The sequence below is a fragment of the Streptomyces altiplanensis genome, from assembly GCF_053591575.1.
This window is the reverse complement of the sequence record NZ_JBSFUB010000019.1, coordinates 1-93,665: the sequence shown is the minus strand read 5'-3', so window position 1 is coordinate 93,665 and position 93,665 is coordinate 1. Positions and strand designations below refer to the sequence as shown.

The following is a 93,665-nucleotide window of genomic DNA, read 5'->3' as shown; positions in this document are numbered from 1 at the left end:
GTTGATAGGCCAGATGTGGAAGCCCGGCAACGGGTGGAGCTGACTGGTACTAATAGGCCGAGGGCTTGTCCTCAGTTGCTCGCGTCCACTGTGTTTGTTCTGAAGTAACGAACCGTGCCCATGTCCGGTTGGTTCAACTTCACAGTGTTTCGGTGGTCATAGCGTTAGGGAAACGCCCGGTTACATTCCGAACCCGGAAGCTAAGCCTTTCAGCGCCGATGGTACTGCAGGGGGGACCCTGTGGGAGAGTAGGACACCGCCGAACAATTATTCAACGCTGGTCTCTGAACTTCGGTTCAGAGACCAGCGTTTTTTTATGCCTTGTTACTTGGCGTTCACGTTGTACGACGAGCATCCTCAGACATGGGGACGATCGGAATGCTGAAGTCCGCGGGTGTCGGTGCCGGCGACGAGGTCATCGTGTCGGCGTACGGGAACGTCGAGGTGACCGAGGCCGTGCTGGCTGTTGGTGCCCGGCCCGTGTTCGCTGACATCGACGAGGCGACGTACTGCCTGGATCCGGATGCTGCCGAGGCTGTCCTGACGTCGCGTACGGCCGCCCTTGTTGCCGTACCGCGTTTCGGATATCAGGCCGGCGTGCGGCCGTTGCAGGAGCTCGGGCGCCGGCGAGGACTTCTTGTGGTGGAGCACCGTGAGGAGGACGGCCGATCTGATCAGAGTGCGCTCGCTCAGCGACAGGTGCGGGCGGCCTATTTGGACCGGCGGCTCACCGGGGTGCAGACCCCGGGCGCGTGTGCGGGGCACACGTATCAGGAGTACGTCGTCCGGGTTCCCGGGAACGGGCGGCCCGACCGTGATGCCTTCGCCCGCGCTGTGCGGCGCAGGGGGGTGGAGTGCCGGGTGCCCGTGAAGACACCCGTGCACCGGTTGCATGCCTTCCGGCAGGAGGTCTGTCTGCCCGAGACCGAGCGTGCTGCCGACGAGACACTCGCGCTGCCCGTCGGCGGACCGCTGTCGCGCAGGGATCTTCAGCGCGTCGTTGCTGCCTGCAATGCGCTCGGCGGGCTTCTTCAACCGGCCTTCTAGGAACTTTGTTTGGGGTGGTAGGCGAAGAACTCCGCCATCAGGCCGGTCGCGTTGACGCAGTCTTCCGGCTCGGCCATGTCCGCCGCCCGGCCCGGAGGAGGGCGTGTTCAGAGCACCTTCGGATTCGGGTATGCTTTATCTCGTTGCCGCAGCGCAGCGCAGGCCCCAATAGCTCAGTCGGTAGAGCGTCTCCATGGTAAGGAGAAGGTCTACGGTTCGATTCCGTATTGGGGCTCAACACACGAAAGGCCCCCGCCGGTTGGCGGGGGCCTTTCGCGTACTCCCGTCCTTGCTACAGGGGGGTGTGCGGCATCGGGACGCGCATGGCGAGGATGGCCATGTCGTCGGAGGCCGGTTCCGCGGCGAAGCGCTCCACGGCGCGCAGGATGCGGGAGGCGACCGCGCCGGCCGTCAGGCCCGTGCAGGTGGCCAGGACGTCGGCGAGGCCGTCGTCGCCGAGCATGCGGGTGCCTTCGCGGCGCTCGGTGACGCCGTCGGTGACGCACAGGAGTACGTCGCCCGGGTCGAGGGTGACCATCTGCTCGTACAGCTCCAGGTCCTCCATGACGCCGAGGAGCGGCTGGGGCTCGGCGGCCGGTTCGACCGTGCCGTCCGGGCGCAGGCGCAGGGGGAGGGGATGGCCCGCGCAGACGACCTTGAGGATGGCGCTGCCGTCCTCCTGGGGCCACAGCTCGCCGTACAGGAGTGTCAGGAAGCGGCTGCGGGCACCCTCGTCGAGGATCGCCGCGTTGAGGCGTTCCAGGACGGCGGGGCCTCCGAAGCCCTCTCGGGCGAGGAGGCGCAGGGCGTGGCGGGCGAGGCCGGTGACGGCGGCGGCCTCGGGGCCGGTGCCGCAGACGTCGCCGATGGCGAAGCCGTACGCGCCGTCGCGGATCGGGAAGAGGTCGTAGAAGTCGCCGCCGACTTCGTTGCCCTCGCCCGCGGCGCGGTAGATGACCTCCACCTCGACGTTCGGGACGACCGGGAGCTCCGGGGGGAGCAGGCTGCGCTGGAGGGACTGGCTGATGGCCATGCGCTCGGAGTACAGCCGTGCGTTGTCGAGGGCGAGCGCGGCGCGGCGGGAGAGGTCCTCCGCGAGTTCGAGGATCTCCTGGCGGAAGTGGTCGTCGGTGGGCTTGCCGAGGGTCAGCATGCCGATGACGCGGTTGCGGGCCACCAGGGGGAGTACGACCGTCTCACCGCCGACCGCTGCCGCCGTGGCGAGTGTGGTGCCGATGCCCGAGCCCAGGTGCGGGGTGGAGCCGAGGCCGAGGCTGCGCATCGACGTACGGAGTGCCGCCTGGTGGGCGGCTTCGCCGGGGGCTGCCCAGATGCGGGCGCCGGGGGTCGGGACCGGTTCCGGAGGGGAGATCTTGGAGAGCAGGGCCTTGAGGCCGTCGATGCGCTCCTCGTCCTCGTGGAGTACGAACGAGAGGTACGGCTCCGAGGACTGGTCGGCGATGGTGTAGACGGCGCACCAGGTGGCGAGGGTGGGGACCGTCATCTGCGCCATCAGGGCGAGGGTCTGGTCGCGGTCGAGCGTACCGGCGAGGAGGTCGGAGGCCTCGACGAGGAAGGAGAGAGATCCCCGGCGGAGGCGTTCCAGCTCGCCGAGGCGGGCCGATTCGACGGCGAGCGCGATGCGGTCGGCGGCGAACTGGAGGCGCAGGGCGTCCTCGTTCGAGTAGCGGCCGGGAGCTTCGGCGGCGACGCCGAGTGAGCCGGTGAGGCGGCCTTCGACCTTGAGGGGGACGGTGACGACCGAGCGCATGCCGGTGTCGCTGAGGAGCGGGACGGCCCCCGGGACGGCCGTGAGGTCCTCGTGGACGGCGGGCATGCGGGCGGAGCCGTAGCGGCCGGTGCCGGCCTCCACGGGGACGCGGGCGAAGCGCTGGCGGGCGGAGGGCAGGCCGGTGGTGGCCCGTACCTCCAGCTCGGTCTCGTCGTCGGTGGCGAGGAGCAGGAAGGCGGAGTCGGCGTCCAGCATGTCCCGGGAGCGCTCGACGGTGCGCTGGAGGAGCCCGTCGAGGTCGTCGGGGGCGGGGGAGCCGATGAAGACCTCGAAGGGGTCCGCCGTGCGGCCTTCGGAGAGGGGCCCGCCGACGCTGTCGGAGGGGGTGCGCTGGGGGGACTGGATCACCGCGCGCTCGAAGTCGCGTACCAGGAGGCAGACGGTGGAGGGCTCGCCGGACGTGTCCCGTACGCGGAGGTGGGAGGCGTACACGGCGAGGGTGCGGCCGTCGGCGCAGCGGACGCCGTAGCTGCCTTCCCAGCGGGAGAGCTGGAGGGCGTCCGCGATGCCGGTGGCCATGCCGGGGCTGTGCGGCCAGGCGGCGAAGTCGGTGAGCTGCTTGCCGGTGACCTGGTCGGCGGCGTATCCGAAGAGCTCTTCGGCGTCTTCGTTCCAGGCGTTGATCGCGCCGGAGCGGTCGATCTGGACGACGGCTACGCGGATGCGGCCGTCGGCGACCGGGAGGAGCTCGACGGGGAGGACGGGGCCGGCGGAACGGATGCCCACCGGGCGCTGGGGGAGATCGAGCTGGAACCAGACGTGTTTGTGGGTGGGCGCGTACTCGACGCCCCAGCGGGCGGCGAGGGCGGCGCACAGCAGCAGGCCGCGGCCGCCTTCGCGGTCGGGGCTGCCGAAGGACTGGGCCGTGCCCTGGAGCGGGACCTCGCGCTCGGGGTAGCGGTCGCCGACTTCGACGCGGACGCCGTCGTCCGTACGCAGGCAGAGCACGTCGGCGGTGGTGCCGGCGTGCACCACCGCGTTCGTGACGAGCTCGCTGGTGAGGACGACGGCGTCGTCCACGATGTCGGCATAGCCCCAACCCTGGAGTGTGTCCCTGACAAAAGCGCGGGCGGTCGCGACGGACCGTCCCACGGGGTCGAAGCTGGCAGCCGCCCGCGCGGTGATCACAGAACTCCTCGTACGCGTATCGACGCCCGGCTCTGCCATGATCGGCCCGCCCCTCCGGTGCCCGGTGGTGGATCTCGCGTCACCGCCCCCGCCGGGCGGACCGGGGCGGCTGGTCAGCCGGAAACCAGGTTACTTACCTTCGCTGCCCGTGCGGATGCCGGTTACCAGTGTTTCCGCCCCGAGAGTGCGGGGAGGGGTGTGCGAAGCTGCCGAACTGTTATGGCCTGGTTCGGCCAGGGTGAAACACTGGGAGTGTTTCGGGCACAGCCCGGTGAGTACGGTCGACCCCTGCGGGAGGGACACGGTGGAGTCTGGCGCAGCCGCGCGGAGTACCAGCACGCGCGCAAAAGGCGGACGGTCCCGGAACAATGGGACAACCGAAGTGGATACGGCGGCCCTGAACAGGCTGCTGCAGGCCCTTGTGACGATGCGGGACGGCAATTTCCGTAAACGCCTGACGGTGTCGGGCGACGGGGTGATGGCCGAGATCGCCGCTGTCTTCAATGAGGTGGCCGACCGGAATCTGCATCTGACCGGTGAGATCGCCCGGGTGCGGCGCATGGTCGGACGTGAGGGAAAACTGGCCGAGAGGCTGGAGACGGGCGCCTGCGAGGGCTCCTGGGCGACCGCGATCGACGCGTCGAACGCCCTGGTGGACGATCTCGCGCGGCCTGTCTCCGAGGTCGGGCGGGTGCTGTCCGCGGTGGCGGACGGTGACCTCGATCAGCGGATGGAGCTGCGGACGCAGGGGGGCGACGGCGCGGAGGGTGCGGGGCATCCGCTGCGCGGTGAGTTCCTGAAGGTCGGACGTACGGTCAACAACCTGGTCGACCAGCTGTCGGCGTTCACGGACGAGGTGACGCGGGTCGCCCTCGAGGTGGGCACCGAGGGCAAGCTGGGCGGTCAGGCCCAGGTGCGCGGTATGTCCGGTTCGTGGAAGGACCTCACGGATTCGGTCAACACCATGGCGTACCGGCTCACGGCCCAGGTGCGTGACATTGCTCTCGTCACGACGGCGGTCGCCAAGGGTGATCTGTCACGCAAGGTGACCGTGCATGTGGCCGGCGAGATGCTTCAGCTGAAGAACACCGTCAACACGATGGTCGACCAGCTGTCGTCGTTCTCCTCCGAGGTGACCCGCGTCGCGCGTGAGGTGGGTACGGAGGGCGAGCTGGGCGGTCAGGCCCAGGTGCCCGGTGTCGCGGGCGTGTGGAAGGACCTGACGGACTCCGTCAACCTGATGGCGGGGAACCTGACCGCGCAGGTGCGGGGGATCGCCGAGGTGACCACGGCGGTCGCCAACGGTGATCTGTCGCGGAAGGTCACGGTGAGCGCGCGGGGCGAGGTCGCCCAGCTCGCCGAGACGATCAATCAGATGACCGAGACGCTGCGTACGTTCGCGGACGAGGTCACGCGGGTGGCGAGCGAGGTCGGCGGCGAGGGCCTGCTGGGCGGGCAGGCGCAGGTGCCGGGCGCCGCGGGCACGTGGAAGGACCTGACGGACTCCGTCAACACGGTCTTCCGGAATCTCACGACGCAGGTGCGGGACATCGCGCAGGTCACGACGGCGGTGGCCAACGGTGACATGACGCAGAAGGTCACGGTCGACGTCGCCGGCGAGATGCTGGAGCTGAAGAACACCGTCAACACCATGGTGGACCAGCTCCAGTCCTTCGGTTCCGAAGTGACGAGGGTGGCGCGTGAGGTCGGCGTCGAGGGGCTGCTGGGCGGTCAGGCGCAGGTGCCGGGCGCCGCGGGCACGTGGAAGGACCTGACGGACTCCGTCAACACGGCCTTCCGGAACCTGACCGGGCAGGTGCGCAACATCGCGCAGGTGACCACGGCGGTGGCCAACGGTGATCTGTCGCAGAAGGTCACGGTCGACGTGTCCGGCGAGATGCTGGAGCTGAAGAACACCGTCAACACGATGGTGGACCAGCTGTCCTCCTTCGCCGACCAGGTGACGCGGATGGCGCGTGACGTGGGTACGGAGGGCCGCCTCGGCGGCCAGGCGCGGGTGGACGGCGTCAGCGGTACGTGGAAGGAACTCACCGACTCCGTCAACTTCATGGCGGGCAATCTGACGTCGCAGGTACGGCAGATCGCCCAGGTGACGACCGCGGTGGCCCGCGGTGACCTGTCGCAGAAGATCGATGTGGACGCGCGCGGCGAGATCCTGGAGCTGAAGAACACCATCAACACGATGGTCGACCAGCTGTCGTCGTTCGCCGACCAGGTGACGCGGGTGGCCCGCGAGGTGGGTACGGACGGCCGGCTGGGCGGTCAGGCGCAGGTGCCGGGTGTCGCCGGCGTATGGCGCGACCTGACGGACTCCGTGAACGGCATGGCCGGGAACCTCACCGCCCAGGTCCGCAACATCGCGCAGGTCGCGACCGCGGTGGCCCGCGGCGACCTGTCGCAGAAGATCGACGTGGACGCGCGCGGCGAGATCCTGGAGCTGAAGAACACCCTCAACACGATGGTGGACCAGCTGTCGAACTTCGCCGAGCAGGTGACCCGGGTGGCCCGCGAGGTGGGCACCGAGGGCATCCTGGGCGGCCAGGCGGAGGTCCAGGGTGTCAGCGGTACGTGGAAGGACCTCACCCAGTCCGTCAACTTCATGGCGAACAACCTGACTTCACAGGTGCGCAACATCGCCGAGGTGACGACGGCGGTCGCCAAGGGCGACCTGTCGAAGAAGATCACCGTCGACGCCAAGGGCGAGATCCTGGAACTGGTGACGACCGTCAACACGATGGTCGACCAGTTGTCGTCGTTCGCCGACGAGGTGACGCGGGTCGCCCGTGAGGTGGGCACCGAGGGCATCCTCGGCGGCCAGGCCAGGGTGCGCGGGGTCACCGGCATCTGGAAGGACCTCAGCGACAACGTCAACCTGATGGCCAACAACCTGACTTCGCAGGTGCGGAACATCTCGCAGGTCTCGGCGGCGGTCGCCAACGGCGATCTGACGAAGAAGGTGACGGTCGAGGCGCGCGGCGAGGTCGCGCAGCTCGCCGACACCGTCAACACCATGGTGACGACGCTGTCGTCGTTCGCCGACGAGGTCACGCGCGTGGCCCGAGAGGTGGGCACGGAAGGGGAGCTGGGCGGCCAGGCGCGCGTTCCGGGCGTCTCCGGCACCTGGAAGGACCTCACCGAGTCCGTGAACTCGATGGCGTCGAACCTGACCGGGCAGGTCCGCCAGATCGCCATGGTCACCACCGCCATCGCCAAGGGCGACCTGACCAAGAAGATCGACATCGACGCGCGCGGCGAGATCCTGGAGCTCAAGACCACGATCAACACGATGGTCGACCAGCTGTCGTCGTTCGCCGACCAGGTGACGCGGGTGGCCCGCGAGGTGGGTACGGACGGCCAGCTGGGCGGCCAGGCGCGCGTACGCGACGTGGACGGCACCTGGCGCGACCTGACCGAGTCCGTGAACGAGATGGCGGGGAACCTGACCCGGCAGGTACGCGCCATCGCGGCGGTGGCCACCGCGGTGACCCGAGGTGACCTCAACCTCAAGATCGATGTCGATGCGCGCGGCGAGATCCAGGTCCTCCAGGACAACATCAACACGATGATCGCCAATCTGCGCGACACCACCCTCGCCAACAAGGAACAGGACTGGCTCAAGGGCAACCTGGCCCGCATCTCGGGTCTGATGCAGGGCCGCCGCGATCTCGACGACGTGGCCTCGCTGATCATGAGCGAGCTCACGCCGGTGGTCTCGGCGCAGCACGGCGCGTTCTTCCTGGCCCTGTCGACGCGCGGCACGGCCGAGGTGGGGGCGGACGAGGACAGCCCGTACGAGCTGCGCATGCGCGGCAGCTACGGCTACTCGGCGGGCTCCATGCCGACGTCCTTCAGGCCCGGTGAGACGCTCATCGGCACGGCGGCGGAGGAGAAGCGCACCATCCTGGTGGACAACGTGCCGCCGGGTTATCTCAAGATCTCTTCCGGTCTCGGCGAGGCGCCGCCCGCACATGTGATCGTGCTGCCGGTGCTCTTCGAGGGGAAGGTCCTCGGCGTGATCGAGCTGGCGTCCTTCCAGCCCTTCACCCAGATCCAGAAGGACTTCCTCAACCAGATCGCCGAGATGATCGCGACGAGCGTCAACACCATCAGCGTCAACACGAAGACCGAGGTGCTGCTGGAGCAGTCGCAGGAGCTGACCGAGCAACTGCGGGAGCGCTCGGCGGAGTTGGAGAACCGGCAGAAGGCCCTTCAGGAGTCCAACGCCGAACTGGAGGAGAAGGCCGAGCTGCTGGCCCGGCAGAACCGCGACATCGAGGTGAAGAACACCGAGATCGAAGAGGCCAGGCAGGTCCTGGAGGAGCGCGCCGAGCAGCTCGCGGTCTCGATGCGCTACAAGTCCGAGTTCCTGGCGAACATGTCGCACGAGCTGCGTACGCCGCTCAACTCCCTGCTCATCCTGGCGAAGCTGCTCGCGGACAACGCGGAGGGCAATCTCTCCCCGAAGCAGGTGGAGTTCGCCGAGACGATCCACGGCGCCGGCTCCGACCTGCTCCAGCTGATCAACGACATCCTCGACCTGTCGAAGGTCGAGGCGGGCAAGATGGACGTCAGCCCGACCCGGATCGCGCTGGTCCAGCTCGTCGACTACGTGGAGGCGACCTTCAGGCCGCTCACCGCGGAGAAGGGACTCGACTTCTCGGTACGGGTGTCCCCGGAGCTGCCCGCGACGCTGCACACGGATGAGCAGCGGCTGCTGCAGGTGCTGCGCAACCTCCTGTCCAACGCGGTGAAGTTCACCGACACGGGAGCCGTCGAGCTCGTCATCCGGCCGGCCAACGCCGACGTACCGGACGCCATCCGTGAGCAGTTGCTGGAGGCCGGCTCGCTGCGCGACGCGGACGCCGATCTCATCGCCTTCTCGGTCACCGACACCGGCATCGGGATCGCGGCCAGCAAGATGCGGGTGATCTTCGAGGCGTTCAAGCAGGCCGACGGGACCACCAGCAGGAAGTACGGAGGAACGGGTCTCGGCCTGTCCATCAGCCGGGAGATCGCCAGGCTGCTGGGCGGCGAGATCCACGCGGCGAGCGAGCCGGGCCGCGGCTCGACGTTCACGCTCTACCTGCCGCTGCACCCGAGCGAACTGCCGCCGCAGGGGTACCCGCAGTTCACGCCCGGCGGCATGGAGCCGCTGCGCGGTGGCGCCGCCGCGGTACCCGATGTCGAACTGCCGGCCGACACGGGTCCCGCCCGGCTGCCCTCCGACCCGCAGACCGGTCCCGCCGGGCTGTTCCGGCGCCGTCGCAAGGCGACGGGCGCCGCCGAGCAGCGGTCCGCGCTGCCGGGGCAGTCCGGCCAGCCCGCGGCCGTACCGCAGGCTCCGGCGGCCCCCCAGGAGCCGCGGCCCGAGAGCGGTCAGGAGGCGGCGGTGCCCGAGCCGCGTCGCGGCATCATGTTCGACAACGAGAAGGTGCTGATCGTCGACGACGACATCCGCAACGTCTTCGCGCTCACGAGCGTGCTGGAGCAGCACGGGCTCTCCGTGCTGTACGCGGAGAACGGCCGGGAGGGCATCGAAGTCATGGAGCAGCACGACGACGTGACGCTCGTGCTGATGGACATCATGATGCCGGAGATGGACGGCTACGCGACGACGACGGCGATCCGCAGGATGCCGCAGTTCGCCGGACTGCCGATCATCGCGCTGACGGCGAAGGCGATGAAGGGCGACCGGGAGAAGGCCATCGAGTCCGGCGCTTCCGACTATGTGACGAAGCCGGTCGATCCCGATCATCTGCTCTCGGTGATGGAGCAGTGGATGCGTGGGGAGTGATCGTAAGCTGTACGAAACCCGGTGGGTTGCTGACTGACTGTGGCCGAAGGCGTGTGAGCCGGCGGTATACGGGGAACCTTCTGGTCTCCCACCGCGTTTCTGCTACGTACACAGTGACATCGCGGTGACAGGGTGTGTCGACAGGTGGGGTGCGGCTACGATGACCGGCACAAGGACGGGCGACGCAAGAGAGTCGTCCCCTGGGGCGGCGCCCGGTGCACTGCCGGGGCGAGGAGGGCGGGCCATGGTGCAGAAGGCCAAGATCCTCCTGGTCGATGACCGGCCGGAGAATCTTTTGGCGCTGGAGGCCATCCTCTCTGCGCTGGATCAGACACTGGTACGGGCATCGTCAGGGGAGGAAGCGCTCAAAGCGCTGCTGACGGACGACTTCGCGGTCATTCTGCTGGACGTCCAGATGCCGGGCATGGATGGTTTCGAGACCGCCGCGCACATCAAGCGGCGAGAACGGACCCGGGACATCCCGATCATCTTTCTCACCGCCATCAACCACGGCCCGCACCACACCTTCCGGGGTTACGCGGCGGGCGCCGTGGACTACATCTCGAAGCCGTTCGACCCATGGGTGCTGCGCGCCAAGGTCTCGGTCTTCGTCGAGCTGTACATGAAGAACTGCCAACTGCGTGAGCAGGCCGCGCTGCTGCGCCTCCAGCTGGAGGGCGGCGGCCAGGCGGGCGGTGTGGGCGACACGAGGGAGCCTGCCGGCCTCCTCGCCGAACTCTCGGCACGCCTCGCGGCGGTCGAGGAGCAGGCCGAGGCGCTCTCCAAGCAGCTCGACGACGAGTCCGCGGACGCCGCGGCCGTCGCGACGGCGGCTCACCTGGAGCGCAAACTCACCGGCCTGCGCCGGGCGCTCGACGCGCTCGAACCGGGCACCAACGGCGCTGCGCCGCCCTTCCCTTCGCAGAACTGACCGGACACGGTGGAGCCGCATGAGGCGCCGTCAGTTTCCGGCCTTCCGCTCCACGACACGAACGGGTGAAGCGGTGGGCACACGTGTCCGTCGCGGCCCGCACCGGTAACCTCACCACCATGGCCTCACGTACGTCCGGCAAGGGTTCCCAGGGCACGGCGGGCACCGCGAAGCCGCGCGCCGGCCGTACCCCCGGCGTCGCGAAGAAAGCGGCGCCCGTCAAGAAGACCGCCGCGAAGAAGACCGCCGCGAAGAAGTCCCCACCCGTAAAAAAGGTGCCCGCGAAGAAGGTGCCCGCGAAGAGGGCGGCGGCCAGGCCCGCCCCCAAGGCGGCGCCGTCCCCCACCGCGGGCGTGTACCGGCTCGTCCGCGCCCTCTGGCTGGGGACGGCGCACGGTGTGGGCGCGATGTTCCGCGGAATAGGGCATGGTGCGAAGGGGCTCGACCCGGCGCACCGCAAGGACGGCGTGGCGCTGCTCCTGCTCGCACTCGCGCTGATCGTCGCCGCCGGCACCTGGGCACAGCTGCGCGGCCCGGTCGGCGACCTCGTCGAGATGCTGGTGACCGGCGCCTTCGGGCGGCTCGACCTGCTGGTGCCGATACTGCTGGGCACCGTCGCCGTACGGCTGATCCTGCATCCGGAGAAGCCCGAGGCCAACGGCCGGATCGTGATCGGGCTCTCCGCCCTCGTCATCGGTGTTCTCGGGCAGGTCCACATTGCCTGCGGATCGCCCGCACGCGACGACGGCATCGAGGCGCTGAGGGACGCCGGCGGTCTGATCGGCTGGGCCGCTTCCGCACCGCTGGTCTTCACCATGGGCAGCGTCCTCGCCGTACCTCTTCTGCTGCTGCTCACCGTCTTCGGGCTGCTGGTCGTCACCGCTACGCCGGTCAACGCCATCCCACAGCGGCTGCGACAGCTCGGCATCATGCTGGGGATCCTCCCGATGCCTCCGGAGGAGTTCGAGGACGACGAGCGGTACGAGGAGCAGTGGCGCCAGGCGCTCCCCGCCGGCGCGCGCCGTCCGGCCGCGCGCCGGGGTGAAGCGCCCGCGGTCTACGACGCGGACCTCGCCGAGGAGGAGGCACTCACGCGCCGCCGGCCCCGCAGGTCCTCTGCCACCCCCGCCGCGCAGTCCGCGTCCGCGCGTTCCATGGACGCCGTGGACGTGGCCGCGGCCGCCGCTGCCGCGCTGGACGGCGCCGTACTGAACGGACTGCCGCCCTCGGCCCTCGTGGCGGACCTGACGCAGGGTGTCTCCACCGAGCGTCCCGCCGCCGTTCCTTCCGCGCGCGCGAGCGCCGGGAGGGCGGAGCGCGCGACGGCTTCCGGGCCGGAGTCCGCGTCCGGTCCGGCGTCCGGTTCCGTGTCCGGGGGGAAGGTGGCGGATCTGACCAAGGCACCCCCCGCGGAGCCCCAGCCGCTGCCGCCCCGTGCCGAGCAGCTCCGGCTCGCCGGCGACATCACCTACTCCCTGCCCTCGCTGGACCTGCTGGAGCGCGGCGGCCCCGGCAAGACGCGCAGCGCCGCCAACGACGCCGTCGTCGCCTCACTGACGAACGTCTTCACGGAGTTCAAGGTCGACGCGGCCGTCACCGGCTTCACCCGGGGGCCGACGGTCACGCGGTACGAGGTGGAGCTGGGCCCGGCCGTGAAGGTCGAGCGGATCACGGCGCTCGCCAAGAACATCGCGTACGCAGTCGCCAGTCCGGACGTACGCATCATCAGCCCGATCCCCGGCAAGTCCGCCGTCGGCATCGAGATCCCGAACAGCGACCGCGAGATGGTCAAGCTGGGCGACGTGCTGCGGCTCGCGGACGCCGCCGAGGACGACCACCCGATGCTGGTCGCGCTCGGCAAGAACGTCGAGGGCGGCTACGAGATGGCCAACCTCGCGAAGATGCCGCACGTCCTGGTCGCGGGCGCCACCGGATCCGGAAAGTCGTCCTGCATCAACTGCCTGATCACCTCGATCATGGTGCGGGCGACCCCCGAGGACGTACGGATGGTGCTGGTCGACCCGAAGCGGGTCGAGCTCACGGCGTACGAGGGCATTCCGCACCTGATCACGCCGATCATCACCAACCCCAAGCGGGCCGCCGAGGCGCTCCAGTGGGTCGTACGGGAAATGGACCTGCGCTACGACGACCTGGCGGCGTACGGCTACCGGCACATCGACGACTTCAACCAGGCGGTGCGCAGCGGGAAGGCGAAGCCGCCGGAGGGCAGCGAGCGGGAGCTGTCGCCGTACCCGTACCTGCTCGTGATCGTCGACGAGCTCGCGGACCTGATGATGGTCGCGCCGCGTGACGTCGAGGACTCCATCGTCCGCATCACCCAGTTGGCCCGCGCCGCGGGTATCCATCTGGTACTCGCCACCCAGCGTCCTTCCGTGGACGTCGTCACCGGCCTGATCAAGGCGAACGTGCCTTCGCGGCTGGCCTTCGCGACGTCCTCGCTCGCGGACAGCCGGGTCATCCTCGACCAGCCGGGCGCCGAGAAGCTGATCGGCAAGGGCGACGGCCTCTTCCTGCCGATGGGTGCCAACAAACCGACCCGTATGCAGGGCGCTTTCGTGACGGAGGACGAGGTCGCGGCGATCGTCCAGCACTGCAAGGACCAGATGGCGCCGGTCTTCAGGGACGACGTCGTGGTCGGGACGGCGAAGAAGAAGGACATCGACGAGGACATCGGCGACGACCTGGACCTTCTGTGCCAGGCGGCCGAGCTGGTGGTGTCCACGCAGTTCGGCTCGACCTCGATGCTCCAGCGGAAGCTGCGTGTCGGTTTCGCGAAGGCGGGCAGGCTCATGGACCTGATGGAGTCCCGGAACATCGTCGGGCCGAGCGAAGGTTCCAAGGCGCGCGACGTACTGGTGAAACCGGATGAACTGGACGGGGTGCTCGCGGTGATCCGAGGGGACGCTCACCCGTAAGGGGGCGGTGGGCAACCGTTTCTGTTGTTCATACGTCCAGTTGATGGGAGGGAGAGACAAATGGTGTCACCATCGGGCTGTCAGGCGGTTCTGATGGCGTACAAAGTCCGCCCTCCCAGTTGCCCCAGGCTTTCGTACCCCCCCTAGACTGAACAGCCAGCAGGTGGCTCACGCTCGAAAGGCGCCCCCGTGTCCATCGGCAAATCTCCCGAAGACGACCGGCCTTCGATCGAAGACGACCGGCTCTTGATCGGACGCGCACTCCAGCAGGCCCGGGTGGCCGCGGGCCTGACGGTCGACGAGGTCAGTGGCTCGACCCGGGTGCGCGTCCCCATCGTGCACGCGATCGAGCAGGACGACTTCAGCCGCTGCGGCGGCGACGTGTACGCACGCGGACACATCCGTATGCTCGCTCGCGCCGTCGGTCTCGATCCTGACGCCCTGGTCGCGCAGTACGACGCCGCGCACGGCGGCCGTCCCGAGCCCACGCCCGCAGCACCGCTCTTCGAGGCGGAACGGATTCGTCCCGAGTCGCGCCGCCCCAACTGGACCGCGGCGATGGTCGCCGCCATCGTCGCCGTCGTCGGCTTCGTCGGTTTCACGCTCTTCAACGGCGCCGACGGCAGCGGAGGCTCGGTGGACGTCGCCGAAGGCTCCACGCCCGCCCCCGCGAAACCGGCCGGCAAGCCCACCCCGACCAAGCCCGCCGACCCCAAGCCCGACCCGTCGGACAGCGCCATCGCGGCGGTCCCGCCCGACCAGGTGACGGTCGCCCTCACCGCCAAGGAGGGCAAGAGCTGGATCTCGGCGAAGGACCACAACGGCAGGCTGCTCTTCGACGGTCTCCTGCTCCAGGGCGAGTCCAAGACCTTCACGGACAAGGAGAAGATCGACCTCGTGCTCGGTGACGCCGGGGCGATGCAGCTGTTCGTGAACGGCAAGGAGGTCGGGAACAAGTTCGAGGCGGGGCAGGTCCAGCGGCTGACGTACACGAGGGGCGACCCGGGGGTCGGCGTCGGCTGACCGGAGGCCGGGCAGGGGCAGGACGGCCGGGGCCGGGGCCCGGAATTCCGGGCCCCGGCCCCCGCGAACCCTCGGGGCGGGGGCGCGCGCCGGGACAAAGTAGTCTTGAGTCCATGCCCGAACGCCGCACCGTCGCCCTTGTCACTCTCGGCTGCGCCCGTAATGAGGTGGACTCGGAGGAGCTGGCAGGCCGCTTGGCAGCGGACGGCTGGCACCTCGTCGAGGACGCCTCGGACGCGGACGTCGCCGTCGTCAACACCTGTGGATTCGTCGAAGCCGCCAAGAAGGACTCCGTCGACGCCCTGCTGGAAGCCAACGATCTGAAGGACCACGGCAGGACCCAGGCCGTCGTCGCCGTGGGCTGCATGGCCGAGCGGTACGGCAAGGAGCTGGCGGAGGCACTGCCCGAGGCCGACGGCGTACTCGGGTTCGACGACTACGCCGACATCTCCGACCGCCTCCAGACCATCCTCAACGGTGGCATCCACGCCTCCCACACCCCGCGCGACCGGCGCAAGCTGCTGCCCATCAGCCCCGCCGAGCGCCAGGACGCCTCCGACGTGGCACTGCCCGGGCACGCGCAGGACACGCCGCCCGAGGACCTGCCCGACGGCCTCGCGCCGGCATCGGGGCCGCGTGCGCCGCTGCGGCAGCGTCTCGGGAAGAGCCCTGTCGCGTCCGTGAAGCTCGCGTCCGGGTGCGACCGCAGGTGTTCCTTCTGCGCCATTCCGTCGTTCCGCGGATCGTTCATTTCGCGCCGCCCCTCGGACGTACTGGGGGAGACGCGCTGGCTGGCCGAGCAGGGCGTCAAGGAGATCATGCTGGTCTCCGAGAACAACACGTCGTACGGCAAGGACCTCGGCGACATCCGGCTCCTGGAGACCCTGCTGCCGGAGCTGGCGGAGGTCGACGGCATCGAGCGGGTGCGGGTCAGCTACCTGCAGCCGGCGGAGATGCGGCCCGGCCTGATCGACGTACTGACCTCCACGCCGAAGATCGCGCCGTACTTCGACCTGTCCTTCCAGCACTCGGCGGCCGGTGTGCTGCGCTCGATGCGGCGCTTCGGTGACACCGACCGCTTCCTGGAGCTGCTGGAGACGATCCGCAACAAGGCGCCGCAGGCCGGTGTCCGGTCCAACTTCATCGTCGGGTTCCCCGGCGAGAGCGAGGCGGACCTCGGCGAGCTGGAGCGCTTCCTCACGGGTGCGCGACTGGACGCGATCGGCGTCTTCGGGTACTCCGACGAGGAGGGCACCGAGGCGGTCACGTACGAGAACAAGCTGGACGCCGACGTCATCGCCGAACGCCTCGAGCACATCTCGCGCCTCGCCGACGAGCTGACCGCCCAGCGGGCCGAGGAGCGGCTCGGCGAGACGGTCGAGGTGCTGGTCGAGTCGGTCGACGGCGAGGACGGCGCGGTGGGCCGGGCGGCACACCAGGCGCCCGAGACGGACGGCCAGGTGCTCTTCACGACGGGCCAGGGGCTCGCGGTCGGCCGTATGGTCATGGCGAAGGTGGTCGCCGCCGAAGGCGTGGACCTGGTGGCGGAACCCTACGACCTTCTGGGAGGCGACCCCCAGACCCCCGACGAGGAGGCAGGCAGATGACCGGAGTCCCGGCATCCGCCGCGGGCGGAACCGGCGCGAAGCCGGCGCCCGGCGGCAAGCTGGGCGCTGCGGCCGTCAACCAGGCCAGCCTGTGGAACATCGCCAATGTCCTGACCATGATGCGGCTGGTGCTCGTGCCCGGCTTCGTGATGCTGATGCTCCAGGACGGCGGGTACGACCCGGCCTGGCGCGCGTGGGCGTGGGCGGCCTTCGCCGTCGCGATGATCACCGACATCTTCGACGGGCATCTGGCCCGTACGTACAACCTGGTCACCGACTTCGGGAAGATCGCCGACCCGATCGCCGACAAGGCGATCATGGGCGCGGCGCTGATCTGCCTGTCGGCGCTCGGGGACCTGCCGTGGTGGGTGACGGGCGTCATTCTCTTCCGGGAGCTGGGCATCACGGTGCTGCGCTTCTGGGTGATCAGGCACGGGGTGATTCCGGCCAGCCGCGGCGGCAAGATGAAGACGCTCATGCAGGGTGTGGCGGTCGGGATGTACGTGCTGGCGCTGACCGGGCCGCTCGCGACGCTGCGGTTCTGGGTGATGGCGGCGGCGGTCGTGCTGACGGTGGTGACCGGACTCGACTATGTGCGTCAGGCCGTGGTGCTGCGGCGGGCCGGTATCGCGGCGGGGGTGTCCCGGTGACACGGGGCTGCTCTGCCGGGGGTGCGGCTGGTGGTGCGACGGGTACTGCTGCGGCTGGTGGAGTCAGTGGGGCCGGTGTGAGCGCGGTGAACACTGGGACCGTTGCGGCCGAGGTGCTGGAGATGCTGGCCGGGCGGGGCGAGACGCTCGCCGTCGCCGAATCGCTCACCGGCGGTCTGGTGGCGGCCGAACTGACGTCCGTACCCGGCGCTTCGCGGGTCTTCCGCGGGTCCGTCACGGCGTACTCCACGGAGCTGAAGCGGGACGTCCTCGGGGTCGACGCGGCTCTTCTGGAGCAGCGCGGGGCCGTGGATCCTGAGGTCGCGCGGCAGATGGCGGCCGGGGTGCGGCAGGTGCTCGGGGCCGGCTGGGGAATCGCGACCACGGGTGTCGCGGGGCCCGAGGCGCAGGACGGGAAGCCCGTCGGGACGGTTTTCGTGGCGGTCGCGGGGCCGGACGGCAGCGGGAAAGTCGCCCCGTTGAGGTTGAACGGGGACCGGGCGGTAATTCGTAGGGAGAGCGTACGGAGCGCGTTGACCATGCTCTCCGGCGAACTGAAGGAAAATGCGCGGGCACAGGATACGGAACAGAACGGGGGGAATTGATGTTTGCAGCCCTGAGTGAACACGACATCGCTCCCCGCACGGCCGCAGCGCAAGGCGGTACGGTGGGGCGTGAAGGATGCGGCTACGCGGTCCGAGGAGGGAGCCACCGATGATTCTGCTCCGTCGCCTGCTTGGTGACGTGCTGCGTCGGCAGCGCCAACGCCAGGGCCGTACTCTGCGCGAAGTCTCCTCGTCCGCCCGAGTCTCACTCGGCTATCTATCCGAGGTGGAGCGGGGGCAGAAGGAGGCTTCCTCCGAACTGCTCTCCGCTATCTGCGACGCGCTTGACGTACGGATGTCCGAGCTCATGCGCGAAGTGAGTGATGAGTTGTCGCTGGCCGAGCTGGCGGAGTCGGCTGCGAGCGAGCCGGTGCGTCCACCGGTACGCCCGATGCTCAATTCCGTTTCGGTGACGTCAGTGGCAGGTGTGCCACAGGAACGGGTGACGATCACGGCACCCGCGGAAGCGGTGGATGTGGTCGCCGCCTGATGGTGGTGTCTGGCTGCGCCGCCTGAGTGCGGCTGAGATGTGCGAACGAGCCCCGGGGGGTCCTCAAGGACCCCCCGGGGCTCTTTCCTGCCCTTGAGTGACCGTTTTGTTCCATATGTGCCATGGTGGTGAAGGCTGTGAAGGGTCGGTTCGTCGGTTCCTGAGGAGGAAACGGATGTCTGTCGTGAAGAGCACCCTGCCCGAGGCGGAGCTCAAGGTGGTGGGCGAGGCCCTGCAGGGCGCGCTCGTGGACCTGCTGGATCTCTCACTGGTGGCCAAGCAGGTCCACTGGAACGTGGTGGGGCCGCGATTCCGGTCCGTACATCTGCAGCTCGACGAGGTGGTCGACACGGCGCGGCTGCACTCCGACTCGGTCGCCGAGCGGGCCTCGGCGCTGGGCGTCAATCCGGACGGGCGGTCCGCGAGTGTGGCGCGGGCGACGGCGATCCCGGAGGTGCCGTCGGGGTGGATCAAGGATGTCGACGCCGTGCGGATCCTGGTGGACGCGCTCGGTGTCGTGGTGAGGCGCATGCGGGAGCGGATCGAGGCGACCGGCGAGCCGGATCCGGTGAGCCAGGACATCATCATCGGGCTGACCGCGGACCTGGAGAAGCATGCCTGGATGTTCCAGGCCGAGACTGCGTAGAGCGTGCGGGTGGTGCCTGGGGCGGGTGAGTGCGCCGGGGGTGCGCCGGGTGTGCTTCCGGTGCGCCCTCCCGCCGTGTGAGGGGACCCGTCTAGCGTCTGGCGCCTGACGCGTCGGTTGGAGGAGGCAGCCATGGCATGGCGCGGCTTCCGGGGACGCGGGGCTCTGCTTGTTCTTCCGCTGGTGTGCGCGTTCGGCGCGGTGTGGTGGTGGGCCGTACTGCGGCTCGTGCTGCTGCCGGAGCAGGCGGGGGTGGTCGAGGGCGTGGTGGCGGCGGGCGGCTGGGGGCTGAGCCTGCTGCCGGTCCATGTGGTGCCGGCGGCCGCGGCGGGTGGGGGTCCGGGGCGTCCGCGGGGGTACGGGCTTGTGCCGGGGCTGGGCAGGGTTGCCGGGGTATGGCCGCTCATGGTGGCCAGGGCGCTGCGACGCCGCCGCTCGGGCGGAGGACCTGGCCCGCCGCCCTGAGGCCGGAGGCATCCGGGGCAGGGTGGAGGACCGTGTGCGCGATCCGGATGCGTGGCTTCGTTCGGATGCGCGGATCCGAGTGCGGCGACGTGAGTGCGCCGTGTCGGTCAGGGGGCGCGTCGGTCAGAGGCCGGGCCGGCCGGGAGCCGGGCCGGACTGGCAGCGGGGACACCAGTAGGTGGGGCGGAGGCGAGTGCCGTCGCCCTGGTCGGCCTGGCGGACCGGGGTGCCGCAGCGCAGGCAGGGGCGGCCGGAGCGGCCGTACACGTAGAGGGGCGCGGTGAGGGCGGGCAGGGTGGTGCGGCGGCGTCCCGGGTTGTCCCGGTTGGCCTCCAGGACGCGCTGAGCGGCAGCGACCAGGCGTTCCGGGGCGGGGAGAGCGCCGATGGGCAGCCAGGGGGTCACGCTGGCGAGGAAGCACAGCTCCGACTTGTAGATGTTGCCGATGCCGGCGAGGTTGCGCTGGTCGAGAAGGGCTTCGCCGAGGGGGCGGGCGGGGTCCGTCAGGAGGCGGCGGAGCGCTTCGCCGGCGTCCCAGTCCGGGCCCAGGAGGTCGGGGCCGAGGTGACCGACGATGCCGGCTTCGTCGGGGGTCCGGATCAGTTCGAGCACCGGAAGGCGGTAGCCCACGGCGGTGTGCCCGGCGGTGGCGAGGATGGCGCGGATCTCGTGGGCGGGACCGCCGCGCCATCGTTCGCCGGGGGTGTAGATCTTCCAGGCGCCGTCCATCCGGAGGTGGGAGTGGAGGGTGAGCCCGCCTTCGACGCGGGTGAGGAGGTGCTTGCCGCGAGGGGTGACGTCCAGGACGGTGCGGCCGGTCAGATCGGCGGTGGCGAACCGGGGGACGCGGAGGTCGGCGCGGGTGAGGACGTGCCCGGCGAGGGCGGTGTGCAGGCGCTGGGCGGCCTGCCAGACGGAGTCTCCTTCGGGCATGGGTCCATGATGCGGGGTCGGGGGACGGCGGGGCAGCGGGGCGGCGGTGGGTGCGTCAGGGGCGGAGGCGGAGGCCCCTGGGGGTGGGGTGGAAGCCTGCTGCTTCGAGGATCCGGCCCAGGGGGGAGGTCAGGGCGGGGGCGCCGTTGGTGCGTTCCACCGTGACCGTGCCCAGGGCGCCCCGCCCGGCTGCCGTCGCCAGGGCTTCGGCCGCCGCAGTGAGGCGGGGGTCGGAGGCCGACGGGTCGTTCGGATCGGTGGGCCAGGCCAGCAGGGTCTTGCCGCCACGCTCCATGTAGAGGGTCAGCTCGCCGTCGACGAGGACGACCAGGGCCCCGGCTTTGCGACCGGGTTTGTGGCCCGCGTCGGACGGCGGTTCGGGCCAGGGCAGGGCCGCGCCGTACGCGTTGGCCGGGTCGGCGGCAGCCAGGACCACCGCCCGGTTCGGGGAGTCCGTGTCCGCGCGTTCGCGCGCGGTGGCCGCCGCGCGCAGCCGGTCGACCGCGCCGTCCATCGCGAACTGGGCGGCGCCGAGGCCCTCCACGACGTAACCGCGGCGTGCCTGGCCGCTGTCCTCGAACGCGGCCAGGACGCGGTACGTCGCGGAGAAGCCGCCCTCGACGCCCTCGGCGGCGACCGCGCCGCGCGTGACCACGCCGTGCCGGTCGAGCAGCGTACGGGCAAGCGCGTGGGCGCGGTGGGTCGGATCCGGCTCGTGGGCGGGGAGCAGGGACCAGCGGCCGGAGACCGTGGGCGGGCCGGTGCGGGAGGCGGGGCGGGCAACCGCGCCGAGAGTGCCGTAACGCCCGCGCGGGACCGTGCGTTTGGCGCGGTGGGCGGTGGAGCCCGCCGTACGACCCGAGCCGAGGAGGGCGCGCAGGGGGGCGAGTGTGTCGTTGGTGAGGCGGCCGGACCAGGCGAGGTCCCAGAGGGCGTCGGCCAGCTGGGGGTCGGTGCAGTCGGGATGGGTGGTGGCGCGGACCTGGTCGGCGATCTGGCGGAAGAACAGGCCGTACCCGCCGGAGAGGGCGGTGAGGACGGACTCGTGGAGCGCGGTGAGGTCGAGGGGGTGCGGCTGGGGGAGGAGCAGGGGGGCCGCGTCGGCGAGGTAGAGGGACACCCAGCCGTCCTTTCCGGGCAGGGCGCCCGATCCGGCCCACAGGACCTCGCCGGTGGTGGTGAGCTCGTCGAGCATGGCGGGCGAGTAGCCGGCCACCCGGGACGGCAGGACGAGCTTTTCGAGTGCGGAGGCGGGGACGGAGGCGCCCTGCAACTGCTCGACGGCGCGCACCAGTCCGTCGATGCCGCGCAGGCTGCTGCTGCCCAGGTGCTGCCACTGGGGGAGGAACGTGGCGAGCGCGGCGGGCGGAACCGGCTCCAGCTCGTGGCGCAGGGCGGCGAGGGACCGGCGCCTCAGGCGGCGCAGCACCGTCGCGTCGCACCACTCCTGGCCGATCCCGGCCGGGTGGAACTCTCCCTGTACGACCCGGCCGCCCGCGGCGAGGCGTTGCAGGGCCCCGTCCGTCACCGCCACGCCCAGTCCGAAGCGCGCGGCGGCCGTGGCTGAGGTGAAGGGACCGTGGGTGCGGGCGAAACGGGCCAGCAGATCTCCGAGCGGGTCCTTGACCGGCTCGGTGAACGCCTCCGGTACGCCGACGGGGAGCGCGGTGCCCAGCGCGTCGCGCAGCCGGCCCGCGTCTTCGACGGCCGCCCAGTGGTCCGCCCCCGCGATACGGACGCGGATGGCCCGGCGGGCGGCCGACAGGTCTTCGGCCCACTCCGGTTCGGCGCCGCGAGCCACCAGCTCCGAGTCGGTGAGCGGGCCCAGGACCCGCAGGGCGTCGGCGACGCCCTCGATGTCCTTGACACGGCGGTCTTCGGCGAGCCACTGGAGCTCCTGCTCCAGCTCGGTCAGGACGTCTGCGTCGAGGAGCTCGCGCAGCTCCGCCCGGCCGAGCAGCTCGGCCAGGAGCCGGGAGTCCAGGGAGAGCGCGGCGGCGCGCCGCTCGGCGAGGGGGGAGTCGCCCTCGTACAGGAACTGGGCGACGTAACCGAAGAGGAGGGAGCGGGCGAAGGGGGACGGCTCGGGGGTGGTGACTTCGACGAGCCGGACACGGCGGGATTCGATGTCGCCCATGAGCTCGGTGAGGCCGGGGACGTCGAAGACGTCCTGGAGGCACTCCCGCACGGCTTCCAGGACGATCGGGAAGGAGCCGAACTCCGAGGCGACCTGGAGCAGCTGGGAGGCGCGCTGGCGCTGCTGCCACAACGGTGTGCGCTTGCCGGGGCTGCGGCGCGGCAGCAGCAGGGCGCGGGCGGCGCACTCGCGGAAGCGGGCGGCGAAGAGCGCGGAGCCGCCGACCTGGTCGGTGACGACCTGGTTGACCTCGCCCTTGTCGAAGACGACGTCAGCGGCGCCCAGCGGGGCCTGGTCGCTGTCGAACGCCGTGCTCTGCCGGGACGGTTCGGCGTCGAGGAGGTCGAAGCCCATCAGGTCCGCGTCGGGCAGGCGCAGCACGATGCCGTCGTCGGCGTGCATGACCTGGGCGTCCATGCCGTACCGCTCGGTCAGGCGGGAGCCGAGCGCCAGGGCCCAGGGGGCGTGCACCTGGGCGCCGAAAGGGGAGTGGACGACGACGCGCCAGTCGCCCAGCTCGTCGCGGAACCGCTCCACGACGATGGTGCGGTCGTCCGGGACATGACCGGCGGCGCGGCGCTGCTCGTCGAGGTAGGACAGGACGTTGTCGGCGGCCCAGTCGTCGAGTCCGGCGGCGGTCAGGCGCAGCCGGGCTGCCTCGGGGGTGAGCGAGCCGACCTCACGGAGGAACGCGCCGAGCGCGCGGCCCAGTTCGAGGGGGCGGCCCAGCTGGTCGCCCTTCCAGAAGGGAAGCCGGCCCGGGACGCCGGGAGCCGGGGAGACCAGCACGCGGTCGCGCGTGATGTCCTCGATGCGCCACGAGGTGGTGCCGAGGGTGAAGACATCGCCCACCCGGGATTCGTAGACCATCTCCTCGTCGAGCTCGCCGACGCGGCCGCCGCCCCTCTTGGGGTCGGCTCCGGCCAGGAAGACGCCGAAGAGACCGCGGTCGGGGATGGTGCCGCCGGAGGTGACGGCGAGGCGCTGCGCGCCGGGGCGGCCCGTGACCGTACCGGCGATGCGGTCCCAGACGACGCGGGGGCGGAGTTCGGCGAAGGCGTCGGACGGGTAACGGCCCGCGAGCATGTCGAGGACCGCCGTGAAGGCGGACTCCGGGAGCGAGGCGAAAGGGGCCGCGCGGCGGACGACGGTGAGCAGGTCGTCGGCCTGCCAGGTGTCGAGGGAGACCATGGCGACGAGCTGCTGCGCCAGGACGTCGAGCGGGTTGGCGGGGACGCGCAGCGCCTCGATGGCACCGCTGCGCATGCGCTCGGTGACGACGGCCGACTGGACCAGGTCGCCCCGGTACTTCGGGAAGACGACGCCGGTGGAGACCGCGCCGACCTGGTGCCCCGCGCGGCCGACGCGCTGGAGGCCCGAGGCGACGGAAGGCGGTGACTCGACCTGGACGACGAGATCCACCGCGCCCATGTCGATGCCGAGCTCCAGGCTGGAGGTGGCGACGACCGCGGGCAGCCGGCCCGCCTTGAGGTCCTCCTCGACCTGGGCGCGCTGCTCCTTGGAGACGGAGCCGTGGTGGGCGCGGGCGAGCAGGGGCGGAGCGCCCCTGGCGGCGCCGGACTCGGCCATGAGCTCGGCGGGGGAGTGGTGCTCCGGCAGAGGTTCGCCGGTGGCCCGTTCGTACGCGATCTCGTTGAGCCGGTTGCACAGGCGCTCGGCGAGGCGGCGGGAGTTCACGAAGACGATCGTCGAGCGGTGGGCCTGGACGAGGTCGGCGATGCGCTCCTCCACGTGGGGCCAGATCGACGGCTTGTCGCCCGCGTCGTCCTCCTTGGCGGGGGCGCCGCCGAGCTCGCCCAGATCCTCCACGGGGACGACCACCGACAGGTCGAACTCCTTGCCCGAGGGCGGCTGCACGATCGCGGCCCGGCGCCGCGGGGAGAGGAAGCGGGCGACCTCGTCCACCGGCCGGACCGTCGCCGACAGGCCGATGCGACGGGCGGGCCGCGGCAGCAGTTCGTCCAGCCGCTCCAGGGACACGGCGAGATGTGCGCCGCGCTTGGTCCCCGCGACGGCGTGCACCTCGTCCAGGATCACCGTCTCGATACCGGTCAGGGCGTCGCGCGCGGCAGACGTGAGCATCAGGAACAGCGACTCGGGCGTGGTGATGAGGATGTCCGGCGGTTTGGTCGCCAGCGACCGCCGCTCGGCGGCGGGGGTGTCGCCGGAACGGATACCGACGCGCACGTCCGGCTCGGGCAGCCCGAGGCGTACGGACTCCTGCCGGATGCCGGTGAGCGGGCTGCGGAGGTTGCGTTCGACGTCGACCGCGAGGGCCTTGAGCGGCGATACGTACAGCACGCGGCAGCGCTGCCTGGGGTCCGCGGGCGGGGGCTCGGACGCCAGGCCGTCGAGAGCGGCGAGGAAGGCGGCCAGGGTTTTCCCGGAGCCGGTCGGGGCCACGACCAGGACGTCGGATCCCTCGGAGATGGCCTGCCAGGCGCCTTCCTGCGCCGCGGTGGGCGCGCTGAAGGCCCCGGCGAACCAACCGCGGGTCGCGGGGGAGAAGGAGTCGAGTGCAGTCCTGGCCATGCCCACCATCGTGCACCCGACCACTGACAACGGGTGTCCAGACCGTGGATGCGCAGGTCAACGGCGTGTGGGACGGGCGCAGAATGGCTTTATGGCGACGGAGGAGCGAAAGGTCCGTGAGGTCGAAGAGGAACAAGAGGCAAAGGGGGCCAGGGAGTCGGGGGAGACGGAGGAGACGGGGCAGACGCGGGAGACAGCCGCCGGGAAGGAGGAGTGGGCGCGGCACTGGCAGTACCCGGGAGTGCCCGGCCTCGACCTGCTGCGGGCCCGTTATGTGCGCCACTCCTTCTCGCGCCACAGCCATGAGGGATTCGTCCTCGGCGCGGTCTTCCGCGGGATCGAGGACGTGGTCATGCCGCAGGGCACGATCAAGGCCCGCCCCGGAACCGTCGTCATGATCAACCCCGAGGTGCCGCACTCCGCCCGCGCCGGTGTGCCCGAGGGCTGGTCGTACGCCACCTTGTACCCCTCGGCGCAGGTGGTCGCCGGCATCGCCGACGAGACGACGAGCCTGCGGGGAACGGCCGGTTTCGCGGAGACCATCGTCGAGGACGCCGACACCGCGCGGCTCATCCGCGCAGTCCACCGGGCGGCCGAGGAGGGCAACGCGCTCGCCGCCGACAGCGTGCTCCGTATCGCGGTGGCCAGGCTGCTGCGCCGGCACGGCCAGAGTCTTCCCGCACGCGCGCCGAGCGCGGCCGGCGCCCGCACGGCGGCCCTCGCGAAGAGCCTCCTGGAGGAGCGCATGGCCGAGCCGCCTTCCCTGGAACAGCTGGCGCACGAACTCGGGACCGGTCCGTTCGCGCTCCTGCGCGCGTTCAAGTCGGCGTACGGCATGCCGCCGCACACCTGGCTCACCAACGCGCGCGTGCGCACCGCCCGGCGGCTCCTGGAGGCCGGGACGGCGCCCGGGGAGGCCGCCGTCGCGGTCGGGTTCAGCGACCAGCCGCATCTGAACCGGCACTTCACCCGGATCGTCGGGGTGCCGCCCGGTGCCTACCAGCGGGAGCGCGCAAGAACGTACAAGACCGGTCGCGGCCACGCGTCGTAGTGTCCCGGGCGTGGCAGAACAGACAGGATCCCCAGCGATACGTACAGAACCACCCGCGGCCAAACCGGACAGCGCCGTTGTCCGTGACGCGCTCGGCGTGGGCGTCGCCGTCGGACTCTCCGGCTTCGCCTTCGGCGTGACCTCCGCGGGGGCGGGTCTCAGCCTCCTCCAGACGTGCGCGCTCAGCCTTCTCGTCTTCACCGGAGCCTCGCAGTTCGCGCTCGTCGGGGCGCTCGCGGTGGGCGGCAATCCGTTCACCGCCGCCGCGGGGGCCTTCTTCCTGGGCGTGCGCAATGCCTTCTACGGACTGCGGCTGTCCCAGCTGCTGGCGCTCCCGCGTTCCGTACGTCCCTTCGCCGCGCACTGGGTGATCGACGAGACGACGGCCGTGACGCTCGCCCAGCCCTCCCGCCGCAGTGCCCGGCTGGGCTTCACCGTCACAGGACTGACTCTGTACGTCCTGTGGAACCTCACCACCCTGATCGGCGCACTGGGCGCGGAGGCCATCGGCGACACCGACGCGTGGGGCCTGGACGCCGCCGGTCCCGCCGTCTTCCTCGCCCTGCTGGCGCCCATGCTCCGCAGCGCCACGGAGCGGGCCGTCGCGGGGCTCGCGGTGCTTCTGGCCCTCGGGTTCCTGCCGGTGCTGCCGGCGGGGGTGCCGGTGCTCGTGGCCGCGCTCGCCGCGCCCGCCGTGCTCTGCGTCCGGGGCCGCGGGGCACGCCGTACCGCGAAGGAGGAGGGACGATGAGCGTCTGGATCGCGATCGGCGCCACCGCTGTCGGCTGCTACCTCGTCAAACTGCTCGGCCTGCTGGTGCCGGCCGGCGCCCTGGAACGCCCGTTGGTGAAGCGTCTGGCCGCCCTCCTGCCGGTGGCCCTGCTCGCCGCGCTCACCGCCCAGCAGACCTTCGGCACCGGCCAGCAGCTGGTGCTGGACGCGAGGGGCGCCGGCCTCGCGGCGGCAGCGCTCGCGCTCGTCCTGCGCGCCCCCTTCCTCGTCGTGGTCGGGGCCGCGGTGGTCGTCACGGCGGGTGTGCGGGCGATCGCCGGCTGACACCCGCCGCTGCGGCACATCGCCGGGAGTGCGGACACGGGCCTGGGCAGTGCCCTGGAAGGCCCGTGTCCGTCACACCCGGGTGTCGTGGGCAGTGTGACGCGACACCGAACGGATTCTCCAAATTCCGTAGCGCCCGGGAGAGGTCGTGCCGCCACCGGGATCCCGCGCGCGTGCGGCCTGTGCCGCCCGGGCGGCGCAGGCCCGACGACGTACTGCCCGGATTCCATCTCCCACGCCCCGGCGGGAGCAGCCGCAAGAGCGCCGCACTGATCGACCGGCCGAAGATCGCCCGGTACTCCTCGACCCCCTCCGCACGTTCCTCGCGGCGGCAGGAGCGCCGTGCCACCGCGCCGTGCCCGGCCCGCACCCCGGCACCGTCGGCAGCCGACTCGCGAAGACCACCGCGCGGCCCGGCATCGGCCCGGCCCCCGCGCGGCGTCGCCCCGCCGCCCGCCGCTGCGGGACGCCGCCCGCGCCGAGGTCAGCCGACGGCGCGTCCGTACGCCCGTAGCGTCAGCAGCGCGTCGATCGTCACGATCGGACGCGACTCCAGCACGGCCCCCGGTGCCCATTCCCGCCGGCGGACCGGCCAGCCCCCGTCCTCCCGCTGCTCGGCCGCGAGGAAGTCCAGGGAGCGGTTCATCTCCTCGTCGGTGAACCAGTTCCGGGCGAGCGATCCCGGCGTACGGGCGTAGTCGTACGGGAAGTGGTGCTCGCCCGGGGCGTACCCCGCCGCGACCGGCTGCTCCCCGGCCCGCGCCGGATCCAGCACCACGAGCCGCTGATCGCGCACGAGACGGCCGAGCCGGTCCGCGGCGGCCCCGGCCCGCGTCCGGTCGGGCACGCCGTCCAGGAAGGCGACCGCGGCCTGGACCTCATGGGGGTGGGACTCCTCCAGCGCCTCGATCGCGGCCCAGCAGAAGTCGGTGGCCCTGAAGAGCCACGCATGCCACACCTCGTTGCGGTGCAGCAGCCCCACCACGGGACCCGTCGCGAGCAGATCGCCCGGAGGGTCGTCGACGACCGGGACGAACGGCGCGGCCGGACAGCCGCGCAGCGAAGGGTGCACGGCGGGCAGCGCCCCCTCCTTCGTCGACACACCGGACAGGTAGCGGCACAGCCGCTCCACCCGGGGGCCCTCGCACCGGCCGATGGAGTCCAGGACACGCAGCGCGTGAGCGGTGTGCGCCGGCTGGCTCACGGGACCGCGCAGACCGGGCTCCAGGGCATGGCCGTAACCGCCGTCCTCGCCCTGATAGGGGGCGAGCGCCGTTTCGACCGCATCGGCACCGTCGTCCAGGAAGTGGTGGGCGAACCGCCGTTGTTCGAGCACACGGGCCGTCAGCCAGACGAAGTGCTCGGCGCGCGCGAGGGGAGATGCTCCGGTTCCAGCCATGAAGACGACCGTAGGACGGAAAGCGCTGTCGGCAAGCTCTCCGGACAGGGCTGCACTCTCAGGGGCGCGATACTGGAGTCATGCGGTTGACGATTTTCTGGGAGCGGATGGCGGACCATTTCGGCGAGGCGTACGCCGATTCGTTCGCCCGCGACCATGTGATGGCCGAGCTCGGCGGCCGTACGGTGCACCAGGCGCTGGCGGCCGGATGGGACGCGAAGACCGTCTGGCGCGGTGTCTGCGCCGCGATGGACGTCCCCATGGACAAGCGCTGAGGGCAGGCGGAGCGACGGAGTGTCACAGACATGGGCCAGACTGGGCCCGTGGCACCCACTGACGAGCCCGCCGGGCACGAAGACCCGCCGACCGCACCACCGCCCGCACCACCGCCCGCGCCCGCACCCCCCGGAGCGGACAGCGGTCCGGTCCGCATGCCCCGGTGGCTGCCGCGCGCCATGGTGCTCGCGCTCGCCCTCTACGCCTGCTTCCGGCTCGGCGACTGGGCGTTCCACCAGCTCGTCGGGCTGCTGATCAACATCCTGATCGCCTTCTTCGTGGCGCTCGCGATCGAGCCCGCCGTCGGCCGGATGGCGGCCCACGGCATGCGCCGCGGCCTCGCCACCTTCCTGGTCTTCATGGCGGTGCTCGCCGTCGGCATCGGCTTCGTCGTGCTGCTCGGCTCGATGCTGGCCGGCCAGATCATCGAGATGGTCGAGGACTTCCCCAAGTACCTCGACCAGGTGATCAACTGGATCAACCAGACCTTCCACACGGAGCTCTCCCGCGTCGAGGTCCAGGACAGCCTTCTGAACTCCGACTGGCTGCGGAGGTACGTGCAGAACAGCGCCACCGGCGTCCTGGACGTGTCGGCGACCGTGCTCGGCGGACTGTTCCAGTTCCTGACGATCTTCCTGTTCTCCTTCTACTTCGCGGCCGACGGACCACGGCTGCGCCGCGCCCTGTGCTCCGTACTGCCGCCGGCCCGCCAGGCCGAGGTGCTGCGCGCCTGGGAGATCGCCGTCGACAAGACCGGCGGTTACATCTACTCGCGCGGTCTGATGGCGCTCATCTCCGGGATCGCGCACTACGTCCTGCTGTGGGTTTTCGACGTGCCGTACGCGCCCGCGCTCGCGGTGTGGGTCGGTCTGGTGTCACAGTTCATTCCGACGATCGGCACGTACCTGGCGGGCGCACTGCCGATGCTGATCGCCTTCACCGTCAACCCCTGGTACGCCCTGTGGGTGCTCGGATTCGTCGTCGTCTACCAGCAGTTCGAGAACTACGTACTGCAGCCCAAGCTGACCGCGAAGACCGTCGCCATCCACCCGGCGGTCGCCTTCGGCTCGGTCGTCGCGGGCACGGCGCTGATGGGGGCCGTCGGCGCGCTGATCGCGATTCCGGCGATCGCGACACTGCAGGCGTTCCTGGGCGCGTATGTGAAGCGGTACGCCGTGACGGACGACCCGCGCGTGCACAGCGGGCACCAGTGGCGCCGGGGCACCTCGGCTCTCGTGCACCTGCGGCGGACGCTGCACCAGGAGCCCCGCGAGGAGCCCCGTGAGGGTCAGGCGCCCCCGTCCCCGGACGACGACGCCTGACTGTTCCGGCCGGGGCCCGGGCCCCGGGCCCGGTTCCGTTCGCGTACGAGCCGCCGGCGCTGTATCAGCGGTGCTCCAGCCGCACCCGCGGCAGCGCCCCGCGCAGCCAGGCCGGCAGCCACCACGCGCGACGCCCGAGCAGCCGCATCACCGCGGGCACGATCAGGCAGCGGATGACGACGGCGTCCAGCAGGATCGCGACCGCCAGGCCGAGGCCGAACTGCTGGAGCATCCGGTCCGGGCTGAACACGAACGCCGCGAACACCACGATCATGATGGCCGCGGCCGCCGTGATCACCTTGCCGGTCGCCGCGAGCCCCTCACGCACCGCCTCCGCCGCGTCCCCGGTGCGTTCCCACTCCTCGTGGACGCGGGAGAGCAGGAAGACCTCGTAGTCCATGGAGAGCCCGAAGACGATCGCGAAGATCATGACCGGAATGAACGCCTCGATGGGACCGGGCTCGACGCCGAACCACCCGTGCTGGAAGACCAGCGTGATCACGCCGAGCGCCGCCCCGATGCTGATCAGATTGAGCAGCGCGGCCTTGACGGGGATCAGGACCGACCGGAACACGACGAGCAGCAGCAGCGCGGAGAGCCCCACGACGATCGCGACGAACAGCGGCATCCGGTCCGAGACCGTCGCGGCGAAGTCCTCGGTCGCGGCGGTGGACCCGCCGACCAGCAGCTCGGCGCCGGTCTCCCGTTCCAGCGGCGGCAGCACGTCGGACCGCAACCGGTCGACCAGCTCCGACGTCGCCTGGTCCTGCGGCGCGGAGCCGGGGAAGGCGACGACGGTCGAGACCGAGCCGTCCTCGGCCGAGGACGCCGGAGTCACCGCCGCGACGCCGTCGGTCTTCTCCAGCGCGGTACGGACCCGCTCGGCCGCGTTCTCGCCGCCACCGTCCGCGACGACGACGAGCGGACCGTTGAAGCCGGGGCCGAAGCCCTCCGCCAGCAAGTCGTACGCCTTGCGACTGGTCTTCGTCCGCGCGTCGTTGCCCGCGTCGGCGAAGCCCAGGCGCATGTCGAGCGCGGGAGCGGCCAGCGCGCCCAGCGCCACGAGGGCCACGATCAGCGCCGCCCACGGCCTGCGCTGCACACCGGTCGCCCAGCGCCGCCAGCCGGCCCCCTCGACGCGCTTGGACTTCGCGGCGCGCCTGGCCACACCGCGCTCGATGCGCCTGCCCATGACGCCCAGCAGGGCGGGCAGCAGCGTCAGTGAGGCGGCCATGGTGACCAGGACGGTCAGTGCGACCGCGAGCGCCACGCCCCGCAGCGAGCCCAGGCCGAGAGCTACCAGGCCCATCAGCGCGATGATCACGGTGCAGCCGGCGAAGAAGACGGTACGCCCGGCCGCGTCCAGCGCCGTACGGGTGGCCTGTTCCGCCCGTACGCCCTTCAGCAGTTCGCCCCGGTAACGGGAGAAGATCAGCAGCGCGTAGTCGATGCCGACGCCCAGACCCACCAGCATCATGACCGGCGGGGTGAAGTCGGCGACGCTCGCGACGTGCGAGGCCATCGCGATCAGGCCGACCGACGTCCCCACGGCGAAGAGCGCGGCGACGACGGGCAGGCTCGCGGCGACCGGCGAACCGAAGAGGAACACCAGGATCACCAGCGCACCGAGAATGCCCGCCCCCTCCGCGGCGCCGCCGCCCTCTTCGGCGCCCCGCGCGGCGTCGCCCCCGACCTCGGCCCGAAGCCCGTCGCCCGCAACGGACCTGGCCGTGTCGATGAGCTTGGCGACGTCCTCTGCGGCGGCATCTTCCGCCTTGCCCTCGAGCGTGACGGTCGCGTACGCGACGGTGCCGTCCTTCGAGAACGCCGCCCGGTCCTCGTACGGACTGCGCACGCCGGCCACCCCGGGAAGCTTCGCGACGTTCTCCAGCATCGGCTCGACGCGTTCCTCGACGTCTGCGCCGCGCAGGCCCGCACCGTTCCTCAGCACGATCTGCACGGTGTCGCCCGCCTGCGCGGAACCGTGCTTCTGGAGCGTGGTCCTGGCGGCCTGGGAATCGGTGCCAGGCAGCGAGAAGTCGTTGTGGTAATCGCTGCCCACGGCCGTCGAGGCGGCCGTGACGGCGATCAGGACGGCCACCCAAAGGCCCAGGGCCCGTCGGCAGTGCTGCTGCGAGAAGGCGGCGAGGCGCTCGAAGACGCTCGTACGGCGTGCGGGCCGCCGTGCGCGGCCTGTCGCCGGTTCGGTGCCGGTCGTCATGCCAGGGCTCCCAGGAGAAGAGGGTGTGAGGGTTTCAGAGGTACGAGGGGCGGGTGACGCGGTGGCGGAAGGTCCACCACAGCCACGCCTGTACGGCCACCAGCGCCGGTGTGACGACAAGCAGCGCCGGCACCAGGAGCGACAGCGTGGCGCCGTCCGCCGCCGAGTCCGCGAGCGGCAGCCGGGACCCGCCCAGGAGCGGCAGGGCGGCCATCACGGCCGCGGTCAGCGCGAAGGAGTGCAGACGGGGCGTACGGCCGACGAGCCGCCTGGCCCGCTCGTACGGTTTGCCGGTCAGTCGCAGCGCGGCGAAGCCGAGCCCGTGCGCCGCGAACAGCAGCGCCACCGCGAGGGCCGTGAACACCGTCAGGCCGCCCGGCGCCGGCCTGACCGGGTCCCCGGTCAGCAGACCCGCGTACAGGGCTCCCCAGGACAGCGCCACGGTCCAGCTGCCGCACACCACCAGGGCGTCCATGGCGGTGTGCCACGCGCGCGTGGACCCGCGCCCGCGCCACCACAGTCCCGCGTCGCGCACGACCCATCCGGTGACGAGTGGGAGCAGCGCCGTGAACTGTCCCTGGAACAGCTCCCCTTCGAGCGTGGGGAAGCAGCCGATCAGCACCCCCGCGGTGGCGATCAGCCATACCTCGTTGCCGAGGAAGAACGGTCCGGCCGAGGCGAGTACGAGCCGCCGCTCACCGGTCTCGCGTCCCAGGTACGGAAGCAGCATGCCGACCCCCAGGTCCGCGCCCGCCAGCACGAAGTAACCGGCGGCGAAGAACCCCAGAAGGGCGATGGCGAGGGTGTCCATGACTTCTTCTCCGGACTTCTTCGGTCGTGTTCAGTACGAGTGGACGGGGAGCGGACTGCTCGGTGAGCCGTCCGGGGAACGGTCGTCAGCCCCGAGCGCCGCCCCGGAAGGGCCACGCCGCGCGGCGCGCAGCAGCAGCCACCAGTTGACGGTGATCAGCAGCGCGAAGAGAGTGCCGAAAACGGCGAGCGACAGCCGCAACTGCCCGGCGGAGAGGGCGGAACCCGCGTCCTGCGTTTTCAGCAGCCCGTAGATCACCCACGGCTGGCGGCCGGCCTCCCTGAAGACCCATCCCGCCGTCATCGCGACGAACGGCAGGGGGACCACGGCCATCAGCAGCACGTGCCAGGGACGGAGGTGGTAGACGGCCCACCTGATGGAGCCGAGAACGACACCCAGGGCCGCGACGAAGAACATCAGGCCGAAGACGGACAGCATCACGAGGGCGCCCGCCCTGGTCCACGCCTCGGACGGCAGGTAGTCGCCGGGTCCGAACTCCGCCGTCATGCCGGCCTGCAGCCGCGCCGTCGCGGCAGGATCGCTCTGGAACACCGCCATCTTCGCGGGCTGGTGCTCCTGGAGGATCGGGAACTGCGCCCCGCCGGCCGCCGCGGTGAAGAAGACGGCGGGCAGAGCGGTGAAGACACCGGTCCGGAGGGAGCGCCGGAACAGTTCGTACTCGGACGTATGCCGGAAGAGGTGGTAGGCGCTCACCCCCGCCATGAAGAACGCCGCCGTGACCAGGGCGCCGCCCGCGATGTGGAAGAAGGCGAAGAGGGCGGAGGGATTGGTGAGCAGCGCCCAGGTGTCGTCGATCACCAGTCCCTGCGGTGTCTCCTTGTGGCCCACCGGGTGGTTGAGGAAACCGTTGGTGACGAGGATCCAGTACGCCGAGAGGTACGCCGTCAGCGTCACCACCCACAGCAGCGCGAGGTGGACGCGCTCGCCGAAGCGGTTCCAGCCGAAAACCCACAGACCGAGGAACGTCGATTCGACGAAGAACGCGACGATCGTCTCTATCGCCAGGGAAGCGCCGAAGACGTTCCCCGCGTAGTGCCCGAGACCGCTCCACGCCATGCCGAACTGGAACTCCATCACGATGCCCGTGACGATGCCGACGGCGTAGTTGACGACGTACAGCTGGCCCCAGAAGCGCACCATGCGGGCGTGCACGGGATCGCCGGAGAACACGGCGCGCGTCTGGACGACGGCGACGACGGTCACCAGCCCCAGGGTCAGTGCGACGAAGAGGAAGTGTCCGCCGGCGGTGAGGGCGAACTGCAGCCGCGCGAGATCGAGCGTTTCCGGTTCCACGCCTGTGACTGTGCGGGCACGGTCACGTCCGGGACGTCGGCCTGCGGTGGACAGTGGGCGTACCCCAGGGGTTGCGGGTCCGGCCGGCGGCGTACCCCAGGAGTTGCGTCACAGGTGCGGGGAGCGGGGAAGGGACGCGGTCAGCCCAGCCACCCCGGGGTGATCATGCCGCTCTCGTAGGCGAGGATCACCAGCTGCGCCCGGTCGCGCACACGCAGCTTGGTCATGATCCGGCTGACGTGCGTCTTGGCGGTGGCCGGGCTGAGCACCAGGCGCTGGGCGATCTCGTCGTTCGACAGTCCTGCGCCGACCAGGCCCATCACCTCCCGCTCGCGCTCGGTGAGGGCGTTCAGGCGCGGGCTCGGGTCGGGCTGCTTGGCGCGGCCCGCGAACTCGGCGATCAGGCGGCGGGTGACGGCGGGCGCGATGAGCGCGTCGCCGCGCGCCACGACCCGTACGCCGTGCAGCAGCTCCATCGGTTCGGTGTCCTTCACCAGGAAGCCCGACGCGCCCGCGCGCAGGGCGCCGTAGACGTAGTCGTCCACGTCGAAGGTGGTGAGGATGACGACGCGGACGCCCTCGAAGGAGGGATCCGAGACGATACGGCGGGTCGCCTCCAGGCCGTCGAGTTCGGGCATCCGGATGTCCATCAGGACGACATCGGGGCGCAGCTCGCGGGCGAGCGCCAGGGCCTGGTTGCCGTTGGCCGCCTCGCCGACCACCTCGATGTCGTCCTCGTCGTCGAGGATCGAGCGGAACCCGGCCCGTACGAGCGTCTGGTCGTCGGCCAGCACCACGCGGATCACGCGCCGCCCCCAGCCGGGATGCGGGCCTCGACGAGGAAGCCGCTGCCGGTGTCGAGGGCGGTCAGTTCGCCGCCCAGTGCCCGCGCCCGTTCCGTCATTCCGCTGATGCCGCTGCCCTCCGCGCCGGGCGCCGCGCCCTGGCCGTCGTCCTCGATACGCACCACGACATTGTCGCCGTCGCGCCGCACGCCGACGACAGCCGTGTGCGCCCGGGCGTGACGGGCCACGTTCGTCAGCGACTCCTGGACGATGCGGTAGACGGCGAGCGAGACCTGCGGCGGCAGCCCCAGTGCCGCGTCCTCCACGGTCGTACGGACGTCCAGCCCCGCGGCCCGCGCGCGGGCGGTGAGTTCCTCGATCCGCTCGATGCCGGCGACCGGCGTGACCGGCGCGCCCTCGCCGCCCTCCCCGCCGTCGGCCTGGCGCAGCACGCCGAGTGTGGCGCGCAGCTCACGCAGCGCGTCCTTGCTGCTGTCCCTGATCGCCTCCAGGGCGGGCACCAGCTCCTCGGGGCCGCGCGGCCGCTTGGAGTGGCGGTGCAGGGCGGCGCCCGCCTGGACGTTGATCAGCGAGATGTTGTGTCCGAGGACGTCGTGCAGTTCACGGGCGATGCGCAGCCGTTCCTCGGTCGCGGACTGTCTTGCCCGTACGTCCTTCTCGCGCTCGGCGGCGCGGATCCGCTGCTCGACCTCGCGGAGGTAGGCGCGGTGCGCACGGTGCGCCTGGCCGATCGCGATGACGCCGACGAACCAGCCGGCCATCAGGAAGATCGCGGGGTCGTCGACGTGCCGCTCGCCCCGGGTCACCTCCTGTTCGACGTAGACGGTGGCCAGCAGGGTGACGACGGCGAGGGCGACGGCGGCGGCGAGGTGTCCCCGGGCGGCGACGGTGTAGAGCGCGTAGGCGAAGGCCAGGAGCAGCAGCGGCAGGTCGACGGGGCTGACCGGGAAGTACGCCGCGCAGCACAGCAGGGTGACCACCGCGACGGGCACCGGCCACCGCCGGCGCCACAGGAGGGCCGAGCAGCCGACGGCGATGAGCGCCCAGCCGAGCAGGAGCCGGCCCGGAGACTCGAACGCGTCCGGGTCGCGCACCAGGGTGACGACGACCGTGACCAGGGCGACACCGGTCGCGACACCGAGCGTCACGGTGCGCTGGGGGAGGGCCATGACCCGAAGGATAGGCGGGCAGAGGGCCCCGGGACGGTCGGCGTGGTGCGCTTGACACTGAAATCGAACATCCATTCTCATGGGATTCCGGCCGTGCAGCCGCAAGGGCTGCCCACGGTTATCCACAGGTCAGGACGGCGTCGGGACGCGTTGTCAGTGGCAGGAGATAGCGTCTTTGACGTGAAGCGATCGACACAAGCAAATCGGGTGGAACCCATGGCAGGCACCGACCGCGAGAAGGCGCTCGACGCCGCGCTCGCTCAGATTGAACGGCAATTCGGCAAGGGCGCGGTGATGCGTCTCGGCGACCGGCCGAACGACCCCATCGAAGTGATCTCCACCGGCTCGACCGCGCTGGACATCGCACTCGGCGTCGGCGGGCTGCCGCGCGGCCGTGTGGTGGAGGTGTACGGACCGGAATCCTCCGGTAAGACGACACTGACGCTGCACGCCGTGGCCAACGCGCAGAAGGCCGGCGGCACCGTCGCCTTCGTGGACGCCGAGCACGCGCTCGACCCCGAATACGCCAAGGCGCTCGGCGTCGACACGGACAACCTGATCCTCTCCCAGCCGGACACCGGCGAGCAGGCGCTCGAGATCGTGGACATGCTGGTCCGCTCGGGCGCCATCGACCTCATCGTCATCGACTCCGTCGCGGCCCTGGTGCCGCGAGCGGAGATCGAGGGTGAGATGGGCGACTCGCACGTCGGTCTCCAGGCCCGGCTGATGAGCCAGGCGCTGCGCAAGATCACGGGTGCGCTGCACCAGTCCGGGACCACGGCGATCTTCATCAACCAGCTCCGCGAGAAGATCGGCGTGATGTTCGGCTCGCCGGAGACCACGACCGGTGGCCGGGCGCTGAAGTTCTACGCCTCTGTGCGACTCGACATCCGCCGCATCGAGACCCTCAAGGACGGCACGGACGCGGTCGGCAACCGCACCCGCGTCAAGGTCGTCAAGAACAAGGTCGCGCCGCCGTTCAAGCAGGCCGAGTTCGACATCCTCTACGGGCAGGGCATCAGCCGCGAGGGCGGCCTGATCGACATGGGCGTCGAGCACGGCTTCGTCCGCAAGGCGGGTGCCTGGTACACGTACGAGGGCGACCAGCTCGGCCAGGGCAAGGAGAACGCCCGTAACTTCCTGAAGGACAACCCCGATCTCGCCGACGAGATCGAGAAGAAGATCAAGGAGAAGCTGGGCGTCGGCGTCAAGCCGGTGGTTCCGGGGGCAGAGCCCGGCGCGGACGCGGCGGTCGGCACCCCGGCCGCGGCCGACGGTGCGAAGGCGGTACCGGCTGCGGCGACCAAGGCCAAGACGGCCAAGCCCGCGGCAGCCAAGAGCTAGACCGTGACCCGGAGGACGGACTGGCCGGGAAGCGCAAGCGAAGGTATGGACGCCGAGGACAGCGGCAGCCCCGACCCGTCGAGGGCCGGCAAGGGGCTGCCGCCCCAGGACCCCGGTGAGCAGGCGCGGGCCATCTGCCTGCGGCTGCTCACCGGGACCGCGCGCACCCGCAAACAGCTCGCGGACGCACTCCGCAAGCGGGGCATCCCGGACGAGGTGTCGGACGAGGTGCTGTCCCGCTTCGAGGAGGTCGGACTCATCGACGACGCGGCCTTCGCGGGCGCCTGGGTGGAGTCCCGCCACCATGGCCGGGGCCTCGCCCGACGGGCGCTCGCACGGGAGCTGCGGAACAAGGGCGTGGACCCCACCCTGATCGACGACGCGGTGGGGCAGCTCGACTCCGACCAGGAGGAGGAGAGGGCCCGCGAGCTCGTGGCCCGCAAACTCCGCTCGACCCGGGGCCTGGAGCGTGACCGTCGGCTGCGCCGCCTCGCCGGCATGCTGGCCCGCAAGGGCTACCCCGAGGGCATGGCCCTGCGGGTGGTCAGACGCGCCCTGGAGGAAGAGGGCGAGGCCACGGACGACGACCTGGGCTACGACCCTCTCTAGACCGGGCGGCCCGCCGTGACGGGCCGGCCCGGACCAGGTGCCTCCGGGCACCGGTTCTGCGGCCCCGCGCGAGGGGGTACCCCCGGTCGAAGACGCAGGTCCGCTCCTGTGCATCCCATCTGTGCACACTGCGCACAGGGGAGGGCGCGGGCATGGCACAGGACCCCGGCGGTACCGAGGTCGCGGGTCTCACCGCCCCAGGGCGCCGGCGCAGCCGCGCCGCCGGAAGCCCCTCCCGCACCTCTCCCTCTACGGTCCCGCCACCGCGGCGATCCTCGCCCGCACCCTCGGCCTGAATACCGGCGCCACCAGCCACCACCTCCGGGAGCCCGCCAGGTACGGCTTCTTCGAGGAGACGGAGGGCGGGAGCGCGCGCCGCGAACGCTGCTGGCGGGCGGTTGCCGGGGACCGGCGTTCCCCCGCCGCGCAGCCGCTGGTGTACGCGACCGTGGCCGGCGCGTCGGGACTCCTCGCCCTGGTGGCGACGGCTCTCCCGGACCGGGCGGCACTCAGGGGCGGCCCGGTGGAGGTGGCCACCGCCGAGCAGTGAAGCCCGGCTGTGAACACAGCCCGGCTGTGAACACAGCCCGGCTGTGAACACAGCCGCGCGGTAAGGGGCTTCCTGCCGGAAGGGCGCCCCTTACCGCCTTCTCCTCACGGGGTGACGGGCAGTCCCGCCGCTCGCCATGCCTGGAACCCGCCGACGAGGTCCGTCGCCCGGTGCAGCCCCAGCTGCCGCAGCGAAGCGGCCGCCAGACTCGACGCGTACCCCTCGTTGCAGATCACCACCACCCGCAGATCATGGCCGGTGGCCTCCGGAGCCCGGTGGCTGCCCTGCGGATCGAGCCGCCACTCCAGCTCGTTGCGCTCGACGACCAGCGCCCCGGGAATCAGCCCGTCCCGCTCGCGCAGCGCGGCGTACCGGATGTCCACCAGCAGCGCACCGGCCGCGGCGGCGTCGTACGCCTCCTGCGGCCCGATCCGGTCGAGCCCTTCGCGTACCCGCTCCAGCAGTTCGTCGATACCGGTGGGTCCGCTGCTCACTGCCACTCCTCAGGACGCTCGACCTGCTCCAGACGCAACACCGCTCCCGTGCGGCTGTAGCGCCGCATCATCGGCAGCGGCGGGTAGTAGGCGTGCACCGAGACGGCGTGCTCGTCCGCCGACTCGTTCAGTACCTGGTGCACATGGTGTGCGCCGAAGGCCCGTCCGCGGCCTGCCGTCAGCCGCCGCTCCCGGTCGATCCCGTCGGTGAGTTCGAGCGTTTTCCAGCCCTCCGTCGGGATGCGGGCCGCGAGCGACTCCTCCCGCAGCGTGCCCGCCGCGGTGGCGAAGGCGCCGTGCGAGCCGCCGTGGTCGTGCCAGCCGGTGCCGGTGCCGGGCGGCCAGCCGATCAGCCAGGCCTCGCTGCCTCCGGGCCCGTCGAGCCGTACCCAGGTACGGCCTCCGGGATCGAGCGGAAGGGAGGCCACCAGGGAAGCGTCGGCGGCGGTGCGGCGCACGAATGCGAGCAGCTCCGAGGAAGAGGGCGAAGACGTCACGCTCTGGGGAACGCTTTCGGGCGCGCCTGAGGAACGTACGGAAAGAGACACGGGGACCGTCCTGAAGAAGTTCGCGAGAACGCGCGGCCGGGACCACAGCACGGCACAGCGCGAGGAGAGAAGGGCGAATCAGCAGGACGCGGAACACACGCAGCCCGCGTAGCGGACGAGGTCCATATGGACCCTCCGCCACAGGCGCACGTCGGTGTCGGTCACGCTCCGGAGTAGACCACGCAGACCAGCGGCGGTCAATTGATGTCCGCGGTCCGGTCGGTCCGGTCGCTCCGGTCGGTCCGGCCGGCCATGTCGGCCTGATCGGCCTGGTCCGCCCGGTCGGCATGCGCGGGCTTTTCGGAGCGCTCGGGCTTCTCGGGACCCCCGGCCTCCCCGGAGCGCTGCGGCCCCGGCCCGGCCTGCGTCGCCGCCGGTGCGCCCCCGCGCGCCGCGTCCGCAGCCGCGTACAGCTCCGCGGGCCGCACTCCGTGGAACGCCGCGACCAGATGCCCGTCGGGCCGTACCAGCAGCACGGTGTGCGCGGACGCCCCCGGATAGCTTTCCGCGACGAGCAGCTCCGCGCGTACCGGCAGAGCCGTCACGGCCGCGGCCAGCCGGGGCATCAGCCCCGCGGTCATCCAGTGCCGCCGGTCCCACACCCCCGTGCCCGGCGCGACCAGCACCACCAGCTGCCGTCCGCGCCCCAGCCGGTCCCGCAGCCGCACCGTGGTGCCGTCGGGCGCGGTCGCCCGTACGTCCGCCACCGGCCCGCCCAGCGGCGTACCGACGAGCGTCTGCGCCTCGGTGCGCAGGGGCGTGAGCGGGGAGTGCGTGTACTCGGGCGGCGCTCCCAGCGCCCCGCGCCCCAGGTGCCCGTCCGTGAGCAGGGTGTCGTGCCCGCGCGCGGTACCGGAGAGGTACGTCCGCAGCCCGCCGCCCCGCAGTACCGGCAGCGCTTGGTCGGCGGCGCGCAGGCGCGCGGCGACCGCGGTGCGCCGCTCGGCCTGGTAGCTGTCGAGCAGCGTCTCCGAGGCCCCCAGGTGCCAGGCCTGTGCCAGCTTCCAGGCCAGGTTGTCGATGTCCCGCAGCCCCTCGTCGAGGCCCTGCGTACCGAGCGCGCCGAGCAGATGCGCGGAGTCCCCGGCGAGGAACGCCCGCCCCACCCGCCACCTGCGGGCCAGCCGGTGGTGGACGGTGTACACGCCGGTGTCGATGAGTTCGTACGGAGGTGTCTCGCCGCACCAGCCGCCCAGGGTGTCCCGGATCCGCGCCAGCAGGGCCTCGGGGGTGACGAGCTCACCGCGCGGCGGCAGCAACCAGTCGAGCCGCCACACACCACCGGGCAGCGGACGGGCGGTCACTTCCTGCCCGCCGGTCCGCCACGGCGGCATGCGGTGCAGCAACGCCTCGTCCGGCCGGGGCAGTTCCGTACGCAGCGCGGCGACGGCATGCCTCTCGACCGACGTACGTCCGGGGAAGCGGATGTCGAGGAGCTTGCGCACCGTCGACCTCGCCCCGTCGCAGCCGACCAGGAAGCTGCCGCGCCACGAGGTGGCCCCGGGCTCACGTGTGTGCGCGGTGACGCCGCTGCCGTCCTGCTCGATGGTGTCGAGACGTCCGTGCGGCACGGTCCGCACCAGCTCGTGCGCCGTGACGGCGTCCCGCAGCCCGCGCGTCAGGTCGTGCTGGGGCAGGTGCACCGGGGAGGACAGATCGTGGGTGTCGCCGAAATCGACCTGCCTGACCTCCTGATTGCGCCGCATGGACCGCCATCCGGTCCAGCGTGCCCCGTCGTCACGGACCGTGGCGCAGCCGAGCCGTTCGAGCAGCTCGGCGGTGTCCGGCCGCAGGACGGCCGTACGGGCCGTGCGGGGCTCGTCCTTGCCCGCCCCCTCGTCGAGCACGACGGAGGGCACACCCTGGCCGGCGAGAGCCAGGGAGAGGGCCAGTCCGACAGGACCGGCCCCGACGACGATCACCGGGTCCACGGAGCGTCCCCTCCAGTCCGTACGGACATGCGGGAAGCGGCAGGTGGAACCCGGTGCACGATCACAGAACGTATGCAACCCACTGCGGGTGCTTGCGTCAAGTGACAGAGGCAGCGGCGCGGGGGCCGCTGCCTCACATTTCGTCAGTTCTTCTTGCCGTCAGGCCCGTCGGTACCTCCGGCCCCGCCTTCCACGTGCGGTCCGAGCGGCCCGCCACCGGCGTCGAGCACTCCGGGCGCCTCCAGCGGTTCGGCGGCGGCGGCCGGCGCAATGCCGGTCTTGGCCCGGCGGCCGCGCTTCTCGACCCAGGTGGCGAGCGAGGAAAGCGCCAGACACATCGCGACGTAGATGGCACCCACGACGATGACGACGGGGACATACGGATTGTCGTCATTGACGATGATGTTGTTGGCCATCGTCCGGGCCGCGTACAGCAGCTCCGCGTACGTGATGATGTAGCCGAGCGAGGTGTCCTTGAGGGTCACGACCAGCTGGCTGATGATCGTCGGCAGCATGGAGCGGACGGCCTGCGGGAGCAGCAGCATCGTCATGACCTGCGACTTGCGCAGACCCAGCGCGTACGCCGCCTCCACCTGCCCCTTGGGCACGGCGTTGACACCCGCCCTGAGCACCTCGGCCTGGACGCACGCGTTGTAGACGGTCAGTCCGATGACCAGGGCCCAGTACGCCGAACTCTCGCCGATGAACCCGAGGTTGTTCTTGTAGGTCAGGAACAGGACCCACATCGCGTAGATCGTGATCAGCAGCGGGACGGCCCGGAACAGCTCGATGAACCCGGCGGCCACCGCGCTGACGGCACGGTGCTCGGAGAGCCGCGCCACGGCCAGCAGCACGCCCAGGGCCAGCGACAGCACTGCCGCCACCACGAAGACCTGGAGGGTGGAGAGGACGCCGTCGCGGATGTTCGCCCGGACACCGGCGTTGTTGAAGATGTTCCACATCTCGGGCGCGAAGTAGCCGCGGTCCGCGAGCCGGTAGACCGCGAAGGCGATCAGACCGAGGACCAGCAGGGAACCGACCACGCTGTAGATGCGGTTGCGTACCCGGGCGTTGGGACCCGGGGCGTCGTACAGGACGCTCGAACTCATCGTGCGACCTCCAGGCGCCGCTCGAGCAGCCGGAAGAGACCGCTGATGGTGAAGGTGATGACCAGGTAGGCGAGAGCCACCCAGAGGAAGATCGGGGCGATGGCGAAGCCCTTGTCGCTCAGCAGCTTCTGCACCCCGAAGAGCTCGATGACACTGAACGCTCCCGCGATCGCCGAGTTCTTGGTGAGCGCGATGAAGATGCTGCTCAGCGGCGGGATCACGGTGCGGGTGGCCTGGGGCAGGACGATCATGCGCAGTGTCTGGGAGAAGGTCATCCCCAGCGAACGGGCGGCCTCGGCCTGGCCGAGCGGCACCGTGCTGACACCGGACCTGACGGCCTCGCAGACGAACGCGGAGGTGTAGAAGCCGAGCGCCAGCAGCGCCTTCGTCCACGGGTTCATGCCGGTGCCGAAGACGGCGGGCACCACGAACCAGGCGACGAGGAACAGCAGCGTCAGCGGGGTGTTGCGGAAGAGTGTGACCCAGGCGGTGCCGAAGAACCGCAGGGGCGGTACGGGAGAGACCCGGAAACCGGCCATCACGACGCCCAGCACCATCGCGAGCAGCGCACTGGCGGCGGTCAGCAGCACGGTTCCTATGAAACCGTCACGGAACTCCGGCAAGTGGTCGAGCAATACATTCACGGGGAAGTCCTCGTGGGCGGCAGCAGCAGCGGACGGGCAGGGGACACCGCGCCCCGTACGCTCCCCTCAAGCGCGTACGGGGCCCGGCAGGACACCACCGAAGACGGCGGTATCAGTAGCGCTCGAGCGCCGGCGGCTCGGTGAACGGCGAGCCGGACAGGCCGAGCGTCGCGTCGTACGCCTTCTTGTAGTCGCCGTTCTTGATGTGCGCCTCGAGCGACTTGGTGACCGCCTCGCGCAGCGCCTTGTCGTCCTTGCTCATGCCGATGCCGTACGGCTCCTTGGTGAACGGCTTGCCGAGCACCTTGAGCTTCGTCGGACGCTGGGCGGCGTAGCCCTTGAGGATCGCGTCGTCGGTCGTGACCGCGTCGACCTCGTTGTTGATGAGCTGCTGCACGCACTCGGAGTACTTCGAGAGCTCGATGGCCTTCGCGCCGTACTTCGGCTTCTTGATCTCCTGGAGCGGAGTGGAGCCGACGATCGAGCAGACCTTCTTGCCCTTGACGGAGTCGGGTCCGGTGATCGCCGTCTCGTCCTTGCGGACCAGGAGGTCGGCGCCCGCCATGAAGTACGGACCGGCGAAGCCGACCTGCTTCTTGCGCTCGTCGTTGATCGTGTACGTACCGACGTAGAGGTCGACGTCGCCCTTGGAGATGGTCGTCTCGCGGACGCCGGAGTCGACCGTCTTGAAGACGATCTGGTCGGCCGAGAAGCCGAGGTCGGCGGCGACCATCTTGGCGATCTCGATGTCGAAGCCCGAGCGCTTGCCGTCGGTGTCCTCGAAGCCGAGGTACGGCTGGTCGTTCTTGGCACCGAAGGTGATCTTGCCGGCCTGCTGGGCCTTCTTCAGCGTCGGCGAGTCGATCTTGACGTCCTTGGCGACCGTGTACGTCGGCAGCTTGGGCGCTTCCTTGCCGCCGGTCGGGGCCTTCGGCTTGTCACCCGCGGTACCGGTGTCGCCGCCACAGGCGGTCGCGGTCAGGGCGAGCACAGCAATGGCGACAGCGGCCGTTTTGCGGAGCTTCATCGTGAACATCCCTTATGTCGTAGGTCGTGAGTCGTCAGTGGTGAAGGATCTTCGACAGGAAGTCCTTGGCCCGGTCGCTGCGCGGATTGCTGAAGAACTGGTCGGGCGTGGCCTCTTCGACGATCTTGCCGTCCGCCATGAAGACGACGCGGTTGGCGGCCGAGCGCGCGAAGCCCATCTCGTGGGTGACGACCACCATCGTCATGCCGTCGCGTGCCAGCTGCTGCATGGCTTCCAGCACCTCGTTGATCATCTCGGGGTCGAGCGCCGAAGTGGGCTCGTCGAAGAGCATGACCTTGGGGTCCATGGCCAACGCCCGCGCGATCGCGACACGTTGCTGCTGACCGCCGGAGAGCTGCGCCGGGTACTTGTCCGCCTGCGAGCCGACACCCACCCGGTCGAGCAGGGTGCGCGCCTTCTCCTCCGCCGCCTTCTTGTCCGCCTTGCGGACCTTGATCTGGCCCAGCGTCACGTTCTCCAGCACCGTCTTGTGCGCGAAGAGGTTGAACGACTGGAAGACCATGCCGACGTCGGCCCGCAGCCGGGCGAGTTCCTTGCCCTCCTGGGGCAGCGGCCTTCCGTCGATCGTGATCGCACCGGAGTCGATCGTCTCCAGGCGGTTGATGGTGCGGCACAGCGTGGACTTTCCGGACCCGGAGGGTCCGATGACGACCACGACCTCGCCACGGGCGATGGTCAGATCGATGTCCTGGAGCACATGCAGCGCGCCGAAGTGCTTGTTGACGTTGCTCAGCACGACCAGGTCGTCGGCTGCGGGCGCAGCGTCATCGGCGGCCTTGGTCACTGAAACTCCGCTCATCGGCTTCTTGCTCCGTCCTCCTCGGTTGGGAGGACCCTAGTCAGCCGCCGCGACCAGCGTCATTACATCTGAGCTGAAATTGAGCATAACGATCCGGCCGCAACCGGACACACCGCGTGAACGGGACCCCGGGCGGGGATACCGGCTCCATAACGGAACATGCCCGTAACGGGAAGGGTCTTGACTGGAACGTGACGCATCGGCGTTTATGCCCTGAGACCAATTCACGAAGATTTCACCGGAGGGGGGCCGACCATGAGACTGCTGCTCGTCGAGGACGACAACCACGTCGCGGCGGCCCTCTCCGCCATCCTCGTCCGGCACGGGTTCCAGGTCGTCCACGCCCGCAGCGGCGAAGAGGCGATCCAGGCGCTCCTGCCGGCCGAGAAGGAGCCCTTCGGCGTCGTGCTGCTCGACCTCGGACTGCCCGACCAGGACGGCTACGAGGTCTGCGGCAAGATCCGCAAGCGCGGCGACACCCCGGTGATCATGGTGACCGCGCGGGCCGACGTGCGCTCCCGCATCCACGGCCTCAACCTGGGCGCCGACGACTATGTCGTCAAGCCGTACGACACCGGCGAGCTGCTCGCCCGTATCCACGCCGTCAGCAGGCGCAAGGCGACGGGTGACGCGCCGGTGTCCGCCACGGCCGCCGACACCGCCCTGCGGCTCGGCGGCGTACGCATCGAACTGCCCACGCGCCGCGTCAGCGTCGACGGCACCGAGGTCCAGCTGACCCGCAAGGAGTTCGACCTGCTCGCCCTCCTCGCGCAGCGCCCCGGCGTCGTCTTCCGCCGGGAGCAGATCATCAGTGAGGTCTGGCGTACGAGCTGGGAGGGGACCGGCCGCACCCTGGAGGTGCACGTGGCCTCCCTGCGCTCCAAGCTGCGGATGCCCGCGCTCATCCAGACCGTGCGCGGTGTCGGCTACCGGCTCGTCGTCCCGGCCGCGGTACAGGGCCCGTAACCCCGCGTGCGCGCCCGCCTCCTCCCGCTGCTCATCGTCCTCCTCGCGGGCATCCTCCTCGCGCTGGGCTTCCCGCTCGCGGTCAGCGTGGCCGCCGCGCAGCAGCAGCGGGTGGTCGTCGACCGGATCGACGACACGGCGCGCTTCGCGGCGCTCGCCCAGTTCGTCACCGAGCGCAAGGACAGCGCCGAGGACGAGCGGCGCAGGACCCTGGAGACCGAACTCGCCAGCTACCACGGGGTGTACGGAATCCGGGCGGGGGTCTTCTACCGCGACGGCGAATCCATGGCGAGCGCTCCCGGGAACTGGTCCGTTCCCGCGTGGGGCGAGGGCCGTGACGCCTTCCAGGAGGCGCTCTACAAGCGCCGCAGCCACGATCCGCAGCAGGTCTGGCCCTGGCAGGACGGCCGGCTGTTCGTCGCCTCGCCGGTGGTTCGGGACGGCGACGTGGTCGCGGTCGTCGTCACCGACTCGCCCACCGGACAGATGCGTTCGCGGACCCTGTACGGCTGGGTGCTGATCGCGGCGGGCGAGGGCGCGGCGATGCTGGTCGCGGTCGGCGCCGCGTTCCGGCTGACCGGCTGGGTGCTCAGGCCCGTACGCGTCCTGGACGCGGCCACCCACGACATAGCGACCGGCCTGATGAACTCGCGCGTCGCGGCCGCGAGCGGGCCGCCGGAACTCAGGCGCCTGGCCCGGTCGTTCAACGAGATGGCGGACAACGTCGAGGACGTGCTGGAGCAGCAGCGCGCCTTCGTCTCCGACGCCTCCCACCAGCTGCGCAACCCGCTGGCCGCCCTGCTCCTGCGGATCGAGCTCCTCCACCTCGACCTGCCCGGAAACGAGGAGATCGCCTCCGTCCGCACGGAGGGCAAGCGCCTCGCACAGGTCCTGGACAGCCTGCTGGACCTGGCGCTGGCCGAACACGCCCCCGCCCACCTCCAGCTGATCGACCTCGGCGAACTGGTCACCGAGCGCGTCGCCGCCTGGTACCCCCTCGCGGACGACAAGGGCGTACGCCTCGCGTACGAAGGCCCGGCGGCCGTCACCGCGTGGGGTGACCTCGTCGCGCTCTCCAGCGCCCTCGACGCGGTGATCGACAACGCCCTGAAGTTCACGCCCCCGGGCGAGGAGGTCGAGGTCGCGGTCGCGCCGGACGGGGAGACCTGCACGATCACCGTCGCCGACGGCGGCCCCGGCCTGACCGAGGACGAACTCGCCCGCATCGGCGACCGCTTCTGGCGCAGCAACCGCCACCAGAACATCAAGGGCTCTGGCCTCGGCCTGTCCATCTCGCGGGCCCTGCTCCTCGCCGGCGGCGGCACCATGTCGTACGCCCGGAACACGCCCCACGGGCTGCGGGTGACCGTGACGGTTCCCCGCACGCCCCCCACCGCCTGACCGGCCCGGCCGCCCTCGCGGCTACGGCTTGACCGACCGGTAGTAGCGCTGCGCGCCCTCGTGCAGCCGCAGCGGATCGGTGTAGATCGCGGTCCGCAGATCGACCAGCTGCGCCGCGTGCACCTCGTTGCCGATGTGGTCCCGGCTCCTTATCACCGAACGGGTCAGCCCCTCCGTCAGCCCGGCGTCCGTACGGTCCGTGGTCACCAGCAGATTGGCCACGGCCACCGTCGGCACGGCCACCCCGTCCCGCACCTCGGAGTACGCGTCGGCGGGCATCACGGCGAACCGGTAGTGGCGGGAGGCACCACCCGCCGCGTGCAGCTCGTCGACGAGATCACCCAGCGGTACGAGCCGGATCGCCATGCGCTCCGACAGGTCCCGCACGGCGCTGGTGGGCAGGCCGCCCGACCAGAAGAAGGCGTCGATCTCGCCCTTCTCCAGCAACCGGGGCATGGTGTTGATGCCGGCGGACACCGGGACGATGTCCCGCCCGGGGTCGAGCCCGGCGGCCTCCAGCAGCCGGTTCGCCACCAGCCGTACGCCCGACCCGTCCTGTCCCACCGCGACCCGCCTGCCGCGCAGATCCGCCGCGGACCGCACCTCGGAGCCCTTCTCCACGACGAGCTGCACATAGTCGTCGTACAGCCGCGCACAGCTGCGCAGCCGCTTTGCACCGGGCATGCGGTCCCGCTGGTACTTCGCCACGGCGTCCGCGGTGGCGATGGTGAAATCGGCCTCCCCGCTCGCCAGCCGCGCGAGGTTCTGCTGCGACCCCTCGCTGGTCCGCAGCCGCATGTCCACCTCGGGGAGATCACGGGCGAGGGACTCGCCCAGGAGTTCGCCGTAGCGCTGGTAGACCCCCGTCGTCACACCCGTACTGAACGTGATCTTCCCGCGCGGCGAGGACTCCCCGATCGGCAGGAGCCACCACAGCAGCAGTCCGGACACCACGAAGGCGGCGACGGCCCCCTGGAGGGCACGGCGGCGGCTGATGCGGGGGAGGACCTGGGGCATGCGCGCGATCCTGCCAGTTCACTCCCCTCGGGGACCAGGGGGTGCCCGGCCCCGTACCCTGGTGTACGAGATGAGCGAGAAGACATACGAGGTGCGCACTTACGGGTGCCAGATGAACGTCCACGACTCCGAGCGGCTCTCGGGCCTCCTGGAGGGCGCGGGATATGTCCGGGCGCCGGAGGGCGCCGACGGTGACGCCGACGTCGTCGTCTTCAACACCTGCGCGGTGCGGGAGAACGCCGACAACAAGCTGTACGGCAACCTCGGCAGGCTCGCCCCGATGAAGACGAAGCGGCCGGGCATGCAGATCGCCGTCGGCGGCTGCCTCGCGCAGAAGGACCGCGACACCATCGTCAAGAGGGCCCCCTGGGTCGACGTGGTCTTCGGCACGCACAACATCGGCAAACTGCCCGTGCTGCTGGAGCGCGCCCGCGTCCAGGAAGAGGCGCAGGTCGAGATCGCCGAGTCGCTGGAAGCGTTCCCGTCCACCCTTCCGACGCGACGCGAGAGCGCGTACGCCGCCTGGGTCTCCATCTCCGTCGGGTGCAACAACACCTGCACCTTCTGCATCGTCCCGGCGCTGCGCGGCAAGGAGAAGGACCGCAGGACCGGCGACATCCTCGCCGAGATCGAGGCACTGGTCGCCGAGGGCGTCTCCGAGATCACCCTGCTCGGCCAGAACGTCAACGCCTACGGCTCCGACATCGGCGACCGCGAGGCGTTCTCCAAGCTGCTGCGCGCCTGCGGGAAGATCGAGGGCCTGGAGCGCGTCCGCTTCACCTCGCCGCACCCGCGCGACTTCACCGACGACGTGATCGCCGCGATGGCCGAGACGCCGAACGTCATGCCGCAGCTGCACATGCCGCTCCAGTCCGGCTCGGACACCGTCCTCAAGGCGATGCGCCGCTCGTACCGCCAGGAGCGCTTCCTCGGCATCATCGAGAAGGTGCGCGCCGCGATGCCGCACGCCGCCATCTCCACCGACATCATCGTGGGCTTCCCCGGCGAGACCGAGGAGGACTTCGAGCAGACCATGCACACGGTCCGCGAGGCGCGCTTCGCACAGGCCTTCACCTTCCAGTACTCCAAGCGCCCCGGAACGCCGGCCGCCACCATGGAGGACCAGATCCCCAAGGAGGTCGTCCAGGAGCGCTACATGCGCCTGGTCGCCCTCCAGGAGGAGATCTCCTGGGAGGAGAACAAGAAGCAGGTCGGCAGGACGGTGGACGTCATGGTCGCCGAGGGCGAGGGCCGCAAGGACGGCGCCACGCACCGCCTCTCCGGCCGCGCCCCCGACAACCGCCTCGTCCACTTCACGAAGCCCGACGAGGACGTGCGCCCCGGTGACGTGGTGACGGTCGAGATCACCTACGCCGCGCCGCACCACCTGCTGGCCGAGGGCCCCTCCAAGGCCGTACGCCGCACCCGCGCGGGCGACGCCTGGGAGCGGCGCACCGCGGAGCCGAAGCAGGGCGCCGGTGTTCTCCTGGGGCTGCCGAAGATCGGCGTACCGGAGCCGCTGCCCGCGGCCACGGGCGGCTGCTCCGTCCAGTAAGCCGGCCGGCGGCCGGTCCGTGCGCCGAGGAGAACCGGGGGAGCGGCGGCGCGGGGACGCGGGTGCCCCGTGTGCGGGAGCTGCCGTACGGCGGTGAGGCCCCGGAGCCTCGGAACGGCGTTCCGCCGGGTACTAGGCTTCCGGGCATGCTTGTCGCCGCCGCCGTATGCCCCTGCCCGCCGCTCCTGGTCCCCGAGGTCGCCTCCGGGGCCGCCCGGGAACTCGACGCCGCACGGGACGCCTGCGCGGACGCTCTCGGGGTGCTCGCGGCGTCCCGCCCCGACCTGCTGGTCGTGGTCGGCCCCGCGGGACAGGACGGCACCGGGACGTACCCCCGGGGGAGCGTCGGCGGCTTCCGGGGCTTCGGTGTCGGTCTCGGTGTGCGCCTCGGTGCGACGGCGGAGGACGACCGGGCGAGCGCCGCGGGGCGCGAGCTCCCGCCGTCCCTCGCCGTGGGCGCCTGGCTGCTCTCCCGTACGCAGTGGGCGGACGCCCCCGTGGAGGGCCTCGGAGTCGGGGAGCGGCTTGCGGGCGGCCGGTGCGCGGACGAGGGCCGGAAACTCGCCGCACGGGCGGAGCGGGTCGCCCTTCTCGTGCTCGGCGACGGCAGCGCCTGCCGGACGCTCAAGGCGCCGGGCTATCTGGACGAACGGGCCGACGGCTTCGACGTGGCAGCGGCGCGGGCGCTGGGCGCGGCCGACACGGCCGCCCTGCTGGCCCTGGACGAGCACGTGGCGTACGAGCTCAAGGCGGCGGGCCGGGCCCCCTGGCAGGTCCTCGCGGGCGCCGCCGAGGGCGCCGGTCTCGACGGCCGGCTGCTGTACGAGGAGGCCCCTTACGGCGTCGGCTACTTCGTCGCCGCCTGGTCCTGAGCCCCGGGAAGCCGTCGGGAACGCAACCGTCGGGAACGTCGAAGACACAAGCACGGCGGACGGCCGCGGAGCGATGTGCGCTCCGCGGCCGTCCGCCGTTGCCGCTTGTCAGGACACCGTGGGTCAGGGGGCCGGAGGAGGAGGCGGCGGCGCAGTGCCGGTGCCGCTCGTCCCGCCGGTCCTGTCGTCCTTGTGAGCGATGCGGTCCAGGGTCTGCTTGGCCTTGCCCGTCCCCGACTCGATCCGACTGCTGTACTTGCCCTTGGTCTTGCTGTCGACCGCCTTGGCGGCCTTGCTCAGACCCTGCTCGATCTTGCCCTCGTGCTGCTGCGCGAGATCCGAGACCTTGTCCTTCGCAGGAGCGATCTTGGCCTTCAACGAATCCAGGAAACCCATGGATCACCTTCGCTCTTCGGGGGGCTACTTATGGGCGTTCTCTCCGGCCTCGTTGTCCGCCGCCTCGTCCGCGGACTGCTGCTTGGGAATCTCGACGCCCTCCCCCTCGGCGGCTCCAGGAGTCTCGGCACCCTTCTCGGCCGCGCCTTCCGCGGCGGCTTCCTCCGGGGTGCCGCCCGTCAGGGCGCCGGCCTGTGCCTCTTCGGGCGACGCCTCCACGACATCCTTGGACTTGCGGCGAAACCGTGCAAAAAGGCCCATGTCTGCTCCATACATTACTCGTGTGGGCGAAATTCCGCGCCCGTCCGGAGCGTCTCATTGCGTCGCCCAGGGGCACCGGTCCGTAAACCGGCGGTCGGAACCTCGCAACAGGAAACGAACCCGGCCGCGTGCCGTCACGTAACTCGTTCGGGGAGGTGCCGTGTGGTTTGCGAGACTGGGGCGGTGAGAACTGCAGCTCCCGCACCGCGGGTCATCGCCGTTGTCGGCCCCACGGCAGCCGGAAAGTCCGATCTGGGCGTCGCCCTCGCCCAGCATTTCGGCGGGGAAGTCGTCAACGCCGACTCCATGCAGCTCTACCGGGGGATGGACATCGGCACCGCCAAACTGACGCCCGGGGAGCGCGGCGGTATCCCGCACCACCTCCTCGACATCTGGGACGTGACCGAGGCGGCCAGCGTCGCCGAGTACCAGAGGCTCGCCCGCGCGGAGATCGACCGGCTCCTCGCCGACGGCCGTACGCCCGTCCTCGTCGGAGGCTCGGGGCTCTACGTACGCGGGGCCGTCGACGCACTCGAGTTCCCCGGCACCGACCCGGCGGTGCGGACCCGGCTGGAGGAGGAACTGGAACTGCGAGGCCCCGGCGCCCTGCACGCGCGCCTCGCCGCCGCCGATCCCGACGCGGGGCGCGCGATCCTGCCGAGCAACGGCCGGCGCATCGTCCGCGCGCTGGAAGTGATCGAAATCACCGGCAAGCCGTTCACGGCCAACCTCCCGGGCCCCGACTCGGTGTACGACACCGTCCAGATCGGCGTCGACGTGGGCCGCCCCGAGCTCGACGAGCGCATCGCGGCGCGCGTCGACCGCATGTGGGAGGCAGGGCTCGTGGACGAGGTGCGCACCCTGGAGGCGCAAGGGCTCCGGGAGGGGCGTACGGCCGCACGCGCCCTGGGGTACCAGCAGGTACTGGCCGCGCTGGCGGGGGAGTGCACCGAGGAGGAGGCACGCGCCGAGACCGTGCGCGCCACCAAGCGTTTCGCCCGCCGCCAGGACTCGTGGTTCCGCCGGGATCCGAGGGTGCACTGGCTGAGCGGCGCGGCCGAGGACCGCGCGGAACTCCCGCAGCGGGCGCTGACATTGGTCGAACGAGCGGTTACAGCCTGATCACGTGATGGCATCGGGACGCTCCGCCCGTCATTCCGGTGCCCGGGCCCGTGCCATCATCAAGTTTCGATCGACCAGTGGAGTCCAAGTTGGGAGGGCGCGTGGCGATGGAAGCCGGCCCTCGTGACACAGCACAGGAAGATCCGGACCGTTTGAGCCCCGACGGGCCCGACGACCAGGACGTGGCGTCCGGGGCGGGGACGGGGCCCGAGGTCGAGGTCGAGCTGCGCCCGCAGCGGCGCCTGCGGATCTGGCAGCTCGCGCCGATCGTGGGACTCGCCGCCCTGGGCTCCCTGATGTTCGCCTTCCCCCTGGCCTTCGAGTTCGGCGACGGCGGAGCGGTCGTCGCCATGCTGGGACTGCTGATCAGCTGCTGCGCCGCGGGCTGGGGCATGATGGCCGCCCGCCGCGTGGGACACACCTGGCCCGGCCTGCCGTCCAAGGACTCGGGCAAGCGCCCCGACTGGCGGATGATCGCGCTGTACGTCGTCGTGGGCGCCGGCCTGGTCGCGCTGGCCGTCTGGCGCGTGGCCCGCCTCCGCTGACCGCCCGTCGTACCCGCCCCGTACGATTGGCGCCGTGAGCAACTCGCCGATCGCCTTCCTCAAGGGCCACGGGACCGAGAACGACTTCGTGATCGTCCCCGACCCGGACAACAGCATCGACCTGCCCCCGTCCCTCGTCGCGAAACTGTGCGACCGCAGGGCCGGCATCGGCGGTGACGGCCTGCTGCACGTCGTACGGTCCGCCGAGCATCCCGAGGCGCGCGCGGCGGCCGGGACGGCCGAGTGGTTCATGGACTACCGCAACGCGGACGGCTCGATCGCCGAGATGTGCGGCAACGGCGTCCGCGTCTTCGCCCACTACCTCCAGCGCGCGGGACTCGTCGGCGAGGGCGACCTGGCCGTCGCCACCCGCGGAGGCGTCAAGCGGGTGCACATCGCCAAGGCGGAAGCCGGCGGCGACATCACCGTCTTCATGGGCCGGGCTCTCCTGCCCGGGGGCGACGTCACGGTCTCCGCGGGGGCCCGGGAGTGGCCCGCCCGCAACGTGAACATGGGCAACCCGCACGCCGTCGCCTTCGTCGACGACCTGGACCACGCCGGTGACCTGTTCACCGCCCCGTCCTTCAGCCCCGCCTCCGCCTACCCGGAGGGGGTCAACGTCGAGTTCGTCGTCGACCGCGGCCCGCGCCACGTCGCGATGCGCGTGCACGAGCGCGGCTCGGGCGAGACCCGCTCCTGCGGTACGGGCGCGTGCGCCGTGGCCGTCGCCGCGGCCCGCAGGGACGGCGCCGACCCCGCCGTCACCGGTGAGCCCGTGACGTACACCGTCGACCTCCCCGGCGGGCGTCTGGTGATCACCGAGCAGCCCGACGGAGCCGTCGAGATGACGGGGCCCGCCGTGATCGTCGCCGAGGGCACCGTCGACCCGGACTGGATCACTCCGGCCCCCTAGGGCCGGCAGGAAACGGCCGCCGCCCCGAACTTCGCTCGAATGGGTGATCCGGTTCACGCTGAGCGAGAGCGGGACAGCGGGGCGTGGTGGGCTCGGTAGCATCAAGCACCGGCCGGGACGCGGGCCCACCCGTCCACCGCCGGTCGACGCTGCCGGAGGTGCCCCATGAGTGCAGAGGCCGCCCACCCAGGAGCCGCCAGCCGCAGGCGTGGCCGCACCAGACTGGACCTCCGCAGGCTCGGCCGTGTCGCCCTGCTCGGTCCCGCGTCGCGGGACCGGCTGCCCGACGCGATCGGCCACGTCGCGGACGCCCACCGCGCCCACCACCCGGACGCCGACCTCTCCATCCTGCACAGGGCGTACGTGCTCGCCGAGTCGTCGCACCGCGGGCAGATGCGCAAGAGCGGCGAGCCGTACATCACCCATCCGCTCGCCGTGACGCTGATCCTCGCCGAACTCGGGGCCGAGACCACCACGTTGACCGCGGCGCTCCTGCACGACACCGTCGAAGACACCGATGTGACGCTCGACCAGGTCCGCACGGGGTTCGGCGAGGAGGTCTGCTTCCTCGTCGACGGTGTGACGAAACTGGAGAAGGTCGACTACGGCGCCGCCGCCGAACCCGAGACCTTCCGCAAGATGCTCGTCGCCACCGGCAACGACGTCCGGGTCATGTCGATCAAACTCGCGGACCGGCTGCACAACATGCGCACCCTCACCGTGATGCGCCCCGAGAAGCAGGCCCGGATCGCCCGGGTCACCCGGGACGTCCTGATCCCGCTCGCCGAACGGCTCGGCGTACAGGCCCTCAAGACCGAGCTGGAGGACCTGGTCTTCGCGATCCTCCACCCTGAGGAGTACGAGCACACGCGTGCCCTCATCGCGGCGGACGCCGCCGCGGGAGACCCGCTGGAGGCGATCGCGGAAGAGGTCAGGAAGGTGCTGCGGGAAGCCGGTCTGACCGCCGAGGTCCTCGTCAGGCCCCGCCACTTCGTCTCCGTCCACCGGACCAGGCTCAAACGCGGCGAACTGCGCGGCACGGACTTCGGACGGCTGCTGGTGCTCGTCACGGAGGACGCCGACTGCTACGGCGTACTGGGCGAGCTGCACACCTGCTTCACACCGGTGATCTCCGAGTTCAAGGACTTCATCGCTGCGCCCAAGTTCAACCTCTACCAGTCGCTGCACACCGCCGTCGCGAGCCCGGAAGGGGAAGTGGCCGAAGTCCTCATCCGTACGCACCGGATGCACAAGGTGGCGGAGGCGGGCGTCGTCGCCCTGGGCAACCCGTACGCGCCGACCGACGGCGCCGAGCCCGCCGTCGAGGGAGAGCGCGCGGACCCCACCCGGCCCGGCTGGCTCTCCCGGCTGCTGGAGTGGCAGGAGTCCACGCCCGACCCCGACACCTTCTGGACGTCCCTGCGCGCGGACCTCGCGCAGGACCGGGAGATCACCGTGTTCCGCTCGGACGGCGCCGCGCTGGGGCTGCCGGCCGGTGCGAGCTGCGTGGACGCGGCGTACGCGCAGCACGGCGAGGCGGCGCACCGCTGCATCGGCGCCCGGGTCAACGGCCGGCTGGCGACCCTCAGCACGGTGCTGAGCGACGGTGACACGGTGCAGCTGCTCCTCGCCCACGACATCGGCTCGGGCCCCTCGCCCGAGTGGCTCGACCACGTCCGTACGCCCGCCGCGCGGATCGCCATCACCCACTGGCTCTCCGCCCATCCGCAGGACGACCCGCCCGCTCCGGGAGGCCGGACGCCGGAGCCCAGGCCGGAGGCCGCCCCCCTGGCGCCCGCCATCGACGGCCTGCTGCCCAGGAGCGCCGAGAACGCCGTCGTGGATCTGCCCGACGCGACCGTACGGCTCGCCGGCTGCTGCACGCCCGTACCGCCCGACGCCGTCACCGGCTTCGCCGTGCGCGGCGGTGTCGTCACCGTGCACCGCGAGGAGTGCCCCGCGGCGGCCCGGATGCGGACGCGCGGACGGGAACCCGTGGGCGTGCGATGGCTGGCCACGGGCGACTGCCGGGTCACCCTGGTCGCCGAGTCCTTCGGGCGCCCCCGGCTCCTCGCCGACCTCACCGAAGCCATCGCCACCGCGGGCGCGGCGGTCGTCTCGGCCACCGTGGAGCCGCCGAGCGAGCAGCGCGTGCGGCACACGTACACCCTCCAGCTCCCCGATGCCGCGGGGCTTCCCGCGCTGATGCGCGCGATGCGCGAGGTGCCCGGCGTGTACGACGTGAGCCGCGCCCAGCGTCCCGCCACCGCTTGACCGAACGGGCCGCTCTTTCGAGTGGAGCGGCGCGTGCGGACACGGCACGCGCGGCGTGCGCTGGTAGCGGTAGGTCATGCTGCTCACCTCCCGGCGCCTGCGTGCCGCCCTGCTGGCCGCCGCCTCGGCCACCCTCGTCGCCGCGACGCTCCCCGCCCCCGCGCCGCCCGCGGCCCTCGGGATCGGCGATCCGCTCTTCCCCCACCTGGGCAACCCCGGGTACGACGTTCTCGCGTACGACATCTCCTTCACGTACCGCGGAGACAACAGGAAACCGCTGGACGCCGTCACGAAGATCGACGCGACGGCCACACAGCGGCTCGACCGGATCAATCTCGACTTCGCGTACGGCACCGTCGGATCGGTCGAGGTGAACGGCGAGCGCGCCACGTTCGCGACGGCGGAGGAGGACCTGGTCGTCACGCCCGCCGAGCCGGTGCTCCGGGGACGGCCGATGCGGATCGTGGTCCGGCACACCAGCGACCCCGACCCCAAGGGACGCGAGGACAGCGGCTGGGTGCGCACCCGCGACGGCCTGGCGATGGCGAACCAGGCCGACGCGGCGCACCGTGTCTTCCCGTGCAACGACCACCCCGCCGACAAGGCGCTCTTCACCTTCCGCGTCACCGTGCCCAAGGGCATGACGGCGGTCACCAACGGACTGCCGGCGGGAAAGCCCGGGAACCCCGGGAACACGGCCGGCGGCGCCACCTGGGCGTACCGGACCAGTCACCCCATGGCGACCGAACTCGCCCAGGTCTCCGTCGGCCGGTCGGCCGTCGTGCACAGAACCGGGCCGCACGGGCTGCCCGTACGCGATGTCGTGCCCACCGCGGAACGCGCGCGGCTCGAACCGTGGCTGAAGAAGACACCGGCGCACCTGAAGTGGATGGAGCGGCAGGTCGGCCGCTACCCCTTCGAGACGTACGGGGCGCTCATCGCCGACGCGGACACGGGATTCCAGCTGGAGACCCAGACGCTGTCGCTCTTCGAGCGCTCGCTGTTCACCCGTACCGAGCTGCCCGAGTGGTACGTCGACTCGATCATGGTGCACGAACTGGCGCACCAGTGGTTCGGCAACAGCGTCTCGCCGCGCTCCTGGTCCGACCTGTGGCTGAACGAAGGGCACGCCTCCTGGTACGAGGCGCGGTACGCCGAGGAACACGCCGAGCAGTCGCTGGAGGCGAGGATGCGCGAGGCGTACGCGCAGTCGGACGGGTGGCGGGCAGAGGGCGGCCCGCCCGCCGCTCCCCGCAGCCCCGCGCCGGGGCAGAAGGTCAGCCTCTTCAGGCCGGTCGTCTACGACGGCAGCGCACTGGTGCTGTACGCGCTGCGCCAGGAGATCGGTGAGGACGCCTTCGGGCAGCTGGAGCGGCGGTGGGTGCGGGACCACCGGGACGCCACCGCGACGACCGGTGACTTCACGAACCTCGCATCGCGGATCGCGGGGCGGGACCTGTCCGGTTTCTTCCACGCGTGGCTGTACGGGAAGAAGACGCCGGCGATGCCCGGGCATCGCGACTGGCGGAGCGGGCATAAACCGGAGTGACGGCCCGGGTCGCCCCGTGCCACTATCGACGGACCGGCGCGACGGGCCGGCGGCGCAGCCGGGACGGAGACCTCCTGACACTTCGGGAATCTTCCGGGCACATGACGCGTTGTGATCGGTGCAACCTACTTTTCTAGCGACGTAAGGATCCAATGACCTCCTCTTCTTCCGCTTCCAAGGACGCACAGAGCTTCACGGAGAACCTGACCGAGAGCCTTCGGGCCGATGCCCTGATGGAAGAGGACGTCGCCTGGAGCCACGAAGTCGACGGGGAGCGGGACGGCGACCAGTACGAGCGCTCGGACCGCGCGGCGCTCCGACGGGTGGCCGGCCTCTCCACCGAGCTCGAAGACGTCACCGAGGTCGAGTACCGGCAGCTGCGCCTTGAGCGTGTGGTGCTGGTCGGCGTCTGGACCTCCGGCACCGTGCAGGACGCCGAGAACTCGCTGGCCGAGCTGGCGGCTCTCGCGGAGACCGCGGGCGCCCTGGTGCTCGACGGCGTCGTGCAGCGCCGTGACAAGCCGGACCCGGCCACCTACATCGGCTCGGGCAAGGCGATCGAGCTGCGCGACATCGTGCTCGAGACCGGAGCCGACACCGTCGTCTGTGACGGTGAGCTCAGCCCCGGCCAGCTCATCCACCTCGAAGACGTCGTCAAGGTGAAGGTGGTCGACCGCACCGCCCTGATCCTGGACATCTTCGCCCAGCACGCCAAGTCCCGGGAGGGCAAGGCACAGGTCGCGCTCGCGCAGATGCAGTACATGCTGCCGCGACTGCGCGGCTGGGGTCAGTCGCTGTCCCGGCAGATGGGCGGCGCCGGTGCCGGCGGTGGCGGCGGCATGGCCACCCGTGGTCCCGGTGAGACCAAGATCGAGACCGACCGGCGCCGGATCCGCGAGAAGATGGCGAAGATGCGCCGGGAGATCGCGGAGATGAAGACCGGCCGCGACATCAAGCGCCAGGAGCGCAAGCGCAACAAGGTGCCTTCGGTCGCGATCGCCGGATACACGAACGCCGGAAAGTCCTCGCTGCTCAACCGCCTGACGGGCGCGGGCGTGCTGGTGGAGAACGCGCTGTTCGCCACCCTCGACCCGACCGTGCGCCGCGCGGAGACGCCCACCGGGCGGGTCTACACGCTCGCCGACACCGTCGGGTTCGTACGGCACCTGCCGCACCACCTCGTCGAGGCGTTCCGCTCCACCATGGAGGAGGTCGGCGACTCCGACCTCATCCTGCACGTGGTGGACGGTTCCCACCCGGCACCGGAGGAGCAGCTGGCGGCCGTACGCGAAGTGATCCGTGACGTCGGCGCGCTGGACGTGCCCGAGATCGTGGTGATCAACAAGGCGGACGCGGCGGACCCGGTCGTACTGCAGCGGCTGCTGCGCATCGAGCGTCACGCCATCGCTGTGTCGGCCCGTACGGGCGCGGGCATGGCGGAGCTGCTGGCGCTCATCGACTCCGAGCTGCCCCGGCCCGAGGTCGAGATCGAGGCACTCGTGCCGTACACGCAGGGCGGTCTGATCTCGCGGGCACACGCCGAGGGCGAGGTCATCTCCGAGGAGCACACCGGGGAGGGCACGCTCATCAAGGTGCGGGTGCACGAGGAGCTGGCGGCGGACCTGGCGCCGTACGTACCGGTGGCTCACTGACCGCGGCCGGGCCGTAGCGCGACCGTACGGCAACAGAGCACGGAGCAAGCCGAAGGCCCGCCCCCTCGTCGTGAGGGGGCGGGCCTTCGGGCTGCCCGGGGCCGCGCCCGGGGGAAGACCTACTGGTTGGCGAACTTCCTGCTCACCGAGTCGTAGATCCCCTTGGCCTCCTCGCCCAGGCGAGGACCGGCCAGCCAGCCGGCGGTCACCGGACCGATCGAGGTGTTGGAGACCAGCGCGGGCTTGCCGTCCCGGCCGAGAGCCGTCCAGCCGCCACCGGAGGAACCACCGGTCATGGTGCAGCCGATGCGGTACATCGTCGGGTCGCCGGTGCTGATGGACAGACGGCCCGGCTTGTCGGCGCACTCGAGCTGCTTCTGGCCGTCGAAGGGCGGGGCGGCCGGGTAGCCGGTGGCCGTCATGCTCGCGATCTCCGGCGCGGCCGGTGCGTCGAACTCCACCGGGAGGGCCGAACCGACCGTCTCCTCCAGGGACTTGCCGCCGCCCTTCTCCGGGGTGACGTGCAGTACGGCGAAGTCGTACGGGGCGCCTTCGCCGCCGGTCGGGCCGCCCTGGGCGATCCACTGGTCGGACGTCTGCGCCCAGTCGCCCCACCACACGCCGTGCGGGGTGATCTCGTCCCGGGGCGCGTCACCGATCTCGGCGGCCGGCCTGTCGGTGTTGTTGTACGACGGGACGAAGGCGATGTTGCGGTACCAGCCGCCCTTCTTGCCCGCGTGCACGCAGTGCCCGGCGGTCCACACCATGTTGGACTTGCCGGGATGCGCCGAGTCCTGGATGACGGTCGCGGAACAGACCATCGAGCCCTCGGGCCCGTCGAAGAAGAGCTTCCCGGCTTCGGGGGCGCTCGTGGTGTACGGGGTCTTCAAGGGCTGCGCCTGGACGGGCGCGGGCGTCGGGTCGGTGACCCCCTGGTCGCCGGAGATGTCATTGCCCACCGGCATGTCCGGCTGCTCCGCGTCCCGCATCCGGTCCGGGTCCCAGAGGTCCTCGATGATCGGGTTGATGTAGTCCTCGGCCTCGCGGAGCCAGTCGTCCCTGCTCCAGTCCTTCCAGGCGCCGCCCTTCCACTTGTCCAGGTCGACGCCGTGCTTCTTGAGCTCGTCCTTCAGGTGGTCGGGAATGACGATCTTGTCGTCGGCGGCCTGGCCGGCGGATGCGCTCGGCTCGCCGCCCGCGTTGTCCTCACTCGGCCCGCAGGCGGTGACGGTCAGGGCGAGGGCAGCGGCAAGCCCGACCGCAGCCCGTACAGGGGAGGTTCGGCGACGCGCGCTCCTCCCGCCACGTGCTGCGAAGGTCGGGCGAATGGGTCGCATGTCGTGATCCCCCCTGGGACTTCGAAATCTTCTTCGGCGAACTCTCTGCACATGCCGCCCACCCCGACGGCGGAGCTCCGGGGCCGGTGTGCGGACCCCACTATGCCGGTGCCGTCGAAGACGGCGCGCGGCAGGGCCGCGGTTCCCCCGACGTAAGGATCTTCCGATTGCCCGTGATCCCCCGGCGACACCGTCGTTGGTACGTACGGGGAACGCAGGGTCAGTGTTCAGCGCCGACGGGCAACGGACCTGCGGAGAACTGCGACAGAACCTTCACCGCGGGAGGACCGACAGACGTGACCGTGACCGAACCTGCCGCTGCGGTGCTGACTGCCGCGCACGAGGGGATCCTCCGTCGCCAGTCACTGCGTGAATCGGCGGCGCGCACCTACGCGCGGTCCCTGCCCATCGTCCCCGTACGGGCGCGCGGGCTGACGATCGAGGGGGCGGACGGGCGCCGGTACCTCGACTGCCTCTCGGGCGCCGGGACCCTGGCGCTCGGGCACAACCACCCCGTGGTCCTGGAAGCGATCAAGAAGGTCATCGACTCGGGGGCCCCGCTCCATGTGCTGGACCTCGCGACCCCCGTCAAGGACGCGTTCATCACCGAGCTGTTCGCGACCCTGCCGCGCGGACTCGCCGACGACGCGCGGATCCAGTTCTGCGGTCCCGCGGGTACGGACGCGGTCGAGGCCGCGCTCAAGCTCGTACGCACCGCCACCGGCCGCAGCGGACTGCTGTCCTTCACCGGGGCGTACCACGGCATGACGGCGGGTGCCCTCGACGCCTCGGGCGGTGCGCAGGACGTACGGGTGACACGCCTGCCCTATCCGTACGACTACCGGTGCCCCTTCGGGGTGGGCGGCGAGCGCGGCGCCGAACTCTCCGCCCGCTGGACCGAGAACCTCCTCGACGACCCGAAGGGCGGGGTGCCGTCCCCGGCCGGGATGATCCTCGAACCGGTACAGGGGGAGGGCGGCGTGATCCCCGCACCGGACGACTGGATGCGGCGCATGCGCGCGATCACGGCGGACCGCTCCATCCCGCTGATCGCCGACGAGGTGCAGACCGGAGTCGGCAGGACCGGCGCCTTCTGGGCGGTCGAGCACAGTGGCGTCGTGCCCGATGTGATGGTCATGTCCAAGGCCATCGGCGGCAGCCTCCCGCTGGCCGTCGTGGTCTACCGGTCCGACCTCGACGCCTGGGAGCCGGGTGCCCACGCCGGTACGTTCCGCGGCAACCAGCTCGCCATGGCGGCGGGCGCCGCCACCCTGGCGTACGTACGCGAGAACCGGCTCGCCGACCGCGCCGCCGTGCTCGGCGCACGCATGATGAGCCAGTTGCAGGGACTGGCCGCCGACCACCCCTGCATCGGGAACGTACGCGGCCGGGGGCTGATGATCGGCGTCGAGCTCGTCGACCCCGACGCCGGAAACCGTACGTCCGCGGGCGTCCCCCCGGCAGCGCCCGCCCTGGCCGCCGCAGTCCAGCAGGAGTGCCTGAAACGCGGGCTCATCGTCGAACTCGGCGGCCGTCACGCCGGCGTCGTACGCCTGCTGCCTCCCCTCACCCTCACCGATGAACAGGCCACGGCCGTCCTCGACCGTCTGGCCGACGCCCTGTCGGCCGCCGAGCGCTCCCCGTACCACCGGCAACAGACCGGGCTGTCGCACTGACCCCGGACCTCGTCACAAGGAAGACCCCCGTGAACCCCACTCCCGCATCCGATGCGTCCGAGGCCGAAGGCCCTTCCACCACCCACGACCGAGGACAGGGCGGTACGTGCGCCCGCCTCGTCGTCGACGAGGCCAAGGTGCCCCGGCAGAAGGGCGGCGACCACGGGGAACAGCGCACGCCGGGACCCGGCGCACGCCCGCAGGCCGCGGACGCGGACCTCCTCGACCACCCCGACCCGCACGCGGCAGCGGAGGCGGCAGCCGTCGAGAACCTGCTGCGCTGCTGGGTCCGGGAGAACGACATCACCGAGCCCCTCGGACCGGTCCTCCGCATCCCGCTCGACGCCAGCGGCACCGCGCTGCTCGTCCCCGTCCGCTACTGGTCGGCCACCGGATGGCACCGCTTCGGCATGCCGGTCCTGGAAGGCGGGCCGCAGAGCGCACCGCCCGTCGACGCCGTCACGGTCGCCGCCCTCCTGGGCCGCGAGGCGGGGCAGCGCGAAGGAGCGGACCTGGTGGGCCGGGTCGCCGACTCGGTGCGGCGCACCGCCGGGTTCATCGCCGCCCGCCGCCGGAGCCCCGGCCCCGCCGAAGAGGCGGACCTGTTCCTCAGCGCGGAGCAGTCCCTTCTCCTCGGGCATCCGCTGCACCCCACCCCCAAGAGCCGCGAAGGGCTCTCCGACGCCGAAGCGCTCCTGTACTCACCCGAGCTGTACGGCTCCTTTCCGCTGCACTGGATGGCTGTCGACCGGTCCGTACTCGCGGGGGACTCCGCCTGGACCGAACGTGGCCGTACCGTTCCCGTCGAGCAGCTCGCCGTCCGGCTGGCCGACGGCCTCCGACTGCCCGGCCACACGGTCCCCCTGCCCCTCCACCCCTGGCAGGCCCGCGAGCTCAGGCACCGGCCCGCCGTCGCGGCGCTCCTCGAGCAAGGTCTCCTCCACGACCTCGGCCCTCATGGCGCTCCGTGGCACCCCACCTCCTCCGTCCGCACCGTGCACCGCCCCGGTTCGCCCGCCATGCTCAAGCTTTCGCTCGGTGTACGCATCACCAACTCCCGTCGTGAGAACCTCCGCAAGGAACTCCGCCGCGGTGTCGAGGTCCACCGGCTGCTGCGCGGCGGACTGGCCGAGGAATGGCAGTCCGTCCACCCCGGCTTCGACATCGTCCGCGACCCGGCCTGGCTCGCCGTGGACACGGTGGACGGCGAACCGGTTCCGGGCTTCGACGCCCTGCTGCGCCACAACCCGTTCGGCTCCGGTGACGACGCCGTCTGCATCGCGGGCCTCACCGCTCCGAGGCCCTGGCCCGGCCGGGCCGGCATGTACTCCCGCCTCGCCGACATCGTCGCCCGTCTCGCCGCCCGCACCGGCCGGCCCACCGCGGCCGTCGCCGCCGAGTGGTTCCTGCGCTACCTCGACCACGTCGTGCGCCCGGTGCTCTGGCTGGACGGCACGGCAGGAGTCGCCCTGGAGGCCCATCAGCAGAACACCCTGGTCCTCCTCAACCCCGACGGCTGGCCCGTCGGCGGCCGCTACCGCGACAACCAGGGCTACTACTTCCGCGAATCCCACCGCGCCGGCCTCGAACGCCGTCTCCCCGGCATCGGCGCCACCAGCGACACCTTCGTCACCGACGCCGTCACCGACGAACGCTTCGCCTACTACCTCGGCATCAACAACGTCTTCGGCCTGATCGGAGCGTTCGGCGCCCAGCGGCTGGCCGACGAACGCGTCCTGATCGCCGCGTTCCGCCAGTTCCTCGGGAAGAACACCGCCCTCGGCTCCCCGCTGCCCGCACAACTCCTGGAGACCCCCAGCCTCCGCTGCAAGGCCAACCTGCTCACCCGGCTGCACGGCCTCGACGAGCTCGAAGGCCCGGTCGACACCCAGTCCGTCTACGTCACCATCGCCAACCCCCTTCGCACCTGAAGGAACACGCCCGCCCGAACTGCTGAGAGGAGCGTCGCCGTGCCTCCCCCCGATGCGAGCACCGACGCAGGAACCAACTCCGCTCCCCGCGCCGCATCCAGCACCGAGGACACCCTGGACCTGCGGCTGTCCGACGAACTCGTCGCGCTGTTCGGCGACGACGGCCCGGTGACCGGCCCCCCGGCCGCCGGCGGCGACCTCCTCGACACCCCCGCCGACTGGGGCCCCGTCACCACCCCCGCCGGGGTCTTCCAGCTCGTTCCCGTACGCGTCGAACGGGACCTGCCGCTCATCAGCCGGTGGATGAACGACCCGGCCGTCGCCGCCTTCTGGGAACTCGAAGGGCCGCAGGACGTGACCGCCGCCCACCTGCGCCCCCAGCTCGACGGCGACGGCCGCAGCGCACCCTGTCTCGGCGTACTGGCCGGCGTACCCATGAGTTACTGGGAGATCTACCGCGCCGACCTCGACCCGCTGGCCCGCCACTATCCGGCCCGCCCGCACGACACCGGGATCCACCTCCTCGTCGGCGGCGTCACGGACCGCGGCCGCGGCCTCGGCACCACCCTTCTCAGAGCCGTCGCCGACCTCGTCCTCGACAGCCGTCCCGCCTGTGCGCGGGTCGTCGCCGAACCGGACCTCCGCAACACCCCCTCCGTCTCTGCCTTCCTCCGGGCAGGCTTCCGCTTCTCCGCCGAACTCGACCTCCCCGACAAGCGAGCCGCACTCATGGTCCGTGAACGCACCCTGCGAAACCTGCTGTGAACCACCCGCTGCTTCTCATACACCACTCGTCCCGAATAGGTTCCACCCCGAGGAGTCCCCGTGCCGAAACCTGCCGCCGCCCATGATTTCGAGGACCCGCTTCCGCTGCTCGCTCCGCCCGAACTGAACCCCGGCACCTGGGACCTGGCAGCCCGCCGCCTCCTCGCCAAGATGCTCGGCGAGTTCGCGTACGAGGAGATCATCGAGCCGCTTCCGCAACCAGCCGGCGACCGCCACACCCTCCTGCTCGACGACGGCGGGATCCTCTCCTTCCGGGCCGGCCGCGGCGCCTACGGCAGCTGGCGGGTCGACCCCGACACGATCGAACTCCGCGACCACGCCGCCGACGCCGCAGGCCGCCTCTTCGGCGACCCCCTCCGCTTCCTCGTTCTCGCCCGCCGCCTCCTCGCCCTCGACGGCGCCACCCTCGGCCACCTCATCCGCGAGCTGAGCGCCACCCTCGCCGCCGACGCCCGCCTCGGTCACACCGCCCTGTCCGCGGCGCTCCTCGCCGACCTCGGATACGCGGAACTCGAAGGGCACCAGACCGGCCACCCCTGGCTCGTACTCAACAAGGGCCGCCTCGGCTTCTCCGCCGGCGACACCGCCCACTGGGCCCCCGAAGCCCGTACACCGGCCGCGCTCCCCTGGATCGCGGTCAGCACCGACCTCGCGGGCTACCGCGGAGTCCCCTTACTCGCCACGCCGGAGCGCCTCTACGCACGCGAACTCGACGCCTCCACCCGCGAGTCGTTCGCCACCGCGCTCCGTGCCCGCGGCCTGGATCCCCAGCGGTACCTCTACCTGCCCGTACACCCCTGGCAGTGGGACGAAGTGGTCCTGCCGCTCTTCGCACCCGCCGTCGCACAGGGCGCCATCGTGCCGCTCCCCACCGACGGCGATGTACGGCTGCCTCAGCAGTCCATCCGCACCTTCCTCAATACGAGCCGTCCCGACCGGCACACGGTCAAGCTGCCGCTCGCCGTCCTCAACACGCTTGTCTGGCGGGGACTGCCCACCGAGCGGACCCTGGCGGCGCCCGCCGTCACCGCCTGGGTGCACGGGCTGCGCGACGCCGACCCCTTCCTGAGCGACGAGTGCGGAGTGATCCTCCTCGGAGAGGTCGCCTCCGTGGCCGTCGCGCACCCCCTGTACGACGGCCTCCCCGAAGTCCCGTACCAGTACAAGGAACTGCTGGGCGCCATCTGGCGCGAGCCGCTCACCGGCCGCCTCGCGCCGGAAGAGCGCGCCCGCACGCTGGCCTCCCTGCTCTACACGGACCCCGAGGGCCGTGCCTTCACCGCGGAACTCGTCGCCCGCTCGGGTCTCACGCCCACCGCCTGGCTCAAGCGGCTCTTCGCCGCCCTGCTGCCCCCGCTGCTGCACTTCCTGTACCGCTACGGCACCGTCTTCTCCCCGCACGGCGAGAACGCCATCGTCGTCTTCGACGACCACGACATCCCGGTGCGCCTCGCCATCAAGGACTTCGTCGACGACGTGAACGTCAGCGCGCAGCGGCTGCCCGAGCACGACTCCATGCCCGACGACGTGCGCGAGGTCCTCCTCACCGAGCCCCCGGCCTTCCTCACGCAGTTCATCCATTCCGGCCTGTTCGTCGGTGTGTTCCGCTATCTGGCTCCCCTCTGCGAGGAACAACTGGGTGTTCCGGAGAATGAGTTCTGGTCACTCGTACGGGCCGAAATTCTGCGGCACCAGGCACGCTTTCCCGAGCTCAAGGACCGTTACGAGCTCTTCGACCTGCTCGTCCCGCGGATCGAGCGCCTCTGCCTCAACCGCAACCGTCTGCACCTCGACGGTTACCGCGACCGCCCCGGCCGCCCGCACGCGGCGGTGCACGGCACCGTCCCCAACCCCCTCCACCTGTCCTGATGAGCTCGCCGGTTGTGATCCAGGTGTGGAGCCGGGGTGTCAGTGGTGCCCCGTAGGCTGGTGGAGCTATGACGAAGCCCTCACTCCCCGAGCTCCTCCACGCCGCCGTCACTGCCGTCGGCGGCACGGAGCGGCCAGGCCAGGTCGCCATGACCGAGGCCGTGGCCGAAGCCATCGACGACAACGCCCACCTGCTCGTCCAGGCCGGCACCGGCACCGGAAAGTCCCTCGGCTATCTGGTGCCGGCCCTGGCACACGGCGAGCGCGTCGTGGTGGCGACGGCGACCCTGGCCCTGCAGCGCCAGCTCGTGGAGCGTGATCTTCCGCGTACGGTCGAGGCGCTGCATCCACTGCTGCGCAGGCGTCCCGAGTTCGCCATGCTCAAGGGGCGCTCGAACTACCTCTGCCTGCACCGGCTCCACGAGGGCGTGCCGCAGGAAGAGGAGGACGGCCTCTTCGACCAGTTCGAAGCCGCCGCTCCCACCAGCAAGCTCGGCCAGGACCTGCTGCGCATGCGCGACTGGGCGGACGAGACGGAGACGGGCGACCGCGACGACCTCACCCCCGGTGTCTCCGACCGTGCCTGGGGCCAGGTGTCCGTCTCCTCCCGCGAATGCCTCGGTGCGTCGAAATGCGCGTACGGAGCGGAATGCTTCGCGGAGGCGGCCCGTGAGCGCGCCAAGCTCGCCGATGTCGTCGTGACCAACCACGCCCTCCTCGCCATCGACGCCATCGAGGGCGCGCCCGTGCTCCCGCAGCACGAGGTGCTGATCGTCGACGAGGCGCACGAACTGGTCTCACGGGTGACCGGCGTCGCGACCGGCGAGCTCAGCCCCGGGCAGGTCAACCGGGCCGTCCGCCGTGCGGCCAAGCTCGTCGACGAGAAGGTCGCCGACGCCCTCCAGACGGCCGCGGAGTCCTTCGAGCGGCTGATGGAGCTCGCGCTTCCCGGACGCCTCGAAGAGATCCCGGAAGACCTCGGGTACGCCCTCATGGCACTGCGCGACGCCGCCCGTAACGTCATCTCGGCCATCGGCTCGACCCGGGACAAGTCCGTCCAGGACGAGGACGCCGTCCGCAAGCAGGCGCTCGCGGCCGTCGAGAGCATTCACGGCGTCGCCGAGCGGATCGCCAACGGTTCCGAGTACGACGTCGTCTGGTTCGAGCGGCACGACCGTTACGGGGCCTCCCTGCGCGTCGCCCCGCTCTCCGTGTCGGGACTGCTGCGCGAGAAGCTCTTCAGCGAGCGCTCCGTCGTCCTGACCTCCGCCACCCTCAAGCTCGGCGGCGACTTCAACGGCGTGGGCGCCTCGCTCGGCCTGTCCCCGGAGGGTGTGGAGGGGGAGGACGTCCCGGCCTGGAAGGGGCTCGATGTCGGCTCGCCCTTCGACTATCCGAAGCAGGGCATTCTGTACGTCGCCCGGCAGCTGGCCACACCGGGCCGCGAGGGGTCGCGGGGCGACATGATGGACGAACTCGCCGAGCTGATCGAGGCCGCCGGAGGCCGCACGCTGGGCCTCTTCTCCTCCATGCGGGCCGCCAAAGCGGCGGCCGAGGAACTGCGTGGCCGGCTCGGCATGCCGATCCTGCTCCAGGGTGAGGAAACGCTCGGTGAGCTGATCAAGTCCTTCGCGGCCGACCCGGAGACCTGTCTCTTCGGCACGCTGTCTCTCTGGCAGGGCGTCGATGTGCCCGGACCGAGCTGTCAGCTCGTCGTCATGGACCGGATCCCCTTCCCCCGCCCCGACGACCCGCTGATGAGCGCGCGGCAGAAGGCGGTAGAGGAAGCCGGGGGCAACGGTTTCATGGCCGTCGCAGCGACCCACGCGGCGCTGCTGATGGCCCAGGGCGCGGGACGGCTCGTACGGGCCACGGGGGATCGCGGTGTCGTCGCCGTACTCGACCCGAGGCTGGCCAATGCGCGCTACGGCAGCTACCTGCGGGCGTCCCTGCCGGACTTCTGGTACACCACGGACCGTAATCAGGTGCGCCGCTCACTCGCCGCGATCAACGCCGCGGCCGAGGCCGAAGGGAAGTAGCGGCGGCGGTTCGGCCGTAAAAGAAGCAGGCCCCCGGAACCGGCGCAGTGGGTTCCAGGGGCCCGGTCTTCGACCGCGAGGTGTCACACCCGCCGCAGTACCGCCACGACCTTGCCGAGAATGGTCGCTTCGTCGCCGGGGATCGGCTGGTAGGCGGCGTTGTGCGGGAGCAGCCACACCTGGCCGTCCTCGCGCTTGAACCGCTTCACCGTTGCCTCGCCGTCCAGCATCGCGGCCACGATGTCGCCGTTCTCGGCGACCGGCTGGCGGCGTACCGTCACCCAGTCGCCGTCACAGATCGCCGCTTCGATCATCGAGTCGCCGACGACCTTGAGGACGAACAGCTCACCGTCCCCCACGAGCTGCCGGGGAAGCGGAAAGACGTCCTCCACCGACTCCTCGGCGAGGATCGGGCCGCCGGCCGCGATCCGGCCGACGAGGGGAACGTAGGACGCGGCGGGCTTGCCGGCCGTGTCGGTGGGCTGGGCGCTGGGCTGGTCCGAGCCCCGCACCTCGTACGCCCGGGGGCGGTGCGGGTCGCGGCGCAGGAACCCCTTGCGCTCGAGAGCCATCAGCTGATGAGCCACGGAAGAGGTACTGGAGAGGCCCACCGCCTGACCGATCTCGCGCATGGACGGGGGGTATCCTCGCCGTTGCACCGAGTCCCTGATGACCTCGATGACCCGTCGTTGCCGATCGGTGAGGCCGGAACTGTCCGCCCGGATTCCTGGAGGCCGGCCGGGCAGCGAGCGTGAGGGCTTGGAGCCCTCGGGGTGTGTGGCTGCTGCTTCATTCATGGCATGCACCGGCTCGAGTCGGCTCTGGGAGCGGTCCTGGGCAGCGATAGTTGCACTGTCAGCGGTCGTGGTCACGTCGGCCCCTCTCGAGATGTTCTCTCCCTGGCTGGACAACGGTAGTTGCTTTCGAAAGGTTGCGCCAAACACACGTTCGAGTGAAAAAGCGCAAAATGCTTTACTGGAATGTGCGACGGGGTGTATGCGGGGCCATTTCGAACCGAATGGCAATTCGGGTCATCACGGTAACCTCCGCCGTCGGGACGGGGGCGGCCGGGCGCGGTTCCCAGCGTGTCGCCCGCCGGTCGTCACCCGCCGGCGCACGACACGCGCGGAGAGTGAAAACGCGCCCGGACCCCAGATCTAGTGGTTGCATGGCCGCGGCCGCCCACAAGTTGTGGTCCCTGGTCCGCCGGGAGTTCGGCCATCGCCTATGCTGGTGGCTGCTTCGAAGGGCCCTCCGTGGGGCCGGCGAGGCTATTCAGTCGTACTGCGAGGGAGGGTTGGGTTCCATGCACTGTCCCTTCTGCAGGCACCCGGACAGCCGTGTCGTCGACAGTCGCACCACCGACGACGGAACCTCGATCCGCAGGCGCCGCCAGTGCCCCGACTGCTCCCGCCGTTTTACGACGGTGGAGACCGCCTCGCTGATGGTGATCAAGCGCAGCGGAGTCACCGAGCCTTTCAGCCGCACCAAGGTCATTTCCGGCGTGCGCAAGGCCTGCCAGGGGCGGCCGGTCACCGAGGACGCCCTCGCCAAGCTCGGCCAGCGGGTCGAGGAGGCGGTGCGCGCCACCGGCAGCGCCGAGCTGACGACCCACGACGTGGGGCTGGCCATACTCGGCCCACTGCAGGAACTCGATCTCGTCGCGTACCTGCGCTTCGCGTCCGTGTACCGGGCGTTCGATTCACTCGAAGACTTCGAGGCCGCCATCGCGGAGCTCCGCGAAGAGCGGCCGCCGGCAAGTGATTGCGACTGCGGGCCCGGCGTGACCCCCGAGGTCCCCGTGCCCGCCGCTGCCGCCGACTGACCGGCCGGCGGACAGACCAGACCTGTTCCGGCCGCTCTTCGCGGCGTCCGGAACATCAGACACACCACGTGCCCCGGGAAGAACTGGGCACGTCAGAGCGTTTTTGTACGTATATGGGAGGCGGCATGACAGAGACGGCGAGCGGCCCGGCACGAGGTTCCCGCACCAAGGGATCCAAGGCGGCTGTGGCTCGACAGGGCCTGCGCATCGAGCGCATCCACACCACGCCCGGCGTGCATCCGTACGACGAGGTGGTCTGGGAGCGTCGTGACGTCGTCATGACCAACTGGCGCGACGGCTCGGTCAATTTCGAGCAGCGTGGCGTCGAGTTCCCCGACTTCTGGTCGGTGAACGCGGTCAACATCGTCACCAGCAAGTATTTCCGCGGAGCCGTCGGTACGCCGCAGCGCGAGACCGGTCTGCGCCAGCTGATCGACCGGATCGTGAAGACGTACCGGAAGGCCGGTGAGGAATACAACTACTTCGCCTCTCCCGCTGACGCCGAGATCTTCGAGCACGAGCTGGCCTACGCCCTCCTGCACCAGATCTTCAGCTTCAACTCGCCGGTCTGGTTCAACGTCGGTACGCCCCAGCCGCAGCAGGTCTCCGCCTGCTTCATCCTGGCCGTCGACGACTCCATGGAGTCGATCCTCGACTGGTACAAGGAAGAGGGCATGATCTTCAAGGGCGGTTCCGGCGCCGGCCTGAACCTCTCCCGCATCCGCTCCTCCAAGGAGCTCCTCTCCTCCGGCGGCAACGCCTCCGGTCCGGTCTCCTTCATGCGGGGCGCCGACGCCTCCGCAGGAACGATCAAGTCGGGCGGCGCCACCCGCCGCGCGGCCAAGATGGTCGTGCTCGACGTCGACCACCCCGACATCGAGGACTTCATCGAGACCAAGGTGAAGGAGGAGGAGAAGATCCGCGCCCTGCGTGACGCGGGCTTCGACATGGACCTGGGCGGCGACGACATCACGTCCGTCCAGTACCAGAACGCCAACAACTCGGTACGCGTGAACGACGAGTTCATGCACGCGGTCGAGGCCGGTGGCAAGTTCGGCCTCCGCGCCCGCATGACGGGTGAGGTCATCGAGGAGGTCGACGCCAAGTCGCTCTTCCGCAAGATGGCCGAGGCCGCCTGGGCCTGCGCCGACCCCGGCATCCAGTACGACGACACCATCAACAACTGGCACACCTGCCCCGAGTCCGGCCGGATCACCGCGTCGAACCCGTGCAGCGAGTACATGCACCTGGACAACACCTCGTGCAACCTGGCCTCGCTGAACCTGATGAAGTTCCTCAAGGACGACGGCAAGGGCAACCAGTCCTTCGAGTCCGAGCGCTTCGCCAAGGTCGTCGAGCTCGTCATCACCGCGATGGACATCTCCATCTGCTTCGCGGACTTCCCCACCGAGAAGATCGGTGAGAACACCCGCGCCTTCCGCCAGCTCGGCATCGGTTACGCGAACCTCGGCGCCCTGCTCATGGCGACCGGCCACGCGTACGACAGTGACGGCGGCCGCTCGCTCGCCGGCGCCATCACCTCGCTGATGACGGGTACGTCGTACCGGCGCTCCGCCGAACTGGCCGCGGTCGTCGGCCCGTACGACGGTTACGCCCGCAACGCCGAGCCCCACCTGCGCGTCATGAAGCAGCACTCCGACGCCAACGCCACGGCCCCGCGCGTCGACGACCTGGACTCGCCGATCTGGGCGGCCGCCACGGAGTCCTGGCAGGACGTGCTCCGCCTCGGCGAGAAGAACGGCTTCCGCAACGCGCAGGCCTCGGTCATCGCGCCCACCGGCACCATCGGTCTCGCGATGTCCTGCGACACCACCGGTCTCGAGCCCGACCTCGCCCTGGTCAAGTTCAAGAAGCTGGTCGGCGGCGGCTCGATGCAGATCGTCAACGGCACGGTGCCGCAGGCGCTGCGCCGCCTGGGCTACCAGGAGGAGCAGATCGAGGCGATCGTCGCCCACATCGCCGAGCACGGCAATGTGATCGACGCCCCCGGCCTCAAGCACGAGCACTACGAGGTCTTCGACTGCGCGATGGGCGAGCGTTCCATCTCCGCGATGGGCCACGTCCGCATGATGGCGGCCATCCAGCCGTGGATCTCCGGTGCGCTCTCCAAGACGGTGAACCTGCCGGAGACGGCCAGCGTCGAGGACGTCGAAGAGGTCTACTTCGAGGCGTGGAAGATGGGCGTCAAGGCGCTCGCGATCTACCGCGACAACTGCAAGGTCGGCCAGCCCCTCTCCGCCAAGAAGAAGGACGTCAAGGCCGAGGTCACGGAGAAGACCGAGGAGACGATCCGCGCCGCGGTCGAGAAGGTCGTCGAGTACCGCCCGGTGCGCAAGCGTCTTCCGAAGGGCCGCCCGGGGATCACCACTTCCTTCACGGTGGGTGGTGCCGAGGGTTACATGACCGCCAATTCCTACCCGGACGACGGTCTCGGCGAGGTCTTCCTGAAGATGTCCAAGCAGGGCTCGACCCTCGCGGGCATGATGGACGCCTTCTCGATCGCCGTCTCGGTCGGTCTGCAGTACGGCGTCCCGCTGGAGACGTACGTCTCGAAGTTCACCAACATGCGCTTCGAGCCGGCCGGCATGACGGACGACCCCGACGTGCGGATGGCGCAGTCGATCGTCGACTACATCTTCCGCCGCCTGGCGCTGGACTTCCTGCCCTTCGAGACCCGTTCGGCGCTCGGCATCCACTCCGCCGATGAGCGCCAGCGTCACCTGGAGACCGGTTCGTACGAGCCGTCGATGGAGGACGACGACGTCGACGTCGAGGGCCTGGCCCAGTCGGCCCCGCGTCAGACGGAGACGCCGAAGCCGGTCGCCGCCCCGAAGGCGGAGGCCGTGCCGGAGCAGAAGCAGGCGCACACCTCGGCGGAACTCGTCGAGATGCAGCTCGGCATCAGCGCCGACGCGCCGCTGTGCTTCTCGTGCGGTACGAAGATGCAGCGCGCGGGCAGCTGCTACATCTGCGAGGGCTGCGGCTCGACCAGCGGCTGCAGCTGACCGGCCGGTAGGCGACAGATGAGATGAGGGGCGGCGGGCCCGACGGCCCGCCGCCCTTCGGCGTCCCCGAACGGCGAGCCCCGGGGCCCGCCGTTCCCGGGCAGGCCGCTCTCAGGTGAGACTGCCGCCCATCGCCCCGGCGAAGGAATTCGGGTCGACGTCGAAGCCCCGGACGGCGGGGCGGAAGTCCCAGCCCCCTGAAGCGTCTCTCGTGAACTCGGCGACGCTGGCCGCGGTGGAGGCGGACACGTCGGCGAAGTCGCTCTCCGCGAGCACGGTGTAGCCCTCGCGGATGCGGAAGCCCGTATTGGGTATGTCGCCGAACGTCTTCCTTCCTCCGCCCTGCTGGATGGCGATGCCGACCACCACCCGGGCGTAGACGGGCGCCAGCCGGTCGAGTTCGAGAGTCATGACCTCGTCGAAGCCGAATCCCTGGCCGGTCCGGCTGTCCCTGTTCAGGGTGATGGTGCCGTCCGGCGAGCGGCTGTCGAAGTGCACGACGTACACGGGGCTGCCGTACGGGTCGTCGGCGGCGTACGTCGCGGCGATGATGTCCAGGTCATGGGGCGGTTCCCCCATGGGGCTGGGATCCCACCTGAGCGTCACCTCGACCTTGTCGACCCCTTTGCTGAGACTGCCCACCCGTTTTCCCTCCCTCGGAACCCGGCCGGCTGTCACCGGCGCGAGCTGTGCGAATGTGCACCTGGGACAAGGCTAGCCCCGGGCACCGACAACTCGGGGGGCGCTCAGCACTGTTCACCCGTGAAAGAGGATGGCCGTACGATGGCGCGGTGCTGGTCAAGTGGATTCGCTGCACGGTGATCGACCGTCGAGGTTTCGAGCGGGGGCAGCGGAAGTGGGCGGGGCTGCTGGGGGAACCGGGGTTCCGGGGGCAGGGCGGTGGCTGGAGCCGTGAGCGGCCGGGGGTGGTGCACGTCTTTTCCTTCTGGGAGAGCCGCGCGTTCTACGACTCGTTCATGGCCCGTTCCCACGACCGGCTCGCGGCTGCCCAGTCGGGTACGTACAAGAATCCCCAAGTCGGGCTCTTCGACTACCGGTTCGACATCAAGACGGGCTTCGAACCGCGGTTCACCGACGCCGACGTGGTGCGGGTCGCGCACTGCAAGGTGCACGAGGGCCGGGTCGAGCACTTCTCGCTGATGCAGGAGAAGATCTGGAACCCGGCGATGGCCGGGTCGCCGGGGATGCTGCGGGGGGTGTTCGGCGAAGCGCCGGGCAATGAGTTCCTGGCGCTGTCGATGTGGCAGTCCGCCGCCGAGCACGGCAAGTACCGCGCCGAGCGGGTGGAGCGCCTGTCGCTGCGTGCGCAGACCGATGCCGATGTGGCCGAACTGGCGGGGGCCGTCGTTCAGTTGGAGCCCTCCTGGACGGTGTGACGGTGTGACGGTGTGACCGGGCCGTACGCGCGGTTCTGTACGCACCGCACCGGGCGGCGGGGCGCGCAGGATCCCTGCTCCGCGCGGTGGCCCGGTGTGCCGGCGGGCGCCTGCCCGGGCAGGCCGCTGCGCCGGTGTCTCCTTGTCCGGATACGCTGGACGGAGGCGGGGCAGCCGCCCGGCCGAGCCGCATTCGATCACAGGTTCTAGGGTTTCGGCATGGCACGACCGCGGCGCATCGTTCTCGTCCGGCACGGGGAGTCGGAGGGCAACGCCGACGACTCGGTGTACGAACGCGAGCCCGACCACGCGCTCAGGCTCACCGAAGCCGGTCTGCGCCAGGCCCGGCAGACCGGGGAGCGGCTGCGCGAGCTCTTCGGCGAGGAGCGGATCAGCGCCTACGTCTCGCCGTACCGCCGCACGCACGAGACCTTCGCCGCCTTCGGGCTGGACCCGGCCCGGGTGCGGGTGAGGGAGGAGCCGCGGCTGCGCGAGCAGGACTGGGGAAACTGGCAGGACAGGGACGACGTACGGCTTCAGAAGGCGTACCGGGACGCGTACGGGCACTTCTTCTACCGCTTCGCCCAGGGCGAGTCCGGGGCCGACGTGTACGACCGGGTCGGGGCCTTCCTGGAGAGCCTGTACCGGAGCTTCGAGGCGCCGGACCACCCGCCGAACGTGCTGCTGGTCACGCACGGCCTGACCATGCGGCTGTTCTGCATGCGCTGGTTCCACTGGACCGTGGCCGATTTCGAGTGCCTGACCAATCCGCGCAACGGCGAAACGCGGACCCTGCTGCTGGGGAAGGACGGCCGCTACACCCTTGACCAGCCGTTCGAACGCTGGCGGGTCCCCGAGCCGTACGGCCGCACCGGATAGAGTGGCAGGGCGATGACCGCTGACTCCTCCACCGTCCGGCGCTTCGAACGCGCCCTGGCCAGCCTGCGTGGGCTGTCCCTGGGAGACGCCCTGGGCTCCCAGTTCTTCGTACCCGTGAACTACCCGCTGCTCAAAAGGCGCGAGCTGCCGCCCGCACCCTGGCAGTGGACCGACGACACCGAGATGGCCTGTTCGGTCCTGGCGGTGCTCGCCGCACACGGCCGCATCGACCAGGACGCGCTCGCCCGTTCCTTCGCCGAGCACCACGACTTCGACCGCGGCTACGGCCCCGCCGTCAACCGGATGCTCCGGCTGATCAGGGAGGGCGGCGACTGGCGTGAGCTCGCCGCCGCGCTCTTCAACGGCCAGGGCTCCTGGGGCAACGGCGCGGCCATGCGCATCGCGCCGCTCGGTGCCTGGTACGCGGACGATCCCGAGCAGGCCACGCACCAGGCCGAGATCTCGTCGTACGTCACGCATCAGCACCGTGAGGCCGTGGTCGGTGCCATGGCCGTGGCGGCCGCCGCCGCGCTCGCCGCCGGTCCCGCGGGGCCGCCGACGCCGGCCGGACTGCTCGACGGCGTGATCGCGCTCGTGCCGCGCAGCGCCGTGGGCGCCGGGCTCCGCCGGGCCCGCGACATGCTGGACTACGACGACCCCGGGACCGTGGCCGCGGTGCTCGGCTGCGGACGGCGTACGAGTGCGCACGACACCGTGCCGTTCGCCCTCTGGTCGGCCGCCCGGGCCCTCGGCGACTTCGAGCAGGGCTTCTGGGCCACCGCGCAGGTGGGTGGCGACGTCGACACGACCTGCGCCATCTTCGGCGGAGTCGTCGCCGCGGGGGAGGCCGGAGCCCCGCCGGCCGGGTGGCTGGAGCAGACCGAAGAGCTGCCCGAATGGGTCCCCTCCCGCGTGGTCTGACACCGGCCACCTGCAGGACGCGGTGGTTCCGTGACTGTCACGGTCCTGCCACAGCCGGTCTCCGGCGGCGTCCGGACGGTGTACCGGGGCTAGTCTGACGGGCCACGCCGCCCTGTTGATCATGACGGGCGTGCGCCTACGAGACACCGGGCTCCGGTCACGGCACCCCTGCCGTCTCCCCGCCCGGTCGGGAGGGGGTCCCGTGTCCGATACGCCGTCCACACCGTCCACACCGCCCACACCGGCTGAACCGTCCGGTACCGGGCGCGGCGTGGAGGCCGCGCCGCAGAGCTCGGCTGCGCAGCCGCAGCCGAGGATGTCGTACCGGGAACAGCACAGCAGGGCGACGCAGCCCCAGCGCTACCAGTCCTGGCCACCGCCACCGGCCGGACCGCGGCCGTCGCCCGGGCCGCCGAAATGGCTGACCGCCGTACGGCCCGGACCGCCCGCCGGGATCCGCCCCGCCACGCTCGTGGCGGCTTTGGCCACTGCCCTGCTGAGCGCCCTGCTGCTCGGTGAGGGTCTGGGCCTGAACCTGCTCTTCGTGGCGGTGCCCGCCGCGCTCGCCGCCTACTTCGCCGCCCGGGCGGCAGGCCGCCGCCTCCGCCCCTGGACGCTCGTCTGGGCAGTCGGCGGCCTGGCCCTGCTGGCCGTTCCGGCACTGCGCGACGCGGGCTGGCCGACCTTCCTGGCCTGCGTGTCCGCGCTGGCACTGGGCTCGCTCGCCCTGCACGGCAACCGCACCTGGGCCGGCGTCCTCGCCGGTTCCCTGGGCATCTTCGGGTCGCTGGCCTCCGGCCCGGCCTGGGCCTGGCGGGGTATGCGCGAGCGGGCGGAGGTGTCGCGCGGCCGCTGGGCACCCATGGTGCGTACGGTCCTGGTCGCCGTCGTACTGCTGATCGTCTTCGGCGCGCTCTTCGCCTCCGCGGACGCCGCTTTCGCCGGTCTGCTCGGCGGCCTCGCGCCCGACGTCTCCGTCGCGGACAGCCCCTGGCGGATCTTCCTCTTCGCTCTCGGTCTGGCGGGCGCCCTCGCCGCTGCCCGCACCGCCGCCGCCCCACTGCGCTGGGACCGCCTCGAGATACGGCCGGGGCGTGCGCGCGGCCGCGCGGAATGGGCACTTCCGCTGGTCGTGCTCAATCTCCTCTTCGCCGCCTTCATCGCGGTCCAGCTCGCCGTCCTGTTCGGCGGCTACCGCAAGGTGCTCAGCGAGACCGGCCTGACGTCCGCCCAGTACGCGCGCCAGGGCTTCTGGCAACTGCTCTGGGTCACCCTGCTGGTTCTTCTGGTCGTCGCCGTCGCACTGCGCTGGGCCCCGCGCGGCACGGACCGCGACCGCGTCCTGGTGCGCTCGGTGCTCGGCACTCTGTGCGTCCTCACGCTGGTCGTCGTCGCATCCGCGCTGCGCCGCATGGACCTGTACGTCGACGCGTACGGTCTGACGCGGCTGCGCATCTCGGTGGCCGCGGTCGAGCTGTGGCTGGGCCTGGTGATCGTACTGATCATGGTGGCCGGGGTCCTGGGGGCCCGCTGGCTGCCGCGCGCGGTCGCCGCGAGCGCGGCGGCCGCCGTACTGGCCTTCGGCCTGGTCTCGCCGGACGGGCTGGTCGCCGAGCAGAACGTGGCGCGCTACAAGGAGACCCCCGAGAAGCTCGACGTGCACTACTTCCAGGACCTGTCGGCCGATGCCGTACCGGCACTGGACGCGCTGCCGGAGCCGCAGCGCTCCTGTGCGCTGGTGGGCATCGCCGAACGGCTCGACGGCATGAACGAGCCCTGGTACGCGACGAGCCTCGGTGTGGCGAGGGCGCGCGAGATCATCGAAGAGCGCCCCCTGGACGTCGACGAGGCCGAGTGCCGGAAGCTCGGTACGTACGGCGACGGGCGTGGGCTCTACAGCGAGTACTGACCGGCCGTCGGAGGTCAACGGGCCGGGGGCGGAGCCGCACTGCGCCTCCGCCCCCGGCCCGTTCCGGTCCTCTTCGGCCGCGTCATCCTCAGGCCGCCCCCGGGCCCCGCGGTGTCCGCCGCCTCCGCCGAGCACAGGGTGCCCCAAGGCGGCGGGAGCCCGTCCCGGCGTCGGCGTCGGCGGCGCGGATGGATCGGTACACCAGGGACACCGTGTCCACGGTCACCGTGTCCACGGTCGAGGTGAGCGCGCCGCTCACGCCCTGGAGCGCCCGTGCCGCGAGTACCTGCCACGGCCGGGCCGTGTCCGGCTTGTGTGATGAAGGCAGTTGAGAGGCAGTCACTACGGGTGACGGGAAGGGGAGTTGTGAACGGACAGCTCTTGAGGCTGCGGTCTGCCGCCGTCGGCCCCGGGAGGACCGCGTCGCGGACGCCCGACGATCCGGACGGCCGGATCTCGACGAGGCGCCGGACCGGGGCGGCATCCGCGAAGATCTTCACCGGCTCTGCCGGCGGGTGCGCGGAGCGATGTGTTCCACAATCGGCTTCGCGCTGTGTCCAGTGCTTCACGAATGCGACGGCGCGGTGGCGGAGCGGTTCCGTGCGGCGATCCTGCGCCGGGTGACCGAACCCCCGACCCGGCTCTTTCATGAGGCCGTACGCTGTGGGATCGAGCGGGGCGATGCCCGGCCCGACACCACCGGCGGCCTGGTCTTCGACGCGCCCCCGGTCTGATGGCGTACCGCTCGAAGGTGTGCGGGAGCGAAGGGTCGGACGGGGGATCGCCGAGACGATCGGCCGGACCATGGGGCCGCCCCTGCGCCCGGTGACCGGCTGTGCGGCTCTCGTTCCGCCCCTTGCCCCGGCCCGTTTTCGTCCAGGGCCGGCCCCGGGTTCCGCCCGGGGTGTCCCGGCGGGCTCCGGCGGCGTAATCTGTCTTGCGCCATGCCGTACGAACCACCCACCCACGCCGTCGAGCGCTCACTGCGCGCCACCACCGGTGCCAAGATCATCGCTGGTGTCGACGAAGTCGGGCGCGGAGCATGGGCCGGACCCGTCACCGTGTGCGCGGCCGTCACCGGCCTGCGCCGCCCGCCCGACGGGCTCACCGACTCCAAACTGATCAGCCCGAAGCGCCGTGCCGAGCTTGCCGCGATCCTCGAGGGATGGGTCACGTCGCACGCCCTCGGACACTCCTCGCCCGAGGAGATCGACGCACTCGGGATGACCGCCGCGCTGCGGCTCGCCGCCGTACGCGCCCTGGAGGCGCTGCCGGTGCGGCCGGACGCGGTGATCCTCGACGGGAAGCACGACTACCTCGGGCTGCCCTGGAAGGTCCGTACGGTCATCAAGGGCGACCAGTCATGCATCGCGGTCGCGGCCGCCTCGGTGATCGCCAAGGTGCGGCGGGACGCGATGATGGCCGAACTGGAGGCGGAGTCCCAGGAGTTCGCCGACTTCGCCTTCTCGGCCAACGCGGGCTATCCCTCGCCCGTGCACAAGGCGGCGCTGGCGGAGCGGGGGCCCACCCCGTACCACCGGCTTTCCTGGTCCTATCTCGACGCGCTGCCCCGGTGGCAGCACCTCAAGAAGACCAGGATCCCCGCGGGGGCCGCCGCTCTGGAAAACGGGGGCCAACTCGGCTTCGATTTCTGACCGCACACATGTGCCTACCCGCTGCTGCGTTTCGCGGCGGCATTTGATAGACATCCACTCATGCCTCTCTCCCCCGAGGAGCCTCAGATTCACGAGAGCGCCCAGGGTCCCCGCGTCACTCCGGCCACCGGCCGTCCCGCGTCGACCCCCCGTCCCGTACCCGGTCCGCGTACCGCGGCCACGCCGCGTCCCGGACGTCCCGTTCCCGGCCCGGCCCGGCCCGCGCCTCCGGCGCAGCGGTCGCACGCACCCGGTGGCCGGTCCCCGTCCCCGCGGCAGGAGAATCGTTCCGTGCCGCAGATCCAGCTGATCCCCGCTCCGGCGGACGGCGCGCTCGAAGCCGCCGACGAGGCGGTCGACGTGCTGCTCGACTCCGGCCGCGCGCCGGGCGACGTCCTGGTGCTCACCACCGGTGAGCAGCACCCCTGGGCCGCTCACGAGCTGTCCTTCGGCGAAGCCGCCTACTGGGCCCAGCACGATGCCCGTGACGACGTCTTCTACGCGGACGCCGCCGCGGAGCGGACCGTCGCCAGGCCCGTCGTCGTTGTCGCGGTCAACGGCGAAGGCGGCGGAAGCGACGAGGTGCTGACTCGTGTGCTGCCCTCCGCCAAGGCGCGTGCGAGCGTGCTGCTGATCGTGTGCGGAGACCCGCAGCGGGTCAACGCGGTGCTCGGCGCGGGCGTCTGAGGCGCAGGTCTCCTCAGGCCCTGCGCGGTCCGCGGGGCGGGTGAGAGGCGCGCAGGCCGGCGGACCGCTTCAGCGGGCCACCGCCCGTCGCAGCGCGTCCGCCGCCCCGCCGCCCGTGCGCGGCGGGGACGGCTCGGCCTCGGCTTCGGCTTCCGCCAGGCCGACCGGGTGTGATCCGGTGCTCGGGCGACGGCCGCCACGGCCTTCGCCGAGCACCTGCCAGCCGCTGTGCGTCAGCGTGATGTACGCGCCGCAGCGCAGCCCGTGCAGCGTGCAGGCGTCCCGCAGACCCCACATCCACGCCCCGTCCTCCTCGGTCCAGCGCTCGTCGCCGTCGCGGCAGTAGAGCAGCACGGCGGTCCGCACGGGCGTGCGGCGGCGCAGGTCGTGCGGGATGACGCGGCGCAGGTGCGCGAGCAGGACGTTGCGGAACTCCCAGCCGTCGGCGGGGACGGAGCGCCGGGCGAACGAGGCACTGGCGGTGAGCCGTTCCTCGGTGTCGAGGACGGCGACGACTGCTGTGGCCGGTGTGGGGCGATGCCGCGCGTGCAGTCCGCTGACGACTTCACGCGGATTGCGCAGCAGCGGTATGCCTGCGGCCGCCCACTCGGACGGTTCGAGTGTCCGGCCCAGACGGCTGACGGTGTCGGCGGGGTTCAACGAGGCGGCGGACGGAGCGAATCCGAAGGTCACGGTCCTCCCTTCGCATACGCGCCCAGAGGGTGGGCAGGGTCGGTTGGGGCGCACCGCGGCACAGCCCTTCCGGTCCACAGGCGGGCCGTGCGGGGGAGCGGTCCAATTCTCGCTGCCCTGTGGGGCATGCGGCAACGAGCAATTGACGAGGCCGACTGAAATCTGCGGGTATGACGTGGATATCCCTGCCCAAGTCGGCCGCGGGCAATGCCTCCCGCTCACGTCTGAACGGCGAGGACCAGTGGGAACACCCCCTCCGCTCCGGCCCGGCGCAGCAGTCTGGCCGCCACCGCGAGCGTCCAGCCGGTGTCCTGGCGATCGTCGACGAGCAGTACCGGACCACCGGCCGCGGCCAGCGCGGCGGCCAGTTCGGGCGGCACCGTCAGAGCCCGGTGAAGGCCCTTCACCCGCTGGGCGCTGTTGGTGTGCGACATCCGCTCGCCCGTTGCCTCGGGGGTGTACTCGACGGTGCCGAGCAGCGGCATTCTGCCCACCTCCGCGATCCGGCCGGCGAGCGACCGGATGAGCACGGGCCTGCTGTGCGAGGCGACCGTGACCACCCCGACCGGGCGCGCTGCGGCGTCGGAGCCACCGGAAGCCCAGCCTCCGGGGCCCTTCGCCCAGTCGGCCAGCACACTGACCACCGCGTTCGCCACATCGTCCGGCACCGGGCCGTCGGGGGCCTGCGCCGCGAGGAGCGGACGGAGCCTGTTGCCCCAGCCGATGTCCGAGAGCCGCCCCAGCGCCCGTCCCGGGAGGGCCAGTTCACCTTGCGGGATGCGCCCCTTGAGGTCCACGCCGACCGCGGCGAGACCGGTCGGCCACATCTTGCGCGGCTCCACCTCCACCCCCGGCCTGCCGAGTTCACCGCGTGCCGTGTCCAGGGCCCCCGTGGACACCGTGTCGCCGAACCGGGCCCCTGCGCAGTTGTCGCACCGGCCGCACGGCGCGGCCTCCTCGTCGTCCAGCTGGCGCCGCAGGAACTCCATCCGGCAGCCGGTCGTCGTCGCGTAGTCACGCATGGCCTGCTGCTCGGCGGCGCGCTGCCGGGCGACCCAGGCGTAACGCTCGGCCTCGTACACCCACGGCTGCCCCGTGGAGGTCCAGCCGCCCTTCACCCTGCGCACCGCGCCGTCCACGTCGAGGACCTTGAGCATCGCCTCCAGACGGGTGCGCCGCAGGTCGACGATCGGCTCCAGCGCGGGCAGCGACAGCGGGCGCCCCGCCGTGGCCAGCGCGTCGAGCGTGCGGCGTACCTGCTCCTCCGGCGGGAAGGCGACGGAGGCGAAGTACTGCCAGATCGCCTCGTCCTCGCGGCCCGGCAGGAGCAGCACCTCGGCATGGGCCACACCACGGCCCGCGCGTCCCACCTGCTGGTAGTACGCGATGGGGGAGGAGGGCGAGCCCAGGTGCACGACGAAACCGAGATCCGGTTTGTCGAAGCCCATGCCCAGCGCGGAGGTGGCGACCAGAGCCTTGACCCGGTTGGCGAGCAGGTCCTCCTCGGCCTGCATCCGCTCCGCGTTCTCGGTCCTGCCGGTGTACGACGCGACGGTGTGGCCGCACTGGCGCAAGTACGCCGTGACCTCTTCGGCGGCGGCGACCGTCAGCGTGTAGACGATCCCGGATCCGGGCAGCTCGCCGAGGTGGTCGGCCAGCCAGGCCAGGCGGTGAGCGGCGTCCGGAAGCCGCAGTACTCCCAGGCTGAGGCTCTCCCGGTCCAGCGGGCCGCGCAGCACCAGGGCGTCCGTGTCCGCGCCCGTCCCCAGCTGCTCCGCGACGTCGGCGGTCACGCGGGCATTCGCCGTGGCCGTGGTGGCGAGTACGGGGACGCCCGGCGGAAGCTCGGCGAGCATGGTGCGCAGCCGCCGGTAGTCGGGCCGGAAGTCGTGACCCCAGTCCGAGATGCAGTGGGCCTCGTCCACCACCAGCAGGCCGGTGGCGGCGGACAGCTTGGGCAGCACCTCGTCGCGGAAGTCGGGGTTGTTCAGCCGCTCGGGGCTGACCAGCAGCACGTCCACCTCGCCGGCCGCGACCTCGGCCTGGACCGTGTCCCACTCCTCCGTGTTGGACGAATTGATCGTCCGCGCGCGGATGCCTGCCCGCGCCGCCGCCTCCACCTGGTTGCGCATGAGCGCGAGGAGCGGCGAAACGATCACTGTGGGCCCGGCGCCGCGCTCGCGCAGCAGGGAGGTGGCGACGAAGTACACGGCGGACTTGCCCCAGCCGGTGCGCTGCACGACCAGGGCCCGGCGCTTGTCGGCGACGAGCGCCTCGATGGCCCGCCACTGGTCCTCGCGCAGCCTGGCGGCGCCGGTGGTGTCTCCGACGAGGCGGGCGAGTACGGAATCGGCCGAGGACCTGAGGTCTGCGTTGGTCATGCCCCCATGCAACCCGATGCCTCGGACATTGCGCGAATGAGGCCTCCAGCCTGTGGACAAAGTTATCCACAGGGTTGGCGGCGCGGACGGCTTCTGCGGGAACGTCGAGCCATGAACAACCACCACGAACCCACAAGGCCCTCCGCCGGCGACCAGATCACCCTGCGGGGCCCCGCCGAACTTGCCGACGCCCTCCCGTACCTCATGGGCTTCCATCCGACCGACAGCGTGGTGATGGTCGCGCTGCACGGCCGCAGGGGCCGGTTCGGCGGGCGGCTCAGGCTCGGCATCCCGAGCTCGCCGAAGGAATGGCCGTTCGTCTCCGACCAGCTCGCCGACTGCCTGGTGACAGGCAGCGAGCGGCGGGGAGCCCGTCCCGAGGGCATCGTCGTCTTCCTCTGCCAGGACCCGGCCGAGGGCGAGTCGGGCAGGCAGGTGATGGAGCGGCTGCGCCCCTTCGCGCAACGGCTGCGCACCGCGTGCGGCGCGCTCGACGTGCCCGTGTCCGAAGCGCTGTGCATCTCCGACGGGAGGTACTGGTCCTACTGCTGCCCCGACGAGCGCTGCTGCCCGCCCGACGGGAACGTCCTGGCGATGCCGGGCACCTCGGTGATGGCCGCGGCCGCCGCCTACGCCGGAATCCAGGTGCGCGGATCCCTGCGGGAGATGGAGGCCAGGCTCGCGCCCCCGCAGCAGCCGGCCGGCCAGGAGCAGGAGCAGGTGCGGGCACTGGACGCGGCGGGGCTCGCGCTGGTGCCCCGGATCCTCAGCGGTACCGAGCGTGAGCGGGTCACGGCGGAGACGCTCGGCCTGGCCCGCCGGCTGATGAAGCGCCTCGGCGAGAACGGGCCGGCCACGGCAGGCTGGCCCGACGCGGACGCCGGCGACGACGCCCTCATCGCCCACGACGAGGCTGCGGCCGTCATCCTCGGGCTCCAGGACCGGGAGACCAGGGACCGGGCTGCGGAGTGGATGGAGGGGGCGGACGCCGAGCCCGCGCTGCGGCTCTGGCGGGCGCTCGCCCGCCGGTGCGCCGGAGCGTACGACACCCATGCCGCCGCCCCGCTCACCCTCGCCGGATGGGTCGCCTGGTCGACCGGGGACGAGCCGGGGGCGAGGGTGGCCCTCGACCGCGCCCTGCGGGCCGACCCCGAGTACACCTTCGCCCGGCTTCTGCACCAGGCGTGCAACGAGGGCATCGACCCGGAAGGCCTGCGGCGCTGTCTGCGCGAGGAGCGCCGGGAGCGTGCGGAACACAAACGGCTCCGTCCACGTGTCGTACGCACACGTGCCACCACGCGTTCCGTACGGCCGCAGGCCGCCGCCAAGCAGAGTGCCCCGCCGGCCGGGGCGCGGCCGGCGGCAGCCGACGCGCGAGGCCGTGCGCGCCGACGGGACAGCCGGCGGGACAGTCCGCGGGGGAGGAGCGGGCGATGACGGCCGTTACCACGGCGGCGACGCGGACGTTCACACGTATGGCGGTACCGCGAACGCCCCGCGCCGTCTCGACCCACGCGGCTGTCACGAGCGCAGAGGAGGCACCGTATGACCCTCACCGCCCCGTACCCCGCCGGGGGAAGACACCTCGCGGGAGGTGCCCGGCCCTCCGGTGAGCTGCCTTCGGTCCATGCCCTGCTGGTCTGTGCGGACCTGCCCGGGCTCGCGCTCTCCGCGGAAGACGGGCAGCTCACCGGCCACGGCCTGGAGGGCTTCTACCGGTCGGGGCGACGGCTGCTCTCCCGCTGCCACTTGCGGGTCGCGGGACGGGAACCGGTCGCTGTGCAGGGCCGGCTGGTCTCCGCGTCCCGCGCCCGGTTCGTGGGTGTGGTGCGTCCCCCGGCCGGTGCGGGTCCGGACCCCGAGATCGCCGTGGAGCGGCTGCGGCACGCCGGAGGCACGGAGCGGATCGTCCTGCGCAGCTCGGCGTGGCGTGCCGTGCGGCTCCGCGTGGAGATCGGGCTCGGCACCGACCTCGCGGACCTGGGCGCCGTCGCCGCGGGCCGCTCGGGGCCCGAGCTGCCCGCCAGCGTCCACGCCTCGGGCATGCGCTGGTCGGCGGCGGGGGCCCAGGCCGTGGTCACCGCCGACCCGCCTCCCGAGGACGCGATCGCCTCCGCCGGTCTGCTGCGCTGGGAGATCGAACTGCTGCCCGGCGCCTCGCGCACCATCGAACTGCGGATCCGTGCGGAGCGTGGTGCCCGGCCACTCGCGAAGACCGGAACGGGCCCGTTCTCCGAGGCGACGGCGGAGGGGGACGATCCGCGGGTGCGGGAGCTGTTGCGGAGCAGTCTCGACGATCTGCGGGCCCTGCTGACGCGCGACCCGCGCCATCCCGCGGATGTGTACCTGGCGGCGGGGGTGCCCTGGCGCTGCGGACTCGCGCCCGCCGAGGCGCTGTGGGCGGCGCGCATGACGCTGCCGCTCGGCACCCGGCTCGCTGCGACGACGCTGCGCACCCTCGCCCGTACCCAGCTGCCGGGCCCGGGGCCCGACCAGGGCCGGCTCCCGGGCCCGCTCAGGGACGCGGGCCCGCACCTCCCGCCCAGCTGTACGGGTGTGGAGGCGACGCTGGCCTTCCCCGTGGTGCTCGCGGAGGCGAGGCGGTGGGGGCTGGCGGAGCAGGATCTGGAGGAGCTGCTGCCCGTGGCCGAACGCTGTCTGCTCTGGTTGCGCAGAGCCGCGGACGGCGACGGCTGTCTGGGGGAACGGGGCCCCGGAGGGCCCCGGCGCAGTGAGACCCAGGCCCATGCCCACCGCGCGGCGGTGCTCGGCGCGGACCTGCTGGCCGAGTGCGGCCGCCCGGGAGCCGAAGGATGGCGCGAGTGGGCGGGAGGGCTCCGCCGTACGTTCCAGGAGGACTTCTGGATCGAGGACCGTGCGGGAGGCAGGCCGGCGGCGGCCCGTACCGCGGGGGGACGGATCGTTCCGCACCTCGGCGGCTTTGCCGCGCACCTCCTGGACACCGGCCTGCTCGGCGCCGGGCGACAGGCGCCCGGCCTGCTGGACAAGGTGCAGACCGAACAGGTGGCGAGACTGCTGGGCGGTCCCGCGATGGACTCGGGCTGGGGGCTGCGCAGCCTCGGCGCCAAAGAGAGCGGTCACAACCCCTTCGGCCACCGCGGTGGCGCGGTGCGCGTCCACGAAACGGCCGTCGCCGTCGCGGGACTCGCGGCGGCCGGATACGAGAGGGAAGCGGCAGCCCTGCTGCGCGGCGTCCTCGACGCCGCGGGAGCCTTCGGCAACCGGCTGCCCGAGATGTACGCGGGCGAGCAGCGCACCGCGGGCAGCCTTCCCGTGCCGCACCCGGCCGCGTGCCGCCCCGCGGCGGTGGCGGCCGCGGCCGGTGTCCACCTGCTCACCGCGCTCGCGGGCATCCGCCCGGACGCCCCGGCCGGCACGGTGGCGCTGTTCCCGGTGCGCAGTGCGCCGCTCGGGGCCGTGCAGCTGTCCGGACTGCGCGTGGCGGGGGAGCCCTTCGCCGTACGGATCAGCAGGCTGGGCCTCGGCATGGTCGAGGAAGCCGCCGGAACACTCCAGTTGGGCGGCTGAACCGTGGACGCCGGGGAGCGGTGCGAAGAGGGCGGCGCGGACCGCGGCTTCACCGGCAGGAGGACTGTTTATCGTCAGGCAGACGACTATGATCACGGCATGTCGCCCTACGACCCATCGGCCTTTCCTCCCTTCGCCGTCACCGTGGATCTGGTCGTGCTCACCGTGCGCCGTCACGCACTCTGCGCGCTGGTCGTACGCCGGGGCGAGCAGCCCTATCAGGGCCGGTGGGCACTGCCCGGCGGCTTTGTCCGGGCGGAGGAGGACCTCGGGGCGGCGGCGGCACGCGAGCTCGCCGAGGAGACCGGACTGTGCGCGCACGACCCCGGTGCCCCCTCGCCCGGGAACGGGGCGCACCTGGAGCAGCTGGCCACGTACGGGGACCCCGGGCGGGACCCCCGGATGCGGGTGGTGAGCGTGGCTTATCTGGTGCTCGCACCGGACCTTCCCGCTCCGCGGGCGGGCGGTGACGCGCACAGCGTGCGCTGGGCACCGGTGGAGGCCCTGCTCGGCCAGGAGGATGACCACAGCCGCGAGGACGAGCCTCCGGCCCCGCTCGCCTTCGACCACGCCCGGATCCTCGCGGACGGCGTGGAGCGCGCCCGCTCCAAAATCGAATACTCGTCGCTCGCCACGGCCTTCTGCCCCCCGGAGTTCACCGTCGGCGAGCTGCGCCGGGTGTACGAAGCCGTCTGGGGCGTCGCGCTCGATCCCCGGAACTTCCACCGCAAGGTCACCGGCACCCCTGGTTTCCTCGTCCCCTCGGGCGGGACCACGACCCGGCAGGGCGGCCGGCCTGCGCAACTGTTCCGGGCCGGCGGGGCGACGCTGCTCAACCCGCCGATGCTGCGCCCCGAGGTCTGACACCCGAGGTCGGCACCCGAGGCCCGGCACCTGGGCCCGGCCCACCGGACCGGCACCCCTGGTCTGACACCCGCAGTTGCTTCGCTGCGCCAGAAGTCGGATATATCGCGTTATCTTGCTGCAGTACCGCCCTGCCGCCGAGCGGTCTCCCCTTCCGCGAGAGAAGCGATGCTCCAGGCCATCGGACTCACCAGCGCCCCCCGCCGAAAACTCCCGCCCGCCGTGGACGACCTGACCTTCGAGGCGCGGCCAGGGCAGGTCACGGCCCTCCTCGGCGCCGCCGGATCCGGCAAGACCACGACGCTCAGGCTGATGCTCGGCCTCGAACCCGGCCGCGGTGTCACGTACTTCCGCGGACGCCCCCTCCACCGGATCACCCACCCCGCCCGCGAGGTCGGGGCGCTCCTCGGCGACGTGCCGGGCCACCCCGCCCGTACCGCCCGCGGCCAGCTCCGCATGCTCTGCGCCGCGGCCGGCGTGCCCGCCGGCCGCGCGAACGACATGCTCGGTCTCGTCGGCCTGGCCGACCTCGGCGACCAGCGCCTCAGCACGCTCTCCCGGGGCATGGACCGCCGGCTCGGCCTCGCCTCCGCCCTGCTGGGCGACCCGCACGCCCTCCTCCTCGACGAGCCGGCCGACGGTCTGTCCCCGCGCGAGAACAGCTGGGTGTACGGACTGCTGCGTGGCCATGCGGCCCGGGGCGGCACCGTGCTGTACACCACGCGCGACGCCAAGGAAGCCGCCCGTACCGCCGACCGGGTCGTCACCATCGACGACGGCCGCCTCGTCGCGGACCAGGAGGCGGCCGAGTTCGCCAGGACCAGGCTCCGCCCCCGCGTCGTCGTCAGGACCCCGCACGCCGCCCGCCTGGGCGTCCTTGTCGCCCGCGAAGCCCGCGCGGCCCGGCGTTCCGTCGAGGTCGTCACCGAGGGGGGCAGCCACCTCTCCGTCTACGGCAGCGACTGCGCGCAGATCGGCGAGACGGCCTTCCGTCACGGCATCCCGGTCCACCGGCTCGCCGACGAGATCGGCGACACCGGCCCGGCCCCCGCTCCGGAGCAGCCGGCCGCGTCCCCTTCCCGGGCTTCCCCGGCTTCCCCGGCCGCCGCCGGGCGTGGCGAAAGCGAGGCGGAGGGGCCCGTCGCGGCGCCGGAACCGTCCTCGCGACCGCTGCCCCTGCGCCCGGCGCGCAGCCCGCTCCACCCCCTGCGCTACGAACTGCACCGCCTCCTCGGCACGAGGACCGCCCTTCTGACCGCGGCCACCGTCCTCGTCGCGTCCGTGGTGATCTCCGTGCTGCTCGCGCGCCGGGGCAGCGCCCCCCTGCCCGGCCTTCTCGCCGCCTGGCCGGACATCCTGCCCCTGCCGCCCGCGGCGTTCGGCGCCGGGCTGCTCGGCGCGATCGCCTTCGGTGAGGAGTTCCGGTACCCCGCCCTCGCCGCCGCCCGCGGCACGGTCCCACGCCGCCTCGGGCTGCTCCTGGCCAAGCTGATCGTCTCCGCCGCCACCGCGCTGCTCCTGGGGGCGCTCGTCGTGGTGGCCGACGCCGAGGCCCTGCGGCTGGTGTACGGCGAGGACTTGCTGCGCGTACCGGAGAAATGGGCGTCCATGGCGGCAAGTTGGTCCGGCCTCACCGTCGGCTGCGCCTGGGCCGGACTGCTGGGCGCCGGTGTCTTCCGCGCGACGGCCCCCGGAGTGGCCGCGGTACTCGCCGTGCCGGTCCTCGTGGCGCCGGTCGCACAGCAGATGATCCTGAGCCCGTCCGTACGTTCGGTGGCCGGACTCCCGGGCAGGCTGCGCGAGGTGGCGTGGCTGCAGTGGCCGTACGAGGCCGACCGGTGGCTGGTGGCCGCGGTGAGAGTCGCGGCCCAACCCGTCGGTGCCGCACTGGCGTTGTCGCTGTGTGCCCTTCTCTGCGCGTATCTGTTCGTCGGCCTTCGTCGCAGTGCTCATTGGTGACCGACTTGTGCGGTGAAGGCCGTCAACGACTCATAACTCCCCTGAGAACGCCCGGGTATTTCCGATAAGTCGTCAATTACAGGGCGGGCGACGATCACCCTTTCGTGTGCTTTTCACCAAAGACCTCAAGGGGCACGGAAGTCACGCCGACAAAGGATCCGTGAGTACCCTTGCGCACACCATGATGACCGCCGCCCGCTCCGCCGATTCAGGCCTCGCCGGGCCGGGTGAACTCGACCGCTATCCCTACGCGGAGGCGCCGGGCGCCGACCGCGTCGGCATGCCCTCCTGGGACGGGGGCGACCCGGACCTGGGCCGGGTGGGCCGCCGTTCGGCAGGCAGCCGGGGCCGCGGGCTCCACGGCCAACTCGTCCAGCAGCTCGGCCAGATGATCGTCTCCGGCGACCTGGGCGCCGACCGCCCGCTCGTCCCCGAGGAGATCGGCCAGCGCTTCGAGGTCTCCCGCACCGTCGTGCGCGAATCCCTGCGCGTACTTGAAGCGAAAGGCCTGGTCAGCGCCCGTCCCAACGTCGGCACCCGGGTCCGCCCCGTCAGTGACTGGAACCTGCTGGACCCCGACATCATCGAGTGGCGGGCCTTCGGTCCGCAGCGCGACGATCAACGCCGTGAACTCGGCGAACTGCGGTGGATGATCGAGCCGCTCGCGGCCCGCCTCGCGGTCGGCCACGGACGCGACGACCTCCAGCAGCGCCTCGGCGACATGGTCGAGATCATGGGCCACGCCCTTGCGCAGGGTGACTCCCTGACGTTCTCCCGGGCCGACGCCGAATTCCACTCGCTCATCATCCAGCTCGCGGGCAACCGCATGCTCGAACACCTTTCCGGCATCGTCTCCGCCGCCCTTCAGGTGTCCGGAGGGTCCCTCATCGGCTGTGACCGCCCGACTGAGGCCGCTCTCGTCCACCACTCCCGCATCGTGGACGCGCTCGCCGCGGGCGATGCCATGGCCGCCGAGACCGCCATGCGTCAACTGCTCACCACACACCCGGAAGTGGAGCGTGTGGTGCCGGCGCCGCGCGAGCACTGATCACGGACCACGGCCGGGGTGTGTGCCTTGCGGCCCGACTGCGCTGACGAACCTCGTGTCGCCGGATCCCACGGGTCCGGCGACACGCTTGTGAGCCGGTGTTCCTTCCGCTCTTCCGCGCTCCGTACGGCGTGTGACTCGGGCCACGCAGATTGGGCGTAACACTCCTCGGAACTGTGCGATGACCTAAGAGGTGACAGCCGAAGAGGGAATACAGCCGCTGAACCTGGCGCTGTAACCAGTCCGAGGTTCAACCTGCGCCGTCGGTACATCCCCAGCCGATGTCGTCGGTCGTGGCCCGTACTCAGGGCGAGGCCGGAAGCCGTTTCCATCGTTCCGAGAGGTTGTTCGTGTCGGCCAGCACATCCCGTACGCTCCCGCCGGAGATCGCCGAGTCCGAGTCTGTGATGGCGCTTATCGAGCGGGGAAAGGCTGATGGGCAGATCGCGGGCGACGACGTGCGCCAGGCATTCTTGGCCGACCAGATTCCCTCGGCCCAGTGGAAGAACGTTCTGCGCAGCCTCAACCAGATCCTCGAGGAAGAGGGTGTGACGCTGATGGTCACCGCCGCGGAGCCGCCCAAGCGCCCCCGCAAGAGCGTCGCGGCCAAGAGCCCGGTCAAGCGCACCGCCACCAAATCCGTCGCGGACAAGGCGGCCCCCGCGAAGACGGTCGCCGCCACCGCCGCTCCGGCGTCCGAGACCGTGGACGCGGTGGCCGACGAGGCCGTCGCACCCGAGGCCGCCGCCACGCCCGGGCCGGGGGAGAAGGCCGCCGCCAAGAAAGCCGTGGCCAAGAAGACCGCTGCGAAGAAGACCGCGGCCAAGAAGACGGCCACCAAGAAGGCCTCCGCCAAGAAGGGCGCCGACGAGGCCGCCGACGGCGAGGACTCCACCGAGGAGATCCCGGTCAAGGCGGGCGCCGACGAAGAAGAAGAGGGCGGGGAGAAGGGCTTCGTTCTCTCCGACGAGGACGAGGACGACGCGCCCGCGCAGCAGGTCGCTGTCGCCGGTGCCACCGCCGACCCTGTCAAGGACTACCTCAAGCAGATCGGCAAGGTCCCCCTCCTCAACGCCGAGCAGGAGGTGGAGCTCGCCAAGCGCATCGAGGCGGGCCTGTTCGCCGAGGACAAGCTGGCCAACAGCGACAAGCTCGCGCCTAAGCTCAAGCGCGAGCTGGAGATCATCGCCGAGGACGGCCGCCGCGCCAAGAACCACCTGCTGGAGGCCAACCTCCGCCTCGTGGTCTCGCTGGCCAAGCGCTACACCGGCCGCGGCATGCTCTTCCTGGACCTGATCCAGGAGGGCAACCTGGGTCTGATCCGCGCGGTGGAGAAGTTCGACTACACCAAGGGCTACAAGTTCTCGACGTACGCCACCTGGTGGATCCGGCAGGCGATCACCCGCGCGATGGCCGACCAGGCCCGCACCATCCGCATCCCGGTGCACATGG

73 protein-coding genes, 1 tRNA gene, 1 rRNA gene and 1 pseudogene are annotated in these 93,665 nt (G+C 71.3%); 51 read left to right on the top strand and 25 right to left on the bottom strand.

All coding sequences use genetic code 11. The features are described from left to right. Positions 1 to 148: 148 nt before the first annotated feature. The 3 genes from rrf (at position 149) to ACWD0Y_RS12385 (ending at position 1,282) form a co-directional block, all read left to right on the top strand. Positions 149 to 265 (top strand): 5S ribosomal RNA (gene rrf, locus ACWD0Y_RS12395). Between the two features lie 113 nt (positions 266 to 378). Beyond that, positions 379 to 1,047 carry a DegT/DnrJ/EryC1/StrS family aminotransferase gene (locus ACWD0Y_RS12390; protein ID WP_450260300.1) on the top strand — a complete coding sequence of 223 codons (669 nt, stop codon included), beginning with the start codon at positions 379 to 381 and terminating at the stop codon, positions 1,045 to 1,047. Positions 1,048 to 1,209: 162 nt separating this feature from the next. Further along, positions 1,210 to 1,282: transfer RNA gene (locus tag ACWD0Y_RS12385), tRNA-Thr, on the top strand. Between the two features lie 57 nt (positions 1,283 to 1,339). Here ACWD0Y_RS12385 and ACWD0Y_RS12380 read toward each other — a convergent pair. Next, positions 1,340 to 4,006 carry a SpoIIE family protein phosphatase gene (locus ACWD0Y_RS12380; RefSeq protein WP_450260299.1) on the bottom strand — a complete coding sequence of 889 codons (2,667 nt, stop codon included), beginning with the start codon at positions 4,004 to 4,006 and terminating at the stop codon, positions 1,340 to 1,342. 265 nt (positions 4,007 to 4,271) lie between these two features. Between ACWD0Y_RS12380 and ACWD0Y_RS12375 the strand changes: the two genes are divergently transcribed. From ACWD0Y_RS12375 to ACWD0Y_RS12330, 10 genes are all read left to right on the top strand, one after another. Continuing rightward, entirely contained in the window at positions 4,272 to 9,782 is a 5,511-nt protein-coding gene (locus tag ACWD0Y_RS12375; protein WP_450260298.1) for a HAMP domain-containing protein, read from the top strand. A gap of 244 nt (positions 9,783 to 10,026) precedes the next feature. Then, positions 10,027 to 10,713 carry a response regulator gene (locus ACWD0Y_RS12370; RefSeq protein ID WP_450260297.1) on the top strand — a complete coding sequence of 229 codons (687 nt, stop codon included), beginning with the start codon at positions 10,027 to 10,029 and terminating at the stop codon, positions 10,711 to 10,713. A gap of 119 nt (positions 10,714 to 10,832) precedes the next feature. After that, positions 10,833 to 13,649, top strand: a complete 2,817-nt coding sequence (locus ACWD0Y_RS12365; RefSeq protein ID WP_450260296.1) for a DNA translocase FtsK — start codon at positions 10,833 to 10,835, stop codon at positions 13,647 to 13,649. A 189-nt stretch (positions 13,650 to 13,838) separates the two neighbouring features. Then, the gene (locus tag ACWD0Y_RS12360; RefSeq protein WP_450260295.1) at positions 13,839 to 14,672 is read left to right on the top strand and encodes a helix-turn-helix domain-containing protein; all 834 of its coding nucleotides are present in this window, start codon (positions 13,839 to 13,841) and stop codon (positions 14,670 to 14,672) included. Positions 14,673 to 14,785: 113 nt separating this feature from the next. Beyond that, complete coding sequence (gene rimO / locus ACWD0Y_RS12355) at positions 14,786 to 16,279, top strand: 30S ribosomal protein S12 methylthiotransferase RimO (protein WP_450260294.1); 1,494 nt, start codon at positions 14,786 to 14,788, stop codon at positions 16,277 to 16,279. Beyond that, complete coding sequence (pgsA, locus tag ACWD0Y_RS12350; RefSeq protein WP_450260293.1) at positions 16,276 to 16,929, top strand: CDP-diacylglycerol--glycerol-3-phosphate 3-phosphatidyltransferase; 654 nt, start codon at positions 16,276 to 16,278, stop codon at positions 16,927 to 16,929. The genes rimO and pgsA overlap by 4 nt, the downstream gene beginning before the upstream one ends. Before the next feature lie 86 nt (positions 16,930 to 17,015). Then, positions 17,016 to 17,534, top strand: a complete 519-nt coding sequence (locus ACWD0Y_RS12345; protein ID WP_450260292.1) for a CinA family protein — start codon at positions 17,016 to 17,018, stop codon at positions 17,532 to 17,534. 109 nt (positions 17,535 to 17,643) lie between these two features. Continuing rightward, entirely contained in the window at positions 17,644 to 18,024 is a 381-nt protein-coding gene (locus tag ACWD0Y_RS12340) for a helix-turn-helix domain-containing protein (RefSeq protein WP_093798702.1), read from the top strand. 175 nt (positions 18,025 to 18,199) lie between these two features. Further along, complete coding sequence (locus ACWD0Y_RS12335; RefSeq protein ID WP_450260291.1) at positions 18,200 to 18,670, top strand: Dps family protein; 471 nt, start codon at positions 18,200 to 18,202, stop codon at positions 18,668 to 18,670. Between the two features lie 132 nt (positions 18,671 to 18,802). Next, positions 18,803 to 19,135, top strand: a complete 333-nt coding sequence (locus ACWD0Y_RS12330; RefSeq protein WP_450260290.1) for a hypothetical protein — start codon at positions 18,803 to 18,805, stop codon at positions 19,133 to 19,135. A 123-nt stretch (positions 19,136 to 19,258) separates the two neighbouring features. Here the strand turns inward: ACWD0Y_RS12330 and ACWD0Y_RS12325 are convergent, their stop codons facing one another. Both ACWD0Y_RS12325 and ACWD0Y_RS12320 read right to left on the bottom strand, forming a co-directional pair. After that, complete coding sequence (locus ACWD0Y_RS12325; protein WP_450260289.1) at positions 19,259 to 20,068, bottom strand: Fpg/Nei family DNA glycosylase; 810 nt, start codon at positions 20,066 to 20,068, stop codon at positions 19,259 to 19,261. Between the two features lie 55 nt (positions 20,069 to 20,123). Next, a complete protein-coding gene (locus ACWD0Y_RS12320) occupies positions 20,124 to 24,758 on the bottom strand; it encodes an ATP-dependent helicase (protein WP_450260288.1) in 4,635 nt (1,544 codons plus the stop codon). A gap of 91 nt (positions 24,759 to 24,849) precedes the next feature. Between ACWD0Y_RS12320 and ACWD0Y_RS12315 the strand changes: the two genes are divergently transcribed. From ACWD0Y_RS12315 to ACWD0Y_RS12305, 3 genes are read left to right on the top strand one after another with little or no spacing between them, the layout of a single operon-like run. Beyond that, positions 24,850 to 25,809 carry an AraC family ligand binding domain-containing protein gene (locus ACWD0Y_RS12315; protein WP_450260287.1) on the top strand — a complete coding sequence of 320 codons (960 nt, stop codon included), beginning with the start codon at positions 24,850 to 24,852 and terminating at the stop codon, positions 25,807 to 25,809. Between the two features lie 10 nt (positions 25,810 to 25,819). Beyond that, on the top strand, positions 25,820 to 26,560 hold the full coding sequence (locus ACWD0Y_RS12310) for an AzlC family ABC transporter permease (protein WP_450260286.1): 741 nt from the start codon (positions 25,820 to 25,822) through the stop codon (positions 26,558 to 26,560). Continuing rightward, positions 26,557 to 26,865, top strand: coding sequence for an AzlD domain-containing protein (locus tag ACWD0Y_RS12305; protein ID WP_093798697.1), 309 nt, complete (start codon positions 26,557 to 26,559; stop codon positions 26,863 to 26,865). The genes ACWD0Y_RS12310 and ACWD0Y_RS12305 overlap by 4 nt, the downstream gene beginning before the upstream one ends. A gap of 484 nt (positions 26,866 to 27,349) precedes the next feature. On the opposite strand, the gene ACWD0Y_RS12300 is transcribed toward ACWD0Y_RS12305, so the two are convergent. Further along, on the bottom strand, positions 27,350 to 28,264 hold the full coding sequence (locus ACWD0Y_RS12300; RefSeq protein ID WP_450260285.1) for a hypothetical protein: 915 nt from the start codon (positions 28,262 to 28,264) through the stop codon (positions 27,350 to 27,352). Between the two features lie 80 nt (positions 28,265 to 28,344). On the opposite strand from ACWD0Y_RS12300, the gene ACWD0Y_RS12295 reads away from it, so the two are divergent. After that, positions 28,345 to 28,539, top strand: coding sequence for a DUF3046 domain-containing protein (locus tag ACWD0Y_RS12295; RefSeq protein WP_093798695.1), 195 nt, complete (start codon positions 28,345 to 28,347; stop codon positions 28,537 to 28,539). 156 nt (positions 28,540 to 28,695) lie between these two features. After that, positions 28,696 to 29,862, top strand: a complete 1,167-nt coding sequence (locus ACWD0Y_RS12290; RefSeq protein WP_450260302.1) for an AI-2E family transporter — start codon at positions 28,696 to 28,698, stop codon at positions 29,860 to 29,862. Positions 29,863 to 29,926: 64 nt separating this feature from the next. On the opposite strand, the gene ACWD0Y_RS12285 is transcribed toward ACWD0Y_RS12290, so the two are convergent. The 5 genes from ACWD0Y_RS12285 to ACWD0Y_RS12265 all read right to left on the bottom strand — a co-directional run bounded on the left by ACWD0Y_RS12285 (position 29,927) and on the right by ACWD0Y_RS12265 (position 36,183). Then, positions 29,927 to 32,083 (bottom strand): MMPL family transporter, encoded by a 2,157-nt coding sequence (locus ACWD0Y_RS12285; protein ID WP_450260284.1) that lies wholly within the window; start codon positions 32,081 to 32,083, stop codon positions 29,927 to 29,929. A gap of 34 nt (positions 32,084 to 32,117) precedes the next feature. Next, positions 32,118 to 32,894, bottom strand: coding sequence for a cytochrome d ubiquinol oxidase subunit II (locus ACWD0Y_RS12280; RefSeq protein ID WP_450260283.1), 777 nt, complete (start codon positions 32,892 to 32,894; stop codon positions 32,118 to 32,120). A 30-nt stretch (positions 32,895 to 32,924) separates the two neighbouring features. Next, positions 32,925 to 34,208, bottom strand: a complete 1,284-nt coding sequence (locus ACWD0Y_RS12275; RefSeq protein WP_450260282.1) for a cytochrome ubiquinol oxidase subunit I — start codon at positions 34,206 to 34,208, stop codon at positions 32,925 to 32,927. Positions 34,209 to 34,348: 140 nt separating this feature from the next. Continuing rightward, positions 34,349 to 35,014 carry a response regulator gene (locus ACWD0Y_RS12270; protein ID WP_450260281.1) on the bottom strand — a complete coding sequence of 222 codons (666 nt, stop codon included), beginning with the start codon at positions 35,012 to 35,014 and terminating at the stop codon, positions 34,349 to 34,351. Then, positions 35,011 to 36,183 (bottom strand): sensor histidine kinase, encoded by a 1,173-nt coding sequence (locus ACWD0Y_RS12265; protein ID WP_450260280.1) that lies wholly within the window; start codon positions 36,181 to 36,183, stop codon positions 35,011 to 35,013. The genes ACWD0Y_RS12270 and ACWD0Y_RS12265 overlap by 4 nt, the downstream gene beginning before the upstream one ends. Before the next feature lie 216 nt (positions 36,184 to 36,399). On the opposite strand from ACWD0Y_RS12265, the gene recA reads away from it, so the two are divergent. The 3 genes from recA (at position 36,400) to ACWD0Y_RS12250 (ending at position 38,686) form a co-directional block, all read left to right on the top strand. Further along, positions 36,400 to 37,527, top strand: a complete 1,128-nt coding sequence (gene recA, locus ACWD0Y_RS12260) for a recombinase RecA (RefSeq protein WP_450260279.1) — start codon at positions 36,400 to 36,402, stop codon at positions 37,525 to 37,527. Positions 37,528 to 37,530: 3 nt separating this feature from the next. Continuing rightward, a complete protein-coding gene (gene recX, locus ACWD0Y_RS12255) occupies positions 37,531 to 38,136 on the top strand; it encodes a recombination regulator RecX (protein ID WP_450260278.1) in 606 nt (201 codons plus the stop codon). Positions 38,137 to 38,257: 121 nt separating this feature from the next. Next, complete coding sequence (locus ACWD0Y_RS12250; RefSeq protein ID WP_450260277.1) at positions 38,258 to 38,686, top strand: hypothetical protein; 429 nt, start codon at positions 38,258 to 38,260, stop codon at positions 38,684 to 38,686. A 104-nt stretch (positions 38,687 to 38,790) separates the two neighbouring features. Here the strand turns inward: ACWD0Y_RS12250 and ACWD0Y_RS12245 are convergent, their stop codons facing one another. From ACWD0Y_RS12245 to ACWD0Y_RS12210, 8 genes are all read right to left on the bottom strand, one after another. Beyond that, on the bottom strand, positions 38,791 to 39,180 hold the full coding sequence (locus ACWD0Y_RS12245; RefSeq protein ID WP_450260276.1) for a rhodanese-like domain-containing protein: 390 nt from the start codon (positions 39,178 to 39,180) through the stop codon (positions 38,791 to 38,793). Then, entirely contained in the window at positions 39,177 to 39,677 is a 501-nt protein-coding gene (locus ACWD0Y_RS12240; protein ID WP_450260275.1) for a cysteine dioxygenase, read from the bottom strand. Before ACWD0Y_RS12240 ends, ACWD0Y_RS12245 begins: the two co-directional genes overlap by 4 nt. A 129-nt stretch (positions 39,678 to 39,806) precedes the next feature. After that, the gene (locus ACWD0Y_RS12235) at positions 39,807 to 39,878 is read right to left on the bottom strand and encodes a putative leader peptide (protein ID WP_450260301.1); all 72 of its coding nucleotides are present in this window, start codon (positions 39,876 to 39,878) and stop codon (positions 39,807 to 39,809) included. 47 nt (positions 39,879 to 39,925) lie between these two features. Then, positions 39,926 to 41,659 (bottom strand): FAD-dependent monooxygenase, encoded by a 1,734-nt coding sequence (locus ACWD0Y_RS12230; protein ID WP_450260274.1) that lies wholly within the window; start codon positions 41,657 to 41,659, stop codon positions 39,926 to 39,928. A 143-nt stretch (positions 41,660 to 41,802) separates the two neighbouring features. Next, a complete protein-coding gene (locus tag ACWD0Y_RS12225; RefSeq protein ID WP_450260273.1) occupies positions 41,803 to 42,768 on the bottom strand; it encodes an amino acid ABC transporter permease in 966 nt (321 codons plus the stop codon). After that, positions 42,765 to 43,412, bottom strand: coding sequence for an amino acid ABC transporter permease (locus tag ACWD0Y_RS12220; protein WP_450260272.1), 648 nt, complete (start codon positions 43,410 to 43,412; stop codon positions 42,765 to 42,767). Before ACWD0Y_RS12220 ends, ACWD0Y_RS12225 begins: the two co-directional genes overlap by 4 nt. 112 nt (positions 43,413 to 43,524) lie before the next feature. Then, positions 43,525 to 44,439 (bottom strand): glutamate ABC transporter substrate-binding protein, encoded by a 915-nt coding sequence (locus tag ACWD0Y_RS12215; RefSeq protein ID WP_450260271.1) that lies wholly within the window; start codon positions 44,437 to 44,439, stop codon positions 43,525 to 43,527. A gap of 34 nt (positions 44,440 to 44,473) precedes the next feature. Further along, complete coding sequence (locus ACWD0Y_RS12210) at positions 44,474 to 45,259, bottom strand: amino acid ABC transporter ATP-binding protein (RefSeq protein WP_093798686.1); 786 nt, start codon at positions 45,257 to 45,259, stop codon at positions 44,474 to 44,476. A 255-nt stretch (positions 45,260 to 45,514) separates the two neighbouring features. Here ACWD0Y_RS12210 and ACWD0Y_RS12205 point away from each other — a divergent pair, with 255 nt between their 5' ends. Both ACWD0Y_RS12205 and ACWD0Y_RS12200 read left to right on the top strand, forming a co-directional pair. Continuing rightward, the gene (locus tag ACWD0Y_RS12205) at positions 45,515 to 46,225 is read left to right on the top strand and encodes a response regulator transcription factor (protein WP_450260270.1); all 711 of its coding nucleotides are present in this window, start codon (positions 45,515 to 45,517) and stop codon (positions 46,223 to 46,225) included. A gap of 6 nt (positions 46,226 to 46,231) precedes the next feature. Further along, positions 46,232 to 47,626, top strand: a complete 1,395-nt coding sequence (locus tag ACWD0Y_RS12200; protein ID WP_450260269.1) for a sensor histidine kinase — start codon at positions 46,232 to 46,234, stop codon at positions 47,624 to 47,626. Between the two features lie 21 nt (positions 47,627 to 47,647). On the opposite strand, the gene ACWD0Y_RS12195 is transcribed toward ACWD0Y_RS12200, so the two are convergent. After that, positions 47,648 to 48,643, bottom strand: a complete 996-nt coding sequence (locus ACWD0Y_RS12195; RefSeq protein WP_450260268.1) for a TAXI family TRAP transporter solute-binding subunit — start codon at positions 48,641 to 48,643, stop codon at positions 47,648 to 47,650. A gap of 70 nt (positions 48,644 to 48,713) precedes the next feature. Here ACWD0Y_RS12195 and miaB point away from each other — a divergent pair, with 70 nt between their 5' ends. Together miaB and ACWD0Y_RS12185 are read left to right on the top strand one after the other, a co-directional pair. After that, positions 48,714 to 50,198: a tRNA (N6-isopentenyl adenosine(37)-C2)-methylthiotransferase MiaB gene (gene miaB / locus ACWD0Y_RS12190; protein ID WP_450260267.1), complete on the top strand. Its 1,485-nt coding sequence runs from the start codon at positions 48,714 to 48,716 to the stop codon at positions 50,196 to 50,198. 146 nt (positions 50,199 to 50,344) lie between these two features. Then, positions 50,345 to 51,070: a class III extradiol dioxygenase subunit B-like domain-containing protein gene (locus tag ACWD0Y_RS12185; protein WP_450260266.1), complete on the top strand. Its 726-nt coding sequence runs from the start codon at positions 50,345 to 50,347 to the stop codon at positions 51,068 to 51,070. 123 nt (positions 51,071 to 51,193) lie between these two features. On the opposite strand, the gene ACWD0Y_RS12180 is transcribed toward ACWD0Y_RS12185, so the two are convergent. Together ACWD0Y_RS12180 and ACWD0Y_RS12175 are read right to left on the bottom strand one after the other, a co-directional pair. Continuing rightward, entirely contained in the window at positions 51,194 to 51,466 is a 273-nt protein-coding gene (locus tag ACWD0Y_RS12180) for an antitoxin (protein WP_450260265.1), read from the bottom strand. A 24-nt stretch (positions 51,467 to 51,490) separates the two neighbouring features. Then, a complete protein-coding gene (locus ACWD0Y_RS12175) occupies positions 51,491 to 51,727 on the bottom strand; it encodes a hypothetical protein (protein ID WP_450260264.1) in 237 nt (78 codons plus the stop codon). Between the two features lie 183 nt (positions 51,728 to 51,910). On the opposite strand from ACWD0Y_RS12175, the gene miaA reads away from it, so the two are divergent. From miaA to hflX, 6 genes are all read left to right on the top strand, one after another. Beyond that, positions 51,911 to 52,849: a tRNA (adenosine(37)-N6)-dimethylallyltransferase MiaA gene (gene miaA / locus ACWD0Y_RS12170; protein ID WP_450260263.1), complete on the top strand. Its 939-nt coding sequence runs from the start codon at positions 51,911 to 51,913 to the stop codon at positions 52,847 to 52,849. A gap of 107 nt (positions 52,850 to 52,956) precedes the next feature. Continuing rightward, positions 52,957 to 53,394 (top strand): hypothetical protein, encoded by a 438-nt coding sequence (locus ACWD0Y_RS12165; RefSeq protein WP_093798677.1) that lies wholly within the window; start codon positions 52,957 to 52,959, stop codon positions 53,392 to 53,394. Positions 53,395 to 53,428: 34 nt separating this feature from the next. Then, entirely contained in the window at positions 53,429 to 54,307 is an 879-nt protein-coding gene (gene dapF / locus ACWD0Y_RS12160) for a diaminopimelate epimerase (protein ID WP_450260262.1), read from the top strand. A gap of 165 nt (positions 54,308 to 54,472) precedes the next feature. Continuing rightward, a complete protein-coding gene (locus ACWD0Y_RS12155) occupies positions 54,473 to 56,581 on the top strand; it encodes a RelA/SpoT family protein (protein ID WP_450260261.1) in 2,109 nt (702 codons plus the stop codon). A gap of 76 nt (positions 56,582 to 56,657) precedes the next feature. Continuing rightward, positions 56,658 to 58,130 (top strand): M1 family metallopeptidase, encoded by a 1,473-nt coding sequence (locus ACWD0Y_RS12150; protein ID WP_450260260.1) that lies wholly within the window; start codon positions 56,658 to 56,660, stop codon positions 58,128 to 58,130. 152 nt (positions 58,131 to 58,282) lie between these two features. Then, positions 58,283 to 59,782, top strand: a complete 1,500-nt coding sequence (hflX, locus tag ACWD0Y_RS12145; protein ID WP_093798673.1) for a GTPase HflX — start codon at positions 58,283 to 58,285, stop codon at positions 59,780 to 59,782. 119 nt (positions 59,783 to 59,901) lie between these two features. Here hflX and ACWD0Y_RS12140 read toward each other — a convergent pair whose 3' ends face one another. Next, positions 59,902 to 61,119, bottom strand: a complete 1,218-nt coding sequence (locus tag ACWD0Y_RS12140; protein WP_450260259.1) for a trypsin-like serine peptidase — start codon at positions 61,117 to 61,119, stop codon at positions 59,902 to 59,904. A 296-nt stretch (positions 61,120 to 61,415) separates the two neighbouring features. On the opposite strand from ACWD0Y_RS12140, the gene ACWD0Y_RS12135 reads away from it, so the two are divergent. The 5 genes from ACWD0Y_RS12135 to ACWD0Y_RS12115 all read left to right on the top strand — a co-directional run bounded on the left by ACWD0Y_RS12135 (position 61,416) and on the right by ACWD0Y_RS12115 (position 69,420). After that, entirely contained in the window at positions 61,416 to 62,795 is a 1,380-nt protein-coding gene (locus tag ACWD0Y_RS12135) for a diaminobutyrate--2-oxoglutarate transaminase (protein ID WP_450260258.1), read from the top strand. A 29-nt stretch (positions 62,796 to 62,824) separates the two neighbouring features. Further along, positions 62,825 to 64,726, top strand: a complete 1,902-nt coding sequence (locus tag ACWD0Y_RS12130; protein WP_450260257.1) for an IucA/IucC family protein — start codon at positions 62,825 to 62,827, stop codon at positions 64,724 to 64,726. A gap of 39 nt (positions 64,727 to 64,765) precedes the next feature. Then, positions 64,766 to 65,491, top strand: coding sequence for a GNAT family N-acetyltransferase (locus ACWD0Y_RS12125; RefSeq protein WP_450260256.1), 726 nt, complete (start codon positions 64,766 to 64,768; stop codon positions 65,489 to 65,491). A 60-nt stretch (positions 65,492 to 65,551) separates the two neighbouring features. After that, positions 65,552 to 67,381 (top strand): IucA/IucC family protein, encoded by a 1,830-nt coding sequence (locus ACWD0Y_RS12120; protein ID WP_450260255.1) that lies wholly within the window; start codon positions 65,552 to 65,554, stop codon positions 67,379 to 67,381. Between the two features lie 68 nt (positions 67,382 to 67,449). Then, positions 67,450 to 69,420 carry an ATP-dependent DNA helicase gene (locus tag ACWD0Y_RS12115; protein WP_450260254.1) on the top strand — a complete coding sequence of 657 codons (1,971 nt, stop codon included), beginning with the start codon at positions 67,450 to 67,452 and terminating at the stop codon, positions 69,418 to 69,420. Between the two features lie 83 nt (positions 69,421 to 69,503). Here the strand turns inward: ACWD0Y_RS12115 and lexA are convergent, their stop codons facing one another. Continuing rightward, the gene (gene lexA / locus ACWD0Y_RS12110) at positions 69,504 to 70,292 is read right to left on the bottom strand and encodes a transcriptional repressor LexA (RefSeq protein ID WP_093798667.1); all 789 of its coding nucleotides are present in this window, start codon (positions 70,290 to 70,292) and stop codon (positions 69,504 to 69,506) included. A 434-nt stretch (positions 70,293 to 70,726) separates the two neighbouring features. Between lexA and nrdR the strand changes: the two genes are divergently transcribed. Both nrdR and ACWD0Y_RS12100 read left to right on the top strand, forming a co-directional pair. Then, a complete protein-coding gene (gene nrdR / locus ACWD0Y_RS12105; protein WP_450260253.1) occupies positions 70,727 to 71,245 on the top strand; it encodes a transcriptional regulator NrdR in 519 nt (172 codons plus the stop codon). A gap of 125 nt (positions 71,246 to 71,370) precedes the next feature. After that, positions 71,371 to 74,271, top strand: coding sequence for a vitamin B12-dependent ribonucleotide reductase (locus ACWD0Y_RS12100; RefSeq protein WP_450260252.1), 2,901 nt, complete (start codon positions 71,371 to 71,373; stop codon positions 74,269 to 74,271). A gap of 111 nt (positions 74,272 to 74,382) precedes the next feature. Here the strand turns inward: ACWD0Y_RS12100 and ACWD0Y_RS12095 are convergent, their stop codons facing one another. Continuing rightward, complete coding sequence (locus ACWD0Y_RS12095; RefSeq protein ID WP_450260251.1) at positions 74,383 to 74,913, bottom strand: TerD family protein; 531 nt, start codon at positions 74,911 to 74,913, stop codon at positions 74,383 to 74,385. Between the two features lie 149 nt (positions 74,914 to 75,062). Here ACWD0Y_RS12095 and ACWD0Y_RS12090 point away from each other — a divergent pair, with 149 nt between their 5' ends. The 7 genes and pseudogenes from ACWD0Y_RS12090 to ACWD0Y_RS12060 all read left to right on the top strand — a co-directional run bounded on the left by ACWD0Y_RS12090 (position 75,063) and on the right by ACWD0Y_RS12060 (position 81,719). Next, positions 75,063 to 75,668, top strand: coding sequence for a YdbC family protein (locus ACWD0Y_RS12090; RefSeq protein WP_450260250.1), 606 nt, complete (start codon positions 75,063 to 75,065; stop codon positions 75,666 to 75,668). A 219-nt stretch (positions 75,669 to 75,887) separates the two neighbouring features. Next, a complete protein-coding gene (locus ACWD0Y_RS12085; RefSeq protein ID WP_450260249.1) occupies positions 75,888 to 76,547 on the top strand; it encodes a histidine phosphatase family protein in 660 nt (219 codons plus the stop codon). 12 nt (positions 76,548 to 76,559) lie between these two features. Then, complete coding sequence (locus ACWD0Y_RS12080) at positions 76,560 to 77,468, top strand: ADP-ribosylglycohydrolase family protein (RefSeq protein WP_450260248.1); 909 nt, start codon at positions 76,560 to 76,562, stop codon at positions 77,466 to 77,468. A 121-nt stretch (positions 77,469 to 77,589) separates the two neighbouring features. After that, positions 77,590 to 79,377 (top strand): DUF4153 domain-containing protein, encoded by a 1,788-nt coding sequence (locus ACWD0Y_RS12075; protein ID WP_450260247.1) that lies wholly within the window; start codon positions 77,590 to 77,592, stop codon positions 79,375 to 79,377. A 479-nt stretch (positions 79,378 to 79,856) separates the two neighbouring features. Further along, positions 79,857 to 80,111 (top strand): annotated as a pseudogene (locus tag ACWD0Y_RS12070) (TetR/AcrR family transcriptional regulator C-terminal ligand-binding domain-containing protein); the annotation flags it as partial. A 210-nt stretch (positions 80,112 to 80,321) separates the two neighbouring features. Beyond that, on the top strand, positions 80,322 to 81,032 hold the full coding sequence (locus ACWD0Y_RS12065; protein ID WP_450260246.1) for a ribonuclease HII: 711 nt from the start codon (positions 80,322 to 80,324) through the stop codon (positions 81,030 to 81,032). Between the two features lie 60 nt (positions 81,033 to 81,092). After that, positions 81,093 to 81,719 carry a hypothetical protein gene (locus ACWD0Y_RS12060; RefSeq protein ID WP_450260245.1) on the top strand — a complete coding sequence of 209 codons (627 nt, stop codon included), beginning with the start codon at positions 81,093 to 81,095 and terminating at the stop codon, positions 81,717 to 81,719. A gap of 69 nt (positions 81,720 to 81,788) precedes the next feature. Here the strand turns inward: ACWD0Y_RS12060 and ACWD0Y_RS12055 are convergent, their stop codons facing one another. Continuing rightward, positions 81,789 to 82,412, bottom strand: coding sequence for a hypothetical protein (locus tag ACWD0Y_RS12055; protein WP_450260244.1), 624 nt, complete (start codon positions 82,410 to 82,412; stop codon positions 81,789 to 81,791). Positions 82,413 to 82,630: 218 nt separating this feature from the next. Beyond that, entirely contained in the window at positions 82,631 to 84,793 is a 2,163-nt protein-coding gene (locus ACWD0Y_RS12050) for a RecQ family ATP-dependent DNA helicase (RefSeq protein ID WP_450260243.1), read from the bottom strand. A 111-nt stretch (positions 84,794 to 84,904) separates the two neighbouring features. On the opposite strand from ACWD0Y_RS12050, the gene ACWD0Y_RS12045 reads away from it, so the two are divergent. From ACWD0Y_RS12045 to ACWD0Y_RS12020, 6 genes are all read left to right on the top strand, one after another. Further along, positions 84,905 to 86,230: a DUF4192 domain-containing protein gene (locus ACWD0Y_RS12045; protein WP_450260242.1), complete on the top strand. Its 1,326-nt coding sequence runs from the start codon at positions 84,905 to 84,907 to the stop codon at positions 86,228 to 86,230. A gap of 108 nt (positions 86,231 to 86,338) precedes the next feature. Continuing rightward, positions 86,339 to 88,342 carry a glycogen debranching N-terminal domain-containing protein gene (locus ACWD0Y_RS12040; RefSeq protein ID WP_450260241.1) on the top strand — a complete coding sequence of 668 codons (2,004 nt, stop codon included), beginning with the start codon at positions 86,339 to 86,341 and terminating at the stop codon, positions 88,340 to 88,342. Positions 88,343 to 88,441: 99 nt separating this feature from the next. Then, on the top strand, positions 88,442 to 89,206 hold the full coding sequence (locus ACWD0Y_RS12035) for an NUDIX hydrolase (RefSeq protein ID WP_450260240.1): 765 nt from the start codon (positions 88,442 to 88,444) through the stop codon (positions 89,204 to 89,206). 168 nt (positions 89,207 to 89,374) lie between these two features. Then, a complete protein-coding gene (locus ACWD0Y_RS12030) occupies positions 89,375 to 91,165 on the top strand; it encodes an ABC transporter ATP-binding protein (RefSeq protein WP_450260239.1) in 1,791 nt (596 codons plus the stop codon). Between the two features lie 160 nt (positions 91,166 to 91,325). Next, entirely contained in the window at positions 91,326 to 92,213 is an 888-nt protein-coding gene (locus ACWD0Y_RS12025) for a FadR/GntR family transcriptional regulator (RefSeq protein WP_450260238.1), read from the top strand. Between the two features lie 350 nt (positions 92,214 to 92,563). Beyond that, positions 92,564 to 93,665, top strand: a 1,102-nt coding sequence (locus ACWD0Y_RS12020; RefSeq protein WP_450260237.1) for a sigma-70 family RNA polymerase sigma factor, incomplete at its 3' end; no start/stop codon positions are given.

Bases quoted from the DNA above. Each gene is read 5' to 3' on its own strand.
- ACWD0Y_RS12365 (WP_450260296.1), top strand. From the start codon at position 10,833: ATGGCCTCACGTACGTCCGGCAAGGGTTCCCAGGGCACGGCGGGCACC.
- ACWD0Y_RS12085 (WP_450260249.1), top strand. From the start codon at position 75,888: ATGGCACGACCGCGGCGCATCGTTCTCGTCCGGCACGGGGAGTCGGAG.
- ACWD0Y_RS12315 (WP_450260287.1), top strand. From the start codon at position 24,850: ATGGCGACGGAGGAGCGAAAGGTCCGTGAGGTCGAAGAGGAACAAGAG.
- ACWD0Y_RS12155 (WP_450260261.1), top strand. From the start codon at position 54,473: ATGAGTGCAGAGGCCGCCCACCCAGGAGCCGCCAGCCGCAGGCGTGGC.
- ACWD0Y_RS12330 (WP_450260290.1), top strand. From the start codon at position 18,803: ATGGCATGGCGCGGCTTCCGGGGACGCGGGGCTCTGCTTGTTCTTCCG.
- recA (WP_450260279.1), top strand. From the start codon at position 36,400: ATGGCAGGCACCGACCGCGAGAAGGCGCTCGACGCCGCGCTCGCTCAG.
- ACWD0Y_RS12370 (WP_450260297.1), top strand. From the start codon at position 10,027: ATGGTGCAGAAGGCCAAGATCCTCCTGGTCGATGACCGGCCGGAGAAT.
- ACWD0Y_RS12180 (WP_450260265.1), bottom strand. From the start codon at position 51,466: ATGGGTTTCCTGGATTCGTTGAAGGCCAAGATCGCTCCTGCGAAGGAC.
- nrdR (WP_450260253.1), top strand. From the start codon at position 70,727: ATGCACTGTCCCTTCTGCAGGCACCCGGACAGCCGTGTCGTCGACAGT.
- ACWD0Y_RS12390 (WP_450260300.1), top strand. From the start codon at position 379: ATGCTGAAGTCCGCGGGTGTCGGTGCCGGCGACGAGGTCATCGTGTCG.
- ACWD0Y_RS12265 (WP_450260280.1), bottom strand. From the start codon at position 36,183: ATGGCCCTCCCCCAGCGCACCGTGACGCTCGGTGTCGCGACCGGTGTC.
- ACWD0Y_RS12335 (WP_450260291.1), top strand. From the start codon at position 18,200: ATGTCTGTCGTGAAGAGCACCCTGCCCGAGGCGGAGCTCAAGGTGGTG.
- ACWD0Y_RS12195 (WP_450260268.1), bottom strand. From the start codon at position 48,643: ATGCCCCAGGTCCTCCCCCGCATCAGCCGCCGCCGTGCCCTCCAGGGG.
- ACWD0Y_RS12075 (WP_450260247.1), top strand. From the start codon at position 77,590: ATGACGGGCGTGCGCCTACGAGACACCGGGCTCCGGTCACGGCACCCC.
- ACWD0Y_RS12280 (WP_450260283.1), bottom strand. From the start codon at position 32,894: ATGGACACCCTCGCCATCGCCCTTCTGGGGTTCTTCGCCGCCGGTTAC.
- ACWD0Y_RS12065 (WP_450260246.1), top strand. From the start codon at position 80,322: ATGCCGTACGAACCACCCACCCACGCCGTCGAGCGCTCACTGCGCGCC.
- ACWD0Y_RS12210 (WP_093798686.1), bottom strand. From the start codon at position 45,259: ATGAGCGGAGTTTCAGTGACCAAGGCCGCCGATGACGCTGCGCCCGCA.
- ACWD0Y_RS12045 (WP_450260242.1), top strand. From the start codon at position 84,905: ATGAACAACCACCACGAACCCACAAGGCCCTCCGCCGGCGACCAGATC.
- ACWD0Y_RS12080 (WP_450260248.1), top strand. From the start codon at position 76,560: ATGACCGCTGACTCCTCCACCGTCCGGCGCTTCGAACGCGCCCTGGCC.
- ACWD0Y_RS12380 (WP_450260299.1), bottom strand. From the start codon at position 4,006: ATGGCAGAGCCGGGCGTCGATACGCGTACGAGGAGTTCTGTGATCACC.
- ACWD0Y_RS12175 (WP_450260264.1), bottom strand. From the start codon at position 51,727: ATGGGCCTTTTTGCACGGTTTCGCCGCAAGTCCAAGGATGTCGTGGAG.
- ACWD0Y_RS12150 (WP_450260260.1), top strand. From the start codon at position 56,658: ATGCTGCTCACCTCCCGGCGCCTGCGTGCCGCCCTGCTGGCCGCCGCC.
- ACWD0Y_RS12140 (WP_450260259.1), bottom strand. From the start codon at position 61,119: ATGCGACCCATTCGCCCGACCTTCGCAGCACGTGGCGGGAGGAGCGCG.
- hflX (WP_093798673.1), top strand. From the start codon at position 58,283: ATGACCTCCTCTTCTTCCGCTTCCAAGGACGCACAGAGCTTCACGGAG.
- ACWD0Y_RS12325 (WP_450260289.1), bottom strand. From the start codon at position 20,068: ATGCCCGAAGGAGACTCCGTCTGGCAGGCCGCCCAGCGCCTGCACACC.
- ACWD0Y_RS12165 (WP_093798677.1), top strand. From the start codon at position 52,957: ATGGAAGCCGGCCCTCGTGACACAGCACAGGAAGATCCGGACCGTTTG.
- pgsA (WP_450260293.1), top strand. From the start codon at position 16,276: ATGACCGGAGTCCCGGCATCCGCCGCGGGCGGAACCGGCGCGAAGCCG.
- rimO (WP_450260294.1), top strand. From the start codon at position 14,786: ATGCCCGAACGCCGCACCGTCGCCCTTGTCACTCTCGGCTGCGCCCGT.
- ACWD0Y_RS12060 (WP_450260245.1), top strand. From the start codon at position 81,093: ATGCCTCTCTCCCCCGAGGAGCCTCAGATTCACGAGAGCGCCCAGGGT.
- ACWD0Y_RS12285 (WP_450260284.1), bottom strand. From the start codon at position 32,083: ATGACGACCGGCACCGAACCGGCGACAGGCCGCGCACGGCGGCCCGCA.
- ACWD0Y_RS12340 (WP_093798702.1), top strand. From the start codon at position 17,644: ATGATTCTGCTCCGTCGCCTGCTTGGTGACGTGCTGCGTCGGCAGCGC.
- ACWD0Y_RS12300 (WP_450260285.1), bottom strand. From the start codon at position 28,264: ATGGCTGGAACCGGAGCATCTCCCCTCGCGCGCGCCGAGCACTTCGTC.
- miaB (WP_450260267.1), top strand. From the start codon at position 48,714: ATGAGCGAGAAGACATACGAGGTGCGCACTTACGGGTGCCAGATGAAC.
- ACWD0Y_RS12205 (WP_450260270.1), top strand. From the start codon at position 45,515: ATGAGACTGCTGCTCGTCGAGGACGACAACCACGTCGCGGCGGCCCTC.
- ACWD0Y_RS12035 (WP_450260240.1), top strand. From the start codon at position 88,442: ATGTCGCCCTACGACCCATCGGCCTTTCCTCCCTTCGCCGTCACCGTG.
- ACWD0Y_RS12295 (WP_093798695.1), top strand. From the start codon at position 28,345: ATGCGGTTGACGATTTTCTGGGAGCGGATGGCGGACCATTTCGGCGAG.
- ACWD0Y_RS12185 (WP_450260266.1), top strand. From the start codon at position 50,345: ATGCTTGTCGCCGCCGCCGTATGCCCCTGCCCGCCGCTCCTGGTCCCC.
- ACWD0Y_RS12305 (WP_093798697.1), top strand. From the start codon at position 26,557: ATGAGCGTCTGGATCGCGATCGGCGCCACCGCTGTCGGCTGCTACCTC.
- ACWD0Y_RS12050 (WP_450260243.1), bottom strand. From the start codon at position 84,793: ATGACCAACGCAGACCTCAGGTCCTCGGCCGATTCCGTACTCGCCCGC.
- ACWD0Y_RS12040 (WP_450260241.1), top strand. From the start codon at position 86,339: ATGACCCTCACCGCCCCGTACCCCGCCGGGGGAAGACACCTCGCGGGA.
- ACWD0Y_RS12225 (WP_450260273.1), bottom strand. From the start codon at position 42,768: ATGAGTTCGAGCGTCCTGTACGACGCCCCGGGTCCCAACGCCCGGGTA.
- ACWD0Y_RS12320 (WP_450260288.1), bottom strand. From the start codon at position 24,758: ATGGCCAGGACTGCACTCGACTCCTTCTCCCCCGCGACCCGCGGTTGG.
- ACWD0Y_RS12030 (WP_450260239.1), top strand. From the start codon at position 89,375: ATGCTCCAGGCCATCGGACTCACCAGCGCCCCCCGCCGAAAACTCCCG.
- ACWD0Y_RS12100 (WP_450260252.1), top strand. From the start codon at position 71,371: ATGACAGAGACGGCGAGCGGCCCGGCACGAGGTTCCCGCACCAAGGGA.
- ACWD0Y_RS12115 (WP_450260254.1), top strand. From the start codon at position 67,450: ATGACGAAGCCCTCACTCCCCGAGCTCCTCCACGCCGCCGTCACTGCC.
- ACWD0Y_RS12290 (WP_450260302.1), top strand. From the start codon at position 28,696: ATGCCCCGGTGGCTGCCGCGCGCCATGGTGCTCGCGCTCGCCCTCTAC.
- ACWD0Y_RS12215 (WP_450260271.1), bottom strand. From the start codon at position 44,439: ATGAAGCTCCGCAAAACGGCCGCTGTCGCCATTGCTGTGCTCGCCCTG.